The 113,432-nt window shown below is 66.4% G+C and carries 109 protein-coding genes and 2 pseudogenes (2 of these 111 running past the window's edge); 57 read left to right on the top strand and 54 right to left on the bottom strand.

Annotated elements, in window-relative coordinates; all coding sequences use genetic code 11:
* The 3 genes in view from ACIA8C_RS20560 to prpD are tightly spaced (each overlapping or abutting the next) and all read right to left on the bottom strand, a layout consistent with a single transcriptional unit that may run on beyond the window.
* Window positions 1-1,143: the 5' portion of a bifunctional 2-methylcitrate synthase/citrate synthase gene (locus ACIA8C_RS20560; RefSeq protein ID WP_397136893.1), read on the bottom strand. Its footprint begins 27 nt before the window's first position; only the first 1,143 of its 1,170 coding nucleotides appear in the window; it begins with the start codon at window positions 1,141-1,143; its stop codon lies beyond the left edge, outside the window.
* Window positions 1,140-2,054: a methylisocitrate lyase gene (gene prpB, locus ACIA8C_RS20565; RefSeq protein WP_397136895.1), complete on the bottom strand. Its 915-nt coding sequence runs from the start codon at window positions 2,052-2,054 to the stop codon at window positions 1,140-1,142. Before prpB ends, ACIA8C_RS20560 begins: the two co-directional genes overlap by 4 nt.
* Window positions 2,054-3,556 carry a 2-methylcitrate dehydratase PrpD gene (gene prpD / locus ACIA8C_RS20570; protein WP_397136897.1) on the bottom strand — a complete coding sequence of 501 codons (1,503 nt, stop codon included), beginning with the start codon at window positions 3,554-3,556 and terminating at the stop codon, window positions 2,054-2,056. The genes prpB and prpD overlap by 1 nt, the downstream gene beginning before the upstream one ends.
* A 119-nt stretch (window positions 3,557-3,675) precedes the next feature.
* Here prpD and ACIA8C_RS20575 point away from each other — a divergent pair, with 119 nt between their 5' ends.
* The 4 genes from ACIA8C_RS20575 to ACIA8C_RS20590 all read left to right on the top strand — a co-directional run bounded on the left by ACIA8C_RS20575 (window position 3,676) and on the right by ACIA8C_RS20590 (window position 7,650).
* Window positions 3,676-5,103: a short-chain fatty acyl-CoA regulator family protein gene (locus tag ACIA8C_RS20575; protein WP_397136899.1), complete on the top strand. Its 1,428-nt coding sequence runs from the start codon at window positions 3,676-3,678 to the stop codon at window positions 5,101-5,103.
* A 62-nt stretch (window positions 5,104-5,165) separates the two neighbouring features.
* A complete protein-coding gene (locus tag ACIA8C_RS20580; RefSeq protein WP_397136901.1) occupies window positions 5,166-5,402 on the top strand; it encodes a hypothetical protein in 237 nt (78 codons plus the stop codon).
* A gap of 77 nt (window positions 5,403-5,479) precedes the next feature.
* Window positions 5,480-6,970 carry a YfcC family protein gene (locus tag ACIA8C_RS20585; protein ID WP_397136903.1) on the top strand — a complete coding sequence of 497 codons (1,491 nt, stop codon included), beginning with the start codon at window positions 5,480-5,482 and terminating at the stop codon, window positions 6,968-6,970.
* 5 nt (window positions 6,971-6,975) lie between these two features.
* Complete coding sequence (locus ACIA8C_RS20590) at window positions 6,976-7,650, top strand: L,D-transpeptidase (protein WP_397136905.1); 675 nt, start codon at window positions 6,976-6,978, stop codon at window positions 7,648-7,650.
* Between the two features lie 54 nt (window positions 7,651-7,704).
* On the opposite strand, the gene ACIA8C_RS20595 is transcribed toward ACIA8C_RS20590, so the two are convergent.
* The gene (locus tag ACIA8C_RS20595) at window positions 7,705-8,229 is read right to left on the bottom strand and encodes an EF-hand domain-containing protein (protein WP_397136907.1); all 525 of its coding nucleotides are present in this window, start codon (window positions 8,227-8,229) and stop codon (window positions 7,705-7,707) included.
* Between the two features lie 414 nt (window positions 8,230-8,643).
* Between ACIA8C_RS20595 and ACIA8C_RS20600 the strand changes: the two genes are divergently transcribed.
* Window positions 8,644-9,237 carry a hypothetical protein gene (locus ACIA8C_RS20600; RefSeq protein WP_397136909.1) on the top strand — a complete coding sequence of 198 codons (594 nt, stop codon included), beginning with the start codon at window positions 8,644-8,646 and terminating at the stop codon, window positions 9,235-9,237.
* 151 nt (window positions 9,238-9,388) lie between these two features.
* On the opposite strand, the gene ACIA8C_RS20605 is transcribed toward ACIA8C_RS20600, so the two are convergent.
* On the bottom strand, window positions 9,389-10,018 hold the full coding sequence (locus ACIA8C_RS20605; protein WP_397136911.1) for a LysE family translocator: 630 nt from the start codon (window positions 10,016-10,018) through the stop codon (window positions 9,389-9,391).
* A 70-nt stretch (window positions 10,019-10,088) separates the two neighbouring features.
* The gene (locus tag ACIA8C_RS20610) at window positions 10,089-10,775 is read right to left on the bottom strand and encodes an FCD domain-containing protein (RefSeq protein WP_397136913.1); all 687 of its coding nucleotides are present in this window, start codon (window positions 10,773-10,775) and stop codon (window positions 10,089-10,091) included.
* 136 nt (window positions 10,776-10,911) lie between these two features.
* Here ACIA8C_RS20610 and ACIA8C_RS20615 point away from each other — a divergent pair, with 136 nt between their 5' ends.
* From ACIA8C_RS20615 to ACIA8C_RS20650, 8 genes are all read left to right on the top strand, one after another.
* Window positions 10,912-12,027: a mandelate racemase/muconate lactonizing enzyme family protein gene (locus ACIA8C_RS20615; protein ID WP_397136915.1), complete on the top strand. Its 1,116-nt coding sequence runs from the start codon at window positions 10,912-10,914 to the stop codon at window positions 12,025-12,027.
* A gap of 15 nt (window positions 12,028-12,042) precedes the next feature.
* On the top strand, window positions 12,043-13,377 hold the full coding sequence (locus ACIA8C_RS20620; protein WP_397136917.1) for a cation:dicarboxylate symporter family transporter: 1,335 nt from the start codon (window positions 12,043-12,045) through the stop codon (window positions 13,375-13,377).
* Complete coding sequence (locus ACIA8C_RS20625; protein WP_397136919.1) at window positions 13,377-14,552, top strand: mandelate racemase/muconate lactonizing enzyme family protein; 1,176 nt, start codon at window positions 13,377-13,379, stop codon at window positions 14,550-14,552. The genes ACIA8C_RS20620 and ACIA8C_RS20625 overlap by 1 nt, the downstream gene beginning before the upstream one ends.
* Window positions 14,553-14,897: 345 nt before the next feature.
* Window positions 14,898-15,506, top strand: a complete 609-nt coding sequence (locus ACIA8C_RS20630) for a hypothetical protein (protein ID WP_397136921.1) — start codon at window positions 14,898-14,900, stop codon at window positions 15,504-15,506.
* 230 nt (window positions 15,507-15,736) lie between these two features.
* The gene (locus ACIA8C_RS20635; RefSeq protein WP_397137431.1) at window positions 15,737-17,935 is read left to right on the top strand and encodes an MMPL family transporter; all 2,199 of its coding nucleotides are present in this window, start codon (window positions 15,737-15,739) and stop codon (window positions 17,933-17,935) included.
* A 20-nt stretch (window positions 17,936-17,955) separates the two neighbouring features.
* On the top strand, window positions 17,956-19,008 hold the full coding sequence (locus tag ACIA8C_RS20640) for a 3-oxoacyl-ACP synthase III family protein (RefSeq protein WP_397136923.1): 1,053 nt from the start codon (window positions 17,956-17,958) through the stop codon (window positions 19,006-19,008).
* A 3-nt stretch (window positions 19,009-19,011) separates the two neighbouring features.
* Window positions 19,012-19,911 carry a hypothetical protein gene (locus tag ACIA8C_RS20645; RefSeq protein WP_397136925.1) on the top strand — a complete coding sequence of 300 codons (900 nt, stop codon included), beginning with the start codon at window positions 19,012-19,014 and terminating at the stop codon, window positions 19,909-19,911.
* A 48-nt stretch (window positions 19,912-19,959) separates the two neighbouring features.
* Window positions 19,960-26,247 carry an SDR family NAD(P)-dependent oxidoreductase gene (locus ACIA8C_RS20650; protein WP_397136927.1) on the top strand — a complete coding sequence of 2,096 codons (6,288 nt, stop codon included), beginning with the start codon at window positions 19,960-19,962 and terminating at the stop codon, window positions 26,245-26,247.
* Between the two features lie 27 nt (window positions 26,248-26,274).
* Here ACIA8C_RS20650 and ACIA8C_RS20655 read toward each other — a convergent pair whose 3' ends face one another.
* The 6 genes from ACIA8C_RS20655 to ACIA8C_RS20680 form a co-directional block, all read right to left on the bottom strand.
* Window positions 26,275-27,621, bottom strand: coding sequence for a cytochrome P450 (locus ACIA8C_RS20655; RefSeq protein WP_397136929.1), 1,347 nt, complete (start codon window positions 27,619-27,621; stop codon window positions 26,275-26,277).
* 249 nt (window positions 27,622-27,870) lie between these two features.
* Complete coding sequence (gene grpE / locus ACIA8C_RS20660; protein WP_397136931.1) at window positions 27,871-29,823, bottom strand: nucleotide exchange factor GrpE; 1,953 nt, start codon at window positions 29,821-29,823, stop codon at window positions 27,871-27,873.
* Window positions 29,820-30,917: a tetratricopeptide repeat protein gene (locus tag ACIA8C_RS20665; protein WP_397136934.1), complete on the bottom strand. Its 1,098-nt coding sequence runs from the start codon at window positions 30,915-30,917 to the stop codon at window positions 29,820-29,822. The genes grpE and ACIA8C_RS20665 overlap by 4 nt, the downstream gene beginning before the upstream one ends.
* A 412-nt stretch (window positions 30,918-31,329) precedes the next feature.
* The gene (locus ACIA8C_RS20670; RefSeq protein WP_397136936.1) at window positions 31,330-32,172 is read right to left on the bottom strand and encodes an ABC transporter permease; all 843 of its coding nucleotides are present in this window, start codon (window positions 32,170-32,172) and stop codon (window positions 31,330-31,332) included.
* Window positions 32,132-32,971 carry an ATP-binding cassette domain-containing protein gene (locus ACIA8C_RS20675; protein ID WP_397136939.1) on the bottom strand — a complete coding sequence of 280 codons (840 nt, stop codon included), beginning with the start codon at window positions 32,969-32,971 and terminating at the stop codon, window positions 32,132-32,134. Before ACIA8C_RS20675 ends, ACIA8C_RS20670 begins: the two co-directional genes overlap by 41 nt.
* Window positions 32,968-33,450 carry a MarR family winged helix-turn-helix transcriptional regulator gene (locus ACIA8C_RS20680; protein WP_397136941.1) on the bottom strand — a complete coding sequence of 161 codons (483 nt, stop codon included), beginning with the start codon at window positions 33,448-33,450 and terminating at the stop codon, window positions 32,968-32,970. The genes ACIA8C_RS20675 and ACIA8C_RS20680 overlap by 4 nt, the downstream gene beginning before the upstream one ends.
* Before the next feature lie 144 nt (window positions 33,451-33,594).
* Between ACIA8C_RS20680 and ACIA8C_RS20685 the strand changes: the two genes are divergently transcribed.
* Both ACIA8C_RS20685 and ACIA8C_RS20690 read left to right on the top strand, forming a co-directional pair.
* Window positions 33,595-34,533, top strand: coding sequence for a helix-turn-helix domain-containing protein (locus tag ACIA8C_RS20685; protein WP_397136944.1), 939 nt, complete (start codon window positions 33,595-33,597; stop codon window positions 34,531-34,533).
* Entirely contained in the window at window positions 34,530-34,733 is a 204-nt protein-coding gene (locus tag ACIA8C_RS20690; RefSeq protein ID WP_397136946.1) for a hypothetical protein, read from the top strand. Before ACIA8C_RS20685 ends, ACIA8C_RS20690 begins: the two co-directional genes overlap by 4 nt.
* Before the next feature lie 61 nt (window positions 34,734-34,794).
* On the opposite strand, the gene ACIA8C_RS20695 is transcribed toward ACIA8C_RS20690, so the two are convergent.
* Genes ACIA8C_RS20695 through ACIA8C_RS20705 form a run of 3 tightly spaced genes read right to left on the bottom strand, consistent with a single transcriptional unit; the run spans window position 34,795 to window position 37,972 of the window.
* Window positions 34,795-35,706, bottom strand: coding sequence for a ketopantoate reductase family protein (locus ACIA8C_RS20695; RefSeq protein ID WP_397136948.1), 912 nt, complete (start codon window positions 35,704-35,706; stop codon window positions 34,795-34,797).
* Window positions 35,703-36,974, bottom strand: coding sequence for a glutamate synthase-related protein (locus ACIA8C_RS20700; RefSeq protein ID WP_397136951.1), 1,272 nt, complete (start codon window positions 36,972-36,974; stop codon window positions 35,703-35,705). The genes ACIA8C_RS20695 and ACIA8C_RS20700 overlap by 4 nt, the downstream gene beginning before the upstream one ends.
* Window positions 36,971-37,972 (bottom strand): asparagine synthetase A, encoded by a 1,002-nt coding sequence (locus tag ACIA8C_RS20705; RefSeq protein WP_397136953.1) that lies wholly within the window; start codon window positions 37,970-37,972, stop codon window positions 36,971-36,973. The genes ACIA8C_RS20700 and ACIA8C_RS20705 overlap by 4 nt, the downstream gene beginning before the upstream one ends.
* Before the next feature lie 665 nt (window positions 37,973-38,637).
* Between ACIA8C_RS20705 and ACIA8C_RS20710 the strand changes: the two genes are divergently transcribed.
* The 7 genes from ACIA8C_RS20710 to ACIA8C_RS20740 are packed head-to-tail and all read left to right on the top strand — an operon-like array spanning window position 38,638 to window position 46,754.
* Window positions 38,638-39,750 carry an LLM class flavin-dependent oxidoreductase gene (locus tag ACIA8C_RS20710; protein WP_397136955.1) on the top strand — a complete coding sequence of 371 codons (1,113 nt, stop codon included), beginning with the start codon at window positions 38,638-38,640 and terminating at the stop codon, window positions 39,748-39,750.
* A gap of 11 nt (window positions 39,751-39,761) precedes the next feature.
* Window positions 39,762-41,000 (top strand): MFS transporter, encoded by a 1,239-nt coding sequence (locus ACIA8C_RS20715; RefSeq protein ID WP_397136958.1) that lies wholly within the window; start codon window positions 39,762-39,764, stop codon window positions 40,998-41,000.
* Window positions 40,997-41,485: a cobalamin B12-binding domain-containing protein gene (locus ACIA8C_RS20720; protein WP_397136960.1), complete on the top strand. Its 489-nt coding sequence runs from the start codon at window positions 40,997-40,999 to the stop codon at window positions 41,483-41,485. The genes ACIA8C_RS20715 and ACIA8C_RS20720 overlap by 4 nt, the downstream gene beginning before the upstream one ends.
* Window positions 41,485-42,723: an acetyl-CoA carboxylase biotin carboxylase subunit family protein gene (locus ACIA8C_RS20725; protein WP_397136962.1), complete on the top strand. Its 1,239-nt coding sequence runs from the start codon at window positions 41,485-41,487 to the stop codon at window positions 42,721-42,723. The genes ACIA8C_RS20720 and ACIA8C_RS20725 overlap by 1 nt, the downstream gene beginning before the upstream one ends.
* Entirely contained in the window at window positions 42,720-44,243 is a 1,524-nt protein-coding gene (locus tag ACIA8C_RS20730; RefSeq protein WP_397136965.1) for a hypothetical protein, read from the top strand. Before ACIA8C_RS20725 ends, ACIA8C_RS20730 begins: the two co-directional genes overlap by 4 nt.
* 1 nt (window position 44,244) lies before the next feature.
* The gene (locus ACIA8C_RS20735; RefSeq protein ID WP_397136967.1) at window positions 44,245-45,492 is read left to right on the top strand and encodes a methylaspartate mutase; all 1,248 of its coding nucleotides are present in this window, start codon (window positions 44,245-44,247) and stop codon (window positions 45,490-45,492) included.
* Window positions 45,489-46,754, top strand: coding sequence for an ATP-grasp domain-containing protein (locus ACIA8C_RS20740; RefSeq protein ID WP_397136969.1), 1,266 nt, complete (start codon window positions 45,489-45,491; stop codon window positions 46,752-46,754). Before ACIA8C_RS20735 ends, ACIA8C_RS20740 begins: the two co-directional genes overlap by 4 nt.
* Before the next feature lie 8 nt (window positions 46,755-46,762).
* Here the strand turns inward: ACIA8C_RS20740 and ACIA8C_RS20745 are convergent, their stop codons facing one another.
* On the bottom strand, window positions 46,763-47,227 hold the full coding sequence (locus ACIA8C_RS20745; protein WP_397136971.1) for a winged helix-turn-helix transcriptional regulator: 465 nt from the start codon (window positions 47,225-47,227) through the stop codon (window positions 46,763-46,765).
* 86 nt (window positions 47,228-47,313) lie between these two features.
* On the opposite strand from ACIA8C_RS20745, the gene ACIA8C_RS20750 reads away from it, so the two are divergent.
* Together ACIA8C_RS20750 and ACIA8C_RS20755 are read left to right on the top strand one after the other, a co-directional pair.
* A complete protein-coding gene (locus ACIA8C_RS20750; RefSeq protein ID WP_397136973.1) occupies window positions 47,314-48,531 on the top strand; it encodes an MFS transporter in 1,218 nt (405 codons plus the stop codon).
* Window positions 48,532-48,592: 61 nt separating this feature from the next.
* A complete protein-coding gene (locus ACIA8C_RS20755) occupies window positions 48,593-48,730 on the top strand; it encodes a hypothetical protein (RefSeq protein ID WP_397136976.1) in 138 nt (45 codons plus the stop codon).
* Window positions 48,731-48,858: 128 nt separating this feature from the next.
* Here ACIA8C_RS20755 and ACIA8C_RS20760 read toward each other — a convergent pair whose 3' ends face one another.
* The 5 genes and pseudogenes from ACIA8C_RS20760 to ACIA8C_RS20780 form a co-directional block, all read right to left on the bottom strand.
* The gene (locus ACIA8C_RS20760; protein WP_397136978.1) at window positions 48,859-49,179 is read right to left on the bottom strand and encodes a nitroreductase family deazaflavin-dependent oxidoreductase; all 321 of its coding nucleotides are present in this window, start codon (window positions 49,177-49,179) and stop codon (window positions 48,859-48,861) included.
* A 75-nt stretch (window positions 49,180-49,254) separates the two neighbouring features.
* Window positions 49,255-49,749 (bottom strand): histidine kinase, encoded by a 495-nt coding sequence (locus ACIA8C_RS20765; RefSeq protein ID WP_397136980.1) that lies wholly within the window; start codon window positions 49,747-49,749, stop codon window positions 49,255-49,257.
* A 173-nt stretch (window positions 49,750-49,922) separates the two neighbouring features.
* Window positions 49,923-50,117 (bottom strand): hypothetical protein, encoded by a 195-nt coding sequence (locus tag ACIA8C_RS20770; RefSeq protein ID WP_397137447.1) that lies wholly within the window; start codon window positions 50,115-50,117, stop codon window positions 49,923-49,925.
* Between the two features lie 115 nt (window positions 50,118-50,232).
* Window positions 50,233-50,637, bottom strand: a pseudogene (locus ACIA8C_RS20775) (class I SAM-dependent methyltransferase); the annotation flags it as partial.
* 88 nt (window positions 50,638-50,725) lie between these two features.
* Window positions 50,726-51,961: a cytochrome P450 gene (locus ACIA8C_RS20780; RefSeq protein ID WP_397136983.1), complete on the bottom strand. Its 1,236-nt coding sequence runs from the start codon at window positions 51,959-51,961 to the stop codon at window positions 50,726-50,728.
* 202 nt (window positions 51,962-52,163) lie between these two features.
* On the opposite strand from ACIA8C_RS20780, the gene ACIA8C_RS20785 reads away from it, so the two are divergent.
* Together ACIA8C_RS20785 and ACIA8C_RS20790 are read left to right on the top strand one after the other, a co-directional pair.
* Complete coding sequence (locus ACIA8C_RS20785) at window positions 52,164-52,241, top strand: tryptorubin family RiPP precursor (RefSeq protein WP_218023992.1); 78 nt, start codon at window positions 52,164-52,166, stop codon at window positions 52,239-52,241.
* Between the two features lie 135 nt (window positions 52,242-52,376).
* Complete coding sequence (locus ACIA8C_RS20790; RefSeq protein ID WP_397136985.1) at window positions 52,377-53,384, top strand: cytochrome P450; 1,008 nt, start codon at window positions 52,377-52,379, stop codon at window positions 53,382-53,384.
* A 26-nt stretch (window positions 53,385-53,410) separates the two neighbouring features.
* Here the strand turns inward: ACIA8C_RS20790 and ACIA8C_RS20795 are convergent, their stop codons facing one another.
* The 3 genes from ACIA8C_RS20795 to trpS all read right to left on the bottom strand — a co-directional run bounded on the left by ACIA8C_RS20795 (window position 53,411) and on the right by trpS (window position 56,167).
* Window positions 53,411-54,655, bottom strand: coding sequence for an RNA polymerase sigma factor (locus ACIA8C_RS20795; protein WP_397136987.1), 1,245 nt, complete (start codon window positions 54,653-54,655; stop codon window positions 53,411-53,413).
* Entirely contained in the window at window positions 54,652-55,044 is a 393-nt protein-coding gene (locus ACIA8C_RS20800; protein ID WP_397136989.1) for a YciI family protein, read from the bottom strand. Before ACIA8C_RS20800 ends, ACIA8C_RS20795 begins: the two co-directional genes overlap by 4 nt.
* Before the next feature lie 82 nt (window positions 55,045-55,126).
* On the bottom strand, window positions 55,127-56,167 hold the full coding sequence (trpS, locus tag ACIA8C_RS20805) for a tryptophan--tRNA ligase (protein ID WP_397136991.1): 1,041 nt from the start codon (window positions 56,165-56,167) through the stop codon (window positions 55,127-55,129).
* A gap of 209 nt (window positions 56,168-56,376) precedes the next feature.
* On the opposite strand from trpS, the gene ACIA8C_RS20810 reads away from it, so the two are divergent.
* From ACIA8C_RS20810 to ACIA8C_RS20820, 3 genes are all read left to right on the top strand, one after another.
* Complete coding sequence (locus tag ACIA8C_RS20810; RefSeq protein ID WP_397136993.1) at window positions 56,377-57,264, top strand: LLM class flavin-dependent oxidoreductase; 888 nt, start codon at window positions 56,377-56,379, stop codon at window positions 57,262-57,264.
* 39 nt (window positions 57,265-57,303) lie between these two features.
* Window positions 57,304-58,359, top strand: coding sequence for a serine hydrolase domain-containing protein (locus ACIA8C_RS20815; RefSeq protein WP_397136995.1), 1,056 nt, complete (start codon window positions 57,304-57,306; stop codon window positions 58,357-58,359).
* A 130-nt stretch (window positions 58,360-58,489) separates the two neighbouring features.
* Complete coding sequence (locus tag ACIA8C_RS20820) at window positions 58,490-59,185, top strand: DUF2993 domain-containing protein (protein WP_397136997.1); 696 nt, start codon at window positions 58,490-58,492, stop codon at window positions 59,183-59,185.
* Window positions 59,186-59,193: 8 nt separating this feature from the next.
* On the opposite strand, the gene ACIA8C_RS20825 is transcribed toward ACIA8C_RS20820, so the two are convergent.
* Window positions 59,194-60,108 carry a helix-turn-helix domain-containing protein gene (locus ACIA8C_RS20825; RefSeq protein WP_397136999.1) on the bottom strand — a complete coding sequence of 305 codons (915 nt, stop codon included), beginning with the start codon at window positions 60,106-60,108 and terminating at the stop codon, window positions 59,194-59,196.
* Between the two features lie 101 nt (window positions 60,109-60,209).
* Here ACIA8C_RS20825 and ACIA8C_RS20830 point away from each other — a divergent pair, with 101 nt between their 5' ends.
* Together ACIA8C_RS20830 and ACIA8C_RS20835 are read left to right on the top strand one after the other, a co-directional pair.
* On the top strand, window positions 60,210-61,115 hold the full coding sequence (locus ACIA8C_RS20830) for an MBL fold metallo-hydrolase (protein ID WP_397137001.1): 906 nt from the start codon (window positions 60,210-60,212) through the stop codon (window positions 61,113-61,115).
* A gap of 27 nt (window positions 61,116-61,142) precedes the next feature.
* Complete coding sequence (locus ACIA8C_RS20835; RefSeq protein ID WP_397137003.1) at window positions 61,143-62,588, top strand: carboxylesterase/lipase family protein; 1,446 nt, start codon at window positions 61,143-61,145, stop codon at window positions 62,586-62,588.
* A 109-nt stretch (window positions 62,589-62,697) separates the two neighbouring features.
* Here the strand turns inward: ACIA8C_RS20835 and ligA are convergent, their stop codons facing one another.
* Together ligA and ACIA8C_RS20845 are read right to left on the bottom strand one after the other, a co-directional pair.
* Entirely contained in the window at window positions 62,698-64,689 is a 1,992-nt protein-coding gene (gene ligA, locus ACIA8C_RS20840; protein ID WP_397137005.1) for an NAD-dependent DNA ligase LigA, read from the bottom strand.
* A gap of 67 nt (window positions 64,690-64,756) precedes the next feature.
* Window positions 64,757-65,200, bottom strand: coding sequence for a MarR family winged helix-turn-helix transcriptional regulator (locus ACIA8C_RS20845; RefSeq protein ID WP_397137007.1), 444 nt, complete (start codon window positions 65,198-65,200; stop codon window positions 64,757-64,759).
* A gap of 93 nt (window positions 65,201-65,293) precedes the next feature.
* Here ACIA8C_RS20845 and ACIA8C_RS20850 point away from each other — a divergent pair, with 93 nt between their 5' ends.
* On the top strand, window positions 65,294-65,989 hold the full coding sequence (locus tag ACIA8C_RS20850; RefSeq protein ID WP_397137009.1) for an SDR family NAD(P)-dependent oxidoreductase: 696 nt from the start codon (window positions 65,294-65,296) through the stop codon (window positions 65,987-65,989).
* Between the two features lie 308 nt (window positions 65,990-66,297).
* Here the strand turns inward: ACIA8C_RS20850 and ACIA8C_RS20855 are convergent.
* Window positions 66,298-66,639 (bottom strand): annotated as a pseudogene (locus ACIA8C_RS20855) (class I SAM-dependent methyltransferase); the annotation flags it as partial.
* Window positions 66,640-67,019: 380 nt separating this feature from the next.
* On the opposite strand from ACIA8C_RS20855, the gene ACIA8C_RS20860 reads away from it, so the two are divergent.
* Together ACIA8C_RS20860 and ACIA8C_RS20865 are read left to right on the top strand one after the other, a co-directional pair.
* Window positions 67,020-67,400 carry a hypothetical protein gene (locus ACIA8C_RS20860; RefSeq protein ID WP_397137011.1) on the top strand — a complete coding sequence of 127 codons (381 nt, stop codon included), beginning with the start codon at window positions 67,020-67,022 and terminating at the stop codon, window positions 67,398-67,400.
* 288 nt (window positions 67,401-67,688) lie between these two features.
* A complete protein-coding gene (locus ACIA8C_RS20865; protein WP_397137013.1) occupies window positions 67,689-68,183 on the top strand; it encodes a hypothetical protein in 495 nt (164 codons plus the stop codon).
* A 45-nt stretch (window positions 68,184-68,228) separates the two neighbouring features.
* Here the strand turns inward: ACIA8C_RS20865 and ACIA8C_RS20870 are convergent, their stop codons facing one another.
* Window positions 68,229-69,095, bottom strand: coding sequence for an oxidoreductase (locus tag ACIA8C_RS20870; protein ID WP_397137015.1), 867 nt, complete (start codon window positions 69,093-69,095; stop codon window positions 68,229-68,231).
* A gap of 75 nt (window positions 69,096-69,170) precedes the next feature.
* Here ACIA8C_RS20870 and ACIA8C_RS20875 point away from each other — a divergent pair, with 75 nt between their 5' ends.
* Entirely contained in the window at window positions 69,171-69,782 is a 612-nt protein-coding gene (locus tag ACIA8C_RS20875) for a TetR/AcrR family transcriptional regulator (protein WP_397137017.1), read from the top strand.
* Window positions 69,783-69,860: 78 nt separating this feature from the next.
* Here ACIA8C_RS20875 and ACIA8C_RS20880 read toward each other — a convergent pair whose 3' ends face one another.
* The 5 genes from ACIA8C_RS20880 to ACIA8C_RS20900 form a co-directional block, all read right to left on the bottom strand.
* Entirely contained in the window at window positions 69,861-70,913 is a 1,053-nt protein-coding gene (locus ACIA8C_RS20880) for a fatty acid desaturase family protein (protein WP_397137019.1), read from the bottom strand.
* 233 nt (window positions 70,914-71,146) lie between these two features.
* The gene (locus tag ACIA8C_RS20885) at window positions 71,147-72,352 is read right to left on the bottom strand and encodes a glycoside hydrolase family 76 protein (protein WP_397137021.1); all 1,206 of its coding nucleotides are present in this window, start codon (window positions 72,350-72,352) and stop codon (window positions 71,147-71,149) included.
* Window positions 72,353-72,524: 172 nt separating this feature from the next.
* On the bottom strand, window positions 72,525-74,111 hold the full coding sequence (locus ACIA8C_RS20890; protein ID WP_397137023.1) for an AMP-binding protein: 1,587 nt from the start codon (window positions 74,109-74,111) through the stop codon (window positions 72,525-72,527).
* 30 nt (window positions 74,112-74,141) lie between these two features.
* Window positions 74,142-74,969 carry an MBL fold metallo-hydrolase gene (locus tag ACIA8C_RS20895; RefSeq protein ID WP_397137025.1) on the bottom strand — a complete coding sequence of 276 codons (828 nt, stop codon included), beginning with the start codon at window positions 74,967-74,969 and terminating at the stop codon, window positions 74,142-74,144.
* A 1-nt stretch (window position 74,970) separates the two neighbouring features.
* Window positions 74,971-75,534, bottom strand: a complete 564-nt coding sequence (locus ACIA8C_RS20900) for an ester cyclase (RefSeq protein ID WP_397137027.1) — start codon at window positions 75,532-75,534, stop codon at window positions 74,971-74,973.
* Between the two features lie 113 nt (window positions 75,535-75,647).
* Here ACIA8C_RS20900 and ACIA8C_RS20905 point away from each other — a divergent pair, with 113 nt between their 5' ends.
* Window positions 75,648-76,340 (top strand): TetR/AcrR family transcriptional regulator, encoded by a 693-nt coding sequence (locus ACIA8C_RS20905; protein ID WP_397137029.1) that lies wholly within the window; start codon window positions 75,648-75,650, stop codon window positions 76,338-76,340.
* Window positions 76,341-76,419: 79 nt separating this feature from the next.
* Here the strand turns inward: ACIA8C_RS20905 and ACIA8C_RS20910 are convergent, their stop codons facing one another.
* Together ACIA8C_RS20910 and ACIA8C_RS20915 are read right to left on the bottom strand one after the other, a co-directional pair.
* A complete protein-coding gene (locus ACIA8C_RS20910) occupies window positions 76,420-77,688 on the bottom strand; it encodes an alpha/beta fold hydrolase (protein ID WP_397137031.1) in 1,269 nt (422 codons plus the stop codon).
* A gap of 120 nt (window positions 77,689-77,808) precedes the next feature.
* Window positions 77,809-78,684: an LLM class F420-dependent oxidoreductase gene (locus tag ACIA8C_RS20915; RefSeq protein WP_397137433.1), complete on the bottom strand. Its 876-nt coding sequence runs from the start codon at window positions 78,682-78,684 to the stop codon at window positions 77,809-77,811.
* Window positions 78,685-78,891: 207 nt separating this feature from the next.
* On the opposite strand from ACIA8C_RS20915, the gene ACIA8C_RS20920 reads away from it, so the two are divergent.
* From ACIA8C_RS20920 to ACIA8C_RS20930, 3 genes are all read left to right on the top strand, one after another.
* On the top strand, window positions 78,892-79,593 hold the full coding sequence (locus ACIA8C_RS20920; protein ID WP_397137033.1) for a class I SAM-dependent methyltransferase: 702 nt from the start codon (window positions 78,892-78,894) through the stop codon (window positions 79,591-79,593).
* Between the two features lie 14 nt (window positions 79,594-79,607).
* Window positions 79,608-80,492, top strand: a complete 885-nt coding sequence (locus ACIA8C_RS20925) for a virginiamycin B lyase (protein WP_397137035.1) — start codon at window positions 79,608-79,610, stop codon at window positions 80,490-80,492.
* Between the two features lie 128 nt (window positions 80,493-80,620).
* Complete coding sequence (locus ACIA8C_RS20930) at window positions 80,621-81,028, top strand: hypothetical protein (RefSeq protein ID WP_397137037.1); 408 nt, start codon at window positions 80,621-80,623, stop codon at window positions 81,026-81,028.
* Window positions 81,029-81,047: 19 nt separating this feature from the next.
* Here the strand turns inward: ACIA8C_RS20930 and ACIA8C_RS20935 are convergent, their stop codons facing one another.
* Window positions 81,048-81,497, bottom strand: coding sequence for a DUF4231 domain-containing protein (locus ACIA8C_RS20935; protein WP_397137039.1), 450 nt, complete (start codon window positions 81,495-81,497; stop codon window positions 81,048-81,050).
* A gap of 71 nt (window positions 81,498-81,568) precedes the next feature.
* Between ACIA8C_RS20935 and ACIA8C_RS20940 the strand changes: the two genes are divergently transcribed.
* Window positions 81,569-82,510, top strand: a complete 942-nt coding sequence (locus tag ACIA8C_RS20940) for a hypothetical protein (RefSeq protein WP_397137041.1) — start codon at window positions 81,569-81,571, stop codon at window positions 82,508-82,510.
* A gap of 10 nt (window positions 82,511-82,520) precedes the next feature.
* On the opposite strand, the gene ACIA8C_RS20945 is transcribed toward ACIA8C_RS20940, so the two are convergent.
* A complete protein-coding gene (locus tag ACIA8C_RS20945) occupies window positions 82,521-86,630 on the bottom strand; it encodes a TIR domain-containing protein (protein ID WP_397137043.1) in 4,110 nt (1,369 codons plus the stop codon).
* 128 nt (window positions 86,631-86,758) lie between these two features.
* Between ACIA8C_RS20945 and ACIA8C_RS20950 the strand changes: the two genes are divergently transcribed.
* The 5 genes from ACIA8C_RS20950 (at window position 86,759) to ACIA8C_RS20970 (ending at window position 90,793) form a co-directional block, all read left to right on the top strand.
* Entirely contained in the window at window positions 86,759-87,250 is a 492-nt protein-coding gene (locus tag ACIA8C_RS20950) for a hypothetical protein (protein WP_397137045.1), read from the top strand.
* 272 nt (window positions 87,251-87,522) lie between these two features.
* Entirely contained in the window at window positions 87,523-88,113 is a 591-nt protein-coding gene (locus ACIA8C_RS20955; protein WP_397137435.1) for a DinB family protein, read from the top strand.
* Between the two features lie 76 nt (window positions 88,114-88,189).
* A complete protein-coding gene (locus tag ACIA8C_RS20960; RefSeq protein ID WP_397137047.1) occupies window positions 88,190-89,725 on the top strand; it encodes an FAD-dependent monooxygenase in 1,536 nt (511 codons plus the stop codon).
* A 35-nt stretch (window positions 89,726-89,760) separates the two neighbouring features.
* Window positions 89,761-90,423 (top strand): SGNH/GDSL hydrolase family protein, encoded by a 663-nt coding sequence (locus ACIA8C_RS20965; protein ID WP_397137049.1) that lies wholly within the window; start codon window positions 89,761-89,763, stop codon window positions 90,421-90,423.
* A gap of 142 nt (window positions 90,424-90,565) precedes the next feature.
* The gene (locus tag ACIA8C_RS20970; protein WP_397137051.1) at window positions 90,566-90,793 is read left to right on the top strand and encodes a hypothetical protein; all 228 of its coding nucleotides are present in this window, start codon (window positions 90,566-90,568) and stop codon (window positions 90,791-90,793) included.
* Window positions 90,794-90,902: 109 nt separating this feature from the next.
* Here the strand turns inward: ACIA8C_RS20970 and ACIA8C_RS20975 are convergent, their stop codons facing one another.
* Genes ACIA8C_RS20975 through ACIA8C_RS20985 form a run of 3 tightly spaced genes read right to left on the bottom strand, consistent with a single transcriptional unit; the run spans window position 90,903 to window position 91,948 of the window.
* A complete protein-coding gene (locus ACIA8C_RS20975; RefSeq protein WP_397137437.1) occupies window positions 90,903-91,316 on the bottom strand; it encodes an O-methyltransferase in 414 nt (137 codons plus the stop codon).
* The gene (locus ACIA8C_RS20980) at window positions 91,253-91,423 is read right to left on the bottom strand and encodes a hypothetical protein (protein ID WP_397137449.1); all 171 of its coding nucleotides are present in this window, start codon (window positions 91,421-91,423) and stop codon (window positions 91,253-91,255) included. Before ACIA8C_RS20980 ends, ACIA8C_RS20975 begins: the two co-directional genes overlap by 64 nt.
* A gap of 33 nt (window positions 91,424-91,456) precedes the next feature.
* Window positions 91,457-91,948, bottom strand: coding sequence for a MarR family winged helix-turn-helix transcriptional regulator (locus ACIA8C_RS20985; protein WP_397137053.1), 492 nt, complete (start codon window positions 91,946-91,948; stop codon window positions 91,457-91,459).
* Between the two features lie 111 nt (window positions 91,949-92,059).
* On the opposite strand from ACIA8C_RS20985, the gene ACIA8C_RS20990 reads away from it, so the two are divergent.
* Window positions 92,060-92,404, top strand: a complete 345-nt coding sequence (locus tag ACIA8C_RS20990) for an EthD domain-containing protein (RefSeq protein WP_397137055.1) — start codon at window positions 92,060-92,062, stop codon at window positions 92,402-92,404.
* Window positions 92,401-92,751, top strand: coding sequence for a hypothetical protein (locus tag ACIA8C_RS20995; RefSeq protein WP_397137057.1), 351 nt, complete (start codon window positions 92,401-92,403; stop codon window positions 92,749-92,751). Before ACIA8C_RS20990 ends, ACIA8C_RS20995 begins: the two co-directional genes overlap by 4 nt.
* A 5-nt stretch (window positions 92,752-92,756) precedes the next feature.
* Here the strand turns inward: ACIA8C_RS20995 and ACIA8C_RS21000 are convergent, their stop codons facing one another.
* From ACIA8C_RS21000 to ACIA8C_RS21015, 4 genes are all read right to left on the bottom strand, one after another.
* Window positions 92,757-93,530 (bottom strand): TIGR03084 family metal-binding protein, encoded by a 774-nt coding sequence (locus tag ACIA8C_RS21000; RefSeq protein WP_397137059.1) that lies wholly within the window; start codon window positions 93,528-93,530, stop codon window positions 92,757-92,759.
* 173 nt (window positions 93,531-93,703) lie between these two features.
* Window positions 93,704-95,182: a DHA2 family efflux MFS transporter permease subunit gene (locus tag ACIA8C_RS21005; protein ID WP_397137061.1), complete on the bottom strand. Its 1,479-nt coding sequence runs from the start codon at window positions 95,180-95,182 to the stop codon at window positions 93,704-93,706.
* 114 nt (window positions 95,183-95,296) lie between these two features.
* A complete protein-coding gene (locus tag ACIA8C_RS21010; RefSeq protein WP_397137063.1) occupies window positions 95,297-96,196 on the bottom strand; it encodes an NADP-dependent oxidoreductase in 900 nt (299 codons plus the stop codon).
* Window positions 96,193-96,978 (bottom strand): TetR/AcrR family transcriptional regulator, encoded by a 786-nt coding sequence (locus ACIA8C_RS21015; RefSeq protein ID WP_397137065.1) that lies wholly within the window; start codon window positions 96,976-96,978, stop codon window positions 96,193-96,195. The genes ACIA8C_RS21010 and ACIA8C_RS21015 overlap by 4 nt, the downstream gene beginning before the upstream one ends.
* A 185-nt stretch (window positions 96,979-97,163) precedes the next feature.
* On the opposite strand from ACIA8C_RS21015, the gene ACIA8C_RS21020 reads away from it, so the two are divergent.
* Window positions 97,164-99,134, top strand: a complete 1,971-nt coding sequence (locus ACIA8C_RS21020) for a prolyl oligopeptidase family serine peptidase (RefSeq protein WP_397137067.1) — start codon at window positions 97,164-97,166, stop codon at window positions 99,132-99,134.
* 217 nt (window positions 99,135-99,351) lie between these two features.
* Here ACIA8C_RS21020 and ACIA8C_RS21025 read toward each other — a convergent pair whose 3' ends face one another.
* The gene (locus ACIA8C_RS21025) at window positions 99,352-100,149 is read right to left on the bottom strand and encodes a glycerophosphodiester phosphodiesterase (protein ID WP_397137069.1); all 798 of its coding nucleotides are present in this window, start codon (window positions 100,147-100,149) and stop codon (window positions 99,352-99,354) included.
* A gap of 28 nt (window positions 100,150-100,177) precedes the next feature.
* Here ACIA8C_RS21025 and ACIA8C_RS21030 point away from each other — a divergent pair, with 28 nt between their 5' ends.
* A complete protein-coding gene (locus ACIA8C_RS21030) occupies window positions 100,178-100,585 on the top strand; it encodes a hypothetical protein (RefSeq protein WP_397137071.1) in 408 nt (135 codons plus the stop codon).
* 22 nt (window positions 100,586-100,607) lie between these two features.
* On the opposite strand, the gene ACIA8C_RS21035 is transcribed toward ACIA8C_RS21030, so the two are convergent.
* Complete coding sequence (locus ACIA8C_RS21035; protein WP_396994677.1) at window positions 100,608-100,787, bottom strand: DUF6011 domain-containing protein; 180 nt, start codon at window positions 100,785-100,787, stop codon at window positions 100,608-100,610.
* Between the two features lie 121 nt (window positions 100,788-100,908).
* A complete protein-coding gene (locus tag ACIA8C_RS21040; RefSeq protein ID WP_397137073.1) occupies window positions 100,909-101,448 on the bottom strand; it encodes a class I SAM-dependent methyltransferase in 540 nt (179 codons plus the stop codon).
* Between ACIA8C_RS21040 and ACIA8C_RS21045 the strand changes: the two genes are divergently transcribed.
* Window positions 101,447-102,040, top strand: coding sequence for a helix-turn-helix domain-containing protein (locus ACIA8C_RS21045; RefSeq protein WP_397137075.1), 594 nt, complete (start codon window positions 101,447-101,449; stop codon window positions 102,038-102,040). The genes ACIA8C_RS21040 and ACIA8C_RS21045 overlap by 2 nt on opposite strands.
* A 147-nt stretch (window positions 102,041-102,187) precedes the next feature.
* A complete protein-coding gene (locus tag ACIA8C_RS21050) occupies window positions 102,188-103,423 on the top strand; it encodes a lipase family protein (protein ID WP_397137078.1) in 1,236 nt (411 codons plus the stop codon).
* 89 nt (window positions 103,424-103,512) lie between these two features.
* Here ACIA8C_RS21050 and ACIA8C_RS21055 read toward each other — a convergent pair whose 3' ends face one another.
* Entirely contained in the window at window positions 103,513-104,487 is a 975-nt protein-coding gene (locus ACIA8C_RS21055) for a helix-turn-helix transcriptional regulator (protein WP_397137080.1), read from the bottom strand.
* Between the two features lie 63 nt (window positions 104,488-104,550).
* Between ACIA8C_RS21055 and ACIA8C_RS21060 the strand changes: the two genes are divergently transcribed.
* The 3 genes from ACIA8C_RS21060 (at window position 104,551) to ACIA8C_RS21070 (ending at window position 106,117) form a co-directional block, all read left to right on the top strand.
* Window positions 104,551-104,904 (top strand): YybH family protein, encoded by a 354-nt coding sequence (locus ACIA8C_RS21060; protein WP_397137082.1) that lies wholly within the window; start codon window positions 104,551-104,553, stop codon window positions 104,902-104,904.
* On the top strand, window positions 104,904-105,410 hold the full coding sequence (locus ACIA8C_RS21065; RefSeq protein WP_397137084.1) for a DUF488 domain-containing protein: 507 nt from the start codon (window positions 104,904-104,906) through the stop codon (window positions 105,408-105,410). The genes ACIA8C_RS21060 and ACIA8C_RS21065 overlap by 1 nt, the downstream gene beginning before the upstream one ends.
* A gap of 131 nt (window positions 105,411-105,541) precedes the next feature.
* Window positions 105,542-106,117 carry a hemerythrin domain-containing protein gene (locus tag ACIA8C_RS21070; RefSeq protein ID WP_397137087.1) on the top strand — a complete coding sequence of 192 codons (576 nt, stop codon included), beginning with the start codon at window positions 105,542-105,544 and terminating at the stop codon, window positions 106,115-106,117.
* A 12-nt stretch (window positions 106,118-106,129) separates the two neighbouring features.
* On the opposite strand, the gene ACIA8C_RS21075 is transcribed toward ACIA8C_RS21070, so the two are convergent.
* Window positions 106,130-107,248: a serine hydrolase domain-containing protein gene (locus ACIA8C_RS21075; RefSeq protein WP_397137089.1), complete on the bottom strand. Its 1,119-nt coding sequence runs from the start codon at window positions 107,246-107,248 to the stop codon at window positions 106,130-106,132.
* A gap of 49 nt (window positions 107,249-107,297) precedes the next feature.
* On the bottom strand, window positions 107,298-108,161 hold the full coding sequence (locus ACIA8C_RS21080) for a helix-turn-helix domain-containing protein (RefSeq protein WP_397137091.1): 864 nt from the start codon (window positions 108,159-108,161) through the stop codon (window positions 107,298-107,300).
* A gap of 161 nt (window positions 108,162-108,322) precedes the next feature.
* Here ACIA8C_RS21080 and ACIA8C_RS21085 point away from each other — a divergent pair, with 161 nt between their 5' ends.
* Window positions 108,323-109,774 carry an amidase gene (locus ACIA8C_RS21085; protein WP_397137093.1) on the top strand — a complete coding sequence of 484 codons (1,452 nt, stop codon included), beginning with the start codon at window positions 108,323-108,325 and terminating at the stop codon, window positions 109,772-109,774.
* Between the two features lie 166 nt (window positions 109,775-109,940).
* The gene (locus tag ACIA8C_RS21090) at window positions 109,941-111,494 is read left to right on the top strand and encodes an acyl-CoA carboxylase subunit beta (protein WP_397137439.1); all 1,554 of its coding nucleotides are present in this window, start codon (window positions 109,941-109,943) and stop codon (window positions 111,492-111,494) included.
* A 78-nt stretch (window positions 111,495-111,572) separates the two neighbouring features.
* On the opposite strand, the gene ACIA8C_RS21095 is transcribed toward ACIA8C_RS21090, so the two are convergent.
* Window positions 111,573-111,842, bottom strand: coding sequence for a hypothetical protein (locus tag ACIA8C_RS21095; protein ID WP_397137096.1), 270 nt, complete (start codon window positions 111,840-111,842; stop codon window positions 111,573-111,575).
* Window positions 111,843-111,946: 104 nt separating this feature from the next.
* Here ACIA8C_RS21095 and ACIA8C_RS21100 point away from each other — a divergent pair, with 104 nt between their 5' ends.
* Complete coding sequence (locus tag ACIA8C_RS21100) at window positions 111,947-112,360, top strand: VOC family protein (RefSeq protein ID WP_397137098.1); 414 nt, start codon at window positions 111,947-111,949, stop codon at window positions 112,358-112,360.
* A 7-nt stretch (window positions 112,361-112,367) separates the two neighbouring features.
* Here the strand turns inward: ACIA8C_RS21100 and ACIA8C_RS21105 are convergent, their stop codons facing one another.
* Window positions 112,368-113,138 carry a MerR family transcriptional regulator gene (locus ACIA8C_RS21105; protein WP_397137100.1) on the bottom strand — a complete coding sequence of 257 codons (771 nt, stop codon included), beginning with the start codon at window positions 113,136-113,138 and terminating at the stop codon, window positions 112,368-112,370.
* Window positions 113,132-113,432 carry the 3' end of an alpha/beta fold hydrolase gene (locus ACIA8C_RS21110; RefSeq protein WP_397137102.1) on the bottom strand. Its footprint extends 521 nt past the window's final position, so 301 of the gene's 822 nt are visible here — the last part of the coding sequence; the start codon falls outside the window, past its right edge; its stop codon occupies window positions 113,132-113,134. Before ACIA8C_RS21110 ends, ACIA8C_RS21105 begins: the two co-directional genes overlap by 7 nt.

Genomic DNA, 113,432 nt, shown 5'->3' on the forward strand with positions numbered 1-113,432 from the left:
GCCGATGTATTCGCTCAGGGGGCGGATCAGGGCGTTGGATTCGCTTTGTTCAATTATGTGGGCGGTCCAGCCGGTGATTCGGCTCATTACGAAGATGGGGGTGAATACTTCGATGTCGAAGCCGAGTAGGTAGTAGGCGGGGCCGGTGGGGAAGTCCAGGTTGGGTTTGATGCCGGTTGCGTTGTTCATGGTTCGCTCGAGGATCTCGTATATCTGGACCCACTTGTGACCGCCGGTGGCCGTGGCGATGTCGATGAAGGACTTCTTCATCGTCGGCACCCGGGAGTCACCGTTCTTGTAGACGCGGTGCCCGAAGCCCATCACCTTGTCCTTCTTCGCGAGCTTGTCGCGCAGCCACTGCTCGGCGAAGGCGGGGTCGCCGATCGCGATCATGTCGTGCATGACCGCCTCGTTGGCGCCGCCGTGGAGCGGGCCCTTGAGCGCGCCGATGGCCGCGGTCACCGCGCTGTAGATGTCGGACCGGGTCGAGGTGACCACGCGGGCGGCGAAGGTCGAAGCGTTGAAACTGTGCTCGGCGTAGAGGATCAGCGATACTTCGAACGCCTGCACGAGTTCCGGGGACGGGATCTTGCCGAAGCACATGTTCAGGAAGTTCTCGGCGAACCCGAGGTGCGAGTGCGGGGCGATCGGGTCCTGACCGTGGCGGCGGCGGTGGTCGGCCGCGACGATGGTCGGCAGCACCGCCATCATCCGTAATGCCTTGGCGCGGTTGGCGGCTGGGCTGTTGTCGTCCTCGGCGGGATCCTCCGCGCCGAGATAGCTGATCGCGGTGCGCACGACATCCATCGGATGGCAGTTGTCGGGCATCTTCGTCACCAGCGACAGCAGCGACCGATCGGCGCGGCGGGTGGCCCGCTCCTGCAGGCAGAACCGTTCCAGCTGAGCGTCATTGGGCAGCTCGCCATGCCACAGCAGGTAGGCGACCTGCTCGAAGCCGCAGTGTTCGGCCAGATCCTGCACGGCGTAACCGCGATAGGTGAGCGAATTGGTTTCCGGCACCACCTTGGAGACGGCAGTGGTGTCCACGACGACACCGGCAAGACCTTTGTAGATAGTAGGTATGGCGGCTTGCGGCCCATCCGTCGTCCGGCCACCGGGATCGCGCAGCGATGCGGTATTCATTGGTCCCTTCCCAGGCTGAAATTGAAGACGTCGGAATCGAATTCGTTGTAGCGCTCGTACTGCAGCAGTTCGTAGAGCCTGCTTCGGGGTTGCATCCGATCGAGCAAACCCGCCTGGGTGCCCTCGGCGAAGATCTCGCGCAGACCGTTCTCGGCCGCCCACATCGCCAGGCGCAGAGTGGAAACCGGATAGATGACCGCGTTGTAACCGATCGACTCCAACGTCTTCGCCGACAGCAGCTCGGACTTGCCGAACTCGGTCATATTGGCCAGCAACGGAATCGAGACGGCGGCGCGGAACTTCGCGAAGTCGGCCTCGGTGTAGAGCGCTTCGGTGAAGATCAGGTCCGCACCGGCGTCGGCGTACGCCTTGGCGCGTTCGATGGCGGCGTCGATGCCCTCGATCCCGGCGGCGTCGGTGCGCGCGCAGATCACGAAATGCGGGTCCCGCCTTGCGGATACGGCCGCCCGCAGCCTGCGCACCATCTCCTGGGTCGGCACCACGGCCTTGCCGTCGAGGTGCCCGCAGCGTTTCGGGTTGACCTGGTCCTCGAAGTGACAGCCCGCGATCCCGGCGTCCTCGAGGACGGTCACGGTGCGCGCGGCGCTCATCGGCTCACCGAACCCGGTGTCGGCGTCGATGAGCACCGGCAGCTCGGTGACCCGCGCGATCTGCTGCCCGCGCTCGGAAACCTCGGTGAGCGTGGTGAGCCCGATATCAGGCAGCGCGAGATCGGCGGAGACCACCGCGCCGGAGACATAGACCCCCTCGAACCCGATCTCCTGAATCAGCTTGGCCACCAACGGGTTGAACGCACCGGGATACCGCTGAATCGAACCCGAGACCAGACCGGCCCGGAAAGCAACGCGCTTGTCGGCGGCCGAGGTCTCCGCGGCAATAAGGCCCGCCATCAGAACAGTCCGTTCGGCAGTTGCGGCGCCCGCGCGAGGACCTCGTCGGAGACCGTGAACGACAGCTGCGACAATTCCGCGGCACTGAGTTCGGCGGTGCGCTGCGCGACGTCGAGGAAGCGATCCTGCTCGGCGGGTGCGATGACGCCCTCGGCCAGCGTGCGGAACTTCGCGATGTACTGCTCGCGGGCGAACGGCCGCGCCCCGAGCGGATGCGCGTCGGCGATCGCGAGCTCGTCGACGATCACCTCGCCGCTCTTCAGGGTGACTTCGGCCCGTGCGCCGAACGCTTTTTCCGCGGGGTCGGTCGAGTGATAGCGCCGCGTCCACTCGGGATCCTCAGCCGTGGAGATCTTGCGCCACAGCTCAACGGTGTCGGGCCGCTGCGCCCGCTCCGGCGCGTAAGACCGTTCGTGGTGCCAGGTTCCGTCCTGCAGCGCGACCGCGAAGATGTACATCACCGAGTGGTCGAGGGTCTCGCGCGAGGCCGTCGGATCGAACTTCTGCGGGTCGCCGGAGCCGGTGCCGATGACGACGTGGGTGTGATGGCTGGTGTGCAGCACTATCGAAGCGATCTGGTCGAGATCGCCGATCTGCTCGCGCATCCGGCGGGCCAGGTCGATCGGCGCCTGGCTCTGATACTCGGCGGAATGTTCCTTGGTGTAGGAGTCCAGGATCGCGCGCTTCGGCTCGCCGGGGCCGGGCAGCGGCACCGAGTACTCGGCCTTCGGGCCGCCGAGCAGCCAGGCGATCACACCGTCCTCGCCCTCCCAGATCGGCGACGGCGCACCCTCGCCGCGCAGCGCCCGATCGACGGACTCGACGGCCATTTTGCCCGCGAAGGCCGGCGCGTAGGCCTTCCAACTGGAGATCTCGCCTTTGCGGGACTGCCTGGTCGCGGTCGTGGTGTGCAGTGCCTGTCCGACGGCCTGGTAGCTGGTTTCGGCGTCGAGGCCGAGCAGCGTCCCGATGCCCGCCGCGGCGGACGGGCCGAGGTGCGCGACATGGTCGATCTTGTGCTCGTGCAAGCAGATCGCGCGCACCAGGTCGATCTGGATTTCGTATCCGGTGGCCAGGCCGCGGATCAGGTCGCGTCCGGTGCGTCCGGCGTGCTGGGCGACGGCCAGGATCGGCGGGATGTTGTCGCCGGGGTGGGAGTACTCGGCGGCGAGAAAGGTGTCGTGGAAATCGAGTTCACGCACCGCGACGCCGTTGGCCCAGGCGGCCCACTCGGGGGAGTAGCTGCCGCCGACACCGAACACGGCCGCGCCCGGTTGGTAAGGGTGCGCCTGCGCTTGGGCGCGGGCATTGGCGACCGGGCGCCTGGTCAGCGACGCCGCCGCGACCGAGGCGTTGTCGATGATCCGGTTGATGATCATCTCCGTCGTCTCCGGCGCCACCTCGACCGGGTCGGTGGCGACCTCGGCGATGCGCCACGCGAGGTGTTCTTCGCGCGGAAACTGCTCGGCGGAGCGGTGCGTTCGAATGAGATGATTCTTCATATTTCGCACGCTACACATAACGGTCCACTGCGGAAATACCTCGCAAATGCCTATATTTGCGGAAGGGAATCAGCAACGTTGTAAAAGTTGTGTAAGACGCGAGTGCTAGATTTCGGGTTATGCAGAAGATGTATGCGGGCGGTCGGCTGCGCGCGCTGCGTGAACAACGAGGCCTGACCCAGACCGGGATGGCCACCACCCTCGGGCTGTCGGTCAGCTATGTCAATCAGCTGGAAAACGACCAGCGCCCACTGACCGTGCCGGTGCTGCTGCGACTCAACTCGACCTTCGATCTGGACATGCAGTTCTTCGCCGCCGACACCGACGCGCGGCTGCTCGCCGATCTGCAGGAGGTCTTCGCCGAGGACCCCGACGGCGTGGCCATCACGACCACCGAGATCGATGAACTCGTTTCCCGCATTCCCGCGGCGGCGCGAGTGCTGATCGGCATGCATCGTCGTTTACGCGGCGCTACCGAACAGCTCGAACGCGTCTCCGCCGGAATCGACACTCATGCCTCCGATACAGGCACCGGCATGCCTTACGAAGACGTCCGCGACTTCTTCTACGACCACCGCAACCACATCCCCGACCTGGACGCCGCCGCCGAAGAACTGTTCACTCGCCGCGGATTCACCCTCGGTGGCTTGGATCTACAGCTGACCAGGCTGCTGCGCGAGGAACATGACATCGCGGTCGTTATCCGCACCGATGACCCCGATCAGCCTGGCCCGAAACGCACTTTCGATCCCGCCACCCGAATCCTCACCCTGGCTCGACGGCTCTCGGCCGGGCAACGCGCGTTCCAGCTCGCGACCCAATTAGCGTTCCTTACTCAGGCCGACACCATCGACGCGGTTATCGCACAGGCGGATTCGCTCGCCCCGCAGTCGCGTGGCTTGCTCCGGGTCGGACTGGCCAACTACTTCGCCGGAGCATTGATCCTGCCATACACCGCGTTTCACGATGCCGCGGAGGCGCTGCGTTACGACATCGACTTGCTCTCAGCGAAATTCGAGGTCGGCTTCGAAACCGTCAGCCACCGGTTGTCCACCCTGCAACGTGCGGGCCGCCGCGGTGTGCCGTTCTTGTTCGTCCGCACCGACCGCGCCGGAAATATCTCGAAACGCCAGTCCGCCACCGCCTTCCACTTCTCCCGCGTAGGTGGCAGCTGCCCACTGTGGGTGGTGCACGAGGCCTTCGCGACGCCGGGCCGCATCCGGACCCAGATCGCCCAAATGCCGGACGGTCGCCGCTACCTGTGGCTGGCCCGCACCACCGACGAAAGCACCCCCGGCTACCTCTCACCCAAACGCGACTTCGCCATCGGCCTCGGCTGTGACCTCACCTACGCACCCAAACTCGTCTACTCCCACGGACTTCCGATCGACGACCCCGGCGCCGCCATCCCGATCGGCCCCGGCTGCAAAGTCTGCGAACGCCCCACCTGCGCCCAACGCGCCTTCCCCCAACTCGGCCGCCCCATCCGCGTCGACGAAAACAACGCCCTCAACATCCCATACACGCCGAGCGACCAACGCGGCTGACGGTCAGTGCGGAATGCGGCTGTGCGGGTGCGGCGCAGGTCGCTGAACGACAGATTCGCCAGATGCACCTTCTTGCCGAGCCCTTCGAGCGCCACGGCGAGCGGCAGGCCGCCATAGCCATCGAATCCGCCACCAGCCCCCGCTATCACCACCGTGGTGGCGTCCCGCAGACGGGTGAACAGGGGCGGTTCGACCAAGCGAAACAAGGACACCCAGCCATGATGGCCGCGCCGGCACCATCGTGCCAGCTACCGCAGGTGTTGACGGGCTTGGCGCCGGTGGGGTTGTTGGACATCTGATGGCCGCTTCGGTCTCTCTTGGATAAACATCGCCGAGGCATTGCTGAACCGGTCGCGACGAGTGGTTCCATGTGCGGATGAGCCAGCGCGGTGACCTGCGTGCGCGGTACTTTCCCTCCACCTACACGATCCTCGCCGGTGTCGCTGTGCTGGTGTGGCTCGCGGCGTTCGTCATTCCGCCGGGCGCTTACGACCTGGATGACAAGGGCCACCCGATCGCCGGGTCTTACCATCGAATCGAAGACGTCAAGAATTTCGGCGCGCGGCTGCGTGATCTTTTCCTCTCGCCGATCAACGGTCTCTATGGCATTCAGGACGCCAAGTCCGGTCAGGTGGGTCCCGACCTGTCCGGCCATCTGTATGGCGCGGCAGCGGTGTTCCTGTTCGTGCTGGCCGTCGGCGCGTTCATCACCGTCGCCTTCGCCACCGGCGCGCTCGACAGCGGCATCGGGCAGCTGGCCTATCGGCTGCGTAGCCGGTCGTCGCTGCTGATCGTCGGCGTCATGGTGGTTTTCGCGATCGCGGGTACGGTGGAGGGTTTCGCGGAGGAAACCCTCGGCTTCTACGCACTACTGGTGCCGTTGACGTTGGCGCTCGGCTACGACCGGATGACCGCGGTCGGCGCGATCATCTGCGGTGCCGGTATCGGCATGCTGTGCTCGACCGTCAACCCCTTCGCTACCGGCACCGCGTCCTCGGCCGCCGACGTCCCCATCGGCGACGGCATCATGCTTCGCATCGCCATGCTGGTGGTGCTCACCACGACCACCGTCGGCTACGTGCTCTGGTACGCGCGCCGGGTCAAGCGGGATCCCGGCAAGTCGTGGTCGGGCTGGCAGCCCGGCGACAGCGACGTGCGGGCCGATGACCACCGGACCGGCCCGATGACCCGCAGGCAAGCCGCGGTGCTCTGGCTGGTCGCGCTCACTTTCGCGTTCATGATCTTCGCGATCATTCCGTGGGCGGAGGTGATCGACGGCCCCGGCGCCGCGCGGTTCCGGTGGGAATTGGATTGGTACTTCCCGGAACTCACCGCACTGTTCCTGGTCGGCGCGGTGGCGATCGGGCTGGTCGGTGGACTGGGGGAGAACAAGATGTCCGAGGCGTTCGGTAAGGGCTTCGGCGATTTCGTGGGGGCGGGCATGGTGATCGTGCTGGCGCGCGGTGTCACCGTCGTCATGAACAACACCGAAATCACCAGCACCGCGCTGCATGCCCTGGAAGGCGTGGTGACCGGCACCTCCTCGGCGTTGTTCGCGGTCGCGGTGTTTCTGGTGAATGTTCCGCTCGGCTTCCTGATCCCGTCCAGCTCGGGCCATGCCACCCTCGTCATGCCGATCATGGCGCCGCTCGCCGATTTCGCGAATGTGCAACGCTCCCTGGTGGTTACCGCGTGGCAGTCGGCCTCCGGCTGGGCCAACCTGGTCACCCCGACCACGGCGGTGGTGACCGGCGGTATCGCCCTGGCGAAGGTGCGCTACGACCGCTACGTGCGCTTCGTCGCCCCGCTGATGGGCATCCTGTTCGTGCTGATCTGCGCGTTCCTCGCCTTCGGTGCTTGGGTCTGACACGCATGACCGCTACGCAGTGCGTCATCGGACTCCTGGTCTCGGGGGTCGTCATGGGCACCACATCGGTGTGCGGCGGTCCCGATCTCACCCCCGTGTTGCATGCCGTCCCAGCGGCGACCAGTCAGGTGGTGATCGTGCACGCGCCCACTGCCGCAACCACTTACGCGACGTTGGAGACATTCGAGAAGGTCGACGGCGACTGGCGGCGCGCGTTCCCGGCGATGGTCGCCAGGATCGGCGAAAACGGCTTCAGCGACCACCACCGGGAGTCGGAGCCGTCGACGCCGACCGGCATGTACGGTTTCGGTGACACCCTCTACGGCATCGAGCCGGATCCGGGCACCCACTATCCCTATCACGTTCTCGCCAAGGGTGATTGGTGGAACGCGAACCCATCGACCCCTGGCTACAACACCTTCCAGCACGGCGCCGATCCCGGCGGCGCGAGCGAGGCGCTATGGCGGGTCACCCCGCAATACGCCTACTTCGCCGTCATCACCTACAACGTGCCGGCCGTCCCCGGTGCAGGCAGCGCGATCTTCCTGCACGCCAACGGATCCGACGACACCTCCGGCTGTGTCAGCCTCGACCGCGCGGACTTATTGCTCGTCCTACGTTGGCTGGACCCGAAGCGTTCACCCCGCATCGTGCTCGGCCCCGACAACGAACTGACGTGAATCAGCGCACGGACTCCTGCTGGTGTCGACGCCCTAGCTCGGCGGGCCCAAAAGTCAGTTGCCCGGGGCGTTTTCGTCGTCGCTGAGATAGTACTCGACGATCGCGGTCCGGAATTCCGCGTAGCCGAGTGCGCCGTCGCCGTCGCGATCGAGGCGGCGGAAGGCCTCACTGGAATGGGCTGGGTCGATGCCGAGGCCGTCGTACATTTGGACGTACTCATTGAAGGTTAGGGTGCCGTCGCCGTTGGTGTCCACGATGCGCATGAAGGCGTCGGCGATGGAGAGTACCGCGGTCTCGAAATTTTCTGGCGCGGTAACGCTGGATTCCATGACGTCGATGAACTCTTGGCGGTCGAGTTTTCCGTCGCCGTCGCTGTCGCCGCCGGCTAGGAGCAGGCTCCACCATCTGTCGAAGGCGCCGTTGAGCGCCTTTGCGTTTTCCGGGGCGTCGCCACCCGGTAGGGCGGTGAACAACGCCGCCATCTGCTGGAAGTCGGATTCGGAGAGGTAGCCGTCACCGCCTTGGTCGAACCAGTCGAAGACGGTGTTGAATTTCTGACTCTTCGCAGGATCTGCCATGGATCTGTCCTTCTCATCAGGTGGTAGCAGTGGGGCCGAGCCCGGACGGGCGCAGACACCCGTTTTGCGGCCAGATTTGCGAAAAGTCGGGTCGCACCGAAGAACTGCTCTCATTCTTCACCGAATCCCCTGTACTGGTGATGGTTTCGAGACTTGCGTGACGCCTGATCCGGCGAGTCGGTCGCCGTGTCGAACCTTTGTCGTTCATAAATCGAACGCTCGCAACGGATCTCGACCGGGTGCAACGTTTGCCACCTCGGCCGCGATGCGATGGTATGCAGGGGAACTCGAGCACTATTGATGGTTTGCCGGTCGATGCGGGGTTCGGCTCGTTCACGGTGGTGGATGTGGAGACGCCAGGCCTACGGGCTGGGGATCATCGGGTCCTGTCGGTCGCGGCACTGACGTTGGACGGTGGCGGGAACGTGGCGCAAGAGTTTCACACTCTGCTGGACCCTGGCGCTGGCGCGTCGAGTGTCCCCGCCGACTCCGGACTGCAAGCTCGGCACGCTCGCGACTTATTACGGCGTCCCGCAGGCCAGGGCGCATAACGCACTCGATGACACTCGCGTTCTCGTCGGCGTGCTTCGCGCGTTGGTGGCCGATGCCGCGCGGATGGGTATCGCACCACCGCTGCTGCGGTGCCCGCCGAAGGAGAACTATCAGAGTGCATGGGGTGGGCGCACCTCACGCAACGGTCCGAAACAGCCGTGCGTCCACCGCTATCCAGGTCGGCTAGAGACCGGAGGGCGGTTGGTTCAGGGGATGAAGAGCGCTATTGCCGGCGATACCCTGATCGATCGGGACATCCTGGTGAGTCGCGCGGAGTCCGCCGGACTGGACGTGACCGAGGGTGTCAGCAGACTGACCAGTGTCCTGGTGTCGAACTCACCCAACTCGGCAACGAGTAAGGCGCGCAAGGCAATCGAGCTGGGTACGCCAGTCGTGAGCGACAGGGCTATGCCACCGGCTTGGCCACCCTCGCGCGCGGATACGGGGTCGACGTAGACGAATGACGGCGACCTCTGTCGTGTCGACTCGAGGAATTGCGCGTTCGATTCAGTCCTGCGAGCATGCGCTCTTGCCGGAGAGGATGTGGGCCTTGTCAGGTGCTCGGACCGGGCAACGCGCTCGCGCCGCCCGGCGACGTTGCCTGAGTTCAGTTGCTCTGCAGTGCGATTCGGACGCCGAAGGCCACCAGTAGGGTGCCCATGACGGTATCGATGGTGCGGCGGACGGTCGCCTTGGCGAGGATGCCGCGCAGTGCGTTGACGATGTTGGCGAGCACGGTGAACCAGGTGAGGGAGACGAGCGCGGCGATGGCGCCGAGGGAAAGGGTGTCGGTGACAGCGGGTTCGGCGGGGACGAACTGGGGGAGTAGCGCGATGAAGAAGACCGCGACCTTCGGATTGAGCAGGTTGGTGAGCAGTCCTTGGCGGAATGCGGCGATCGCGCTCGGCCCGCTGGCCGGTAGTTCCGCTGCCGTGTCGTAACCGCCGCGGCGCGCGGCAAGCAATGCCCGGACGCCGAGCAACATCAGATAGCCCGCGCCGATGAGCTTGACGATGGTGAAGGCAAGCGCGGAAGCCGCGAGTAGCCCCGCGACACCGAGTGCGCTCACCACCGACCAGAGGAATACGCCGCCGGCAATCCCTGCCGCGCAGGCCATTCCGGCTCGGCGTCCGGACAGTGCCGAACTTCGCGTCACGATAACGAAATCCGGTCCCGGCGACATCGCGCCCACCAGGATCACGCCGCCGAGGGCGAGCGTCTGTGCTGTAGAAATCACATCGCCACCTTAAGCGATCCCGATGCGGCCGGGCAGCTGGATTTCGCCGGGCCTTGTCCCGGATACCGGCTCAGTCCCGCAGTGCGGCGAGCATGCGCTCTTTGCCGGACAGGATGTGGGCCTCCATCAGGCGGCCCGCGGTGGTGGGGTCACCGGAAGCGATGGTCTCGAGGATTTCGCTGTGCTGGCAGTTGGAGATGGTGCGGGCGGTGTCGGACTCGAGGCCGTGGCGGCGGAAGAGGTGGAGTTCCTTGGAGACGTCGTCGTAGAGGTCGGCCAGGCGCGGGTTGCCGGACAGGGCGACGAGGGTGCGGTGCAGGTCGACGTTGCGGGGGTAGTAGTCGTCGACCGTGGGGACGGCGGCTTGGAGTTGGTCGACCTTGGCGCGTAGCTCGGTGAGCTGGCCCGGGGTGATGCGTTCGGCGGCGAGGCGGCCGGCCAGGCCGAACAGGCTGGCGCGGATGTCGTAGAGCTGGGCGGCCTCGGCCACCGAGACCTCGCGCACGAACATGCCTCTGTTGGTGCGGAATTCGACGAGCTTGCCGCGTTCGAGCTGGCGCAGGGCCTCGCGCACCGGTCCTCGGCTGACGCCGAGCCGCGCGGCGAGGGAGGACTCGTTGATGCGGTCGCCGCCGGTGAGGGCGCCCGCGATGATCAGCTGCTCGAGTTCCTCGGCGATCACCTGCAGGAGCGAACTGGACTGATGTTCGGCCACCCGGCGTTGCAGCGCGGTCATCGCCTGTGCCTGTTCGGTCATCCCCGTCTCCCTTGCACCACACCAGTCAACAGCTTCGCAGTCTCCCAGAGCGGATCGTCAATTGCAAATCGTTGACAGTTGACGATTTGCGCGCGCAGACTCGGTTCACCGTCCCGAGCGAACGAAGGAGGACGGAATGAAAATCAAAGACATCCGAGCCAGCGTGCACACCACCTCGATCGATGTGCCACTACTGAGCGAACGGGTCAGCGGCTACGGCCGCGAGGAGCAACGCGAGTTCGTGTTCTGCGAGGTCGAGACCGACGAGGGGCTGACCGGTGTCGCTCTCACCGGTCACTTCTTGGCCAGAGCCGTGGTGGTCGCGCTAGAACAACACTTTCTGCCCGTCGTTGTCGATATGGATCCACGTGAGCTGGAGGCGATTCACCAGCGGGTGTGGCGAAAACTCAACCCGCGCACCATGACCGGCGTGGTGTCCAGTGCGCTGTCACTGCTGGACATCGCGCTATGGGACATCAACGGCAAGGCGGCGGGGCGTTCGGTCGCCAGCATGCTCGGCGGCGCGCGCACCGAGGTGCCGGTCTATGTGACATTCGGATTCCCCCAGTACGACCGTGAAACACTCTGCGCCGCAGCGCAACTGCAACTCGATCAGGGCGTGACCGCGCTGAAGCTGGTGGTCGCGGTAGACAAGGGCGGCTGGCGCGAGGACGCCGCGCGCGTTCACGCGGTCCGCGACGCGGTCGGCCCCGATATCGACCTGATGATCGACGCCAACTACCTGTTCACCCCCACCGCGGCCGCGTGCCTGTGCCGCGCCGTCGAGGACGCGAACCTGACCTGGTTCGAGGAACCGCTGCACCAGAACGACGCCCGCGCGATGGCGGATCTGCGGCGGCACACCAGGATTCCGCTGGCCGCCGGGCAAATGGAGGGGCACCGGTGGCGGCTGCGCGAGCTGGTCGAGCAGCAAGCCGTGGACATCCTGCAACCCAATGTCTGCTACTGCGGCGGTTTCACCGAGGCACGCAAGGCCGCGCACCTCGCGCAGATCTACAACCTGCCGCTCGCGCACGGCGGCGGCTGGCCGCTGTTCAACCTGCACACCCTGGCCGGGCTGATGAACGGCTGGATCCTCGAATGGCATCTTGGCATGGTGCAGGTCGGCGAGCTGCTGTTCCCGGACGCGCCGAAACCGGTCAACGGCCGGATCACCGTGCCGGACCGCCCTGGTCTAGGCCTGACGGTCGATCGCGCGGCGTTGCGCGACACTCTTGTTGTTGACCAGTGATGTGCGGCGATTCCCATGAGCGATACGGCAATCGAGGCGACGCCGGAGTCGACTACGCCTCATCCACGGTGGCGGCGACTGGCCACCAATACCAGCTTTCAGGTGTTGGTCGCGGCGATTCTCGCGGCGATCTTCGGCATCGTCGCGCCGGACGCGGCGGCGAGCATGCAGCCGATCGCGAAGGCGTTCATCGCGCTGATCCAGATGCTCATCGCGCCGATCGTGTTCTTGGTGATGGTCACCGGGATCGTCGCGACCGGCGGGATGAAGGCGGTGGGCCGGATCGCGGCGCGTGCGCTGATCTACTTCGAGATCGTCACCACGGTGGGCATGCTGCTCGGGCTGCTCGCGGTGAACCTGTTCCGGCCCGGCGCGGGTGTCGCGCCACCGGCACACGCCTCCGGTGATCTCTCCAGCTATGTGAACGGCGGTGCGGACCACAACTCGTTCGCCGAATTCCTGTCGAAGATGGTGCCGGACAACGCGGTCAACGCGTTCGCAACCGGCAGCATCATCCAGGTGCTGATCTTCGCGGTGCTTTTCGCCGTCGCGTTGCTGAAGATGCCGGATCGGATCTCCCAGCCGATCGTGGACGGCTGCGCCAAGCTCAGCGACGTGTTCTTCCGGATGATCGGCATGATCATGCTGCTTGCGCCGATCGGCACCTTCGGCGCGGTGGCCGCGACGGTCGGCAAGTACGGGCCGGAAACCCTTACCGCGCTGATGAAGCTGGTCGCGATCGCCGCGATCGCGTTGGTGGCGTTCGTAGTCGTGGTGCTCGGCGGTGTTTCGCTGCTGGCGGGCTTCTCGCTGTGGCGGCTGATCAAGGTGCTGCGCAAGGAGTTCGCGGTGGTGCTCGGCACCTCGTCGTCGGAAGCCGTGCTGCCGCAGTTGATGCAGCGATTGGAACAGGTCGGCTGTCGCCGCAGCGTGATCGGTCTGGTTGTGCCGACCGGGTTTTCGTTCAATCTGGACGGGGTAGCGGTGGTGGTGCCGATCTGCGTGGTCTTCATCGGCCAGGTGTACGGCATCCCGCTCAGCTTCGGTGACCAGCTCGGCTTGTTCCTCATCTTTCTGGTGCTGTCCAAAGGCACTGCCGGAGTGAGTGGTTCGGCCTTCATCACACTGGCCAACACGGTTGCCGCGACCAGCCTGGTTCCTGTCGCCGGACTCGCGCTCGTCCTCTCGGTCGACCGGTTCCTCTCGCTGATGCGCGCCCTGACCAATGTCCTCGGCAATGCGGTCGCGACCGTCGTCATCGCGCGGTGGGAACCCGACGGCCTCGATCGCGAACTCGCCGCCCGCACCATCGGGCTGACCCGCCCGAAAACCACAGTAGGAGAGAAGTAATGCCAAGAATCGTCGCGATCCACGAAGGTGTTGTGCCGATCAGTTCCTCGATGAGCAACGCGTTCATCGACTTCAGTGCGATGGACTGTTCCATTGTCGCGGTGGTCAGCGATGTGATCAGGGATGGTGAACCGGTCGTCGGCTACGGCTTCAATTCGAATGGACGCTACAGCGCGGGAGAGATCTTGCGCCGCCGCGTCATTCCGCGGCTGCTGCAGGCCGACCCGGACGAACTGCTGACCGGGGACGGCGCCGCCATCGACCCGGCCGTGGCGTGGAATCTCATGCTGCGCAACGAGAAACCGGGCGGCCACGGCGAACGTTCGGTCGCCGTCGGCGTGATCGACATGGCGCTGTTCGACCTTGCCGCCAAGCTCGCCGGACTACCGCTCTACCAGTGGCTCAGCCGGCACTACGACCTTGGCGCACCGGACGAGGACGTGTTCGTCTACGCCGCGGGCGGATACTACGCACCGAACAAGGGGCTGACCCAGCTCCAGGAAGAGATGCGCGGCTTCCTCGACCAGGGCTACGACGTCGTGAAGATGAAGATCGGCGGCGCGAGCCTGGCCGACGACGTCAAGCGGGTCGAGGCGGTGCTCGAGGTACTCGACGGTGACGGATCTCGCCTGGCCGTCGACGCCAACGGCCGATTCGACCTGGACACCGCGCTCGAGTACGGCCGCGCCCTCGCGCCGTACGGCCTGTTCTGGTACGAGGAACCAGGCGATCCGCTCGACTTCTCTTTGCACGCGACGCTGTCGGAGCGGTACCCTGGCCCGCTGGCCACCGGCGAGAACCTCTTCTCGCTCCCGGACGCGCGCAACCTCATCCGCTACGCGGGCATGCGCCCCGACCGCGACTACCTCCAGTTCGACCCGGTGCTCGGCTACGGCCTCGTCGAATATCTGCGGATCCAGGACATGCTGCGCCAGCACGGCTGGTCGTCGCGCCGCTGCATCCCGCACGGCGGCAACCAGTTCTCGCTGCACATCGCCGCGGCCCTGCGTCTGGGCGGCAACGAGTCCTATCCCGGTGAATTCCAGCCCACCGGCGGCTTCGCCGACGCCGCCGTCATCGAGCACAGTCGGCTGCGGCTCACCGACACACCCGGCATCGGCTTCGAAGACAAGGCTGAACTGCACCGAGTCTTCCGAGCGCTGCACATGGGGTAGTACCTCCCCACCACTGGCCCGCGGACCGGTTAAGATCAACGCGGCCCATGTGGACGTGGCGGCGTCCCTGGGTGTACGGGGAAGTGGCCCGCCCGGCGGATTATCGACCTTCCGCTGGGCGGGCCACACACGTTCTCGCGCGTTTCGCGAATCTGCCTGCGGCACAGTACCTCTGCGGCGAACCTTTCGCAATCTCTTTCGAATTGGAAATATCGAGACCATCCGAGGGCACGGCGGCGACGAATAGAACGTGGCAGCCGCCGAACCGGCGACGGCTCTGGTGTTCGATTCCACTCGAAAGAGAGATTCCCTTTGCCTAACGAAGGATCGATGGAGCGCGGGCTCGTGAGTTCGACCTCGCGCCGCAGCATGCGGGTCGCGCTCGCGACGGCGCTACTGGCCACTTCCGCGGTGAGCTACACCGTGCTCGTCGCGCCGAATTCATTGGCCAAGCCCGGATCTGATGACAACAAGGTACACATCTGCAACGCCTCGGCGAAGCTCGATCTGATGAAGAAGGGCGACCACCTGCTGGCGAAGGCCTCGAAGGTCGACGAGCCGTCGGGGCAGGACGGCGAGTGTGAAGTCACGGCCTTCGATGGTGAGATCAAGAACGTCTCATACACGGTGAATGGAAAGATGTGCGAGCTCAAGTCCTCGGAGGGCTCAGGCGATGCCAAGGAGGAGATACCGGGTGGCAAGGAAGGTGATGGTACTGCGAAGCAGGCCAAGGTCGCCATTTCGGTGCCGCTGGTAGATGGCGGCAACCAGGGGAAATACACCGTCAGTTTCGTCAGCGATCCGACCAGTCCGCTTGGGTCCGACTCGGTGGAGGTCCATGGCACTTTTCCGGCCAAGCAGTTGCAGCTGGAGAAGTGCGATGCCGCATCACTTCCGGACAAGGCCACGGTCACCGTCAAGGGTAGCGCCAAGCTCGTACCTAAGGACAGCTAGCCCACTGAGGCGCAGGTGATTCGTTGCGCGGCCGTGCCGTTCGGCGCGGCGCGCTATTCGACCTGAATTGTTCTGCCGTGCAGCCTATTTCGTGCACGGCCGCGCGACGGCGGGTGCCGCGGCGAAGAATGGAGAGCACGGCTCGTATGTGGACCAAGCACACTCACGAATCCGATACTGCGGCAAGGCGCCTCGGGTGGCGTGAAATCCTACCGTGGCTGGCCGTGACCATGGTGCGGTACCGGCGTCGGGTCTTCGCCGGATGGCTGCTCGCGGTGGCCGCCGGTCTGGTCGGTCTTCCGCACCTGCTCAGTTCGTTGCAGGCGCCGCCCATCGAGGTGTCAGGGTCCGAATCGCAGCAGGTGGGCCGGATCCTGGCCGAGAGTCTGCCGACCCTCGGACGCGAACAGATGATCGTGGTCCTGCACTCGGCGAAGTGGCGGACGACGGATCCGGCGTTCCGTGGGTCCATCGACGCGGCGAAATCGGCGTTGGCCAGCGAGGACGCGGCATCCGGGGTGCTGTTGCTTCCGGTAGCGGGCGATCCAGATCGCCGCCTACCGCTTGCGCGTGCGCTCGAGCCGTTGCGCCCGCTGATGCGCGACGAGCACAGCGCGTACCTCTTGGTCGGCGTATCCGGCGACGACCGGTCACGGCAGGAGCACGCACCGCTCCTGCAGGCCGTGCTCGATCGGGAGGTGCGGGACCGGTCCGGTGGCGAAGTGCGCGGGTATCTGGTCGGTGTCTCGGTATATGGCGAGGCGATCCAGCAGGTCGAGATCGCGGACCTGATGCGGATCGAGCTGGTTGCCGTGCCGTTGGCGATCGTGGTGCTGTGGTGGGGTCTGCGCCGACCGGTCGCGGCGGTGGTTCCGGTGGTCATCGCGGGGGCTTCGGTGGTCGCAACGCTGGGGTTGTTCGCAATGCTCACCGGCGTTTTCACCGTCGACGGCATGCTGCTGGTCGGAGTCAGCGCTTTGGGCCTCGGTATCGGCATCGACTACGCGTTGTTCGTGATGAACCGTTATCGCGAGGAACTCGCGAACGGGGCGAGCTCTGACCAAGCCATCGGCACCGCCGTGGCGACGACCGGGCGCACCGTGCTGTATTCGGGCCTGATCCTGGTGCTGGCATTGACGAGCTTGTTCATGGTGCGCTGGCATGTGTTCGCGCAGGCCGCCATCGGCGCTCTCGCCGTGGTCACGGTTGCGCTGCTGGCCTCGGTCACGCTGCTGCCCGCCACGCTGGTCTCGTTGACCCGCTGGCTGGAATGGCGGCCGCGGTGGGCAGCCACCGAGGCGGCCGAGGCGGATGCCGCACCGGGGCGGCTGATCCGCTGGGCCCAACATCTGATGCGGCATCCGTGGCCGTACGCGCTGGCGGTCACGGCCGGTCTGCTCGTTGCCGCACTACCGAGCGCCGACCTGGCGATGGGCATCAATCTCGAGCGCCGCGCCTTGGCCGACACTTCCTATCTCACGGGTTTCACCCTTGCCGAAGGCGAATTGGCCGGTGCGACAGGGCCGGTGGCCGTGCTGCTGGAACGCCCGGCCGACGCCCCCGAGCCGGACAGCAGCGCGCTGCAAGCGGCGCTGCGCGCGGATCCGGACGTGACCGCGGTGGCCGCCATCGATAACGGCGTGGACCTCACGGCCATGGTCGTGCTGGGCAAATACCCTATCGATTCGCCGGCTGTCGTACCGATGGTGGAGCGCATTCGTACGGAAATCGTGCCCGCGAACAGCCCGCCCGGCGTGATCGCGTCGGTCGGCGGGCCCGGTGCGCATGTCGCCGATATCGTGGCCGAATCCTCGAAGAAGCTGTGGTGGGTGGTCGGCTGTGTGCTGGCGATGATGTTCGCGGCGCTGGTCGTGATCCTGCGCAGCGTGCTGCTGCCGCTCAAAGCGATCGTGATGAGTTTGCTCGCGACCGGTGCCGCGTATGGACTGACGGTGCTGGTGTTCCAGCGCGACGGGGACGCCGGTGTGATCTGGCCGCAGGTGCCGCTGATCATGTTCGTGCTGTTGTTCGGGTTGTCCACGGACTACGAGCTGTTCCTGGTGCGCCGGATCCAGGAGGAGTTCCTGCGGACCGGTGACAACCGCCGTGCGGTCGCGGTCGGCCTGCACAGCACGGCTCGGCCGATCTCGCTGGCTGCGGCGATCCTCGCGGTCGGTTACGGCAGTCTGCTGGTGTCGCGAATCATCGGGCTGCAGGAGTTCGGCTTCGCCATTGCCACCGCCTTGATCATCGACGCGACGCTGATCCGGTTGGTGCTGGTTCCGGCCCTGATGCAGATCATGGGCCGATGGAACTGGTGGTTCCCGCGCCTGCCGTCGGTCGCGCCGAGTCGGCCTGGTCCGCCGAGTTCGGTTGGGCCGCAAGGGGTCACCCAAGAGCCGGCGATCGAGCAGTTGAGCAGAACGTGACTCGGCCTCGCGACGGAGAGATGGTGCGGCGCACACGCTTCGAGGCGATCGGCCGATACACCCCCGAACGGGTGCGTACCACCGACGAACTGGTCGCGGCACTGGCGGTGCCCGGGGTGACCAGCCTGGGATTGGTGACCGGAATCGAGAATCGGCGGGTGTGCGATGCGCACCCGGACCGGTACGAGTCCTCCTTCGAGCTGGCCGAGCGGGCCATCGCCGACTGCCTGCGCCACTCCGGTTACGCCGCGGCCGAACTGGACATCATCATCTCCGCCTCGATCACTCGCACTCGCGGCAACGGAATCCACTGTGGCGCACCGCCATTCGCACTAATGCTGCGTAATGCGATCGGGGCGACGCGGGCCAGGTGTCTCGACGTCTCGAACGCCTGCGCCGGGATGATCACCGGCGTACTCGTGCTTGACCGGATGATCAAGGCGGGCATCGTGCGCAACGGGATCGTGGTCAGCGGCGAGCAGCTCTCGCCGGCCGCGGAGACGGCGGTGCGGGAGATCGGCACGCGGTCGGACCCGCAGTTCTCGGCGCTGACCCTCGGCGATGCCGGAGTGGCCATGCTGGTCGACGATCGCGGCGATGACGACGACGAAATCCGCTATGTCGAGCTGATGACGCTTGCCGAAGGTGCCGAGCTGTGTCTGGGCATGCCGAGTAATCGCTCGGACGGTATCGCGCTCTATACCGACAACCGGGCGATGCAGACCGATGCCCATTACCGTCAGGGTCTCGATCGGCTCGCCACCGTTTTAGCGAGCGCCGGGCCTGATGCGCCCGCCGAGACCTTCGACTTCTGCATCTACCACCAGTTCAGCGGCCCGGTGATCGAGTATCTGCACGATCTGGTCGGACCGCGCTTCGGCGAGCCCGCGCCCACCGCGCTCAATGTGCTACGCGATTACGGCAACACCGGGTCGACCTCGCACTTCCTGGTCCTGCACGAGCACCTGCGGCAGCAGCGGATCCCCAAGGGGTCGAAAATCCTGATGTTCGCGCAGGCATCCGGCATCGTCTCCGGCGGTCTGGCCGCGACGATCTCACGCCTGGAGGCATAGCCCATGCCCACCGAGATACTGTCCGCCGCGGTCAACACCGATCCGGACACGGGCAGCTATATCGAATTGGCGACCCGTGCGGCACGGACGTGTCTGGCACGTGCGGGCGTCGGAGTCGATGAGGTCGGAATGCTGGTGAACGCGGGCATATTCCGCGACAACAACCTGTGCGAGCCCGCGGTGGCGGCGCTCATCCAGAAGCGTCTCGGCCTGGGTCTCGACTATCGGCCAGGTCGGGTACCCGCCTTCTCCTTCGATGTCATGCACGGCGCGGCCGGTCTCCTGCATGCGATCAGTGTCGCCGAGTCCTTTCTGTTCGGCCCGGACGTCGAGTACGCGCTGTTGATTGCCGGAGACGCGCACCCCTCGGCCCGGCGCGACGTCACCGACACGCTGTACACCCCGAGTGGGGCGGCGATCTTGCTCGGAAAGTCTTCTGCGGTAGGAGGATTCGGGCAGCTGCATACTGTCGAGCCGACCGGGCAGGTCGAACTTTCGGCGTGGCTGGATCTCGGCGAAGCGGGCTCGAATGGGCGCTCGACCGGTCATGCCGTGGTCCGGGCCGATCCGCTGCCCGCCGCCACCGAGGCGGTGCGCGCCTGCATCGCGGCCGAAGCGCTCACCGAAGCCCACTTCGCCGACGGTCGCGCGGTGCTGCTGGCCCCGGCGCCGGATCCGGATTTTCCGGCACGCTTGGCGACCGCGCTCGACCTCCCGCGCGCCTGCGTCGCGGGAATCGACCCCCGGCTCGGCAATCCCTACTCCGCGGCGCCGATTCACGCCTATCTGGCCGCGCGGGACTCGGGACGGTTGGCGACCGCGCAAACGACGTTGTTGCTGGCCGCCTATGACAACTCGGCGGCCTGTCTGGCACATCGGCATTCGCCCGCGACCGGCGGGTGATTCCCGTTGCAGACCACAAAATTCGCAACCCCAACAAGAGGGCAGTCAATGACAATCGGCGAGGCGAGCAGCGAGCAGCGAACGTCGGATCGGATCGCGATCGTCGGCATCGGGTGCCGGTTTCCCGGCGGTGTGCACGACGTCGCGAGTTTCTGGGACCTACTGCGGCACAAGAAAGACGGCATCGTCGAGGTGCCTCCCGACCGGTGGAACCTCGACAAGTTCTACGACCCTGACCCGGAAGCACCCGGGCGCATGTACTCCCGCCGTGGCGGGTTTCTGACCGACTCGCCATGGGACTTCGACCCCGAGTTCTTCGGCATCTCGCCGCGCGAAGCCTCGATCATCGACCCACAGCAGCGGCTGCTGCTCGAGGTGTGCTGGGAAGCACTCGACGATGCCGGACTCACCGCGCGGGTGCCCGGCCGGCCGGTCGGCGTGTACATCGGCGCATTCACCAGTGATAACGGTATTGCCCGAACCACTCCTGCGGCAAGGCCTTTCATTTCCGGGCAGACGGCCCTCAGCTATACGTTCACGCTGCTGTCCAACCGGTTGTCGTATGTGCTGAACCTGCGCGGGCCGAGCATGACCATCGATACGGCGTGCTCGTCGTCGCTCGTAGCGGTGCACCAGGCCAGGCGTGCGATCCTGGACGGGGAGTGCGAATCGGCTCTCGCGGGTGGTGTCAATATGATGTTGCAGCCGGAGACGTCGGTGTCGATGAGCAAGGGGCGGTTCCTCTCCGCCGACGGCCGCTGCAAGGCTTTCGACGCGTCCGCGGATGGTTATGGGCGGGGCGAAGGGGCCGGAATCGTCGTGCTCAAACGGCTCGATGCCGCACGGCGCGACGGCGACCGGGTCTACGCGATCTTACGCGGTACCGGGGTGAACCAGGACGGCAGGACCGCGGCTATCCCGGTGCCGAATCCCGCGGCGCAGGCGGAGTTGGCGCGGGCGGTGTGCGACAACGCGGGTATCGCGCCGGGCGAGGTGAGCTATGTCGAGGCGCACGGCACCGGAACGCCGGTCGGTGATCCGCTCGAAATGGCCGCGCTCGGAAAGGTATACGGCAACGCGCCCGGACGCGACCAGCCGCTCGATGTCGGTTCGGTCAAGGCGACGATCGGGCATCTGGAGGCAGCCGCGGGCATCGCGGGGCTGATCAAGGCCACGCTCACGGTCTACCATCGGACGATCGTGCCGCAGGGCTGGCTGCGGCGGCTCAATCCGGAGATTCCGTTCGCCGAGTTGAATGTTCGGATACCTACCGAGCCGCGTGCGTTGCCGGATAGCGCGAACGTTGTCGCGGCGGTGAACAGCTTCGGCTATGGCGGCACCAACGCGCACGCCATAGTGCAAGCGCCCGAACAACTCCCGGCGCCACCGGTGTCCTCGGTGTTCCCGGTACTGCCGATCTCCGGTCGCACCGCGGACGCGACGAGAGAGATGGCGCGCCGGTTCGCGGTGCTGATAGCCGCGCAGCGCGACGTCGATGCCCTCGTCGCGGCGGCGTGGACGCGGCGTACCCACCATCCGTTCCGCGCGGCTTTCGACTTCGCGGATCCGACTGACCTGCAGACCAAGCTGCAGAGCTTCGCGATGGGTGCGGACCGGCCGCCGTTGCGCGCGTTCACCGGGCGTGCCGCGCAACCGGTATTCGTCTTCAGCGGCATGGGCCCGCAGTGGTGGCGGATGGGTCGCGACCTGTTGGAGTGCGACGGTGTGTTCGCACGCACCGCGCACCGGATCGATACCGAATTCGTCGCGATCGCAGGCTGGTCGATCATTGCCGAGTTGCTGCGGCCGGAGGAGGAATCGCGAGTTACCACAACGGAAGTCGCCCAGCCCGCGAACTTTCTCGTCCAGGTGTGCCTCGCGGCCGAACTCACCGAATTGGGTGTGCGCCCGGCGGCGGTGGTCGGCCACAGTGTCGGTGAGGTCAGCGCGGCTTATGTGTCCGGCATGCTCGGATTGCGTGACGCGCTCCTGGTGAGTTACCACCGCGCGCGGCTGCAGGCGCGTACCGGCGGTGCGATGATCGCCGTCGGACTGCCGGAACACGATGCCCTGGCGGCACTTTCGGACCCCGGACGGTTGTCCGTGGCTGCCGTCAACAGCCCGACGGCGGTCACCTTGGCGGGTGACGGCGAGACCATTGCGCGCGCGCAGCAGGAGCTCGCGGCGACGGGCGCCTTCGTCCGGGCGCTCGACGTCGAGGCCGGCTACCACTCGCACCTGATGGATCCGATCCTCGATGAATTGCGTTCGGTGCTGGTGGATCTCGCGCCGGCGGAACCGCGAATACCGCTGTTTTCGACGGTAACCGGCGAGCGCGTGCGCGGACCGGAGTGGGACGCACAGTACTGGTGCCGCAATATCCGGCAGCCGGTGCGTTTCGCCGACACCGTCGGCGCCGTGATCACCGAGGGCTACCGCGTATTCCTCGAGGTCGGCCCGCATCCGGTGCTGAGCGGCAATATCCGGGAGATCCTGGTTCGTTCCGGCGAGACGGGCACCTCGATCGGGACCTTGTCGCGCAAGGAGGGCGATCTGGTCGGCCTGCGCCGGGCGGTCGCCGAGTTGTATCTCGCTGGCAGCCTGGACGGCTCGACCGTCCCCGGCGGCACCGCGTTCGCGCCGCACGCACCGTTGCCCGCGTACCCGTGGCAGAAGACCCGCGTTTGGACGGACGCCGAAGCTGTTGTGCGGGACCGGCTCGGCACCGATATTCGCTACCCGATGCTCGGCGAGCGTCCGGGACCGGCCCCATCGGAATGGGTCGCGGGACTCTCGGTCAGCGCGCTGCCTTGGCTGCACGATCACGTGGTCGGCGGCGCCGTCGTCCTGCCGGGCGCGGCCTACCTCGACGCCGCGCTCAGCGCCGCCGCGATCCGAACCGGCCGGGCGGAGACGGCGGTCGAGGACGTCCGTTTCGTCACACCGCTGGTGATCGACCCGCACGACGTGCCGGTGCTCCGATCGACGGTCGAGGAATCGACGAAGCGGTTCAGCATGACCGCGCGGTCCGCGCAGGGGGCGACCTGGACCCTGCACGCGACGGGCCGACTGGTCGAGGGCCCGCTGCGACCACGGACGGTCGAACTGCCCAGCGGAGCCGTGACCACGGTCCGCGGCACCGATCTGTATCCGATGCTCGCCGAGCACGGACTCGCCTACGGACCCGCCTTTCAGGGCATTGTCGAAGCCCGCGTCGGCGCGGACTTCGTCATCGCGGAGATCGCGAATCCGGGGGCGGAAGACGGTGCGCACCTGGCACATCCGGCCACGGTGGACACGGCGCTGCAATGCGTCGCGGCCTTGGCGGCGCGAAACACTCAGCTCGCGGGTGCTGTCGTGCCGACGGCGGTGCGCGCGGTGCGGCGCTTCGGGCCGATCCCGGCCTCGGCGACGGTTCTGGTTCGACTGCGCGGCGACGAACGGCTGTGCGCGGACGTCGATGTGCTCGACGCCGACCGCCGACAGGTGCTGACGCTCTCCGGGGTGGAGTTCCGGCCGGTCTCGCCACCGTTGCCGTTGCTCGACCGGATGGCGCGCGTCTGGTACGAACCGCGCTGGGAACAACTCGACGCGCTCGCGGTCGAGGCACCAGACGCGGCGAGGCGGGAATTCGGAGTGGTTGTCGCGCTGGGCGATACAGCGGTGGGGCGGGCTCGGTCGATCGCTGGCGGCTGGTCCGAGAGCGCCGTGCTCGAGGTCGCCGACGCACACCAGACGGATGTGGAGACCGTTGTCGAGACGGCATTGCGGTCCGGGCTCGACGGTGGCGACGCGGAGCGAGCGCGATTGACAATCGTCGCGGGCGCCGGATCGACGCCGTCCGACGCTGTCTACGCGTTGACCAGGATCGCCAGGGCCGCAGCGGCTCTCGGCGACACCGCGGCGATCTCCGCGGTCCTGGTGACAGCGCACGCGCTGTGCCTGCCTGCCGCGGGCACCGCCGACCTCGACCTGGCACAGGCTGGCTTGGTCGGAGCACGCCGATCGCTGTTCAACGAACAGCCTGCGCTGGGTTGGCGGCTGATCGATACCGAGCCGGATGCCCCGGTGGACCAGATTATCGGTGAAATAGTGCACGGCACAGCCGAGGTGGACGAGGTCTGCCTGCGCTCGGGAACCCGATGGGCGCAGCGCTTACGCGGCGATTTGCCGGAGCAACTGCGCCGCCGCAACGAAGAATGTGCCCCCGACGACGCCGAGGCGTCCTTCGCACTCGAGCCGCCCGCCACCCGATTGCTTCAGGACCTGTGCTGGCGCGAAGCACAGCGCACGCCGCCGGGCGACGGTGAGATCGAGATCCGGATGGACGCCATCGGTCTCAACGCGAAGGACGCCTACAAGCTGCTCGGCTTGCTGACCGACGAGTATCTGGACGGCACGTTCTTCGGAAAAGGCATTGGGCTCGAGGGTGCGGGCACCGTGGTCGACGTCGGTCCCGGGGTCGGCGGAATCAGCGTCGGGAATCGAGTCCTGGTCTCCGCGCGCGACATGGCGCGCAGGTATCTCACCGTCGACCACAACTTCGCGGTGGTGGTGCCGCCCGACTGGGCGCCCGGCGTATGCAGCTCCTGGGTGCCGTTTCTCACCGCGGAGATCGCGCTGGTCGACGCGGCGCGCGTCCGGCCCGGTGAGATCGTGCTCGTGCACGGCGGTGCGGGCGGCGTCGGGCTGGCCGCGATGCAGGTCGCCCGGCAGCTCGGCGCCGTGATCATCGCGACGGCGGGCAGCGAGGAGCGCAGGGCCTACGCGTTGGCGGCGGGCGCGCATCATGCCATCGACTCGCGGACGGTCGCCTTCGTCGACGATGTCCTCCGGATCACCGAGGGACACGGCGCGGATGTCGTATTGAGCAGTGTCCCAGGCGAATTCGTCCGGCAAAATCTCAATGTCGCGGCGGAATTCGGGCGCATCGTAGAGATCGGCAAGGCCGACATCTATGGCGGCGGCGTTCTCGACCTGCGTCCGTTCGACCGAAATCTGTCGTTCATCGCGCTGGACCTCGACCGCCTGATGCGCTTGCGGCCGTTGGTTGTTCGCCAGCACACGCACGCTCTGGTCGAGAAGCTGAAGAACGGGAGCTACCGGCACCTGCCGTTCGAGATGTATCCGAGCTCCGACATCGCGGCCGCGTTCGAGGCGGTGGTCCGGCCGCAGCGAATCGGCCGGGTGGTGCTCGACCTCGATCAGCCTCCGGCCGTTCGCCGCCGTACCCCGGATATCGGAATCCACTCGGACGCCTGCTATCTCGTGACCGGTGGGTTCGGTGCGTTCGGTCTCGCGACGGCCCGCTGGTTGGTGCGGTCGGGTGCGCGCCACCTCGTGCTGATCGGTCGCCGGGGTGCGGCAGGCCAGGACGCCGAGCGGCAGCTGCGCGAATTCGTTTCCGCCGGAGTGGAGGTGATCGAAGAAAAGGTCGACATCGCCGACTACGACGCGGTGGCTGCCCTCGTTGCGCGCGCCGTGGCGCGCGCGGCCCCGGTGCGCGGCGTCTTCCACGCGGCGGGCATTGTCGACAACACCCCGGTGCAGTCGTTGACGGCGGAGCGGGTCGCGCGGGTTTTCGCCGGAAAGGTCGACGGCGCGCGCAATCTCGATCGGGCGTTGCGGGTGTCGGATGTCGATCTGGATCACTTCGTCCTCTGGTCGTCGGTCAGCGCCTTGCTCGGCGGATTTCCCCAGTTGGCCTACGCCGCGGCCAACGCGACGTTGCAGGCGTTCGCGCATCATCGCCGTCGGCGCGGTGAACCGGCGCTGTGCCTGGACTGGGGCGCGATGGCCGGCGGCGGCATGGCCGAGGCGGACCACGAAACCGTGCGTTACCTGGCCGCTTTGGGATTGCGCCCGATACCGATGGATACCGGTGCGGACTATCTCGGTGAGTGCCTGCGGCTCGGGGCCGGGCATGTGTCGATCGTCGACATGGACTGGACCAAGGCCGTTGCCACCATGCCCGCGGTGACTCGGTCGGTACGGTTCGCCGACTACGCCGCGGGCTCGGAGGCCGACGAGAGCGGAGCCGCGGCATTGCGCGCGCGCATCGTGGCACTGCCACCGGGTGAACGAGCGGCCGCGATCACCACCGAACTGGCCGGGGTCTTGGCTGTTGTCATGGGAGTGTCGCCCGACGCGGTCGAGGTCCGGACACCGCTACTGGAGTTGGGCATGGATTCGCTGATGGCGGTCGAGTTCGCCGCGCGCGCGGGCAGATTGACCGGAGTCGAGCTGTCGCCGGTGCAGATGGCACGTGGACTGGGACTTGGGCTGTCCGACATCGGCGCGAAGATGGCAGGGGAAATTACGGGGCAGTCCGGATAGGTGTGCTGCGTCCGCTATCGCCGGTGTTCATCGCCGGCGATAGCGGACGCGGCACGGTTGCGCGAGCTGCACCACCATTTTGGAGTGGTCGTTGCGATAGGTGTCCGACGGTTGGGCGAGCTCGAATTCCCAGTCGCGCAGCAGAATCGAGAAGATCGCTTTGAGTTGCATGAGGGCGAACGGTGCGCCGACGCAGCGGTGACGGCCCGCGCCGAAGGGAATCCAGGTCCAGCGGTTGATGATGTCTTCCTGGCGTGGATCGAGGTAGCGGCTCGGGTCGAAGGCGTCCGGGTCGGGGAAGTCCTCGGGGATCCGGTTGGAGATCGCGGGCGTGGCCGCCACCATGTCGCCTGGTGCGATGCGATGCCCGCACACCTCGAATTCGTCGCGGGCGATGCGCATCAGGATGATCAGCGGCGGATGCAGGCGCAGTGACTCCTTCAGTGCCGCTTCGAGATTCGGGATCTGGCGCAAGGCGTTGTGGCTGACTTCCGAACCGTCGGCGTACAACTCGTCGAGTTCGGTGACCACGCCGCGCAACACGTCGGGATGCCGCAGCAATTCGATGGTCGTCCACGCCGCGGTGCCGGAGGTGGTGTGGTGGCCGGCGAACATCATCGAGATGAAGATGCCGGTGATCTCGCTCGCCGAGAATCGCGCTGCGCCGTTGTCGTCGCGCACCGAGATGAGAATGTCGAGCATGTCGCGAGAGTCCTTGCCCGACGGTGGATTCGCGGCTCGGCCCGCCATGATCGACTGCACCAGTTCGACCAGTTGCTCGCGTGCCTCGTCGCGGCGCCGGAAGCTCTCGATCGGCGCGTAGGGGTCGACGTAGGCCAGCGCGTCGGTGCCCTGTTCGAGCTCGTGGTAGAGCCGCGCGAATCGCGCGTCGAGCTCGTTGCGGAACTTCACGCCGATGAGGCAGGCCGAGGACGTGTAGATGGTCAGCTCGGCGAAGAACTCGAGCAGGTCGATCTCGCCCTCGTCGTCCCAGGCGGCCAGCATCCGATCCACCTCGGCGGCAATGGTTGCCGCGTGCCCGCGCATGGACTCGGCGCGCAATGCCTGGTTGTGCAACATCTCCTTGCGGCGCTCCGGGCTCGCGTCGAAGACCACACCCTCGCCGAAGATCGGCGTCATGAACGGGTAGGCCGCGCCCTGGTCGAGATCGTCGTCGCCGGAACGGAAGAAGAATTCGTTCGCCTCCGCACCGGACAGCAGCACCACGTCACGCCCGGCGAGCTCGAAGGTGCCGATGTCGCCGCATTCGGCACGAACTCGGCGCATCAGCGCGATCGGATCGGTGCGGAACTCATCGAGATGCCCATGCTCATCCGCACCCCCGGACACCCGCTGCGGCTTGACCAGTGTCATCGGAAATCCTCTCAGCAGCCTGTCCAGATGCATGCTGGACATGTGTCTGGACAGTACTTCAAAGAGGCGCCCGATGCCCAACGTTTCACCAGTCCACCCCTCGCCGAACACAAGTCGGTCCCGAGTGAGGGTGCGGATTCTGCTGCTAGCCGCGGGATTGCGGGCTGCGCAGGGTCAGTGGTCGGAGGCCGACCACGACGGCTCGGCATGGCCCTACTCTGACGGTGGCTTCGGCGTCACCGAGTGTGTTCACCGTGCCTGTGCTGCGCCGGTGGCGGGGTCGTTGTCGGACTGGTCGTAGACCGCGTCCACCAGCGCCGGGCGGACCACCCTGCCGAGGTATGTGTAGCCGCGGCGAATCAGGTTGTCCACGTGGAGGTTTCCGTCGGGTTCGCCTCGAAGGGAGCGGATTTCGTGGGTTTCGGGGTCGATCGATTCGCCGGGGTGGCCGAGGGGGTGGACGCCGCAGGTTTCCAGGATGACGTGGAGTTCCTCGATCAGGGAGGTGACGAACGGGTCAGGGGTGTGCTGGTCGGCTCGGTCGATCAGTCGGGCGAGTTGCAGCACGACTGGCAGGAGGTATTCGGCGCCTAGGCCCGCCTCTGCGGTGGCGACGCGGAGTTGTAGAGCTTCGACGAGTTGGCGGTAGCCGCGGTCGTCGAGGAGGCGACGTTTGAAAAGATCGGACAGACCGGCCAATTCTGTTCGGATGCTGTCGAGTTGGTCGGCGACGGTGTTGTCGGTCATGTCACCTTCGCCCAGGTTCGTTCCGTCGACCAGGTCGACCACCTCGATGTGCAGCGTGCCGTCGAGGTCGCAGGAGAAGACGACACGGATCGGGGAACCGGCCGGTCGTTGGGCGAGGGTGAGTTGCGCGGTGCCCAGAATACGCACGTACCTGGGGTCGACGCCGTTCTCGTCGCCTTCGGTGACCTGCAAGAACAGCGACTTCTGGCGATCTACGACGGTGGCGAACCAGTCGGCGGTGACCTGGCACGGCACGGTCAGGTTGGGTCGCACGACCATCGCGTTGGACGGCACGCCGTGCTCGTTGTCGGCCACCACACCCAGACCGTGCGACACCACATCGCGAATCGCAACAGTGCGTCGACCGGCCAGAGACGGTGGCCGCCCCGCCGACTCCGCGTGCCGGAGTTCGCCGATGATCGCGGCGCCGAGCGCGACCGCCTCGTCGGGATGGATCGAGACATCGGCGGGCCTGCCCGTGACCCGTTCGACGAGGTCACGCACCATCGGCATGCGCGTCGAACCGCCGACCAACAGCACCTTGTCGAGGTCGCGGTAGGTCAGCCCGGCCAGTTCCACCGCTTCTTCGACGAGATATTCGCAGCGAGTGAGCAGATGGCGGGACAGCTCGACGAATTCGGCCCGGGTCAGCCGCAATTTCGCGGAATGGTCCTGGTGGGTGATGAAGATGGTGGCCGACTCGGCGGTCGACAGTCGCCGTTTGGCGTCCTCGGCGCGTTCGCGCAGTTGCGCCCCCGCGGTGGAATCCTCCTCGAAACGCGCACCGCCCGCGCGCTCGAATTCCGCCCGCGCCCAGGTGATGATCGCGTTATCGAAATCGTAGCCACCAAGCTGTGGGTCGCCGCCGACCGCGAGCACGTCGAAAGTGTCGCTACCGCACCGCATTACGGTGACGTCGAGGGTACCGCCGCCCAGATCGACGACGAGCAGCGTGCCTGCGTAGTCGCGGCCGAGCCCGAAGCTCACCGCCGCCGCGGTCGGCTCATTCACGATGCCGATGACATTGATTCCGGCGATCTCGCCCGCCTGCCGTGTCGCGGTGCGTTGCGCCTCGTCGAAGTACGCGGGCACGGTGATGACCGCGTCGGCGACGTATTCGGTGAGTTCGCGCCCGGCATCGGACACCAGGGATTTGAGAATCAAGGCCGAGATCTCTTCCGGCCGATATTCGCCGTCGGTCGACTCCGGGAAGAATCGGTAGTCGGGATTTCCCATCTGCCGCTTGATGAACTGCACGGTATCCAGCGGAAAAGCGCTCAATTGCCTTTTCGCCTTGGTTCCGACGACGATATCGGAACCGGCGAACAAGACTACCGACGGTGTCAGATTGACGCCGTCGCGATTCGGAATTATCTCCGATATTCCCGCCTGATTTATCGCGGCGACGGCCGAATAGGTGGTGCCGAGATCGATACCGATAACGCGTGCGCTCATCGCGCCAACTGACTTGCCGCTTTCCAACGGGGCACCCAGCAGGTCTTGTAGACGAGGAATCCGATGCCGCAGGCTGCCAGGAGCAACAGGAGACCGACGCCGGCTGCGCCGGAACTGAACAGAATGAAAGCCAGGACCACAGCGGCCACCGGAATGCCGACCGCGCGCAGGCTGGAGAAGCCGAACAGACCGGGAACCTGCCAGGTCATCTCCTCCATGCGGGCGAGGTACGACAGGATGTCGCGCGCACGGTTGGCGACGTCGAGATCATCGGTGGGCAGGCTCGCGGCGCGGGTGGCGAGCTCGCGCATGGCGGCGATCTCGGCCGGTGAGGTCGCTGCGTAGGAGTCGTTGTTCTGCACGCGCGGGGTCTGCTCGGCCTTGTCGAGTAGCGCGCTGGCGAGGTAATAGGCGACCAGCGGCACGCCACGGTGGGCGGCGTGGACCGGTTCGATCACTTCGAGCGCCTTGTCGACCAGGCCGTGTTGCAGATAAACCCCGCCGATGGCGATCTGGTAGATGTACTCGTTCGGCGCGAGCCGTGCGGCGGCTTGATAGCTGCTCAGCGCGTCGGACCACAGCTTCATCTGCTCCTGGATGAGGGCGGTCTGGAACAGGTAGTCGGGGTTGTTCGGCGCGATGGTCGTGGCTTGCTTGGCCTCGTAGATCGCGTCCTGCAACTGCCCGATGCCGGCATTGGCGCGGGCGCGAAGGATCCACGCCTCGGGCGAGTTCCCGGCGGTGTGGGTCGCTTCCCTTGCCGCGTACGCGGCATTGCGGTAGTCACCGCGGCCGAGCGCCGCGCGGGCCTTGGCGAGCCAGTCGCCGCCACCCTGCACCGCCGCCGGTGCCGCGACGCCGCCCGCGCTCAAGTCGCGGTCGTAGGCTTGTCGCTTTGCCGGCTCGAGCAGGATGTCGAATGCCTGACGCAGCAGGCTCGTCTTCGTCTCGGCTTCCTGGCGCGTGCTCTGATCCGCGCTCGCGGTCCGTTTGGTCCAAATGCGGGTTGCTCGTTTGTGAGCGTCACGAATGGTGTCCGCCGAGGCGTCGCGCTCGACGCCGAGAAGATCGTAATAGTCGACCTGCACGGTCACTGGCTTACTCCGAATCAGTTGCAGAAAGCCTACTGCTGCGAACTCGGTCGCATCGTAGGAATAACATCGCACCGGTCGCGATTTCTCCCCACTGTGACAGTCCGGCTGAGGCCGCGCTATCGGCTGTTCGGTGGACAAATCGACCGTTTGCTGTCAGTCATCGGGAGGACAGACAGGCCGCGGTGAACTCGATACCGTTTCCTGTCGAAGTAGCGAAAGAAACAGTCGAAGGAGAATCATTGTGGCCGGTCTGAAGTGCAAGTGCCATCGCCCGCTGGTGGATTGTCAGGCGTGCAAAGGAAAGGGCGGGGGATCCGACCTCGGCAACCACCTGACTTGTGGTCAGTGCGATCAAGGGTTGGTCTGCCCGGACCACGGCAAGCACTGGAAGTAACCTGTCGGCGCCGGGCTGCTAGCGGGTCAGGCGTCCGAGAAGGGCTGAGGCGCAGGCGATTCCGATGATGGCGGCGAGGACGAGGACGCCCATGTCGGTCCAGAGGTGGTAGGTGCCGCCGACCAGGAGTCCGCGCAGTGCGTCGACTTCGTAGCTGAGGGGATTGATGTGGCTGATGGCGCGCAGCCAGGCGGGCATCAGGTCGAGGGGATAGAGCGCGTTGGAGGCGAAGAACAGTGGCATGGTGATCGCTTGGCCGATGCCCATCAGGCGGTCTCGTTTCACCACGAGGCCCGCGATGGTCATCGAGAGGCATGCGAAGAAGGATGCGCCGAGGAGCACGGCGACTACCGCGGCGAACAGCTTCAGCGGGTTCATCGTCATGTGCACGCCCATGATCAGTGACAGCATCACGATGATCAGCACCTGGGATACCGCGCGTACCCCTGCGGCGAAGCATTTTCCGGTGATGAGCGCGGGTCGGGGAGTCGGGGTGGCCATGAGCTTGTTGAGGATTCCGGCGTCGCGGTCCCAGATCAGCATGATGCCGTAGAAGATGGCGATGAACAGTGCCGACTGCGCGATGATGCCCGGCGCGAGGAAATCCAGGTAGGGCATGTTCCCGGTGGGGATGGTGTGCAGCCGGGCGAAGGTGGTGCCGAAGATCAGCATCCAGAGTGCCGGTTGTACTGCGCGCGTGACGAGTTCGGTGCGGTCGTGGCGCAACTTCTGGAGTTCGACCAGCGCGAAGGTGTTGATTCGGGAGCCGAGGGTGCGCAGTCGGGCGATGCCATGCGGGGCCAGTCGCAGCGGCGGGTAGTCAGCCTGCTCGTTGAGCGGTTCGACGGGTGCTTCGGACACCGCGCAGCCCTCCTTCGGTGGTGGTCGAGTCCTCGTCGAGGGCGGCACCGTGATGGCGGAAGACGTCTTCGAGGGTGGCATCGGGGCCGAGGGCCGTCTTGAGTTCAGTGGGGGAGCCCACCGTCTGCAGTTTTCCCTTGTGCAGCAGCGCGACTCGGTCGCACAGCAGATCGGCCTCGGCCATGTAGTGGGTGGTGAGCAGTACCGTGGTGCCGAAGCGGTGGCGCAGCTCGCGCACCCGGTCCCAGACGCTGTCGCGGGCAATGGGATCCAGGCCGACGGTGGGTTCGTCGAGGATCAGCAAGGCGGGCCGATTGACCAGAGCCTGGGCCAGTTCCAGTCGGCGGACCATGCCGCCGGAGTAGCCTGCGGCGAGCCGATCGGCCACCTCGAGCAGGTCCATGGCGGACAGGACCTCTTCCACTCGCTTGGCGCGTTCGCGGCGGGGTACGTCGAACAGGCGCGCGAACCAGGTGACGTTCTGTCGGCCGGTCAATGCGCCCTCTATCGAAAGTTGTTGTGGCACATAGCCGAGGTTGTAGCGGATATCGATGTCGCGCCGTCCGACCTCGAATCCGAGCACCCGGACGGTGCCCTCCTGTACCGGCATCAGCGTGGTCAGTAGGCGGATTGTGGTGGTCTTGCCCGCGCCGTTGGGGCCGAGCAGGCCGAAGACTTCGCCGCGTTCGATGCGCAGGTCCACGTGGTCGACCACGATGTGCTCGCCGTAGCGGTGGGTCAGGCCCGTGCATTCGACGGCCGGGCTGTGCTGGGGTGGGGCAAGGGAATTCGAGCTCATCGCCGTGTCCTCTGTTCGTGCTCGTGCAGGATGCCGGTCAGCTTGCCGACTACCGCCAGGCCGCGGATCAGCTGCTCGCGTTCGTCGGCGGTCAGCTCGTCGAGCGCGGCGGCGACCAGTCCGTGTCTGCGCCTGCGGGTTTCGTCGACCGTCCGCTGGACCGGTGCGGGCAGGCTCAGCCGGGTCGCGCGCCGGTCTGCCGGATCCGGCTCGCGCACCAGCAGATCCGCCTTCACCAGCGCGGTGACGAAGGTCGACACGCTGTTGGGGGCCAATCCCATTTCGGTGGCCGCGGCTTTGACCGAGATGTGCGGGTTGCGGCCGACGAGGCGCAGGAACTCCGCCTGCGAGGCGCTGACGCCGGGCTGATCGAAGGATCGGCCGACCAGCCGCGCGATCTGTCGGCGGAAGCGGCCGAAGGTATTCAGTAGTCGCCCGACCAACTCCTCCTGGGCCGTGGCATCCAGCTGCGCTTCCATGTCGCCATATTAGCTCTGACTAAGAGCTAAATCTAGATCGGTCTGTGGTACTTGGCCGGTCGAAGGGGTCAGCGGTCCAAACGTACGCACATTTGCACGAACATCCGCAAGCACAGTTAGGCGGGAAAGTGCCAAACTCGAAGGGTGAAGAAAGATCGAGCCTATGCGCGTGACGAGCCGCCTGGCGCCCAGGACAACACGAATATCGGTGATGTACCGACCGTTCTCCGGCGGATGCTTGGCTCGCGACTCCAGCAGTTACGCAAAGAACGGAAGCTGACCCAGCAGGACGTCGGGGCCGGAATACATACTTCGGCCCCGACGATCAGTCGCATCGAATCCGGCATGGTCGGGCTCCGCACCTGCGACGTGATCAAGCTGCTGGAGTTCTATGGCGTCACCGATCCCGAGGAGCACGACAGATACCTGTCGCTGGTGCGACTCGGCAACCGGCCCGGCTGGTGGCATCGTGACAGTGATTCGCTGCCCAAGGGATTCGAGTTGCTGAACCTGGAGTCGGCCGCACGCACGATTCGCTGTTACGAGCCCGCGGTCGTCCCCGAACTGCTGCAGACGCCGGAATACGCCAGGGCGGCACTGCGATTACGGTATCCGGAGCGACCGGAGGGCGAGCTCGACCGGCTGCTCGAGGTGCGACTGCGGCGCCAGGAAATTCTCGGCCGTCCCGGCGCACCGTACCTGTGGATTCTGGTCGAGGAGAGCGCGCTGCGCAGGCCGATCGGCGGTATCACGGTGTGGCGCAATCAGATCGAGCGCCTCGGCGAGGCGATTCAGACAGCGAACATCGTCATGCACGTGGTCGGCGATGAGGTCTGCGGGCAGGCGATCGCGGGCAGCGCGTTCCTGTATCTGCGCTTCAACGAACCGCAGTTGCCCGACGTCGTGTGCGTCTCCCAACCGACCAGCACGTTGTACCTCGAAAGCTGGGAAGACATCAAGCGCTACCGGTATATCGCCGACCTGCTCGCCATGCGCGCCGCCCGACCGAGCGAAACCGCGAGTCGGCTGGAGTCGCTCGAAGCCGGGCCGGCACTGCCGGGCAGCGGAACAGTGTCGGCATGAGTTCGACGCCATCCCAAGAAGATTCGGGCCCGCAGCCTTCGGAGTCACACCCCAATGGCCCGCCGTGGCTGGAGTTGGCGGCCGCGGCGGCCGTCGCGGCCCCGGTAGGTTTGTTGACCGATTGGCCGACCGCGGTGCAGGTGCTTGTCACCATTTTCGGGGGGATGATCAGCGTCCGCCAGGTGTCAGATCGCCGGTAGGCATGTGGTTGTCTGTGCGCTGACGCCGAACTGAGCATCGGCGACTGGCTCCTGACCGCGACTATTCGGTGGGGGCAGATCCGTTTCTCAACGGGGTGAGTGCGGCGACCAGTCGTTCGGTCAGGGGCGTGGGGATGGTGCGTTGCTGGGCGATGCGGAGTAGGGCGCCGCCGATCGCGTCCAGTTCGAGGGGGCGGCCTGCTTCGGCGTCGCGTTGCATCGACGACTTGGCTTCCGGGGGGAAGGTGTCGTAGAAGCGGAGGGCTGCTTCGACGTCGGAGGCGGGGTTGAGGGCGGCGATTTCGGTGACCAGGTCGACCAGTTCGGTGCGGTGCTCGGTGCGCAGGGTGCCGACGGAACATCGGTAATGGGTGGTCAGTAAGGCGAAGGGGGCGAGGAAGAAGAGTTTGGCCCAGAGCATGGCGACTTCGTCATCGCGTGTTTTCGCTTGTACGCCAGCGTCGTTGAGGAGCGCGACCAGTGCGTCGAGGCGGGTGGGTGCGGTGGTTGCGCTGGCGAGATCGATCTCGACGAAAGGGCTGCCGTGTTCGATGGAGCCTGGCGCGACGCGGTTCGACGCGACCCGGATCACGCCGGGCACAACCAGTTCCGGTCGGTACCGCTCGCGCAGGGCCGAGGGATGTTCGATTCCGTTGAGCAGCGGTACAACCAAGCCGTCGCCGAGGACAGCAGGGGACACCCGGTCGACGGCCGCGGCGAGGGCGTTCTGCTTGACCGTCACCAGGCACAGGTCAACGGGTTCACGTAACTCGGTGTCCGCCTGAGCTTTTACGGTGAAGTCGCCGAACATCGCACTGTGCACGTGCATGCCGTGCTCCTGCACGATGCGCGCCGTCTCGGACCCGCCGAGGAAGGTCACCCGGTGCCCGGCCCGGGCCAGCAGCGCGCCAACCAGCCCGCCGACACCGCCGGGTCCGAGCACCGCCACGCGCCATGGTCGCTCTGTAGTCATCGCGTCCTCTCGTTGTCAGCAGGGAACCATATGTCCTCGGTGGCCAGATCAGTGGTCCGGTATTTACCGAGCGCGCTGATCAAGAGCCGGAGCTCCAGGTCGAACGCGGCGAGCAGGTTTGTCAGTCCGTGATCGGCGTTCTCGTCGGCGGCGACCAACGCGGCCCGGCCGAGGCCGGCTGCCGAGGCGCCGAGGGCGAGGCATTTGACGACTCGGGTTCCCTCCCAACATCTTCCGGAGACCAGCAGGCTGTGCTCGTGCCGGTCGCGGCCGGCGACGCGACGCAGACATTCGGCCAGCGGCAGACCGACATGATCGAGGAAACCGTGCGGTGCCCAGCCGGTGCCCGCCTCGGCGCCGTCGATGGTCACCGCGTCGGCGCCCGCCGCCCAGGCGACCTCGGCGGCGTCGGCCACGTCCCGGGCGGGCGGCAGCTTCACCCAGACGCGGCAGCGCGGATAGTTGTTGCGCATCAACCGGATCTGCTGACGCAGGATCTCCGCGGTGAAGGTGCCGGGGGTGGCCGAGCGCAACACCGAGGCGTCGGCGGCGTCGTAGATGTCCAAGATGTCGTACTGCGCCGAGAGGTGCGCGGCGCGTTCGCGGGGGATGAGGGTCATGCCGCCGATGCCGGGTTTCGCGCCCTGGCCGACCTTCAGCTCGAAGGCGAGGCGGCCGGTGGCCAGCAGCGGCTCGCTGGCCGGGTCGCTGTACACCAGGTTCCATACCTCGGCGTCGGCGTCCTCGGTGCTCTGCTGGACGATCACGCCGCCGAGATCGTCGGCGGCCATCTTGGTGTATTCGGTGAGCCGACGCAGCAGTGAGCTCTGTTCCTCGTCGGCCATCCGGCCGTATCCCGAGACAGGCACGATGTTTTCGCCGATCACCATCGGCACGCCCGCCGCGCCGGCCTGCCCGGCGACCGCGACGCCGAGATCGCCGTTGGCCACGGCGGTGGATCCGAACGCCGAGACATACACCGGCAGCGTCGAGCGCAGACCGCCGATGGTGGTACTCAGATCGACGTCGCCGGCCAGCGGTTCCCGGCCGAGGTCGAACATCTTCTCCGCGCGCAGCGGCACGAACACGGGCGGCACCAGCCGGGCGTGGTCGATCGCGTCCATCGCCTGCGCACCCGGCGCGTCCTGGCCCTGCCCGAACAAGGTAGCGCCGTACCGCGCGTTGTCCGGAAACACCGACCCCGCCGCGGTGCGCGCCCGCGCCCGCACCTGCCGCTCGGGAAACCCAGGAGCCGACAGCACACTCATGGACGTAGCTCCCCAGGGATCTTTGGGTAGGCGGTGGCTTGCCACACAGCGGCGAGGCCGCCGAGGAATCGGGTGAACCGCTCGACGCCGAGGCCGAAACCAGCGCTTGGCGACAGTCCGTCCCGGGCCAGGGTGAGGTACCACTCGTATTTCGCTGGGTTCTCGCCGGTTTCGCGCATCCGGGTGAGCAGCGTGCGGTAGTCGGACTCGCGTTCGCTGCCGCTCATCATCTCGCCGAACCCGCCGGGGAAGATCAGGTCGAAGTTGCGCAGCATGCCCGGCTCGTCGGGGTTCTCGCTGTCGTAGAAGCCGCGCGAACCCTTGGGGTAGTCGGTGATGAAGAACGGGCGGGTGGCGGCCGCGGAGATGATTTCCTCACCCTGCCAGTCGATTTCGGTGTGCTCATGCTGGTCGTGGCCGAGGTCGCGCAGTTCGGTCACGGCGGTGGTGTGCCGCCTGCGGTCGTAGGGCGCCGCGAGCACCTGCTTCAACTGTTCGAGATCGCGGTCCAAAATTTCCAGCTCGCGCTGGGCGCTGCTCAGGACGTATTCCACCGCGTACTTGGTGAGGCGCTCGGCCACGTCCATGGCGTCTTCGCGCGAACCGTTCGCGATCTCCACATCGAGCTGATGGAACTCCGCGAGATGCCGATGGGTCACCGCGGTTTCCAGTGGCTCGAGCCGCACGTTCGGGGCCACATGGAAGATCTTGTCGAAGGCGAGCAGCGATGCCTGCTTGTAGAGAATGCCGCTGGTCATCAGCTTGTAGCGATGACCGTAGTAGTCGATATCGACCTGTTTCGCGCCGCGCGCCCCCGGGTCGGTGACCGGACCGATGATGGGCGGCAACAGCTCGGTGAAACCCTCCGCGGTCAGAAATTCGCGCGCGGCGGCCAGAAATCGGGCCTGCACGGTCAAAGCCGCAACGGTTCGTTTCGACGTGAGATGCGCCCGTGGTAGTGGCGGCGCGGCTGCGGCCGGTTCAGTCAATTCAGGCAAAGTCCGATCCGTTCAATAGTCGTGCGAGGGAGCTCGTCGTTCATCGGCACGATGTTCGTCGAAACCGTGAATAGCAAGACTGGACGCGTGTGGCGTCGGAGCTCCGTCCCGTGTATTCGCCATCTGAAATATGCAGGCAAGCCGAAAGTGTTGACAGATGCCCGAGGATTTCTCGTATGCAATGGGTCGGCTATCGGCTAACGTATATATCCGAGATTCTTTACAGAATACTCGGTAACTGGTGGGAAACGATTGCTTGACGGTTTACGTCGAACCCCCCGTTCCTGTTGCGCTGGAATGCTTACGCACTGGTAGCGGCCCAATTCTCCCCTGTCTGGACGTTGCCGTCCACCCCCCGGACGGGGGGATTTCACACGGAAGATCATTTGCTGGACAACCGCGTAGTCCGGTGGCCGAACAATTGTGCAAGTGTGACGTGCAGGCAGCTTATACTCCTTTGACAGCGGCGGACAGCCGAGGTAACTTTGCCTTAACAGGGCAGGGGTAGTCGGCACGGGGGCGCGACTTCCTTTGGGAGCTTCCGGGGGGTACAGCTCCGGACGTGTGCATTCTGAGAGGGTGGTCTTGGATCGGCTATTGCCTGAATTGGTGCTGTGCGCCTTATGCTGCCTCCGTTGCGATACCGGAAGTGAAATCCGATAAAAATGAACTACGACCGTACGAACTTCGCCCCACTGTCCCAGACCCGAAACCCGGGCGCGGGGGAGTTGCGGTTCCATTGGTGTGCGCCGCTGGACAGCGGGCAACAGAAGGCGACCGAGAAGTACCGAGTCGGCGAACTCGACTTCGACGGGATGGTGGACTTCGTACAGGAGGCCGACGCGCTCGGCGTCGACTCCCTGCTGATGGGCATCGCCGACTACATGCCCGACCCGCTGCCGATGATCGGCGCGCTGGTCCGGGAGACCGAGAACGTCACCTTCATCCTCGCCTACCGGCCGGGCCTGCTGTCGCCGACGCTGTTCACCCAGGTCGTGAACACGATCTCCTGGATGTCCGACGGACGCATCTCGTTGAATCTGGTCGCGGGCATCTCGCCGGCGGAGCAGGCCGGATACGGCGATTTCGTCGCCCACGATGGACGTTACGCGCGCACCCAGGAGTTCCTCGACATCTGCCACCGGTTCTGGAGCGGGCAGTCGCCGCTGTCGTATGAGGGTGAGCACTACGTCATCAAGGAGGCCGCGCTCGGCCTCGGTTACAAAGGTGGCGGCAGGCCCGAGATCTACCTCAGTGGCGCTTCGGAGATCGCGCAGGAGACGGCCGCCATGTACGGCGACTGCTGGCTGCGCTACGGCGATACGCCCGAGGGGATGGGCGCCGCGGCCCGTCCGGTCCTCGACAAAGGCACACGGGTCGGTACCCGCATGCACATCCTGGCCAGGGCGACGCGGGAGCAGGCGCTCACCGATCTTGCTGCCATGCAAGAGAATCCGGACGAAAAACATCGGGAGTGGGTCGCGCGGGTCGTGGCCGCCTCGGATTCCGTAGCCGTGAAAACGTCCTTCCGGCTGGCCGAGCAGGCCGCCGACGACTGGCTTTCGCCGATGATCTACTCCGGCTTCGTCCCCTATCGCGGCGGACCCGCGCTGTGTGTGGTCGGCAGCTATCAAGAGGTCGCCGACTACCTCTACCAGTACAAGGCGGTCGGGGTCAGCGAGTTCATCTTCTCCGGCTGGCCCACCCGCGACGAGATGCGCATCTTCTACACCCACGTTCTGCCGCTCATCCGGGATCACGAGAGACGGCTGGGGTGAAGCAACCGGCAGTGCCAAAGCGCCGGGGGAATGCGCTGTTCGCCACCGGGGTTCTGCTCGGACTCGTTGCCGAACAGGTTGTGCTCTTCGCGGTGCCGCTGTTGATCTTTCACGACACCAAGCAGGTTTCCACCCTCGGCTTCGCGTTCGCACTGGAGTGGCTGCCTGCGCTGATCGCGTATCCGTTCGCGGGTCTGCTCGCGGACCGCGATGGTGGCGCAAGGCTTTTCACCAGAGTCGCGGTGATGCGCGCGGTGATCCTGGTCGTGGTCGTGCTTGTCTGTCTCGCCCGGCCGGGTTGGCTGGTCCCGGCGTTGATGACCGGGGGTGCGTGCCTTTCGGTGTGCGTGGCGCCCATCCGGATGTCGATCGAAAGGATGGTGCCGCAGATCGCCCGCGACTCGCAGATCGCCACGGTGCAGTCGCTGGTGCAGAACATGGAGTTGCTCGCCATGGCGCTCGGACCGGCCCTGGCGATTCTGGCCGCGGCCTTCCTCGGCAAACTGTGGCTGCTGCTCGTCGCCGCGGGCGCGTTCGCGATCAGCGCGGTGACCTGGCTGCCGCTGCCACGACCGAAGGTGCGCGCCGCCGTCGGGTGGGCGGCCCGAGAAGTGCTGGCGGAGTTGGCGATCGGATGGCAGCTGATGGTGCGCATTCGTCCGGTGCTGCTGCTCGGCATCCTCAACTTCACCATCAACCTGGTGGTCGGCGTGCTGATCGTGTCGAACGCGGCACTGGTCACCGACGTCTTCCACGCGCCCGACTCCGCGTACGGCGTGCTCAATGCGGCCGTCGGTGTCACCGGGCTGCTGAACCTGCTGCTGATGCCCGCCCTGCTGCGCCGTTTCGGCGTCGAACCCATTGGGGCGTTGGGCTTTTGGCTGATGTGCGCGACTGTGCTGATAGCCGCCCTCGCACCCTCGTATCTGGTCTATGCCCCCGCTTTCGTCGTGATGCTCGTCGGCGACGCGCTCTACAACATCTACAACCGCACCCAGCGGGTGAAGGTGATTCCCCGTGCGCATCTCGGCAAGGTGATGGGTCCCTTCTATCTGCTCAACCTGTTGTCCTATCCGATCGCGGGCCTGCTGATCGGTGGTCTGGGCGCCGACATCGGCGCACAACGACTCGCGCTGTGGCTGGGCACCCTGCTCTGCCTGTTCGGCGCGGTCTTTCTGCCGTTGACGATGGCCAGTTTCCGAAAAGCCTTGCTGGCCCGCGAGAACGCTAACGTTGAGGTCGTGACATGAACGCTCGTTTCCGGTGTGTGCTGAGCACCGTTGAGTCGGATTCCCATCTCTGGAACCTGGTCTACCTGCAGAAGCTGCTCGAGGAGCACGGCGCGACCGTCAACAACCTCGGCACCTGTACGCCGGTGCGACACGTGGCCGACGCGATCCGCGCGGACCGGCCCGACCTGCTGGTGGTGTCGAGCGTCAACGGTCACGGTTTCCACGGCGCGCAGGTGCTGCTGTCCGGCCTGCGGGAACGCGGGCTCGAGGTGCCGTGCGCGATCGGCGGCAAGCTCACCACCGCGGTATCCGACGACGACCGGGTCCGCCGCGCACTGCTCGAACTCGGCTACACCGACGTGTTCCTCGGTGACGACGCCATCGAACGCTTCCGCGGCTTTCTGCGTTTCGGTCTGGCACAAGGGTTTTCGGCCTGGCACGCGGAGCCGGCGCTGATCAGTCCGTGGGACAGCGAGGACGCGGCGACGCGAGAGGTGTTCTGATGCATATCGTCATCGTCAATCGGTGGCCGCGGTTTTCCGACGGAATCCGCTGGGACAACGAGCTCACCCGCTACGAGGAGTTCATCGATCACGAGGCCAACCGGGTGAGTTACATCGTGGATGGTCCCGGTGCCGACGGGGTGCTCGCGGATCCGGCGCGGATCGCCTGTCTGGTGCGGGTCGAGGACGTCAACGATGTGGCGGCCCTCGGTGCGGCCGTCCGGGAGATCACCGAGCGGGTCGGGCCGGTCGACGAGCTGATCGCCCTGTCGGAATTCACCCTGGAGATCGCGGCGAAAGTCCGTGCGGAGCTGGGCATTCCGGGACCGACGCTCGATGAGGTCGCCGTCTACCGGGACAAGGTGCGGATGAAGCAGGTGCTGGACGAGGCGGGCATCCCGGTGCCGCGCTTCGCCAACTGCGAAAGTGCCGACCAGGTGCGGGATTTCGCGGAGTCCTGCGGCTATCCGCTGATCCTCAAGCCGCTCGGCGGCGCCGCAAGCATCGGGGTGCGAAGGGTGGACAATGCCACCGAATTGGCTGCCGCGCTGACCACCCTCGAGCTGGCCGATTACGAGATCGAGGAGTTCATCGCGGGGCAGATCTACCATGTGGACGGCTTCGCGGATGACGATGCCCGCGTCGCGTTCCAGGCGGTTTCGCGCTACATCAACGACTGTTTGTCCTTCGCGCACGGCACGCCGCTGGGCTCGGTCCTGATGGGGCCCTCGCCGCAGCGGACGCTGATCGAGGAATTCTCGCGGCAGATCATCTCGGCACTCGGCTTGCGCCGCTTGCCATTTCACCTCGAGGTATTCCTCACCCCGTCGGGTGATCCGGTGTTCCTGGAGATCGGCGGGCGAGTGGGCGGCGCCGAAGTACCGCACCTGCTGTACCGGGTGTTCGGCGTCAACCTGTACGAGATGTTTCTGCGAGTGCTGTCGGGTGGTCCGGTCCCGCCGGTGCCCGAGGTGGTCGACTCCTCCGGGGGTTGGCTGATCATGCCCAAATCCGCCGAGCTGACCGAGCGGGTGGTGCGGGCCGCGTCCATGCGGGACCAGGTGCCGATCGTCTGGCGGGAGCTGCTGCCCGCGCCGGGCGAGGTGCTTGCGCCGGGCGGCGCGTACGACGCGCTGCATCGGGGGCGCTTCATCGTGTTGCACGAGGATGAGCACGTCGTCGAGGCCGGCATCCGAAAGATCATCGAGAACTTCGACTTCGAGGCGGAACCGCTGTGAACAATGGATACGAGGCCTCGGACATTCGTCGCGCGCAAGCTCTCCGTGACGCCAACGACGACCTAGCACGCTACGAGCAGCTGATCGGCTTCCTCACCGCGGACGAGCGCCTCGGCGTCGCGGCCGTCGGCGACAAGTTGATCGAGGACGCGGGCGGCCTCAGCAAGCTCGCCGACTACAAGGTGATGGTGGCTTACGGCGGCGGCAAGGACAGCACCTACGTCGTGGCCTTCGTGCGTGCCGTGCAGTTGCGTCTGCAACTCGCCTACGGCAGAACCTTTTTGATGCGGGTGGCGAACATGCGGCACGCCGGGGTGGTCAGCGCGGTGATGGAGAACATCGATCGGGTCTATTCCGCGCTGGGCCTGCTCGACGATGAGCGGGTCGACCTGCTCACCATCGACCACACCGAGATTCGCCGCTTCCGTGTCGATCTGCCGCTGCCGGACAAGCTGGTGGCGATCAACCGGCTCGACGTGCTGATGAACGGGCACCGCTCGGCCGGTGACGGACGACCAACCTTCTGCAATAGCTGCAACCTCGCGGTCGCCGACTTCTACGGTCGCGCCGCCTGGTGGCGCGGCGGCGTCGACGCGATCATGACCGGCGACTCCCGGCGCGAGCAGGCCCTCTACGCCGCGTGGATTCTGCGGCTGGCCAAGGGAATCGGCGTCGATGTGCAGCGCAAGGGCATGACGTTCCAAGACCTGCTCGCGGCGTTGCGCGGGGTCGGCGACGCGTATTTCCGTGAGCTGTTCGGCGACGACGAGCACGAGCCCGCCGAACGTGAAGTGGCGGTGGGTGATCGGTCGGTGCAGCCAACCTTCGTGTCGATCTACGACCTGGTGAGCTATCGCGTGCACGATCATTGGGATCTGATCGTCGACTTCCTCGGCTTCCGATTCGACGATCTGGCGTTCAGCTTCACCGAATCCGATTGCGCCAACCCGACTCTCATGGCCCACCTGCGGGGGCTGCGGGTCGAATACGTCGAGGGGCGGACCTATCAGGCCGGGATCCGCGAGTATCTGGAGTTCGCCGAGACGATGATGCGCCGCAAGGAAATGCCGGACCGGCTCATCGATCTGGCCCTCGGCCGCTACGACTCGCCGGAGAAGATCGACAGGCAGCGCGAGGTGGCGGCCACCTATGCCGAGAACGCGTTCGGACTTGGCGAGGACGAACTCGTCGCCATGGTCTTCTCGCCGTTCACCAATTCCGGTGCCCGACTGGCGGAATTCGTCGAACGGTGCCATCCCGAGCGGGTCGACGAGGTACCGGCATTGCACGCCGCCCTGCGTGGCGAGCCGGGCACCGACAGCGCGGCCGGGTGGCTGTCGGAGGTGTCCGGGCTGTCCATCACGCACCTGCGCACGCTGTACCGAAGCGCGCTGGTCGATTTCGCGGCCGGTGACACCGTGATGGCCAGGGTGCGCGCGGGTGATCCGCACAAGTCCCAGGTGCACACGGTCGACCCGCGATCGGGATTACCTACGCTCGAGCTGATTTCGGGCCGGTGACGTGGCGGGGTTCTTCGACAGTTTCGTGGCGGACCGGGCCGCCGCGGGGCAGTTGGTTGTGCAGCCGCGGATGGGCATGGGCAGCCTCTCGGCCATGCGGTCGGGTCTGGCCAGGGTTGCCCACCTTAATATTCCGGTGATTGGGACGCTCACGCTCGACAGTTACACCCGTGTCGGCGATTACCAGAGCCCGCTGGAACGCCTGGCCGCGGGGGAGGAGTTAAACGGGTATCCCCTTGTCTCGCATTCGGTGTCGGACACCCGGAAGGTGCTTGCCGGGCTGTACGGGCCCACGTTTCCGGTCCAGGTGCGCCACGGCACCGCGCTGCCGCTGCGGGTGTTCCAGCGGTTGGTCGAGGTTGGCCTGGACGCGACGGAAGGCGGGCCGGTCTCCTACTGCCTGCCCTACAGCAGGCTGCCGCTGCGCGATGCGATCGAGGCGTGGGCGCAGAGCACCCGGTTTCTCGCGGGCGCGGCCGAGTTCGGCCATATCGAGAGCTTCGGCGGATGCCTGCTCGGTCAGCTGTGCCCGCCGTCGCTGCTGGTGGCGATGGGGGTGCTGGAAGGGTGTTTCTTCCGGCAGCACGGCTTGCGGTACATGTCGTTCAGTTACGCGCAAGGAACGCTGGCCGAGCAGGATCGTGGCGCGTTGCGGGCGTTGCGAACCCTCGCCGCCGAGTACCTCGGCGATATGACCTGGCATGTGGTGTTCTACACCTACATGGGTCTTTTCCCGAGGACGCCCGATGGCGCGACTCGGTTGATCCGCGACAGTGCCCGGCTGGCCATGGCGACCGGGTGCGAGCGGATGATCGTGAAGACGGTGTCGGAGGCGTGGCAGATCCCGTCCGTCGCTGAAAACATTGCGGCGCTGCGTATTGCGTCGGAGGAGGCGGACGGGCCGCTCGATCCGGCCGCTCCGGCCGAGGCGCGGTATTTCCGTGAGGTTCTCGATGAGGCGCGGACCCTCATCGATACGGTGCTCGACCTCGACCCGGATGTAGGGGTGGCGCTGCTGCGGGCGTTCGCCGACGGGCTGCTCGATGTTCCCTACTGTCTGCACACCGACAACCTCGGTGCGACCACCTCGGTCATCGACGAGCAGGGTGCGCTGCGGTGGGGGAAGTTGGGGCGACTTCCGTTGCCCGCAAGCGCCGCTCGCGAGGATCTTGCGCGGCTCGGCTCGGACGCGCTCTACGGGATGCTCGACCACGTCGCGAATAGTTATGACAGCAGGCTGATTCCATGAACGATCAGATGAGATACGTTATGTCCGAGGGTGGTTCGTCTACCGTCGTGCTGGTGGACGCGTTTTCCACCGGGGCGCTGCTCGCTCGGCAGGCGCGGCACCAGCACCGGTTGATCCATGTCCAGTCCCGTTCGCACCTGCCCGCGACGTTCTCCGCGAGCTTGCCTGCCGAGTTGTTCGCCGCGGACCTGTCCTATGCGGACCAGGCCGACGATGTATTGCGCAGGCTCGCGGACCTGGCGCCCGTCGCGGTGATCGCGGGCAGCGAGTACGGCGTCGAGGTGGCCGACGAGATCGCCGCGAAACTCGGGTTGCGCGGCAATGATCCGGCGCTGTCGCATGTGCGGCGGGACAAGTTCTACATGCTGGAGGCGGTGGCCGCCGCGGGTCTGCGGACCGCGCGGCAACGGCGCGGCAGCGACGCGACGGAGCTGGTCGAATGGCGGCGCGCCGAGGGCCTCGGGCGGGTGGTGGTCAAGCCGCTGGACAGCGCGGGATCCGATGACGTGTTCATCAGCGACTCCGCGGCCGAAGTTCGTGCCGCGGTCCGGGCGATCATCGGCAAGACGAATTTGATGCTGCGGACCAACGCGGCCGTGCTGGCACAGGAATATCTGGTCGGGGACGAGTTCATCGTCAATTCGGTCAGCCGGGACGGTAAGCACTGGTTTACCGACGCGTGGATCAGCCACAAGGTGACGGTGCGGGACAACCGCAGGATCTACGACTGCGAGGACCTGCTGTCGGAAGCCGATCCGCGGTTCACCGAGATCCTCGACTACGTTTCCGGCGTACTCGACGCGCTCGGCATCGCGAACGGGCCCGCGCATACCGAATTGATCTATACCGCAGCGGGTCCCGTGCTGTTGGAAACCGGAGCGCGGCTCTCGGGGCTGGCCAATCCACGCGCGCTCGATCGCGGCACGGGAGTGAACCAGGTAGACCTGACGATGGACTGCTACCTCGGCGACGGACGCGCGCTGGCGGCACAGCCGTCGGTGTATACCCGCCGCGCACCGGCGCGGTGCGTGAATCTCATTGCGCACCGGGAGGTTCCGCTGCCCGCCCAGGCGCTCCGGGATGAGCTCGAACGGTTACCCGCCATCGAGAGCGTGCGCTTCCGCATCGCCGACCAAGCGATGACCAGGCCTACGGTCGACCTCAATTCGTCGCCGGGTGTGGTGTTTCTCGTGCATCAGGACGCGGCCGAGATCGAACGGTCCTATTGGACGCTGCGTCGGTTGGAGCACGAGCTGTTGTAGCCCGCCGATCACGCGTCTGCGGGGAAGGCCTTGTGAACTCGGGTGGTGGCCGCGGTGACGGGGTTGCCCGCGTGGTCTTCGGTGCGCAGTCGGGCGATGGGTCTGCCGTCGTGGTCGACGAGGGTCGAGCGGGGTTCGCCGGCGGTGAAGGCGTGGCGTTCTCCCCATTGGCGTAATGCGACGACGACGGTGAAGAGATCTCGGCCGGCCGTGGTGAGTTCGTAGCTGTGCCGCTTGCCGCCGGGGGCGGTGCTGGTGGTGAGGATGTTGTGGTCGACGAGTTTGCGCAGGCGGTCGGTGAGGATGTTTCTGGCGATGCCGAGCCGTTGCTGGAATTCGGTGAACGTCGCCGCGCCGTCCATGGCGTCGCGCACGATCAGCAGGCTCCATCGGTCGCCGACGAGGTCTACGGTGCGCGCGACCGGGCAGGTGGGGTCGGTCCAGTCGCGGCCGGAACTGGGCGTCGCGGTCATGAGCCTCCGTTCTATCGGTTGCAATATGAAACTATTATGCCCTATCTTCAAATAGTTGCATTTTGCTACTAATTTCGGGAGGTGTTGTGGCCGTAGGAGTCACGAGGTCACAGCGGTTGGTGCTGGCGCTGGTGTGCGCGGTGGCGGTGTCCACGATCTATGCGATCCAGCCGGTATTGGAGACGGCGGGCACTGGATTGGGACTGGCGCGCGAGTCGTTGGGCTGGCTGGTCGCCGCCGGGCAGGTCGGCTACTTCGCCGGTCTCGTCCTGCTGGTTCCGCTCGGCGATGTGTTGAATCGTCGTCGGCTCATCACCGTGCATCTGGTGCTCACCGCCGTGGGGGCCGCGGTCGTGGCCGTCGCGCCGAACGGTGTGGTCGCGGTGGTGGGGTTGGCGGTCGCGGGTCTGTTCGCGGTCGTGGTTCAGGTGACCGTTGCCTATGTCGCCGCCGTTTCCGCGCCGAACGAGCGGGGACGCAATATCGGCGCGGTCACCTCCGGTGTGGTGATCGGCATTCTCGGCGTTCGCGTCGTCGCGGGTGTGCTCGGCGACACAGTCGTCTGGCGTGCCGTGTACGCGCTGCTCGCCGCGCTCTGTCTGGCACTGGCACTCACCGTCCGCGCGACACTCGACCCGGACAGCCGGACCTCCGACGCGCGGTACGTCCAGGTGCTGGCGTCGATGGGGCGACTCGCCCGCACCGATCGACTCTTCCTGAGCCGAGGACTGATCACCTTCTTCCTCTTCGCCTCCTTCGGCACCCTCTGGAGCGGGCTCGCCCTCCCGCTCGGCACCGACCCCTGGAACTTCGGCACCACCCAGATCGGCCTGTTCGGAGTGGTCGGCCTGGCCGGTGCCCTCGGTGCCGCCCGCGCCGGACGATCGGCCGATTCCGGTCGCGCACAGGCGATTACCGGTTCCGCGCTGGTGCTGCTGACCGCCGCCTGGCCACTCATCGCCCGAACCGAAGCGGCCCTGTGGTTGCTCATCGTCGGCATCATCCTGCTCGACTTCGCCGTCCAGGCTGTCCACGTCAGCAGCCAGCACCTGCTGACCGCGGCGCACCCGAACAACGCCAGCAGTGTCATCGGCGCCTACATGGCCTTCTACTCCCTCGGATCCGCGCTCGGCGCGATCACCACCACCTGGGCCTACAGCAATTGGGGCTGGTCGGGCTCCTGCTGGGTCGGCGCCGCCTACGCTGTCGCCGCACTGATTCTGTGGGGAGCAGCCCAGGTCACCGGCATCACCCGGCGCGGTGCCGCGAGTCAATCCCCGGGGCATCAACCAGCCAGGGTTTGACGTTCGAGGAACCGGGAATCGCGGTGCTATACCCCCGTCCGACTACCGGAGGTTTCCATCCATGACGGCCGCACGCTCGTACCGCACCGAACCCGCGCTCATCGACAACGTCCCTGGAGCCTTACTGGGGCTGTTGCTGCTGGTAGTAATCGCCGCGATCGCCCTCAGTTCGTCGCTGGCCGCCGCGAGTCCGTTCTAAGCGCGCCTGGGTCTCCGCGCCGCCGATCGGTCGAAGCTGGCGTCTTGCGAACCCTCGTCAAGGGGGTGTGTCCGCGCCACTTGCAACTTCAGTGCGGACGATCGCGGCACTCATGGCTCCGTTCGGACTTACACGGGCGCGACGCGGAATACCGCGATTCGATCCGCGGCAGCGGCGACACCCTGCGGAGTCGGGTCGTCGACCAAGCCGGTGGTGACGAACAGATTGCCTACTCGCGCATGGCTGTTCGCGATGTGGTCGTGCAGGATCGGCCGCCGCTCCTCGACCGGCAATTCGACCAATCGCACTACCGAGGACCGGCGACCTCTGGACAGGGTGACAGTCTGCGCAGCGTGCACGTTGGCGACCCAGGCGGCCTTCGGATACGCCTGGAAGATGTAGCGCTGTCCGGCAATGGGGATCACGCTGTCGGGAAACGGCTTTGACACGTTACGTACGGAGCAGCGCCTCTCCCAGCAGGCGGTGCCGCCAGGGAGAGGCGCTGCGTGGCTGTTGAACGGTGCTCAGCCGGCGTCTGCTGACTCCAGCAACCCCGGCACGGTCTTGGTGGTGTTGTGGCGGAAAATGTTGACCGCGCCGACTACCTCGTCGGACTCGTCGCGGATCGGGAAGACGTTCACCAGTGCGAGCAACCGGAAACCATCGGGCTGTTCGCAGATGACGTCGGCGTCGCGGACGGTGCCGCCGTTGTTGATGACTACCGAGGGCGGGGCGGCTTCATGCGGCATGACCTCGCCGGACGGGTAGCGTAAACGGAAGGCGCCGCAGTACTTCTCGGTCGTGCCCAGTTCTGGACTGCGGCCCCAGGCGCCGATCGCGGTCTTGTTGCAGGCGATCAGCGTGCCGTCCTTCTCCAGCACGTAGATGCCGACCTCGATGTCGTCCATCGCGGCCTGGTCGCCGAGCAGGCCACCCGGCACCAGGTGCCCGTTCTCGAGCTTGCCGTGAAACGTGAGATTGTCCAGTTCGCCAGCGGCGATTTGTTTGCTGATACTCATTTCGTTCCCGTCACTCGGAATACTGCGATCGATGAAGGAATTGGGCGCATCGCTCAGCCAAGTGGAGGCGACATCCGCGCCCTTTCACCTCAGGTAATTGTATCGAAATCGCCTGTCCGGACGGTCTGTTCACACATATGGAGCGCACGCGGATCTGGAACTATTCATCCGCTTCAACGCCGCCAGATGTCGATGGCGGTCTCGTGGGTGTGTTCGCTGAACATCCCACTTAGGCTGGCGTTGTGTAAGAGGTGGCGGAGTTCGGTCTCGAAGCTGGCCAGGGTGTCGCCGAACAGATGTGGTGCCGTTCGGGAGCAGGCTCGCGCCCGCGCGGCGTACCGGACCGAGGTGCGAGCGTACCAATTCATCGATCGCAGAATGCGGTGGTTTGGGGTACGGAGTCGGTGCTGCGCCTGCGATACCTTGATATGTATTCGCATGCACGTGGACGCAAACTCCGCCGCTCTCAAGCATATCGTGCACCGCAGCAGCGACTTTCGGCCGATCCATCCAGTGAAACGACTGGGCGAAGGTGATCACTTCGAAACGGCCGAGTCCGGCGGGAAGATCCTCGGCGCGCATGCACACCCACCGGGTGTTGGGGATCGCGGCCTGCGCGGCGAGCCGATCGGCTTCGCGGATCATGTCGGCGTCGACCCCGACGGCTTGCTCGAAGTTGCTGGCCAGCAGCAGAGTCAGTGAACCGGGACCGCACCCGACGTCCAGCAGCCGACCGGAACCATCGAGGCGAAGCTCGACGGTCAGCGTCTCGGCGAGCGCCTTCGGATACGGCAGCCGACCTCGCGCGTAGTACGCGGCACTACCGCGATACAGCGACGCATCCCATGCCCACCCGTTTTCCTCCACTTGGTGAGCATAAAAGACCATGAACCCGCCGCACCCTGTGGTTACGGTCAAGGGGGCGAAGGCGCTGGCCTGGGTGGGGGACGGTTCGCGGTGAGCGACGGTGAACGGATCACGATCCTTGGTGAGCGCTGGTGGTGCCAAGTCGTACTGGGAGTTCGGTGAGGGTGGGGAAGCCGAAGTTGTTGTGCCAGATCAAATCTGGGTATGTGCATGCCAGGTGTAGGTTTGGAAAGCGGTGGAGTAGGGCGGCGAAGGCGACTGTTGCTTCCATGCGGGCCAAGGGGGCGCCTACGCAGAAGTGGGCGCCATGACCGAAAGCTAGATGGTGGCTGGCGTCGCGGGTGATGTCGAGGTGGTCGGGGTCGGGGAAAAGGGCTGGGTCGTGGTTGGCGGCGGCTATGGCGATGTGGATGAATTCGGCTGCTGGGATTTCTATGTCGCCGATTTGTATCGGCTCCGTGGTGTAGCGAATGGTGGATAGGTGGATCGGGCCGTCGAATCGGAGGAACTCGTCGACGGCCGCGGGGAGTGTTGAAGGGTTGGCGCGCAACGTATTCGAGAGCGAATCGTCGCGGAGCAGTGCGAGTGATCCGGTGGTCAACAGATCGACTGTCGTTCCGTGGCCGGATACCAGCAGCATGACGGCCATGTCTTCCAGCTCGGCTTCGGTGAGCGACTCGCCGTTGTCATGGGCGTGTATCAGCTTGGACAGCAGATCGATACCTGGATCAGCTCGCTTTCGAGCCACTAATCCGCTTAGGTAGGAGCGTAATTCGCGGAATGCCTGGGCACGCTCGTCACCGACGACTCGGAACAGGTCACGTGCCCACTGCTGAAATCCCGGTATTTCGTCGCGGGGTATGCCGAACATGTCGCAGATCATGCGGACCGGTAGCGGCAGGACGAATGCGGTGAGCAGATCGACCTCGTCGTGCTCGGCCATCTCGTCGAGTAGCGCGTGGGTGGTCTGCTCGATGTGGGGGCGCAACTCGGCGATGGCACGGTGGGTGAAGGCCTTGTTGACCAGCTTTCGCAGCCGGACATGTTGGGGCGAATCACTATTGGCCATGTTGTGGTCGAGGTTGGCGAGCGGGGCGTTCGGCGGTGCCGTCGGATGCTTCTGGTGGAAGAGCTCTCTTATGCCATCGGCGCTCTTGCGTAATCGTGGATCACGCAGCGCGGCACGGGCTTCGGCGTAACCGACGACCAGCCAGCTCACCACTCCCGAGGGCGTGTGTATGCGCAGCACGGGACCTTGCTCCCGCCACCGGTGGTAGTACGTGTGCGGGTGCGTATGGAAGTCGTCGTCCAGCATTTCGATTTGCGTCGAGGCCGCGATAGTCATTGTGCGCCTTAGCTATTCGCTGACAGGCAAGATTTACCAATCGCTACTGTACGTTGCGACGCATAATATTTGCATCACGCCCATAGCATTTGACGATAACTTCACCGAAACGTACCTGCCGCCAACGGGTCTCACTTACGCTCGACCGGTGCCTGCGATCCAGGCGCGCCTACCGGACACACTCACAACCGAAGGTGGAGTCATGACTCTCGTACGTATGGTCAAGCGGATGAAGCAACAGAAGAGCCTGAAGAAGTACGCCTGGTACGGGTGGATCTGACGCTTCCGGGTAGTTGTCGCACTCGCGCCCGCCGGTAACCCCGCCGGGCGCGAGTCCCGTCCTGTCATCCGGGAGTTCGTCATGTCCATACGGCACAGTGCTGGAAATTCACGAACCGTTGTTTTCGCGCCGCGAATGGCCGAACTTTTCGAAAAGTACCGTGGCGCCGACCTTTTCCGCCTCGAGCCCGACACCATCGGAATCGCCGGAGCCGATCTGATGGACGCGGTACTCGGCGCCAGGCCCGCGCGACCCGACGAACGCCCGACCTTCAAGCCCGTACATCGGCGGCTGGTCAGCCGGGTCGACGCGTCCACCTTCATGCAGGCCGTCGGCGCGGATGTGCGCGCGGCGTTGAAGGTTCCGCTCGAGACGGATGGCCCGCTCGTCGGCGTCTGGCCGCAGCGAGCGCACGATTATGTGCGCGATCTGGTCTTCGGCGGTGAGGATTTCCGATTCCGGATGCTGGTCGACCGCAGGCTCGAACTGACCCCGAAGCTGACCTGGTCGGCGGTCACCTCTGGTGCCGCGCTGATCGGCAGAACGGGACAGCGGCGACCGCTGTCGAAGCTGGCGACACAGGTGTTCCAGGCCAATGGTTTTCGCGATCGCCGATACGCCATGTACCTCTATCGCCGGGTCGCGGCGCCGGTGTGTTTCACGGTGGCCGCCTTGGTGACCAGCGCCATGTGGCTGGCCTCGCCGCTGGATCCGGAGACCTCGAACCGCAACATCCTGCTAGAGACCCTGCGGTTGCTGCCGCCGTCCTGGAATCTCCTGCGCCTCAAAGGCTCCGAGTATTCGGCGGTCGACGCACGGATCGGCGTTGGTGATGACCTGCTCTTGCTGCCCTTGCTCAGCCAGCGCGACCCCCGCCTTTGGGAAGCACCGGACGAATTCCGCCCCGAGCGCTGGGAAAACCTCGATCCCGAGGCGCACCCCGGCTATCTACCCTTCGGTCACGCGTCGGAACGATGCTGGGGCCGCCACATGGTCATGCCGCTGGCCGAACGCGTCCTCGACCTCGCTCGCCGCGACGACCTCCGGGTGGACGCGAACCAGACCGTCGGCAAGGTCGACCTCGACGGGCTGCTCGAGATCGCGTCGGTCCGGGTTTGCGCCGGATCGGTTGTGGCCGAGTAGGTTCAAGCGGCTTCGGGGATATGTAGCTAACTCGGATCGGTAAGGCGACGTACCCGACCGTTGAGGTAGCGCTGTTCGGGAACGCTCGCGGTGAGTTGCGCGGCCCGCCGGTAGCTGTCGATGGCGCCGGTGCGGTCGCCGATCATTTCCAGTAGATGGGCGCGCACCGCGTGGGTCCGGTGATGACGCCGCATGGCCGGGTTGTCGAGCAAAGGTGCGATGAGGTCCAAACCCTGCTTCGGGTCGACGGCCATGCTGAGGGCGACGGCCCGGTTGAGCGTGACGAACGGGCTCGGCGCGACTCGATCGAGCATGGCGTAGAGCACGCCGATCTGCGGCCAGTCGGTGCTCGCCCAGGTGGGCGCCTCTGCGTGCACGGCGGCGATCGCGGCCTGCAGCTGGAAACGGCCGACATGGCCGCGCGGCAGGACCCGCTCCAGAATGCCGACGCCTTCGGCGATCAGGTCGCGATCCCAGCGGGGGCGGTCCTGCTCGGCGAGCGGGACCAGGTTGCCGTCCTCGGTGCGGGTCGCGGCTCGGGAACGGGTGAGCAGCATGAGGGCCAGCGCGCCCGCGACTTCGTCATGATCCGGTATCGCGCAATGCAATTGGCGGGTCAACCGGATTGCCTCATCGGTCAGACTGCCATCGACCAGTGTGCCACCGGCGGAACGGGTGTGGCCCTCGGTGAACATCAGATGGCACACATCGAGTACGGGCGCGATGCGCGCGGGCAGGTCCGCCGGGCTCGGGAGTGCGAACACCGCGCCGGCCGCGCGCAGGGTCGACCTGGCCCGGGTCAGGCGCTGCGTCATGGTGCGTGGCGGGACGAGGTAGGCGGCGGCGATCTCGCCGACGCCAAGGCCGCCGACGGCGTGCAGGGTCAACGCGACCTGTGAGGAACGGCTCAGGCTCGGGTGGCAGCACAGCACGAACAGCTGCAGCATGTCGTCGCTGTCGGCGGTGGTCACCTGATCCGCAGGCCGCGCGAGGTGCGAGTCGCTCGGCTGTGCGACGGCCACCGCCGCTTCGCGTCCGGCCCGTGCACCGTCGGCACGCAACCGGTCGATCAGCCGCCGCGACGCGACGGTGATGAGCCAGCCCCGCGGATTGGCGGGCAGCCCCTCGCGCGACCACTGCACCGTCGCCGCCTCGGCCGCTTCCTGCGCGGCGTCCTCACAGTCGCCGAGGTCGCCGTGCCTGCGCAGCAGGGCGGCGAGGACATGCGGCGACTCGTGCCGCCACACGTCCTCCACCACCCGGTTGTTCACTGGTCGTCGCCGCCCGGCCACATCGTCGGCCGCAGTTCGACGGTTTCCCCCGGACCGGCGAACTGCGCGGCAATCTCCTCGGCGCGAGTGTGGCTTTCCACGTCGATCAGGAAGAACCCCGCCAAATGCTCCTTGGCTTCCGAATACGGGCCGTCGGCCACCAGCGGTTTCCCGTCGTCCCATCGGTACAGCCGCGACGACTCGGGCGCCCCGAGTGCCTCGCCCGTCACCAACTCACCGTTCTCCTGCATCTCGCCGAGCAACTTCTCGAAATCGGCGGTCATCCGATCCCGCTGTTCCGGTGGCATCGCCTGGTATTCGGGCAGGTAGTCGCCCGTCGGATGGCCCCAGGGCTGCGGGTTGGAGTGAATCAGGATCACGTACTTCATCACGGCTCCTTCGCGTCGCGGATGCGCCCGGCTGACCCATCCTTACCTGAGACGTCGGAACCGACGCCATGATGTCTACATCTCAATACGCGGTGCCCATCGCGGCATGCACTTCGTCGAGAGTTCGGGTGGCCACCTCATTGGCGCGGCGGTTCCCGTCTCGCAGTACATCGCGTACGTAGTCCGGGTCGCGCGCGAAATCGCTGCGGCGCTGCCGATGCGGCGCGAGGAACTCGTTGACCGCCTCGGCGGTGACCTTCTTGAGCGTTCCCGCCCCGGCCTCGCCGATGTCGTCGGCCAGTGCTCGTTCGTCGCGACCGGAACACAGCGCGGCGGTGGTGAGCAGTGCGGATACGCCGGGCCGGTGGACCGGATCGAAGGTGATGCGTCGTTGCGAGTCGGTGGGGGCTCGGCGGATCAAGGCGGTCGTTTCGTCGGCGGTCATCGACAATGCGATCGCATTGCCATAGCTTTTGGACATCTTTCTGCCGTCCAGACCGGGAACTTCCGGTGCGGAGGTGAGCAGTGCCTGCGGCGCGGGGAAGACATCGCCGTAGCGTTCGTTGAAGCGTCGGGCGATCACCCTGGTCAACTCGACGTGCGGCAGGTTGTCCTTCCCGACGGGAACCAAGTTGCCCTTGCAGAACAGGATGTCGGCGGCTTGGTGGACCGGGTAGGTGAGCAGGAGTCCGCTGAGTGCGCGTCCCGATGCCGCGTGCTCTGCCTTCACCGTGGGATTGCGATGCAGTTCGGCCTCGGTGACCAGGCTGAGGAACGGCAGCAGTAGTTGGTTGAGCGCGGGCACCGAAGAGTGCGTGAAAATGGTTGCCCGACTCGGGTCGATACCGGCGGCCAAATAGTCCAGGACGGCGCTATAGACGTTGTCGCGGACCTTGCCGATCGCGTCGCGGTCGGTGATGACCTGATAGTCGGCGAGGATGACGAACGTGTCCACACCGAGCTCGTGTAGCCGCACACGCTCGGCGACGGTGCCGAAGTAATGGCCCAGATGTAAAGGGCCGGTGGGGCGTTCGCCGGTGAGAATGCGGTATCGGTGCGGGTGCTCGGTGACCGCGGCACGCAACGTGTCGCTGCGTTCGATGGTGGCGGAGAAGGTATTCAACGTAGGGCTCCTGGGTCAAGGGGCCGTACGAACCTCGTGCACGTGAGATGTGACTGCGGGCTGCGTACAGCCCGCGGACATGGTTAGACGGGCTGTTGGAGCAGCCAGCGCCATGCCTGTCGGATGTTCGTCACCCTGCCACGATAGCAACTACGACCCGGGGACGGCCGAGGTGATCGCGTCCCCGCGCACGCTGGCATGATCGCGGGGTGATCTTACGATTCGGTATTCAGTTGGCGCCGACGGTGACCGAGCTGCCGCAGCTACGTGCGATGGCGAAGGTCGCGGATCGGGAGGGCCTGGATCTGCTGGGTATTCAGGATCATCCGTACTCGGGTGGGTTGGCTGACACGTTCGCGGTAATCGCCACGGTGCTGGCGGAAACCGAACGGCTGCGGGTGTTTCCGGATGTGGCGAGCCTGCCGTTGCGCGGGCCCGCGATGCTCGGGAAGCAGGCGGCGACCCTGGATCTGCTCAGCGGCGGGCGCTTCGAACTCGCGTTGGGGGCCGGTGCGTTCTGGCCCGCGATCGGTGCCATGGGCGGACCGGTGCGGTCGAATCCCGAAGCGTTGCAGGCGCTGGCGGAAGCCACGGCGATCATCCGGGCCATGTGGCTGCCTGGGACGAAGGCGAAAGTTCACGGCACGCACTACACCGTGCACGGCGTGCAGTCCGGACCCGCGCCCGCGCATCCGGTCGGCATCTGGTTCGGTAGCGTCGGCCCGAAGGCCAACGCGCTCACGGGGCGGATCGCCGACGGGTGGGCCGCACCCATCCCGCACTACCTGCCGTACGAGAAATGGCAAGCGGCACAGGACATTATCTCTGCCGGCGCGATCGATGCGGGACGTAACCCGGCCGACATCACCCGGATGGCGCAACTCGTCGGAACGATCACCGACACTCCTGGACCGGTCACCCTGCGCGGCGAGGAACCGATCCGCACCGACGCCGCGGGCTGGGCGCGCATCCTGGCCGATCTCGCCACGCAGACCGGCTTCGACACCTTCGTATACTGGCCCGAATCCGCCGACGACACTCAGCTTCGCCGCTGGATCGGTGACGTCGTTCCCGCCACTCGGACCTTGTGCGCCTGACCATCCCAGTGTCCAGTCGATGTAGTGACCAGGAGAGCGATGCAGGAACAGATTGAGCGGCATATCGACATGCTGGTTCGTACCGGCATAGAGGAGGGGGTGCAGGTCGCTGTTTATCGGGATGGCGCGCTGATCGTCGACGCGGTGGCGGGCTCGGCCGACGGGCAACCGGTCACCTCGGGTACGCCGATCTTCAGTTTCTCTCTTGCCAAGAATGTCACGGCCACACTCGCGCAGCTGCTCGTCGCGCGCGGTTTCCTCGACTACGACAGTCCGGTCACCGAGGTTTGGCCCGAGTTCGGTGCGCACGGAAAGTCAACGGCGACACTGCGACACGTGCTGACCCACACCGTCGGCCTGCCGGCTATGCCGCGCGAGATCACCCCGGATCAGCTTCCCGACTGGTCGAGGGTATGTGAGTCGCTGGCCGCCGCCGAACCGCGCTGGCCGCCGGGCACCGCGATGGGCTATCACTCCTATACCTTCGGCTATCTCGTCGGCGAACTGGCCCGCCGCACAACCGGGCGGTCCATGAGCGAGCTGCTGCACGAGTGGATCACCGTGCCGCTCGGGATCGAAGGACAGCTCTACTTCGCCGCCCCGGATCAGGCGCTTCCTGAGTTGGCGCGTTTGGAGCAGCCGAAAGGGCAATGGCCTGCCGCCCAGGACGACGCGATCCTCGCGCCGTGGGAAAGCCAGCCGAGTGCCGATTTCGGCAACAACGGCGAGATCCTGCGCGCCGACATACCGTCGGTGGGGATCGCCAGCGCGCGTGGGCTTGCCGCGATGTTCAATGCCGTGCTGCAGGGCAAGCTGGTGGACTCCGCACGGTTGACGGAATTCTCCGCGCTGGCGTTCGAGGGGGTGGATCAGGTTTTCGGTACTCCGGCGCGGATGGCGCTCGGCTTTCCGATCGGCAGAATGGGCGCTCCTGCCGAGGAGAACTCCGTGGCGTTCGGATGGCCGGGCGGCGGCGGAAGTTACGCCTACGCGGACCCCGCGCGGGGAATCGCCTTCGCGCTGACCAAAACCCGGCTCGTCCCGAACTTCGACACCGCATTGGGGGTCACGGCAATCGTGGCCGACGGCTCATGACCGCCGAACTGCGTGGACGCACCGTCCATATTGATGGAGCGAGACGGTACGCATGGGGGCGAACGCGGTGCTTGGCACCGGTCGGGCGCGACGCACAGCATGATGGTGGGATGACTGAGCCGGTGAGCGCATGCGCGCATTTCTGATTTTGATCGTTGTGCTGGCGATCGCGCTGATCGTCGGCGACCGGGTTGCGGTGGTGCTGGCGCAGAACGAGATCGCGCGCAAGATCGCGGCCGATTACCAGCTCCCGCAGCAACCGAGCGTTGATATTCGCGGCTTCCCGTTTCTGACCCAGGCGGTGGACGGCAAGTATCACGACATCGGCATTCGGGTCGGCGACTGGAGCGAGCAGAAGCTGTCCGTGCACAACCTCGATATCACGTTGACGGATGTGGCCGCGCCGTTGACCGATCTGCTCAACAACCGCACCTCGAACCTGGTCGCGGCGACGGCGTCGGCGACGGCCGTGGTTCCCTACGACACCGTGCAGGGCTTCGCGCCGAAAGGAGTGGAGTCGATGTCCGACAGTCCGGACGGGCTGCGCGTCACCGGGACGTTCTCGATGGAGGGCATCCCGGTGCCGGGGACCGTTGTCGTCACCGTCGCACCGACCGACGACGGCATCGAGGTCACGCCGGTCTCGGTTCAGTCGGCGGCGGGCGGGCCGACGATCTCGCTGGCGCTGCTGCGCCGCACCCTCACCTTCACGGTGCCGCTGCAGCGGCTGCCGCTCGGCGCGAAGCTGACGTCCATCGAGCCCGGCGCCGACGGCCTCCACGTGACCGCCGTTGCCCACGATGTGCGGTTCTCCGACCTGCCGTGAGCGGCGGATCAAATCTGTTGCGCGACTGTGCCGTTCATGTTTTGTACCGGCATGACACGCGCTGATGTGCGACCCTCGCCTGCCTGCCGGAGCAACGCGAGAGCTTCCTCGGTGGGGGACCCGGCGGGGGTTGTGCACACGATCAGCGCTTGGTCGGGGGCACGGGCGATCGAGAGAGTCTGCTGCGTGACCGTCATCGCGCCGACGACCGGATGGTGCAGTTCATAGGACGCGGCGTCGCACGGTGTCACCCGATGGTCGCCCCACAGCGTCACGAACTCGGGGCTTTTCATCGTCAGCTCGCCGATGAGTTCCGCGAGCAGCGGGTCGTCCGGATGCTTGCCGACAGCGATACGCAGATTGCCGACTACGGCGCGGGCCTTGCGTTTCCAGTCCGCGTACAGCTCGCGGCAGTGCGGGTCCAGGAAGACCAGCCGACTCATATTCGGCCGTCGCGCAGGGTCGTCCGGACTGTGCAAGTCCAGGTGCCCGGCAAGCAGAGCGTGTCCGAGGGTGTTCCACGCCAGCACGTCCGTGCGCCGGCCGAGCACCAGCGCCGGGACGCCGTCGACGGCGCGGAGCAGGTCGCGCGTCTCGTCGGCGAGCTTCTCGGGTCGTGGCCGGCGCACTCGGGGTAGGTGGCGAGCGGCGTCGGCGAGGCGGTCGAGATGTGCGCGCTCGTGGTCGTCGAGCAGCAGCGCGCGGGCGACGGCATCGAGTACCTCGGCCGAAGCTCCGCGCGACATCCCCTGTTCCAGCCGTGCGTAATACGAGACGCTGACCCCTGCCAGTTGGGCCAGTTCTTCGCGCCGCAGGCCGCTGACCCGCCTGCGGGGGCCGGTTTCGCGCAAGCCGACATCTTCCGGCCGCAGCCTGGCGCGTCGGGCTTGGAGAAAGTCGCCGAGGGGTCCGGGTCCGTCCATCGCTCCAGTATCCGTGGGCGGGTCGAGCGCAGCCACACCCTGCCAGTGGTAGGACAAAGCGGGAGTGGTTGGTTTGGGTCCGGATGGCCAGGCTCGACCACATGGAACAGATCACCCTTGGCGACGTCACCGTCAGCCGAATCAGCGAGTTCTACGGCACGGTCGAGATGAGCCCGGACCAGTTCTTCCCGGACAGCCCCGACGGCTCATGGGACGAACACCGCGGCCTACTGGCACCCGACTTCTGGAACATCGAGACCAACGAGTGCCACTCGGCGCTGCAGACCTGGGTGCTGCGCAGCGAGGGGCGCACGATTCTCGTCGACACCGGCGTCGGCAACCACAAGGATCGGCCGTACGCGCCGGTGTGGAGCCGCCTCGACACGAACTACCTCGACAACCTCGCCGCCGCCGGGATTCGCCCCGAGGACGTCGACCTCGTGATCAACACCCACCTGCACATCGACCACGTCGGCTGGAACACCCGCCTCGACGGCCGCACCTGGGTGCCGACCTTCCCGAACGCCACCTACCTGATGCCGTTGCGGGACTTCGAGTTCTGGGATCCGGCCAACGAGTCCGAGACCGTGTTCGGCCGCGGCAACCAGAACGTCTTCGAGGACAGTGTCATGCCGATCCACCAGGCGGGGCTGACTCACCTGTGGGACGGGTCGTATCAAATCGACAAGAACCTGCGGCTCGATCTCGCGCCCGGCCACACGCCCGGCTCGTCCGTGCTCGCGCTGGAGTCGGGCACCGACCGGGCGCTGTTCGTCGGGGACCTGATGCACACCCCGCTGCAGATCATGGAGCCGGAAATCAACTCCTGCTTCTGCGAAGACCCGGCCGAAGCCCGCGCCACCCGGCACAAGTTGCTCGGTCAGGCCGCCGAGAACAAGGCGCTCGTCTTCCCCGCGCACTTCGGCGGACAGGGCGCGGCGCAGGTCGAGCGCACCGGGTCGAAGTTCTCGATCAAAGAGTGGGCGGCCTTCTCCCGCGTCTCCTGAACTCTCCCAGATAGGAAGCGTTTCCCGATGCCTGAATATCCAGACCCGGTCGTTGACACGCCAGCAGGCGCCGTGCGCGGCGGTCGCGACAAGTCCGGTGAGTTTTTCCGTGCCATCCCGTATGCGGTGGCCCCGACCGGTACCCGCCGTTTCGCGCCGCCCACCCGGCATCCGGGCTGGTCCTATGTCCGCGACGGCACCCAGCCGGGGCCGACCGCGCCCCAGCCTGCCCGCGATTTCGGCAAGCTCGACATGATTCCCTACTTCGGACCGGGCTGGGTGCGGGGCGCGGAATACCTGACGGTCGATGTCCGCACGCCCGCCGCCGACAGCGGCAAGCGTCCCGTCATGGTTTTCGTGCACGGCGGCGGGTTCGTCACCGGCTCGACCCGCGCCGCGCTCTACGACGGCAGCGCCTTCGCCCGCGACGGTGTCGTGCTCGTGACGGTGAACTACCGCCTCGGCATTCCCGGTTTCCTCGACCTGGAAGGCGCTCCGGCCAACCGAGGGTTGCTCGATGTGCTCGCCGCGCTCGGTTGGGTGCGCGACACGATCGCGACATTCGGTGGGGATCCGGAGAATGTCACGATCTTCGGGCAGTCCGCTGGTGCCACCCTTGTCGGCGCGCTACTCGCCGAACCGGCGGCCAACGGCTTGTTCCGTCGGGCGATCATCCAAAGCGGTAATGGCACAGGTGCTTTCACGCCGGAGCAGGCGCAACGGGTGACCGCGGCGGCGGCCGCCGCGCTGGAGGTGGAGCCGACTGTCGAGGCGTTCGCCGCGATTCCGGACGAGCGTTTTCTGGCGATACTGCCTGCATTGAGCGGCTTGGATCTGCGCACCGGCACCGCGACGGATCCGCTGGTCGGTCTCAGCCCGTTCAGCCTGGTGCTGCCCGTCCAGCCTGCCGACGGTCTGGCGGACGGCCCGGCGGCCGACGTCGACCTGTTGATCGGCACCAACACCGAGGAGGGGCGTCTCTACGTCGTGCCCGCGGGCACCCTGGAGACCACGACCGAGGCTGACCTACTCGCTGTCGCCGCCCGCGTGTACGCGGAGCCGGAGACCGCGGTCGCCGAGCTCCGCGCGCAACGGCCGGATGCCGCACCGGGTGAGCTGCGTGCCGAAGTTCTCGGTGCGGCCCTGTTCGGGGCCGGTACGACGCGGATGGCGCAGGCGCACAACCGGATTTCGGGTGGCCGCACCCATGTCTACTCGTTCGAGTTCCGCTCGACAGCGCTGAACGGGCGGCTTGGCGCGGCCCACACCGTCGAGTTGCCCTTCGTCTTCGACGCGGTCGACGACCCGTGGCTTCGCGGGGACACCAGCTTGCTCGGACCCGGCGATATCCCGGTCGGCCTCGCGACCCAGATGCATGCCGCCTGGGTGGCTTTCGCGAAAACCGGGGACCCGGGGTGGGGCACCTACGACCCGCAACGACCGGTCGTGCAGGTCTTCGCCGACGCACGCTGATACCGCCTATCGCACGCTATCCGGGGCCCGGAGCCTGGTTTATCGGGGGCCGTCAGCGCCGTACCGACCCGCCGGGCCCCGCGCATACGAGATATGCGCCCGGCGGGGCCTAAACGACCTTGGCGGCGATCAGTAGATTCCAGATCTCGCCCTGATCGACGATCTCGACGCCGAGCTTCTCCGCCTTGGTCAGCTTGCTGTCGCCGACGCCCGCGCCGGTGATGAGCATGTCGGTGTTCGCCGAAACCGAGGAGGCCGTCGTCGCGCCCGCCTGCTCGCACAGGCGTTGGAACGTGGGCCGGGCGACCTTCTCGCCGGAGCGCGGGTCGCTGATGGCGCCGGTGATCACCACCGTCTTGCCTTCGAGTGGTGCGCCGGCGGCGATGACCGGGGGCAGGTCTTCCTCGCGTACGTCGAGGGAGACGCCCGCCGCGCGCAGCCGTTCCAGTTCCGGACGCAGGCGGGTGAGGTGCGCGACCAACGAGGCCGCCACCTTCGGCCCGATATCCTCCACCGCTACCAGACGTTCCTCGCCCGCGTCGGCGACCTCTTCCAGTGAGCCGAATCCCGAGCGGGCCAGACGCGCGGCGGTGCCGTCGGAGGCCATCGGGATCGCCAAGCCGATCAGCGCGCGGCGCAGGCCGACCTGGCGGCTGGCGTCGATCGAGTCGATCATCCGCGCGGCGGAAACCTCGCCGATGCGGTCGAATTCGAGCAGGCGCTCCTTGGTGAGCGTGTAGAAGTCCGACGGGTTCTCCAGGATGCCCGCCTCGGCAAGGCGTTCGATCCACACGCCACCGATGGCGTCGATGTCCGCGGCCGCCCGCGACGCCCAGTGGATCAGCCTGCGCACCGTCTGCGCGGGGCAGGAAACGTTGGTGCAGAACAGTTCTCGACTGTTGCCCTGCTCGGTCACCGGCTGCTCGCACGACGGGCAGACGGCGGGCGGCACGATCTCGCGCTCCTCGCCGGTGCGTTTGGCGGCATCGAGTACGCCTGCCACGAACGGGATCACGTCACCCGCGCGGCGCACCAGCACCGTGTCGCCGACCTTGATGTCGCGGGCCTTGATCACCTCTTGATTGGCCAGCGTCGCCTTCGTCACCGTCGTGCCGCCGACGAATACCGGCTCCAACCACGCGACCGGCACGATCTTGCCCGTCTTGCCGACGTCCCAGATCACCTCGCGCAGCAGGGTGGTTTTCTCCTCGGCGGCGAATTTGAACGCCAGCGCGCCGCGTGGCGAGTTCGACCGAGTTCCGGCCGCCGCGTAGGCATCTCGGTCGGCCAGGCGCAGCACCGCGCCGTCGAGGTCGTAGTCCAAGTCGTTGCGGCCCTGCTCGATCGCGGTGATCGCCGCCTGCGCCTGCGCGGCGTCGGCGCAGTGCCGCATCTGCGCGCCCGCGATCCCGAGCGCCCGAAGGCCCTCCTCCAGATCGACGGCGGCGTCATCATCAGCGGCATCCAAGTCGAAGCCGAAGAACTGCAAGCGCCGCTCGGCGACGGTCGCCGGATCTTTCGCCCGCAGCGTGCCCGCCGCGGCGTTGCGCGGATTGATCAGCGGCTTGTCCGGATGCGCCGTGTTGTAGGCGAGGAAGGTCGAGCGCAGCATCACCGCCTCGCCACGCACCTCCACCCGGCCGGGGACGTCGATCCGCTCGGGGATGCCGTCGACCAGCGCGCGGACCAGCGTGGTCACGTCGTCACCGGTGGTGCCGTCGCCGCGGGTCACCGCACGGGCCAGCCTGCCGTCCTCGAAGACCAGGGCCAGGGACAAGCCGTCGAGCTTCGGCATCACCACCACCGACTGGCCGGGGAAGCGGTTGAAGAAAGCCTCGACCTGCTCGGGCTTGGTCGCCTTCTCCAGCGACAGCATCGGCCGCGAATGCCGGATCGGGGCGTGCAGCACTGCGGGCGCGCCGACCTGCTCCAGCGGATTCGGGTCCGGCGTGAGGTCGGGGTGCGCCTCGATCAGGGCACGTAGCTCGTCCTCGATCGCGTCGTAATCGGCGTCCGCGACCAGCGGCGAGCCCTGGTAGTAGGCGTCGCGCAGCGCCACGATGCGGTCCGCGAGCTCTTGGATATGTTCCCCAGTTTCCACAGCACCAGACGCTACCGATACCCACTGACACGCGCGCGCAACGACGGGCGGATGCCGGAGATCAGCGCTACTGGTTCGCCACGATCACGGTGTGCAGGTTGTTCTTCAGCTGTTCGGCGGCCGGTCCGCGGAGCGCGGCCAGGAACTGCCGCTCGCACTCATCGATGACGCGCCCGCCGCGCCGCAACATATCCCGTCCCTTCTTGGTGAGGAGGACGGTGTTCTTGCGACGATCACCGGGATGCGGCCGACGCTCGACCCAGCCCTGTGTCTGAAGTTGGTCGATCAACGCGACCATGGTCGTGCGGTCGATGCCGAGCAGCTCCGCGACTTCCTTCTGGGAGTGACCGTGCTGCTCGTCCAAGCAGTTCAGTGCCGCCCACTCCTGCGGTGCGATGCCGAGGGGCTCGAGTTTCGTCGACGTCAGTTCGCCGTATCGCAGGGCTGCGTGTTTCAGCAGATACCCCAGCCGGGGGACTTCGCCTTCAGTGGGCGTCGGGTGGTCGGGCACGGCATAACCATATACGTTTCTGATCGTCAGTATTGCTGATGATCAGATACCATGACGAGTGTTATCGATTTTCGTTGCTACCGAAGGTGTTTCATGTCCAAGACAATCGCAGTATTCGGCGCGGGTCCGGGCCTCGGCCAAGCCGTCGCGCGCCGCTACGCACGGGACGGTTACGACGTGGTGCTCGTCGCCAGACGCCGGGAACCGCTCGAATCGTTCGCCAAGGAGTTGGGTGCGACGGCGCACGTCATCATCGCCGACCTCGCCGACACCGATGCCGTTCCCGCGCTGGCCGCACAGATTCGCGCCGCGGTCGGCGATCTCGACGCGTTCTACTACGGCGCAGCCGCCAACGGGTTCGTCCCAGTGCTCGACCTGACGCCGCAGCGCGTCCAAGACCTCATGTCGCTCGGCGTCTACACCCTGCTCGAGCTGGTGCGAGAGTTCTTGCCTGCCATGATCGTTCGAGGGGACGGCGCGATCCTGAGCGCGCAGGGCGCCAGCGCGCTACAGGGGAATCCGCGCGTCGCGGGCGGTCTCGCCCTCGCCGCGCAACGCAACTATCTCCAGGCATTGCATGCCGAGGTGGCCGAGAAAGGCGTGTATGTCGGCGGCCTTTACATCGGTGCGGCCATCGAGAACAGCGCTTGGCACACCGAGATGGAGCGGGCCAAGGCTGCGGGCGAGCCGTTCTGGGAGGTGCCTACCGTCGACCCGGCCCATCTCGCCGACCTGCTCTGGAATATGCACCACGGCAGCGGCGAAGCGGACGCCCGATACCCCGCGTAGGCATGAGTTGCGGCGCGGGGGCAACGCGCCCACAGCGGTCGTGGATCTGTTGGCGGACACGGAATTCGGCCGACGCCGGGTGCGGTCGAATCGCGCACTACGGGCGGTCGGATGCGTACGGACTACGTCATGATGTGCGCGGCTTCGCCACCGTCACCCAGCGCGAACTATGGAACATCGCCGCGAGCGGTTCCGGGATCGGCGGTAGTTCGCGGTGGTAGCGGGCCGCCAGTTCGGGCACCTTCGCCGGGTTCGCCGACCAGCCGCGCGCGGCGAACCAGTCCTCGGGCTCGATGCGGTGGTCGGTGTAGAACAGCTCGCTGGTCGAACAGCCCCTCTTGCGCCGCGCCCGGCAGATACGGCAACAGGCCCTCGGCCAGTCACGCGGTGGGCGCGGACGCGTCGAAACCCGCGTCGGTCAGGGTGGTGGGCCAGTCCTCGCGCAGGTCCACGGGGACCTCGCGCCGATCCGCCGACGGCTACGCGGCGTACTCGTCGCGCACCAGCGGTTCGGGTTTGGCGGTCTCCATGGCCCGGGCCGCGGCGATGCCGAGTGCGGTGGCACCGACGCTGCTCACGATGTCCCAGGAATCTCCCTCAGCGCGCACGGCATTCCTCCGATCAGAGAACCAGCTGTGGCACGGCGCGATACGGGGCCCGCGGCCACGGCGTGATGTTATGTCCGCTGACCAAACTACGCCCAACTGGAATCAACTCGGCGTGGCTTCAATGTCTTTCGCGCGACGGGACGGTCTCGGCTGCTCCGGCGTGTCGATCGGCCGACGATCCGCGGCCGCGGATACCGAGTGGGGAAGGGGCAGAAAACGTGCGCGGCGGTCCTGAGGGAGAATGAGGGTCGTGAGTGACGCACTAAAGATGAAATTCGGAGATCAGCTCGGGGTATCAACGGTCGTGGCGTCGGCGGGTGCCACGGCATTCGTCGGCTGGTAGCTCGATGTCGGAGCGGGACGAGCCGGGACAGGGATCCTTGCCTGGGCCTGGTGAGAACAGGTTTGACGCGGTGGAACGTTTGCGTAGAAAGCTCGAAGGACTGAAGGCGGCCGAGCCTGATCGCGCCGAGGCGGGGGAGTCGAAACTGATCCGGCTGCCGCATCGCCCGCGGCGCATGACCGAGGATGCCGCCGAGCGGCCACGCAAGACGTGGCGTTCGGAGGGCGGCTCCGCCTCCGACGCCCCACCGACCCGGCCGGTGACGCGATCCGAACTGCAGGGTGAGACAGGTGCGTGGCCTGCCGACGCGGGCTCGCAGGACGACCAGGGCGGCGCCGGGCAGGACGCGAGCATTATCGATTTCGGTGCGTCACGGCGGAAACGAGCCGGTCGCGACGCCCCGGCCGCAGGCATCCGGCGCATGGCCAAGCCGCGCAGGATTGGACCCGACACACCGTAATGCGGTCGGTCGCGCCAATAACGCAGTCCAAAGCCCCATCCTGCGAACGCAATCCGCTGACGGCGCCTACACATCTTTGAGAAGATGGGGCGGTTGTAGACGAATCGCAATCGCCCGGGGGGATGGGCTTATGCCGCATACAGATTCGATCAGCTCGCGCGCTGCCCGATGGACCAGACTGTCCTCGATTCTGACCACCGTCCTGGTTAGCGCGATCGTTGCTGCCATCGTCGCGGGTGGCGTTGCGCCGCGCGACGCCGATCCGGCACTTTCGGCGAACGTCAGGTCGTGGTGGCCGTGGAAATGGTCGTGGATATGGCGATGGTCATGGGAATTCAAAGTGGTCGTGGGGGCGGCCGATATGAAACAACCCCCTTCCTGACAGTGCGCGTCACCGGTTTTTCCAGTAACAAGTGCGACGCGTATGCGATGTGTTCCAGACAACACCTATTCAGGAGGTTCGGAATGCTATCTGCGAAACGGCTTACTGCCGGCGCCGCCGTTGCCACCGCAGCCGCGGCCGCTGTGTTCGCTGGTGGTGGCGTTGCCCAGGCTGATGTACCGGTGTGGCAGGCCAACTGTCACGTGTACAACATCTTCAATACCGGCGGGATGTCGAATTGTGAGCTGCCGACCTGGCATCAGGTAAAGCTCACGTGCGTCGCGTGGCCGGTCCCCTTCACCTACTGGAAGTACGGTCCGATTCAATATGGGCAGAATCAGTCCTGGGCCAGTTGTGATTCGTTGAACGCGCTGGTGGGGATCGAGGTTATTCAAGCGTAGGTCGTGCATTATCGCGTTCGTCGAAATGCGTTGGCGCCCGTCGGCTTAACCAGGCAGTTGCGCGCCGTCGGCAGAGTCGGTGGTGCGCGAGAGGTCGGCCCACGTGTCGATCTCGGCGTCGACGGCCGCTCGGCCGGCTCGTACCAGTCGCAGGGCGTCGGAGCCGAGCACCAGGTGCGCCGGCGGGTTCGCGGCGTCGATGACCGAAAGTATCGCGGCCGCGGCCTTTTCCGGATCGCCGAGCTGATTGCCGTCGGCGGCTCGACGGTGGGCGCGTACCGGATCCATCAGCTCGTCGTAGTCGGGGATGGAGCGGTCGGTGCGGATCATGGACCGCCCCGCCCAGTCGGTGCGGAACGAGCCGGGCGCGACGGCCGTGACGTGGATGCCGAACCCGGCGACCTCTTTGCCGAGCGTCTCGAGGATGCCTTCCAGGGCGTACTTGCTGCCGTGGTAGTACGCCAGGCCGGGCACGGTCATCAGCCCGCCCATGGAGGTGATGCCCAGAATGTGGCCCGAGCGCCGGGCCCGCAGGTGCGGCAGCACCGCCTTGATGGTGGACACCGCTCCGAAGACGTTGACCGCGAACTGGTTTCGCAGTTCGGTCAGCGGTGATTCCTCGAATACCCCTTCGTGGCCGTACCCGGCGTTGGCGATGACGACATCGATCGGGCCGACGGTGGCTTCGATGTTGTGCACCGTGTCCAGGACCGCCTCGTCGTCGGTGACGTCGAGAATGCGCGCGATGGCGCGGCCGGCATCAAGCGCCCGGAATTCCGCGGCGTCCGCTTCGCGCCGAACCGTGCCCACCACCACGTGGCCGTCCTGGATGGCCTGACGTGCGATGGCCTGCCCGAGGCCCGAGCTCACGCCGGTGATGAGGAAGGTTTTAACGGCTGTTCGATCGGTCATGCCAGAGAATCTACACTCCGATAGATAAAATTGGCACTGCGTAGAAAATTGTTGCCTCGGGGTAGAGTGAGCGCCGTGCCCGAGACCGGAACCACCCGCCGCCGCACCGCGCCTTCCAAGGGGGATCAGCGCGAGCGAGCCATTCTCGACGCCGCCGAAGAGCAGTTGGACACCCTGGGATTCGATCGGATGACGATCGAGACGATCACCAAGGCCGTTGGCATCACCCGGGGTGCGTTCTACTTCTATTTCGGCTCCAAGAACGCGGTTCTGGCCGCCTTGGTCGAACGAACCGTTGTCACGCTGCGCGCGGAGATCGAGGCCGCCGACGGCTCGGGCGAACCAGCGCTCGCCCTGCGCCGCAGCGTCGGGCAGACCCGCGACATGTGGCGCGATCACGGGGATGTCATGCGCGCCGCCGTGGAGCTCAGCCCTACCGTCGAGGCCATCGGTGCGAGCTGGCATTCGGCCGTCGCGGCTATCCGCGACATCACCCAGGCCATCGCCGAACGCGCCGGGCTCTCCGATGACGACGGCCCGACCGGCGCGCATGCCGTGACGACCGCACTCGTGTGGATGACCGAGCGCGCCTTTTATCAGGCGTCGAAGACGGGAATCTCACTCGACGACACCGCGGCGACGCTCACGCATCTGTGGCTGAATGCCTTGGGGCTGCGTTCCGAGTAGCAGTGCCGCGGTCCTCACATGCTGATAGCGGCTGGGCGCACGGCGCCCAAAGGTCCACGCGTCGAGACGGTTTCGGGTTCAGTCGGCGGCGCGGATCGGCGCGCCCGCGTGGTGCAGGTGCCGCAGCGCCTCACCGTAGGAGGCGATCAGCCCGGTCTCGTGGTACGCCACGCCGATTTCGGCGCAGTAGTCGCGGACGATCACCTGGGCGTGCCGCAGATTCGGTGTCGGCATGCTCGGAAACAGGTGGTGTTCGATCTGATAGTTCAACCCGCCCAGGGCGATGTCGGTGAGCAGGCCACCCCGCACGTTGCGCGAGGTCAGTACCTGCCGACGCAGGTAGTCGGGGCGTTCGTCGCCGGTCAGGGTCGGCATGCCCTTGTGGTTCGGGGCGAAGATGCAGCCCATGTACAGGCCGAACAGCGCCTGGTGCACCGCGAGGAACGCGACGGCCTTGTCGGCGGGCAACACCGCGAACAGCGCCGTCAGATAACCGGCGAAGTGGCCGAAGAGCAGTGCACCCTCCAGCACACGCCGTTTGACCGACCGATTGCTGAGCGCGCGCACGCCGGCCACATGGAGGTTCAGGCCCTCCAGCAAGAGCAGGGGAAAGAACAGAAAGGCCTGCGCGCGGCCGATGAGACGAGCCAGCCCATGGCTGGCCCGCGCCTGCCGTTGTGACCAGACCAGAATGTCGGGCGCGACATCGGGATCGAGCTCCTCGTGGTTCGGATTGGCGTGATGCCGAGTGTGCTTGTCCTGCCACCATCCATAGGCCAGGCCGATGCCCGCGTTGCCGACGATCCGGCCGACGATCTCGGTCGGCCCGCGCAGCCGGAAGACTTGGCGGTGCGCCACATCGTGCATGACGAGGGCGACCTGGGCGAACGTCACGGCCATGCACGCCGCGATCAGCAGCGTCCACCAAGAGTCGCCGACCAGGACGAACGCCACCCAACCGGCGACGAATGCCAGCCCGACGAGGCTGAGCCGAACGGCATAGTAAACGGGACGTCGATTCATCAGGCCCGCGCCGGAGATCCGGCGCAACAGCCGGGCATAATCACCGTCGGCGGCGCTGCGCCGCGGTGACCGTGGAGCTGACTCTGGGACCAAAGCCGATGTCGTCATAGATCTTTCCTGAGCGCTGGGTTGGAGATGCCACGTCGGTCCGTCCTCGATGTCGATCGGAGATCTGACCCAGCGGGGATTGCTCGGCGCATCAGGGCGAGAAGACGATGTCGATACGCCCGACGCTATCGGCCGACGTCTCGTTCCGGGTAATCCCTTGGTATGACGCGGAATAGGACTCCGGTGTGATAACGGCTCGGTGAGTTTTCGCGCGGCGGCGGCCCGCCGTTGACTCAGCGCCCGGCGGCGCTGAGCTGGTAATCCGCTTCGAGCAGCATCCATCCGCTCAGCTGCACCGAGAGATCGCGGCTCAGATTCGCCGAGGAGGAGGCGGACGGGACAGTGAGCTCGGACAGCGTGCCCGGCAGCTCCGGCACCGTGACCGGGCGAGTCCAATCCGGGCCGAACAGCGGTAGTCCGTCCACCTCGGCGCGGTTTTTCCAGGCGGCCCGCGCGGAGGCGTGCACGATGTCCGCGGCGGTGGTGTCGCCCAACGCCAGTGCGGCTTCCGCGAGATATCTGGCGAGGATGCCCATGAACAACCCGGAATCGTCCCCGGCAGCCGCGGCGATCACCCCGGCGTGGGTGAGCCGGTCGCCGGTGGCGGCGATGAGTTCGGCCGCGCGCTTGCGATGGCCGGATTCGCCGGTGCGCAAAGCCAATTCGGTTTCCAACCCGATGGCGACGCCCTGGCAGTAGGTGAGAATGGTGCCCTCTATTCGTCCGCCGGGCTCATGGATACCGTCGAGGATCAGGCCGCTGGCGGTGTCGCGCAGCCGCGTGTTCAGGAACTCGGCGAGTTCTCCGGCGCGGGACAGCTCACCCAAACGCGCCATCGCGATACCGGTCGGACCGATCGCGGGGGTGTTGTAGTACTCGTCGCCCGCCCGCCAGGGCACCGCGCCGACGTCCGGGTTCCAGCCCTCGTTCAAGCCGGCCTTCAGTTCGCCAACCGCGTCGCCGAACCGGACGCCGAGCAGCCGGTCGGCGCGTTCGAGCGCCAGCACCAGCCACGCCATGTCGTCGTAGTACCGATTGGTCCAGCCGGTGAGGTTGCGGGTCCGAATACCGTTCGCGATGGCGACCACCCGGTTGAGGCGTTCGGGGGTGCGGGCGCGATACGCGGCGTCCACCGCACAATCGAGCAGGTGGGCTTGCCACCACATGCACCAGCGCACGAACGACTGATCCAGCAGCGACCCGGGCCAGAGCAGCATGCCGAGCCGCATCTGCGGCCGGCCCCACAGCGTGCGCACGTGCCGCTGCACGATCGCCTGTTCCGCCAGTTCCGCGCGCTTCCCTGGCTCGTCCGGGCCCGCGGACACCCGCCGCGTGATCGACATCGCCTGTGTCGGCTCCGCCAACACGGTGAGCGCGATCGACGCGCCACCCGCCACCAGCACACTGCGCCTGCTGATTCCCTTGTTCCGGCGATCCACCGCTCGGACTCCCTTTACTGAACGACCACCGCAGCCGGAAATCATGCGGCTACATTCTAGCCCGCAACGCCGGCGCGGCGCGCCGAAGAGTAGTGGTGTTCAGCGGCAGAGTGGCTGGTAGGGCAGGCCAAGGGGGGCGTGATCGCGCCGCCCCACGTAACGACCTGCGGTCCTAGGAGCCGGGACGTCCTTGCGCCCCGGCACCGGATATGTCTGCGGCGTAACGGGTTCGGATCTGCTGCTTGTAGATCTTGCCGCTGTCGTCGCGGGGCAGCGAGTGCACGATCTCGATGCGGGCGGGCATCTTGTAGTCCGCGAGTTGGCCGGACAGTGTTTTGCGGACCGTAGCGGCGGTGAGGTCGGCACCGGGGCGGGGCAGGATATGCGCGGCCACTAGCTCGCCGAGGTCGCCGGTGTCGGGTATGCCGAATACGGCGACGTCCTCGACCTCGTCCATGGCGGCGATGGCGTTCTCGATCTCGGCGGGGTAGATGTTCACCCCACCCCGGATCACCACTTCGGCGTCCCGGCCGGTCAGATAGAGGAACCCGTCCTCGTCGAGATAGCCGAGGTCGCCGACCCACAGCATGTCCTCGATGGGAGAGTGCGGTGCGCCGTGGTTGAGGTATTCGAAGCGTGGCCAGTAGTCGGCGCCGCGCACCCAGACGGGACCGATCTCGCCGACCGGCAGCGCGTTGCCCTGCATGTCGGCGATGCGGACGGCCGAGCCGTCGGTGGCGCGGCCGACGCTGCCGGGGTGGTCGAGCCATTCCGCGGCGCTGATCCAGGTGATCGTGCCCGCCTCGCTGCACCCGTAGAACTCCCAGAGCGCATCGCCGAACAGCTCGATGGCGGCCCGCTTGAGCGCGGGCGGGCACGGCGCGGCGGAATGGATGACGTGGGTGAGGCTCGAAAGATCGTAGGTGGCACGGATTTCGGCGGGCACGCTGACAATGCGCGAGACCATGGTCGGCACGATCTTGACCTGCTGGATGCGGTGGTGGTCGACCAGCCGCAGGAACGTGCGGGCGTCCCATTTGGGCATGATCACGATGTCGGCGCCCATGCGCAGCCCGAGCACCGCGATGGCGTTGGGGGAGGTGTGGTACAGCGGCCCGGCGACGAGCATCGGCACACCGGGTGCCAGGCCCATCCGCTGGGCGGTCGCGCCCGCGATGCTCAGCAGCTGGTGCGGCGTCATCTGCTCGCGCGCAACACCTTTGGGCTTGCCCGTGGTGCCGGAGGTGTAGATGACGCCCATGGATCGGACGATAGCGCCGTCGATGTGCCCGACCGGCTCGGGGTGGGCGGCGATCCAATCCTCCAGCGAGTCGTGCCTGCCGGTGGGCTCGGCCAGGGCGAGATCCCAGCCGCCCTCGCTGAGAAGCTCTTGGGTCATGGCGATTTCGACGATGCGGGCCGGGCAGCCCGCCAGTTCGCGAGCGGCCTCGACGACGGGCACGAATTCGGTGTGCGCGAAGATCAGGCGCACCTGCGCGTCGGTCAGGACGTGCGCGACTTCGCTTGCGGTCCACCGGGTATTGATCGGCAGCGGGTTGCCGCCGGTGGCGGCGATGCCCACCGAAACCTCGAGGAACTCGATGTCGTTGCGCGCCATGATGACGCACTTGTCACCGCGATCGATGCCGGCGGCCAGGATCGCCGAGCCCAGTCGGCCTGCGCGAAGCAGGACGTCGGGTTGGGTGCGGGTGCGGTTGCCGCAGACGAGGGTTGGCGTTTTCGGCGGATTATCGATCATGTCTGGGAAGTCTGCCTCGACAACAGGCATTTAGTCACCTGGTTGGTGCAGTCGATCCGGATGATCGGTTGCGCCGAATTGCTGGGCGCGGCGGAAAAGGACGGGGTCGTGGGCGTTGACGAGCAGTAGGCCGGGCGTCGGAGTGGCCCATAGTTCGGCGAGGCGCTCGTGGTTCGCCCGGACGGCGGACATGTCGTGGGCGACAAGGCGTTCCATCGCCGTCAGTGCTCGTGGCACCTGGCCGGTGCCGTCGATCTGCCCTCGATGGTAGAACGCGTCGCCGGCGTGCAGGATCCATCGCTCGCCGATGTCGACGGCGACGGCGGCGTGGCCGCGGGTGTGCCCGGGCAGGCTGATCATGACGAGGCCGGGCGCGATGTCGGTGAGCTCTTCGGCGGCGGCGAAACCGCGCCAGGGCTCGCCGGGGGTGTGCAGCACGTAGTTCGGGTGGTGGTCACGTTGCGTCGGCAGGTACCGGCCCTTTTCGACGAAACCTTTCGGGTGCAGTGCCGCTTTCGCTTCGATCGCGGTGAGATGGACTCTGGCCCAGGGGAAGTCGGCGAGACCACCGCTGTGGTCGGCATCGAAGTGGGTGATGACGATGTCGCGGACATCGCGCGGGTCGAAGCCGAGTCGTTCGAGCTGCCGGATGGCGGACTCGTTTTCGTCGAAGCGCGGACGGACGAACAAGCGGCTCGGCCCGAACCGGGCCGCCGGATCGGCGACGTCGCTCAGGCCGAGTCCGCTGTCCACCAGCACGAGGCCGGTGTCGGTTTCCACGAGCAGCACGTGGCAGACCAGGCCCTCGGGGGTGCCGAGCGGACGCATGGTGCCGCAGTTGAGGTGATGAACTTTCATCTCACGCACCAAGGTTCGGTGGTGTGGTGCTGAGCAGCCGCGGATCCGGCGGGGCGCCCGCGGTGGCGACGGCTCCGGCAACCGCTCGGGCGAGCGTGAGCAGGTCGCGGGGGTTGCGTTTGTCCAGCCCGCCGAGCAGCTGTTTCAGGACGGTGAGTTGGTCGAAGTAGATGCGCTCGATCGCCAGGTTCTCCTGCTCGTCGAAGACGAAGTAGGCCGTCATCCTGGTCCGATGGGTCGAGCCGGTCGGGGGGATCTTGCCGAGCGGACCCAAATGCGTTCCGAGCAGCCAGAATTCCACGATCACCGCGTCGTGGCTGTGGCGCAGGGCGATGATCTCGTGGTCCTGGTCGGGAAAGGCGCGGCGGGTGTCGCGGTAGTAGCCGCGCACCTCGTCGTCGCCGTCGTGCACGACCATCGGGGCGATCAGCTCGTAATGCGGATGCGGGAACGTGGAAAGTGTTGCGTCCCAGTCCTGGAGCACTTCGTCATGGAAATGGTCGAGGACGAGTTTCTCCCGTGCGCGCAGGATGTCTTCGGGTGGCAGGGTGAATCGTGTCGACATCGGTGACTCCTGGGGAACGCGGGTGAACTTCTATATCCACAGCGTGGGTTATTTACCGCCGACGATATACCCACGATGTGGATTTAATCAACGAATTGCGGCATCATGACCTCATGACCAGCCATGTTCCAGCGGTGCGCCGAGGGCGACCCCCGAAAGGTGCAGGCCAGCTGACCCGTGCGGGGATCGTCGAGGCAACCCTCGCCGTCATCGGCAGCGAGGGTGTCGGCGCGGTAGGTGTGCGGCCGGTCGCCCGCGTGCTCGGAGTCGATCCGAAAAGCTTGTACAACCACGTCGACGGCAAGGATGGCCTGCTCGACGCGGTCGTCGAGCATCTGCTCGGCTCGATCGAATTACCCTCGCGCAGTGGTGATCTCCGCACCGATCTGCGTGCCATCGCGGACGCGTTCCGTCGTCGCGCGCTCCTGCATCCCGCGGCGGCGGTGCTGGTGCTCACGCGGCAATTGGGATCGATAGAGGGATTGGCACCGACGCAGGCGGTCCTGGAGGTGCTCCGCGCCGCCGGTTGCCAGCCGGAGGAGGCGGTCCATTTGTTGCGTACTGTGCTGGCGACCCTCGTCGGCACGCTGTTGCGCGAGGTAAACGCGAGCCCCGCCTACGGAACCGCCGATATTCCCGGCATCGCCGCACGTCGAGCGACGCTGGAGCAGTCGGGGCTACCCGCTGTCGTCGAGGCGGCTCCTTACCTGGCGCGATTCGACAGCCAAGCGGAGTTCGATTTCGCGATGGATCTGGCGCTCGACGCGGTCGTCGCTCGCATCGACGCTTCCGCCTCGAACAGCTGAACCTGTTGTTCCATGAAGCGTGCACTGACCAACCCAGCCTGCACTCGCCGCGTCACGACGAACCAGTCGGCGTTCCGCTTCAGATCTGGCCGCGCAGCATGCGCAGCAGACGGTCGAGGACGCGTCCGCCGCTGGCGCGAAGCCCGTCGTGTTCGTACTCGTTGGTCGCCCACAGTCGTAGGCCCCTGATGGTCTCAGCGGTCTGTAGCGAGTACGTGGCGTCGACGTACATGTCGTCGAGGTAGACGGCGGCAACTACGGGGACCTCGTTCGTGGCCAGGCGCTGAGGATCGTAGAGGTCGGGCCAGGTCCCGCGGGCGAACAACATCTCGGCGGGCTCGCGCAGCGGCGCGAGACAAGGTTGGTCGAAATGACACGGGTAGGTCATCTCGCCGGTGAACAGTACCGGGTCGTTCCCGGCCAACGCTGTGCGCGCGTCGAACTGGGGGAACTCGCCGCGCACTCGCTCGGCTGCCCAGTTCGTGGCGCCGGTGCCGCGCTGGGCGTAGCTGAGTTCATGCATGAGCGGGTTCAGCGGCAGTTGGGCGTAGCTGAGCAAAGCCGCGGTGCGGGCGAGGAAGCTGTCGGACAGTTCCGTTCCGGCCCAGGTGTTTTCGAGAAGGTAGTGCAGCATGTCTGCGCCGTCGTTCGTGCCGAGCATGAGCCCGAGTGATTGGAGGGCTTCGACGGTGAGCCAGGATCCGTCCGGCATTGGTGCCGGGCGATCGATCAGGTGTGCGGCGATGCGGCGGACCGAGGCGGCGTCCTGCGGGTAGCGGCGATAGTAGGCGGTGTTCTTGCGGTGCACACGGGGGTAGGCGGCGCGGTAGACCTCGTCGGCGGTGACGCGCAATCCGGGAAGGCCGCCGGTGATTATCGCCTCGCGCAGGCCCTCGGGTGCGAATGAGAGGTAGGTGACGGTGCACATGCCGCCGAAGCTCTGGCCGAGCACCGACCATGGCTCATCGGTCAATTCGCGCCTGATCAGTTCGGCGTCGCGGACGATCGAGTCGGCGCGGAAATGGGTGAGGTAGTCGGCCTGCGCGGCGGGTTCGCCACGAGCCGGGAGCGTTTGACGGGTGATCGGACTGGAGCGGCCCGTGCCGCGCTGGTCGAGCAGCAGGACGCGGTAGTCGTCGAGTGCGCGGTCCAGCCAGGAGTCCCGGCCGACCGGACGGGGCGGCACCATGCCGGGGCCGCCTTGCAAATACAGCAGCCAGGGAAGCCGCTCGTGCTCGCGTCCGGTGGCTACCACCTCGCGAGCGTAGATCTCGACGTGCTCGCCATCCGGCCGATCATGGTCGAGGGGGACGGAGAAGAAGTGATCGGTCAGCGTGACACCGGGCATGGAAAGCTCCTTTGCGGCAATGATCTTGGCACGGGTGCTGTTACGGCGTACGTCAGGCACCATCGCGGCGTCAAGCGCGGGTCAGCTTTGTGCTGATGGCGTTGGCCGAGGGAACAGCGGCTATCCGAGGTCGGCGAGCCGCGGCACGGCCGGTGCCATGCCGTCGATCCACGCCGCCGGTGCGCCACCCATCGGGATGACCACGGCCTCGTGCACCCCGAGTTTCGCGTAATCGGCCATCCCGCGCACGAATTCATCGAGCGTGCCGGGCGTCGGCCGCGGGTTGCTGGCGATGATCGTCGTGCGGATCTCCCGGTAGTCCCGGCCGACGTCGTCGCAATGGCGTCGCAGGACGTCGAGCTTGTGCCCGACATCCTCCGGAGACGAGCCGACGAGATTGCAGGCGTCACCGTATTCGGCGACGAGTCGTAGCGTCTTACGTTCCCCGCCACCGGCGATGAGAACCTTGGGCCGGTTGATCGGCTGTGGTACGCAGAGCGTCTCGGCCAACTGATAGTGCTTGCCCTGAAATGGCCCGTCGCGCTGCGGATCCCACATCTGCGCGCAGATCCGCACCGCCTCTTCCAGCCGCTCGAACCGTTCCGTGACCGGCGGGAAGGGCACCCCGAGCCCGCGATGCTCGCGCTCGAACCAGGCGGCGCCGATACCGAGTATCGCCCGCCCGCCGGACAGTACATCGAGGGTGGCCACGATCTTGGCCAGCAGGCCGGGATGCCGATAAGTCACGCCGCTGACCAGCAAGCCCAGCCCGATCGTCGAGGTGTGCGCCGCCAGATAACCGAGCGTGGTGTACCCCTCCAACATGGCCGACTCCGCCGGAAGCCCGGTGAGCTCGATCTGAAAATAATGGTCCATGAACGACAACCAGCTAGCCCCCGACGCCTCCGCCGCGACACCGACCCGGCCCAGCTCCCCGGCGAAAGCGACGGAACCGCCCTCGATTTCGAAAGTAGAGAGATGAAAACCGAGATCCATGAAATCCCCCCAGCGCATGGATGATTCGTATCTCCACGGTAGATCCCGAGCGCTCGATTAGCGACCCAAGTCGCCCAATCCCATCGCTTAGCGATGAACCAACATTCAGTGGCACACTCCGATGGTTGATCCGAGCGTGGGCGAGCTTGGCGTGTCAGCATGGGCTGCATGACTCCGGTCCCAGATAACCGTGCAATTTCCGTTCGGGTGAACGACTATGACAGCTTTGCTGAGGCGTACACGGCGGAGAACGAGGGCAACCTTTTCAACGCTCACTACGAAAGGCCCGCGATGTTGGCGCTCGCCGGGGACGTGGCGGGGCGACGGATTCTCGACGCCGGCTGCGGTTCGGGGCCGATGTTCGCGGCGTTGCGCGATCGTGGTGCCATGGTGGCCGGCATCGACGCGAGTGCTGGAATGCTCGAGCTGGCTCGGCGACGGCTCGGTCCCGACGCGGACCTGCGGCTCGCCGACCTGGCCCGCCCACTGCCGTTCTCCGACGGCGTGTTCGACGATGTCGTCGCGTCCCTGGTCCTGCACTACCTGAAGGACTGGGGACCGACACTCGCCGAACTGCGACGGGTTCTGACCACCGGCGGTCGTCTCCTCGTTTCGGTCGACCATCCCTTCGTGGCCTACGGCGTGCAGCGCCTGGCCGGGCGCGACCCCAACTACTTCGAGACCTACCAGTGGAACTTCGACTGGACCATCGGCGGCCAGACCATCCCGATGAGCTTCTGGGCGCGTCCGCTACACGCGATGACCGACGCCTTCACCGCGGCAGGCTTCCACGTCTCCGTCATCAGCGAGCCGCAACCTGTCCCCGCCGCCCGCGACCTGTTCCCCGAGGAATACCAAGCCCTCACGGCCGCCCCTTGCTTCCTGTTTTTCGTCCTACAGGCCCTGTGATGGAAGGAGCAGCGATGTGGCGACGGTCTGATGATCTTGTGGTTCAGGAGTTTTCGGTGACCGACGCTGGGGCGGGGCCCTACGGAATCACCACTGGTGCGGATGGTGCGCTCTGGGTCACGCTGGTGCACAGTGGTGAGATCGCGCGGGTGACTATGGAGGGGGCTGTCGATCGATATCCGGCTGGGAGTCGACCGTCGATCATTGTGGCGGGTGCGGACGAAGCGTTGTGGTTCACTCGGTCCGGCGACGACCATATTGGGCGCATCACTACCGATGGTGCCCTGTCGGCGTTCGAATTACCTTCGGGCAGTGGTCCGTTCGGTATCTGTGCCGGTCCGGACGAGGCCATGTGGTTCACCGAGATGAATTCCGGTCGGATCGGCCGGATCACACTCGAGGGGGCGGTCACCCACTTCGACCTTCCCGTTGCGGGTGCGTTCCCGGCGATGATCGTGTGTGGTCCCGATGACGCACTGTGGTTCGCCCTAAATCAAGCCAACGCCATTGGCCGCATCGATCTCGACGGCAAGTCCACGCTGTACGAACTGCCCGATCCCGGTGCGCCAGTGGGTATCACCAGGGGCGCGGACGACACGATGTGGTTCGTGGACATCGCCGCCGGCCGGGTCGGCAATATCACCCAGACGGGCACCATCAGAATGTCCCCGCTGCCAGATCCGGCGGCGAAACCGCATGCCATCGCCGCGCTTCCGTCCGGCGACTGCTGGTTCACCGAATGGGGTGCCAACCGGATCGGCCGGATCAGCTCCGACGGCACCATCACCGAATTCGACCTAGCCACACCGGAATCCGAACCGCACGGCATCACCGTCGGCCCCGACGGCGCGGTGTGGACCGCATTGGAAACCGGTGCCGTCGCACGCATAGCCCCATGACTACAGCGGTCGGCCAACACTCGGAGATAGTGCCGAATACCGTGCAGTAGCAGGGGTCCATTCGCGGGAGCCGCTATGTGGCACTGCGCGGGCGATTTGTGTCGGTGGCTGATGGCATCCTGCTGCTCATGACAGTCTGGGATCTGCTCGCCATCGACAGCGCTCTGCGTGCGAGTTGGGCGGGGGATACCTGTTCCCCGGATGACGTTGCCAGGGCGGGTTGGCGGCCGGAGAATCCCGCGTGGGGGCAATGCGACATCACGGCCTTGATCGTCAACGACATCTTCGGTGGTGATCTGATCGTCGGTGAGGTGTGGTCGGGTGCGGAACAGCACGGTTTCCATTGGTGGAATCGCCTGACCACCGGCGTCGAATTGGACCTGACCCGTAGCCAGTTCCGCGATGGTCAGGTCGTCACCAATCCCCGGGTTGTCCAACGTCCGCGTGGTCGACTACCGCGGCGACGGGATGAGTATCTCCTGTTGCGTCAACGCGTGATCGACCAGCTAGGTCACCTGCCGCCACTAAACAGTTGACCGCAGGGACAAACTCCCCTCAGCCCGCTGTTTCCGGTCGCCGTTCCTGTTCGGAGAGCCAACCCGTGTTCTCGTTTCCGACAACACCTTCGACCCGTTCGACCAGGATCGACCGCCGGTCCGGCGATCGGTACGGGCCGCTGGCGGCCAGGTAGAGGTACTTCTCTCGCTTCAAGGTCTCGGCGGTGCCGCGGTAGCGCAGCCAATTGGTGTGCCACTGGAATAGTTGCTGGGCGCCCTCGGCGATCACCACGAGGGCGGCGATCGAGGCGGTCAGTCCGGCGGGGGCGGAAAGGGCGGCGACCACGGGTACCGTGGCGCCGACCGCGATCTGCGCGAACTTGACCCGCTTGTACATGCGCTGTGCCTGTGCGCCGTTCGTGCTGTACCAGCGCAGCTGTTCGTTCAACCGCACCCATACGGGGTCGTTCTCGTCCACCGACCCGTCCTGCGGTTCCGTCTCCGGCACTGCTCACTATTAGCACGTGCGTGGTGGGCGTTGTGCCGATCCGGCACAAAGAGTTACGTGATAATCGAGGGATGAAGGCGCGGCTGTCCATGCGGTGGCTGATCGGCGTCGTGGTGCTGGCCGGGGTGGTCATCGCGGTGTGGGCGTGCTGGCCGAGCGCGCCGCGGGTGGTGCAGGCGACGGGGTGGCAGGCGCAGACCGATCTGCCGATGCTCGTGACCGGGCCGAGAGGCATTGTCGTGGATCGGAACGGCGACGTGTATGTGGCGGAGTCCGAGCACATTCAGCGTCTGGCCGCCGGGAGTTTCCGGCCGGAGCGGCTGCCGATACCGGAGCTGAAGAGCCCGGACAATGTCGCGTTCGGCCCGGGTGGGGAGTTGTATGTCGGCGACTACAACATGCAGCGAGTAATGAAGATTTCGGCGGATCGCCGGACAACCGTTGCCCTTTCGCTCACCGACCCGGCGGGTCAGGATCTGTCGACCGCCGGATCGGCGATGGACGCGGGCATCGCCGTCGACCGCGCGGGCACCCTGTTCGCCACCGATCCCGAGAAATCCCGGATCGTCAAGCTGGCCGCGGGATCGGCGACCGCCGAGGTGCTGGCGACCGTCGAGCACCTGCGCCCCCCGATCGCGGTGTCCGACAACGGCGATGTCGTCGTCCTCGTTTCGGATCCGGCCCCGACCCTGCTCACTTTCCGCGGCGGAAAGTCACCCGCGGTGCCGACGCCGATCCCGAACCTGAAATACGTCACCGCGATCGCGATCGACCACCGGGGTAATCGGTTGCTTGCGGATAACGATCTGGAGTTCAGTTCGGCTGACGGTGACTTGACCTCGACGACAACCGCCACGTTGTGGCGCCTTCCGCCGGACGCGGCGACGCCGCAACGACTGCCGTACACCGACCTCGGCGAGATCGCCGCGGTCACGGTGGACTCGTCCGACACCATCTACTACACGGATCGCTCCAGGCTCAGCCGGGTGGTGCGGCTCGCACCCATGGGATGAGGGCTTGTTGTCATCCGCAGGTGTCGCGGTAGGGGAGCTCTTGGATGTATTGGCGCCAGCCGTCCGGCCCAAGGGCGGAACCCACTGTCTGGCAACCGATTTCGGCTGGATCTCGACGAAGGTCGTGCAGCCGGCGCAGGTCCCAGTCGACCACAGCGCCCTTCTCGTGGCCGGTGATGAGCTGCTTCGAATCGGCGGTGAAGGTAACCGACTTGATGTCGAACGCCCCGGCATCCCGAGGCTCACCGATCCGCGTCGGATGTGCCGGGTCGCCGACGAGCCACATCTGCACCTGCTGGTTGCCGTAGATGGCGAGAATCGTTCCGGTCGCATCGAATTGGGCGTGGAAGTCCCCGATGTCGGGTCGTACGGCGTTGCCGACCGGTGCTGGGTGCGCGGGGTCGGCGACGTCCCAGAACTGTCCTGCGCGGTTTTCGATGACCACCAGCACTCCGGTCACCGGCGAATACGCTATCTGCGTGTTTTGCTCGAGCGGTAGGCCGCCGAGCCGAATCGGACGGTCGGAGTCGGTGAAGTCCCAGAAGGTCAGCTCCTTGTGTTCCCAGCCCATCGCGAGGACCCGGCCGTCCGCGGTGAACGAGATCTGCCACATGACCGCATCGCGGATCCCGCGCCCGAGCCGCTTCGGCGCATCCCTGATCTCGATATCCCATGCCAACGAGTTCTCGTAACTGCCTGCGGCGAGCCGCTTGCTGTCGGGAGAGAACGCGAGTGTGGTCACGTTCTCCGCCAGCCCGGTCAGGGGCACGCCGAGGCGCCGAGGGTGCTGGCGGTCGCTGACATCCCATAGCGCCACCGTCCGATCCGCACCCCCCGTCGCCAAGGTCTTGCCGTCCGGTGACAGTGCGATACAGCTGATTCGGTTGTCGTTGAGGTAATCGAAGTGCTCGGTGTCGAAGGTCGCGGTGCGCACCGGCATGCCGAGGTTGCCAGTCGCCCACAGATCGACTTTCCCGCTCCTGCCGCCGACCGCGATGAGATCGCCACTCGTCGCGACGCCGCACGGAGCGGCGACCATGCCTGTTTCGCCCGTGAATGGCCGACCGATGGGCTGTGGTTGAGTGTGTGCGTCGATCGTCCACAGGGTGGTTCGGCCGTCCGGTCCGCCAACCGCGAGAATTCCGTTCGCCGAGAACGCGATCGCGGTAATCGCCGCGGGCTGGCCGACCAGCCATGGCCCCGCTCGAACCGTGTTTGCCGTGTTGTCCAGTACCGATAGGGCGACACCGTTGTTCACAACTCCGGCGATGATATCGCCCGCCGGCGCGAACGCCAGCCGTGACCAGCTCGTTTCGATGCCTGGTTGGGCACGCGGGTGCGCCGGGTCGGTGATGTCCCAACGTGCGGCACCGCCCGTCGAGGGTGAGACCACCAACTGATGGCCGTCGGGTGAGAATGCCAGGTGTCGGAGGACCGCCGGTCCGAGCCCCGCTCCGCCGACCGGACGCGGGGAATGCCGGTCGGAGACGTCCCATATGGTGAGGGCTTTGATGGTGGCGGTCGCCAGAAGCTTGCCGTCCGGCGAGAATTCGGCGGTTTCGATGCTGTCTTCGCCAGGCAGCATCGTCGCCGTTGGGGCCGGGTGCTCGGGATCGGTGAGATCCCATAACGTGGTCGGCTCGGTGTACGCGCTACTGATCGCCAACATCGTCGCCGGTGCGAAGACGAACTTGAGTTTCGCCGGAATAGAGAGGGCTGCACGTACTTTCGTGTGCGGATGCGCCGGATCGGTGATGTCCCATTGGATCAGGCCGCCCACACTGGATGATTCGTAACTCGGCTCGCTGTGGCCCGACTGGCCCGAGCGTGCGTCCCGGGCGTTGAGGTCGAGGCCCGCGCCGGTGAGCAGTGTCCTGCCGTCGGGGGTAAAAGCGACATCCGTGGTATCGCTGATGCCCGTCAGCGGTTCGCCGAGCGGCTGTGCTCGGCCGGCGTCGGACACGCCCCAGAGGGCCACCGTCCCACCTGTTTGCTGGATGGCGAGCGTCCGCCCGTCCGGCGAGAAGTCCAGTCGATCAACGTTTTTCGGGGGACTTTCGATGGTCCCCGCATATCGCGTGGTGGACAGCATGTTGATCAGCCACTGCCGCGTCTCACTACCCGGATCGATCCGATCGGCCGCCAGCCCGAGCCGGATCGCCGTCCTCGGATCGACATCGCGCAGTTGATCCGCCTGCGCCAGCAATTGCCGCGCCACCGCGGTATGCTGCCGCGCCACCGCGTGCTGTTGTTGCACGATCGCGACAACGGCGGCTACCAGCGCGACGCACAGCAGTGCCGAAAGCACCACCGTCGCCCGGCCGCGGCGCAAGCGGTCGCGCCGATAGCTGTGTTCGAGGAATTCCCTTGCCCGCGAACTTGTTTCGACTCGTGTCGTACTGAGTTGCCAGAGTCGAGGCGGCCAGTGGTGCAGTTGCGATCGTGGCAGCACGCGCAGGTGAGCGCCGGTGTCCTTCATGGCCGCGGCAAGCCGGTCACGCTCCCACAGGCGCACCGGCTTGCCGTCCTGTTTCCATTCCGCCGCCGCGATTTCCACGGCGCGCCGGGCCCGCAGTGCCGCGCTCTGGTCCGCGATCGCCTCGCTCAGCGGTGACCAGTTCCGCAGGAACGCCTCGTGTGCCGCCGAGACGACGATGCCTTCGTCCTCCTCGGCGGTGATGAGCAGCCGATGGGTCACGAAGGCGTCGATCACCTGCTGCGCCGATTCGCTCAATTCCGCGCGCGCGACCCGATCGCGGGTCGGTACACCGTTCTCGTCGACGGTGACCAAACGCAGTAGCACCGCGATGATCTCGTCGCGCGAATGACCGGTCGTCGCCTGTGCCTGCGCCAGTGCGGTATCCGCCTGACGAGTCAAAGCGCCTCGGACACCACCGATTTCGCGATAGCGACGATGGGAGAGCAGGTCGCCGCGCCGCAGCCCGTCGGACAGCTGCTCCAGGGTGAAGGCGAGTAGGGGGAGAGCCTCGCCGGTGTCGGTGTCGGCGAGCAGCGCGTCGACCAGCCCGTCTTCTATGGTCAAGCCCGCCACCCTGGCCGGGCCCTCGATGACCTCCCGCAACGCGTTCTCGCGCAGCGGCTGTACCGGGTGCGTCCGGGTCTGGATGCGCGACAGCGCGGGATCGGTGCCGAGCTGATCGAGGAATTCCGGTCGGAGCGTGGCAAGGATCTGCAGCGGTCCGCCGACCGCGGGAATGAGCAGGTCGACGAAATCGGCGCGATCCCGCGCTGCCGTGCGCCGCAGCAACTCCTCGAACTGGTCGATCACCAGCAGCAGCTTGCCGTCTACCCCGGCCTGCTCGGCGAGCAGGATATCCTGGGCGATATCGCGAAGCCCGTTGCCGACCAAGCGTTCTCGCAGCGATGCCGACTCGAGGTCGATTCCCGCGCGCCGCTGGGCGACCGCGAGTGATCGGGCCAGCGCGGCCACCGGATCGGTGCCGGGGACCATCGGCTCGAGCGGCACCCACAATGATTCCTCGGCGATCAGCGGAATGACGCCCGCGCGCACCAGCGAGGATTTCCCGCACCCCGACGGGCCGATCACGAACTGTATCGCCGTCTCGGCGCGAGTCGCCGGCTTGCGCAACAACTCCGCGATGTCGGCGGCCTCGCGGGCACGACCGAAGAACACCCGATGCCGATCGGTGTCGAAGGCCGCCAAACCCGGATAGGGCGATCGATCGTCGGACCAGCCGAGGCCGCCGCCCGCGTCGAGCCTGCGCAGCGCCACCACGAGTTTCTGCCTGGCCGCCACTGGATCGGCCGCGGCATTGGACTGCTGCAGCGATTTCAGCAGCGGATGGACCACATCGGCGGCCACCCGGACCGGCAGTAGCCTGCTGCCGTTGCCCTTCGCGATGCCGACTTCGGCCGCGCACCACACCGATTCGAGATAGGTCTGGGTGACGACACAGACCACCGCATCGGCCCAGCGCAGCCGCCGGTAGAGCTCGGGCTCCCACTCCTCGCCGACGATCAACCCGTCGACCGGGTGCAGGTCGAGGAAGACCTCGTGCCCGTCGTCGACCAGCCAGCCCCGAATCTCACTGGCCCATTCGCGATCCGCGCTCGCGTGACTGATGAATACTCTGGCCAACACCCCTCCAGACGGAAGGCCGTACTGCCAGCACAACGGTACCGGTCAACGGTCGAACCGCGCGTGCTTTCCTGATCCGGTCGCAGCTATCGTGAGTAGCCAGGCGCCTTGGCGCAATGGCGAGACCGATGACCGAAAGGAAGTCCGTGGAAACCATCGCCGAGGGCGTCTTCGAAGGTGGTGAGCCGTACCTTCGGGTGGGTAGTGGCCGGCCGCTGGTGTATCTCGCCGGGTTCGCGCTCACCCACGCCAACCCCACCGGACGGATGCGCCAGATCGCCTTGGCGAGCGTGCAGGGGCTGGCCAGTGCCGGTTTCGAGGTGTACTACACAAGCCGGGCGCCTGGTCTCGCGGTCGGCACGACGTTCTCCGATATCGCCGCCAGCCACGCGGCAGGCCTGGCCGCGCATTTCGGTGAGCCGGTCGACGTGCTCGGCCACTCGACCGGCGGCGACCTGGCACTGCAGCTCGTCGTCGATCATCCGGAGGTGGTGCGCCGGGCCGTAGCCGCAAGTGCCGCTTACCGTTTGGGGCCGGTGGCAAAGCGGGCGCAGCTGGCAATGATCGCAAGCCTGGAGCGGGACGGCCGCCAGAGATGTTCGCCGACACCGCGCGCCTGATGCCGCACGGAAAGCTCGTGATGTACCCCGACGCGGGACACGCCATCGTCACCCGAGCCGACTTCGTCACCGACGTCACCGCATTCCTCAACGCGCCCTGAGCCTGCGGCGTCACGCGGCCTGTGATGGCCGCTCCGCCGTTGTATCTGCGGGCAGCGTCTGATCCGCGACGACACGTCGCACCAGATTGGCGAGATATCCCCCACTGCGGCAATGGCTATCGGGGCGTTGGAAAGTCGGTCGGGAGGGTCGGCGCCTGGCAGAGTGCTGGTATGACAGTTTCTGATCCGAAGGCGGATCTGCACCGTTATTTGCGTGATGCCCGCGAAGTCATGCTGTGGAAGCTAGATGGTTTGTCGGAGTACGACATTCGCCGACCGATGACGCCTACCGGGACTAACTTGCTGGGCCTGGTCAAACACCTCGGCGCCATCGAGTTCGGCTACTTCGGCGATACCTTCGGCCGCCCGTACAACGAACCCATTGCCCAGCAGGATTTCGAGGGCGATCCCACCACCGATATGTGGGCCACCGCCGAAGAATCTCGGGCGGACATCATCGGATTCTACCGCCGGGCCTGGGCGCATGCCGATGCCACGATCGACAGCCTTGATCTCAGCGCCGAGGGCTCGGTTCCGTGGTGGACCAAAGACAGCGTCGTCACGCTGCACCGGATTCTGGTGCACGTGACCGCCGAAACGAATCGGCATGCCGGACATGCCGATATCGTTCGCGAGCTCATCGACGGGGCCGCCGGACTGCTCGCCGGTAATGACAACATGCCCAGCAGTGACCAGACCTGGTGGCAGAGTTATCGGTCCAAGCTGGAGGATGCCGCGAAGCAGGCAGCCGGACTCGGCTGATCGCTCGGCGAGGCGGCGGAGTCCCGCGCAAGCATCGTGCCAGGGCGGTGCAAGAGTCCTCGAAAAGCATTGGTTCATGGATGAATTCGATGTGGTGATTGTGGGGGCGGGCCCGGTGGGGCTTTTCCTCGCCTGTGAGCTCGGCCTCGGGGGGTGCGCGGTGCTGGTGCTCGAGCGGGAGCCGGAGCCGCATTCCCGGTGGCGGGTAGAACCGCTCGGGATGCGGGGTCTGTCCGCCACGTCAGTGACGGCGTTCTACCGCCGCGGCATGCTGGCTCCGCTGATGACGGCGTCGGGCGTGCCCGGCGATCTCGGCGTAGGTGCCGACACGGACGAGCCGTCCCGTCCGCGGAGTGCAGGCCACGTCGCAGGCATGGTGCTCGATCCGGCGATGATCGATCTCGCCGCGCTGCCGTTCCGGCTGCCGAGTCCGGCCTCGGAGTCCATGATGACGAGCCTCGACGCGGTGGAGACGGTGCTGTCGGAGCGGGCGGCCAAGCTCGGTGTGCAGGTCAGGCGCGGGGTCACGGTCTCGGCTGTCACGCAGGACGAGGCGAGCGTGGTTGTCGAGGCCGGCGAGGACACCTACACGACGCGTTGGGTCGTCGGTTGCGACGGTGGACGCAGTGCGGTGCGTGGACTCGTCGGGTTCGAATTCGTTGGCACCGAGCCACAATTCACCGGCTACGCCATGCTCGCCACCATCGCCGATCCGGAGAAGCTACGCCCGGGGATCAACCTGACGCCGACGGGCATGTACATCACGATGCGCGCGCCGGGCCACATCGGCATGAACGACTTCGACGGCGGCGCGTTCGATCGCACCCAGGAGCTGACTCGCGAGCATCTCCAGGCGGTGCTGCGCCGGGTGTCGGGCACCGATGTGACACTGAGCGACGTCCAGCTCGCCTCGAGTTTCACCGATCGGGCGATGCAGGCGACGACTTACCGGCAGGGGCGTGTACTGCTCGCGGGCGACGCCGCGCACATCCACTCGCCGCTCGGCGGGCAGGGACTCAACCTCGGCATCGGCGACGCCGTGAACCTGGGGTGGAAGCTCGCGGCGACCGTGCACGAGTCCGCGCCGGAAGGGCTGCTCGACAGTTACACCCGTGAGCGTCATCCGGTCGGTGCCGGGGTGCTCGACTGGTCGCGTGCGCAGGTGGCGATCATGCGACCGGACCCGCACTCCCGGGCGATCCAAGGCGTGCTCCGCGATCTGCTCGGGACCCGTGATGGCACGACCTACGGGTTCGAGAAGCTGTCGGGCTCGTCGATCCGTTACGACCTCGGCGGCGAACACCCACTGGTCGGCCGTAGTGTTCCGGACTTTCGTTTCGATGACGGCACGCGCCTCGGCGACCTGATGCAGGACGGGCGCGGCGTCGCGCTCGATTTCAGCGACGAACGATCGCTGCGGGATTCGGCGATGTTGTGGGAGAGCCGGATTCGGTATTCGGCCGGGACGGCGAGGAACGATTTCGGATTGGGTGCCGTGCTCGTCCGACCCGACGGCATGGTCGCCTGGGTGGCTGATGGCGACCCTGATCGCGAGGCGTTCGAGCTCGCCGCGAGCCGTTGGTTCGGCTCTCCGGCGGTCACCGCACTGTGAATTGTTTCCTCCCCCCGTTGAATTCAGGAGTGCAAGTGACGATTACCCTCCGCCCCGGAACGATCGTGATGTTCACCGGCGATTCGATCACCGACCCGCAACGACTCGAGAGCCGAGACGGCCGCCGGTTCGGCTACCCCCTGCGCATCGCCGACGAGTGGGCGCTGCGGCACCCGGACCGCGCCGTGACTTGGCTGAATTCCGGACTGGCCGGCAGCAAGGTGCGCGACCTCGAATCCCGTTGGCAGGCAGACGTACTCGACGTGCGCCCGGACGTGGTCTCGATCCTGGCGGGCATCAACGACGTCGGCTGGCGCACCCTGGACCCGAACGGTTACCCGATCTCCGCGCAGGACTACGCGGCAGGTTACGACCGCCTGCTCGCGCCCCTTGCCGAGGCCGGCACCGAGCTGATCCTCATCGAGCCGTTCCTGCTGCCCATTCGCGGCGTTGTCCAGAAGCGCGACGTGCGCATCGACGAGGCGGTCCGTAAGGAGTGGCGCGCCGATCTGGACCTGAAAATCCAGGTCGTGCACCAGCTCGCCGCCGATTACGGCGCGCACCTGCTCGCCGCCGACGAGATGTTCGCCAAGCTGTCCGCGACGACCGAGCCGGAGTACTGGGCCGAAGACGGCGTGCATCCGACACCGGCCGGGCACGCCGCGCTCGCGGAGGCATGGCTGCGGCTGGTGGCGTAATCGCCGCCGATTCGGAATGTGGCCCGACGCTTGTGAATATCTCCAGCAGCGAGAGGGTTCCATTGTGCCACAACCAAATGTTCATCGTCGATTCGCGCATTCAGAGGTTGCATGAAAACATCTGTGCCAGTTGACTATCGGAATGCGGCAGACATGGTCACCGCATCGTCGCAGTGCCAAGGAATTCGGGGAGCAGATGCTGTTCTGGGCAACCATCGCAGGCGCCGCACTTCTCGTGCTGCTGTTACTTGCCGCGGCGGCACGAGCCATGGATCCGCGTGGCCAGGACGAGCGCAGGCGCCGCACGAGTGCTGACTCGCGCGAGCCTGCGCTGCCACAGGAGTGGCCGCAAGCCGGGCGGCCGTCCTAAGCCACTTTCACGCAGAGTTCGGTCCCGCCGTGCAGCGGCAGTGTCACCGATACGAAGCCGTTGGCCGGATTGCGAACGTAGGCAAGGAAATCGGGTTCGGCGTTGTCGTTCATGACGTAGCCGCCGACGCGTAGTTCGGGGCGATGATCTCGATGACTTCGCGGGCGAGCGAGGGGTCGGCGCCGAGCCAGCCGTCGATCAACGCGAAGTCGACCTGACCGCCGAGGTCGCGCAGCGTCGTGCGCGCGTCGCCCTCGCGGATCTCGGCGTAGTCGGCGAGCCCGGCCTCGGCGAGGTTGGCCCGGGCGCCGGTGACCTTGGTGGGCACGATCTCGGATCCGATCACCTTGCCGCCGCCGTTGTCGCGCACGGCGGCGGCCGCGTAGAGCGTCGACATGCCGACGGAGGTCGCGAATTCGACGGTCCGGGTGGCGCGGATGCCACGGCACAGCAGGTAGATCAGATCACCCTGTTCCGGGGCGATCGAGTAGCCGTACCTGCTGTAGTCGTGCGGATCACGCAGGCGGCCGTCGCGTGGGTCGTCGGGCCGATATTGTTGGGCCCCAGCAGTCTGGCGATGACCGCATTGATCGAGCTGTCGCGGAGCGGACGGTGCGTCTCGGTGATCATTGGATCTCCTAATCCGTTGCAGCCCAATATGATTCAGGGCGCCACCTGTAGCTTGCCGATAAGAGCTTCTCGCCGCACGGTCTCGGCGATGCCGGACAGTGCCACGCCGAGGTGGCGGCGCTGCGCCGGAGTCAGCGGGTCGAACACGAGCCGGCGCACCTGCTCGACATGTCCCGGTGCGCTGTCGACCACCTTCTGCCTGCCCTCGCCGGTCAACGTCGCCAGGGTGTAGCGACCGTCGCCCGGGTCGATTCGGCGAACGATCCAAGCGCGCGTCTCGAAACGGTCCATCAGTTTCGACAGCCGCGGCAGCGTGCTGTTGCAGACCCGGGCCAGCTCGCTGAGTCGCATGGTTTCCTCGTCGGCCATCGACAAGCGGGCGAGCACGCTGTATTCGAAGTTCGAGATACCCGCGTCGCGCTGTAGCTGCCGGTCAAGGGCCGTGGGCAGTGCGATCACGACGGTGAGCAGGTCCTGCCAGAGTGCCTGCTGCTCGGCGTCGAGCCACGGCGTCGATTCGTCCATGCGGTCCACCTTAACTTGCCTCGGCAAGGGATATCACTTGCCTGGGCAACTCAACATGGTCTAGCTTATGAGTTGCCTAGGCAAGTCAATCTCGATCGCAAGGAGTATTCGATGATCAAGCTCAGCATCTTCCTGACCCGGCGGGCAGACCTCACCCACGAAGAGTTCGTGGACTACTGGACGTTGAAGCACACCCCGCTGATCGCGAGTGTGCCCGGCGGCGAGGTCCCGGTCCGGCGCTATGTCCAGCTGCTGCCCACCGATGACCACATCGACGGTGTCACCACGATCTTCTACGACGGTGTCGCCGAAGTGTGGGTCGACGACATCGCCGACGCCGCACGCTGGTTCACCTCCGAGACGTACACCACGACCATCGCCGAGGACGAGGAGAAGTTCATCGACCGCTCGAAGACTCGCTTCCTCTACACCGCCGAGACGCCGATTTTCGGTTGAGCACCGACGCGCTGTCCCCGGGCGACCTGACGATCAGGCCGCCCGGGGACGCGCCCACTTCCGCGGGCTTCATGACCCACAGCTTCGCGGTCTTCCGCCGTCCCGACCTCAGCGCACACACCGAGGTCTTCGATGAGTGGGCCGTCGACGCACTCGGGCGCGGCGATGTCGACGCCCTTGCCGATTATCGGCGTAAGGCGCCCGGCGCCTCGGTCGCGCATCCGACGGCCGAGCACTTCGTACCCCTGCTGGTCGCGGTCGGCGCCGCGAACGATCCAGGCAGCGCCACCAGTGCGATCGAACGCATGGTCATGGGCAACTCGATCCGTTCGGTACAGCTGAACTGAACTCTTCAGAGGAAGATGCGGGCGATTTCCAGCCACTTCTGTGCGTCCGCGCCGACCGCGGTGAGGTCGGTCTCGGCCAGGGTCCGGCGTTGGGTGACTCGGAGGCAGAAGTCGCGCGCACTGCCCTGCAACCGCTGCTCGGCGTCTTCGGGGCCCCACGCCCAGCTTTCGCCGTCCGGACCGGTCAGCTCGATACGGAACGGCTCTGCGGGAGTTGGCAATTCGGCCGTATAGAAGGACAGCTCGCGTCCGGTGATCCCCAACGAGGCGATATGCCGGAGCCGACTCGTCGGGCGGTGGGCGACACCCACCGCGTCGAAAATGTCCTGCCCGTGCGCCCAGGTTTCCATCAGTCGCAGCGGCACCATGAGCGCCGCGGTCAGCTGCGAGCCGTACCACGGAAACGGCTGGTCCAGTGGAATGTCACGAAGCGCCGCGGCCACCTCGATGCGGCCGGCGCGCCATCGTGCCAGTAGTTCCGATCGGGGTTCGGCCGCTCCGGCGGCGGCGTCGAGATCGCGGAATCGGCTGCCTTCGGTCTCCGCGTACTTCAGTACGGCGTCGAAGGCAGCCGGGGTCCGGATGGCGATGAGGACGTTCTCGTCGGCCGACGCGAGATGAGCGATCTGGTGGGCGATCGTCCAGCCCACTGCCGGTGTGTCCGTTGACCAGTCGGCCTGCGCTGATACCAGGGCGTCGAGCTCATCGCCTTCGGCCACCAAGTCGGGCAGCGCGATATCGCGCCGCACATCGGACATGTCGATGCCGTAATCCAACATCCAGTAGCACCTTCACACGCATTGACGGCAAACCCGTCGGTACGGGCAGGCTGCGATTTCGCAGGTTCGTTTCGAGCCTATGGGTGCTGGCCGGAGCTCAGCAATCCCGGTGGCCTGCGGTGTTACCGAAAACTGATAGTCGGCTTGCCGCAAAACCGTTCGCGGACATCCGCTTACGCGGCGGAGTGGTCGATGGGTAGGGGGCCGGTGCGGAAGAGCAGTGCGGCCAGGGCGGCACCGCCGAGGAATACCGCCGCCGCGATCCAGAACACCAGGTGGTAACCGCTGATTGTCGCGTCGGCGAGGGTCGCGGCGTGCGTGGTGCGGTAGTTGTCGATCGCTGTCGTGGCGAGTGAACTGAACACGGCGAGCCCGATGGCGCCGCCGATCTGCTGTGCGGTGTTGACCGTCGCGGAGGCCACGCCGGCGTCGTGCGGTTGCACACCGCTGGTCGCGGCGTTCTGGATCGGGCCGAAGATGAAGCCGAAGCCGAGGCCGGTCACCAGCAGGGCAGGCAAAACGCCGGTGGCGTAACTTGAATCGGTGCCGATGCCGGTGAGCAGCGCCATTCCGATCGCGGCGAGCAGGCAGCCGACGGGTACGAGCGGGCGCGGGCCGGTGCGCGGCATCAGCGCGGTACCGGAGAAGACCGCACCCACCATCACCATGGCGATCATCGGCAGGAACGCCGCGCCGGACCGAATCGGGCTGAACCCCAACGTGTTCTGGAGGTAGTAGGTGAGGAACAGGAAGACCGCGAACATGCCGGTGCCGGTGATCGCGACGGTCAGGTAGGCCGAACCGCGGACGCGGTCGAGCACCACATGCAGGGGGAGCAGGGGATGCCGGGTGCGGCGTTCGATGAGCACGAACGCCGCCAGCAGCAGGATCCCGGCGATGATCGGAGCGAGCGTCGCGGGGGCGTGCCAGCCGTGTGATTCGGCGTTGCCGAGCCCGTAGACGAGGCCGGCCAGGCCGAAGACCGCGGCGGCGGTGCCTGCGATGTCGGGCCGAACTCGCTCGGGACGGTCGCCGTCACGCAGAAACATCAGCGCGCCCGCGAACGCGATCGCCGCGATCACGATGTTCACATATAGGCACCACCGCCACGAAAGTCCTTGGGTGAGAACCCCGCCGAGCAGCAGCCCCAAGGCGCCGCCCGCGCCGGAGATCGCGCCGAAGATGCCGAACGCGCGGCCGCGTTCCTCGGCGTTGTCGGCGAAGGTGACCGACAGCAGCGACAGTGCCGCGGGCGCGAGCAGCGCACCGAACACCCCTTGCGCGACCCGTGCGACGAGCAGCACTTCCAGACCACCGGCGGCGCCGCCGAGCGCGGAGGCCGCGGCGAATCCGCCGACGCCGATCAGGAACATTCGCTTGCGCCCGAAGAAGTCCGAGAGCCTGCCGCCGAGGAGCAGGAGGCTGCCGAAGGCCAGCGCGTATCCGGTCACCACCCACTGCCGGTCGCCGCTGGAGAAGCCAAGGTCGTGCTGGGCGCTGGGGAGTGCGATGTTCATGATGGTGTTGTCCACGATGTCCATCAGCTGGGCCAGGCTCAGCACGACCAACGCTATCCATCGATTTCGGCCACCGTGTTTGTCGGCGATCGGTATCGAGTGGTCGGACTCGGGTGTCGAAATGGCAGAACTCATGATGACCTCTTAGTCAGATGCGTAGGCGTCATCGCCGATGCGGACCTGCGGCATCGGGAATCACGTTGTGGGCGCGACGCATTCGCTTCGCGCAGGGTTATCCGGGCGTGGCCGTCAGCGGGGGAGCAGCACGAATTTCGCGCGCACACCGGACTCGCCGGCACGGTGTGCCTTGGCGATATCGGCCAGCGAGAAGGTTTGGACGGCGGGAAGTGCGAACTGTCCGGACTCGACCAGCGGGCCGATCTGGTTGAGTATGTAGTGCGCTCGATTCGAGTCGCCCCGGCAGAACCGCACGCCGTATTTTTGCGGGCCGGTGAAGTCGGCGAGCGTGATGACGTGCTCCGGATATCCGGCGAGCTCGATCAACTCGGGCAGCACGCCGCTGCCCGCGACATCGAGCGCCAGATCGACGCCCTTGGGTGCGAGCGCGCGGACCCGCTCGCTCATGCCCGCGCCGTACGCGACGGGTTCGGCGCCGAGCGCGCGCAACAGGTCATGGGAGGCCGGACTTCCGGTGCCGATCACGCGGGCGCCGCGGGCCACCGCCAGCTGCACCGCTGCGCTACCGACGGTGCCGGACGCGCCATTTATCAGCACCGTGTCTCCGGACTCGACACCGAGCTGGTCGAGCGCACGCGCGGCCGTCTCCGCGGCTGCGGGCAGTGCGGCGGCTTCGGCGAAACCGATCGACGACGGAATGGGCGCGTAGTAGGTCAATACCACCAGTTCCGCCTGCGCGGCGCCGTTGGAGCTGAATCCGAACACCCGGTCGCCGAGGGCGACGTCGGTGACGCCCGCACCGATCTCGTCGACCACTCCGGCCGCCTCGTAACCCAGGGTCTGCGGCAGCTCCTGATCCATCTGACCTTGACGCTTCTTCCAGTCGCTGGCGTTGACACCGGCGGCGTGCACCACGATCCGGACCTGGCCGGGGCCTGGGTGCGGGTCTGGCAGGTCGACGATTTCCAGGACCTCGGGGCCGCCGAATCGGTCGAAACGAGCTGCTTTCATGACTGTTGTCCGTTCTCGGCCCGGATGTCGGGCCCGATCGTTGTGGTCTCCGAGGTAAGTCCCCGAAACAGTTGTGCGAGGGTGAAATCGAATCGATCGTGTCCCTCACCGGCGGTCAGCTCGTGTGCGTGGGCCACCATGTTCGGGAAGTGTGAGACGGGCAGCATCTCGAGTCGCGCGATACTTTCGGCTCGATCCAGCACACGCCCGTCGGTGTCGGTGACCGGATCGCGGCGTAGCGACGCCTCGAAGCTGTACGCGGCGACATACAGCACCGCGGCATCGACCGCCCACGCGGCGTTCCGCGGTGACACACCGGCGGCCAGCAGGATTGCCAGCATGCCCTCGGCGATCCGCAATGTGTCGAGACTGTTCGGTGACGCCGACAGTGCTGCCCGGGATATCCCCGGATAGCGCAGGTACTGGTCGCGCAGCTGGCGGCACACATCGCCGACCTGCGCACGCCAATTCGCCGGGTCCGGCGCTGGTATCGCCACCTTCCGGCACAGCTGACCGATCAGCAGATCATCCAGCTCCGCCTTGTTCCGCACGTGCGCGTACAGCGCGCCCGGACTCGTCTCGAGTGCCGCGGCGACGCGACGCATCGTCAATGCCTCGAACCCCTCGGCTTCGACCAAGCCGAACGCGGCGGTCAAGATCGCGCCGACCGTGATCGGCTCCTTGCGAACCCGGCGCGGCGCTTCCGGCGCGCCCAGCGCCGCGATCTGCGCTTCCCACTGGTCGCGGGTAACAGCCCTGCTCGGGGGATTCTTCTCGGTCACCGGTTCACCGTAGCACGGTGGACGAACAGTGTTCAATAGGCGAACGGTGTTCATCCGCGAACAGTGTTCAGTCGTTCTGCTGGAGTCTGTCCGATTGGCGAGTACCGCCACGAGAAATGCTGGCCTGGAAGAGTTCTCGATTCGCCGCTGACCGTGCCGCGCCTGCGGGCGGCTAGCCTGGGCCGGTGACAGTCGCAGAGTTGCCCTTCGGATCATGGCCGACCTCCATCACCTCCGAATTCGTCGTCACGGCCGCGGTGCGGCTGTGGGAGGTGCGGGTGGACGGGCCCGATGTCTACTGGTCGGAGGGCCGTCCCGCCGAGGGCGGCCGGACCCAGATCGTGCGCCGTAGCGCCGACGGAACCGTCGCCGACCTGCTGCCGGACGGCATGGACGCGCGCACCGCGGTCCACGAATACGGTGGCGCGGCATGGTGGGTGCGCGACGGCGTGCTCTGGTTCACCAACTGGGCCGACCAGCGGCTCTACCGACTCGAGCCCGGGGCTGCACCGGTGCCGCTGACTCCGGTCCCCGCCGCGCCCCGCGGCGACCGTTACGGCGACGGCGAGCTCACCCCGGACGGCACCGACCTCGTAGCTGTCCGCGAAAGTCATCAGGCCGACGGGCGCGGCGCGATCGATGTGCGCAACGAGATCGTGCGGCTGGCCGCGGACCGTGCGTCGCAGCCGGAAGTCCTGGTGTGTGGACCGGACTTCGTCGTCGCGCCGCGGCTGAGTCCGGACGGGGGTTCGCTCGCGCTGGTGTCGTGGGACCACCCGTCCATGCCGTGGGACGACACCGTGCTGCGGGTACGCGATCTCGCGACCGCCGCCGACACCGTCGTCGCGGGTGGGCCGGGCGAATCGGTGATGGAGCCGCGCTGGCAGCCCGACGGTTCGCTGTTGTTCCTCTCCGACCGCAGTGGGTGGTGGAATCTCTACCGCTGGACGCCCGGCGGCGCGGTCGTCCCGGTGATCGAGTTGGACGCCGAGATCGGCGTGCCCGCTTGGCAATTGGGGTCGGCGCGCTACACCGTCCTCGGGGACGGCAGCATCGTGTTCGCGCGCTGGCGTGACGGCTACGACGGCCTCGGGTTACGGACTCCCGACGGCTCGGTGGCCGAGCTGGACCTGCCCTTCTCCGCGATCACGGCGATCGAGCGGGTCGGCACGGACACCGTCGTCGTGGTTGCGGCCACCCCGGCTACCGAACTCGGCGTGTACCGCGTCGAATTCGGCAACGGCGCACCACGATTCGAGGCTCTGCGCGCGCCGCGGGTGCTCGGTCTCGACGCCGCCGATATTTCCGTTCCCGAGCCGATTTCCTTTCCCTCGGTGGACAGCACCGGCGCAGCACGGACCGCGCACGCGCTGTTCTACCCGCCGACGAGCAGCGGTAACGGCGGCCCGGCCGGGGAATTGCCACCGCTGTTGGTCATGATTCACGGCGGTCCCACCGCTTCCGCACGGCCGATGCTGTCACTGGAAACCCAATACTGGACCAGTCGAGGATTCGCGGTCGTCGACGTCAACTACGGCGGCTCCACCGGATACGGCCGCGAGTACCGCGAATTGCTCAGAGACGCTTGGGGAGTGGTGGACGTCGCCGACTGCATCGCCGCGGCCGGCTGGCTCGGCGAACAGCGCCGAGTCGATCCGGAACGGCTGGCTATCCGCGGCGGTTCGGCAGGCGGTTATACGACGCTCGCCGCACTCGCCCGCGCGGACACCCCGTTCGCCGCCGGTGCGGACCATTACGGCGTCGCCGACCTCGAGGCGCTCGCCGCCGACACCCACAAGTTCGAAAGTCGATACCTCGACGGTTTGATCGGCGCATACCCGGCCAGGCGCGACATCTATCGCGAGCGTTCGCCGATCAACCACGTCGACCAGCTCCGCAAACCGCTGATCGTGTTGCAGGGCAGCGACGACCCGGTGGTGCCGCTCAATCAGTCGGAGATGATCGTCGACGCACTGCGGGCGCGGCGGATCCCGGTGGCCTTCCTGGTCTTCGAGGGTGAGCAGCACGGCTTCCGCCGCGCGGAGAACATCCGCCGCGCCCTGGACGCCGAACTGAGTTTCTACAGCCAAGTATTCGATTTCCCGCTGCCAGCAGCCGAAGGCATCAAGCCGGTCACCGTCGAAAACCTCACCTAATCCGACCGCCCCGCCAGTGGTCGATAGCCTCGAATCCGCGGCCAGGACCCACCGAGCGGTCCGCGCGGCCGCGCGGGGCCCGCGCCAAGACTTGGTCGGATGATCACGGGGAACTGGTGCCGGTATCGGCCGAGAGCCGAATTACCTGAGTTCCCCGTGATCACTTGTCCAGCAGTGCATCTCGGACAGCGCCGACCAAGCCGGTTGTCGCCGGCGATCAGTGGGGGCGCACGATGTCCAGAAGGAGCTCTGGGAGGTTGGTCATGATGCCGGTTATGCCGGCGTCGAGAAGGAGGTGGAGGTCGTCTGCCGGTGCGTCGGGACTGATGTCGTTGTAGAGGGTGTCGGCACAAGTCCACACCGGTGTCCCGAGTTCACGGACGGTGTGGACGAGGTGTGCGCCGGCCTCGTCGGTGAGGATCCATGATGGCCAGAGCCGGACGAGATCTGTTCCCGCGTCGATGAACTCGGTGATGACGGCCAAATCTGGGGGCGCGTCCTGACGTCCGGGTATCAACGCCAGCGCACGCAGCCGGGGATCGAGTTTCTTGAATGTCCGCAAGTCGGCGATGGTGCGCGGACCGACGATCACCTGGTGCGACGCGGAATAGTGCGCGGTGCAGTCCACTACCGCTGCTATTGCGTCAGGCGGACAGTCTTTGATGTCCAGCAGCAACCGCATTCGGCTGCCCTGCAACATTTCGAGCACTTCGCGGTAGGTCGGTACCGGTTCGCCGCCGAACTGCGGACCGGCGTAACGGCCGGCATCCAGCGCCTTGATCTCGGCAAGTGTCAAGTCGGCGACCCGGCCGCACCCATCGGTGGTTCGATCTACGGTGTCGTCGTGCATCACGACGATATGGCCATCGGCGGTTACTCGAAGGTCGATCTCGATTGCGTCCACGCCGAGCGTGATCGAGCCCCTGAACGCCGCCAACGTATTCTCCGGCAGGCCAGGCGCCAGACCACGGTGCGGGATTACCGTGACATCCTGGGATTCTGTCGTCGCGGACACGAACCGATTGTGTCACAGGCGATCCGGCGTGAGCGTAAACCTAATTCAGGCTGCGACGTCGAACAGCGTCGGACCGGGAACATCGGGGTCGGCGGTGCTCGGCATGGTGGAGCAACGCCGTCGCAACCGCGGCTATGTCGATAGGGTTGGGGTCATGCTGGTTTGGATCAACGGGCCCTTTGGCGGTGGCAAAACGCAGACCGCCTATGAGTTGCACCGGCGGCTTCCTGACAGTTTTGTGTGTGATCCGGAGGAGGTCGGGTTTGGGTTGCATCGGATGATGCCTTCGTGGCTGCGGGGCGATTTCCAGAGTTATCCCAGTTGGCGACAAGGTGTGTTCGAGGTGCTCGACCAAGTGCTTCGCCGGCATACCGACGGCCGGGTGCGCGGCAGGCTCCGCCAGATGGCGGTCACAATCCGTCACGCCCGCAAGTAACTTGCGGGCGCGAGCACCCGACTCAGGCTGCGATGTCGAACAACGTCAATTCTCGTGCGGCGGCACGTTGTTCAGCGCGTTCGCGGATCGCGCAGGTTGGTCCGATGCCTTGGGCGACGGATTCCGTGGACAGCAGCCAGCCATGGCAGCGCCGACAGTGCGCAACCAGTCTGGCCTCGGGCTTGTTGTCGGTCTCGGCCATCTAACTCTCCTCCGGCCGTGGGTAGATATGTTGCCAGCTTGACATAGGGGACCGACACGAAAGGCTGGCGAACCGCTTACCCGCGGCCTCCGCCACCAGCCGGTAAGGCAAGTTTCCAGGCTTATCGCAAGCGTTGTGCTCGCAAGATGGTGTCTCGGGTGTGGTGTGTTCCTATGGGGGCGGGGGCAATTCGTGGGCGTGTCTCGTTGATCTGGATGGTCCAGGTCGGGTCGAGTAGTTCGGCGACGTCGGTGGGTTGGTAGTAGTCGGCGGGGTTGACGCCCGGGGTGTCATCGGGGGTCAGGTCGGCGAGATCGTGGCCGACGAAGAGGAACGTACCGCCCGGTGCGACGGCATCGAGCAGGCCGCGCAACGCGGTGTGGTGCGGCTGGCGGTGAAGGGGAAAGTAATGCGCGGACACCAGATCGAACACGCCGGGCGGTGGTGATGTGACGGCCAAGTCGGCCCGCATCCAGGCGACGCGGTCGGGGAGTTCGGTCGCCGCGGCGGCGCGGCGCAGTGCGGTCGACGCGATGTCGATCGCGGTGACCTGCCAGCCGTGCCGGGCCAGGTGGGGTCGAGCCACCACTGTGGACTTGCCGATGACAATCGGGCAAAGAACTTTGCCGAATGCGCAAATCGCTGGGCATAGTGTGGGCATGGACGACGAGTTCGATACCGTAGTTGCCGCTGTCGGACCTCGATTGCGGGAGTTTCGCCGCCGCGGCGGCACCACGCTGACCGTGTTGTCGGAGCGGACCGGAATTCCGGTCAGCACCCTGTCGCGGCTCGAGTCCGGACAGCGTAAACCCGGTTTGGAGATGCTCTTACAGCTGGCCAAAGCCCACCGGGTGCCGATCGATGAGCTCATCGGAGCGCCGGCGAGCGGCGACCCCCGGGTGTATCCGCAGCCGTACACCCGCAACGGTATGACCGTTATCCCGTTGACCCGAAACCCCGGCGGGCTACAGGTGTTCAAGCAGGTCGTGCCGTCCGGCCCGGCCGATCTCGAACCCGATCCTCGTTCGCACGAGGGCTACCACTGGCTTTACGTCCTCAGCGGACGACTCCGCGTCGTCCTCGGCGACCAAGACCTCGTTCTCGCCGCCGGAGAGGTCGCCGAATTCGACACCCACCTCCCGCACTGGTTCGGCAACGCCGACACCCGCCCGGCGGAATTCCTGAGCATCCTCGGCCCGCAAGGCGAGCGCTTCCACATCAAGGCCAGCTACCGGAAATGTGGCGCTCGCTAGCTAGCCGAGGTCGAACGGCTCGAACAGCGCCCGGAGGCTCCGGGCGGGCCCCAAAAATGTGGTCATGACACTTATCGGATCGATGGTTAGCCTCGGTACCCGATCTAGCAATCGACTGAGAGACAACCGAGTGAGAGAATTCCACCAGTGAACCCGGTAATGCTGCGGACCGTAGCGATATTCGCGACACTGATTGCGCTACCAGCGATTTCGTTCACCGCCGGCTCAGCAGCCCACGCTCAAACCGCGCTACTGACGCCGACGGCAGATCCGTTCTATCGCGCCGAGGGGCCACTGACCGATGTCGCACCGGGCACCATACTGAAGACACGAACCGTCAGGCTCGCGCCGACGGGCGCACAGCTGCCGCTCGAAGCCACCCAGGTGCTGTACCGGACAACCGGCCAGCTCGGTGAGCCCGCCGCGACCGTGACCACCATCGTCCGGCCGCCCGCCGCGTCGAGTCCGCTTCGCATCGTCTCCTACCAGAGCGCCTACGACGCGCTCGGCGCTCGCTGCGATCCGTCCTATACCCTGCGCGGCGGCGGCGCGCTCGCGGCCGCCGATACGCCGATTCTCGCCGCCTACCTCGCGGCCGGATACACCGTCGTCTCGACCGATTACGAAGGCACGGAACTCGCCTACGGCGCCGGACGCAAATCCGGAAGCGCCACACTGGACGGCATCCGTGCCGCATTGCACACACTCGACGCTCCGGCCTCGACCCCGGTCGGCATGTCCGGTTTCTCCGGCGGTTCGATCGCCACCGAGTATGCCGCCGAGCTGGCGCCGACCTACGCGCCCGAGCTCAACATCGTCGGCGCCGCGCTCGGCGGCTACCCAGTCGACCTCGTCCACACCGTCTCCTATATCAACGGCAAACAGGAATGGGCGACGCTGATTCCCTACGTCCTGCTCGGCTCGGCACGCGGATTCGGCATCGACCTCGATCCCTATCTGTCCGAATACGGCAAACACGTGCTCGCCCAGGTCGCCGACCAGTGCGCACCCGATGGCCCCAAATTCCCCGGCCTCCGCATCGAGCAGCTCCTGCTGCCGGAGTACGCGGATTACCCGGCCGTCCCTGCGCTGGCGCCAATGATCGAGCACGGACGAATGGGCACTGCGGGCACCCCGACGGGGCCATTGCTCCTCGGCGGCGGAAACGTCGACGGAACCGGTGATGGCGTCATCGTGGCCGCGGATGAACGCGCCCTCGCTGCCGAATACTGCCGCCGCGGTGTCCCGGTCAGCTACCAGGAATACCCTGGTGCCGACCACTTCCTCGCCGGTATCCTGTTCGTCCCCGCCACCCTCCCCTTCTTCCAGGCACAATTCGATGGCAAGGCCTTCGAAAACGGTTGCGCCGCCCTCAGCCGGTAGCAAGTGCTCGGGCGCGTCGAGGACGGGTGGGATGTTGCACCGCGTCGCGCGGTCCTTCAGACCCCCTACGCTAGGCCGCGTCGCAGCACTCAGGGAGACCCACCGTAGCAAGCGGCGATTGTGGCGGCGTGGTCGCGCAGGGAGGTGCGTAACCATTGCGGGGCAAGGGCTTCCGCGTTCGCGGCTAACTGCCACAGCGCCCATTCGGCGTGTTTCGGATCTTGGAAGGTCACCTCCAGTCGCAGCCAGCCGTCTGCGTCGGTTTCTTCCGCGCGGACGGCGAGTGCGGTGCTCAACAGTTCCGCCCGCCGTGCCGGGTGCACCCGGATCAGCACGGCGACCTGGTCGCCTGCGGTTCGGAACTGCGTGCTGCGTTCCTGCCAGGCCTGGTCCAGATCGACTCGGTCTGGTCGCTGTGCGAGTTCGGGGAGTTCCTCGGCGGCCACCACCCGTGACAGCCGGTAGGTGCGGTCCGCACCAGATCTCGTGGCCAGCAGAAAGCCTTGGTCGCGCACGGTGACCAGGCCGATCGGGTCCACCGTGCGCCACTGCGGGCGCTGGTCCACCGCCGCGTAATGGATGCGTAGTTTGTGCCCGGACAGCACCGCGCCCCGGATCGTGGTCACTATGGCGTCGGGCAGCTCCTCGGGGACCAGCCTGCGTGCGAAAAGGTCGGTCTCGGGGTCGATGAGCAATCGCTGGGCCGCACCGGTCGCGGTGTCTCGATAGCTTTCGGGCAGCGCGTCGACCACCTTGCGGATGGCCGACGCGAGCGCCGAGCCGAGTCCGAATGCCTGTGCGCCGCGGCGTGATCCGGCGACCAGCAGGGCAAGTGTCTCGTCGTGGTTCAGGCCGATGAGCTCGGTTTGGAATCCTGGCAACAACGCGAAACCGCCGTGCCTGCCGCGTTCGGCGTAGACGGGGACGCCGGCCGCGGACAGCGCCTCGATGTCACGGAGCACCGTCCGAGTGGATACCTCGAGCTCGCGAGCCAGCGCGGACGCGGACAGTTGACCATGCCGGCGCAACAGCAGCACCAGCGACACCAGCCGGTCCGCACGCACAGGAAAAACTCTAACCGGAATACACGACACAGGATGTCGTGATTCGTTGGGAGACTTATCGGTATGACAAACAAGATCGTGGCCACTGAACCGAACGACCTGGGCAAATTGTTTATCGAGCGTGCCAACGCGGGCGATGTCGACGGGCTGGTGGCGCTGTACGAGCCGGACGCGGTGCTGGCCTTTCCACCGGGCAGCCGCGCGACCGGACACGCGGAGATCCGCAAGGTGTTCGAGCAGTTCGTCGCGGCCGCACCGGTTCTCACGATGGGTACGCAGCATCCGGCGCTGGTGAACGGCGACCTGGCCCTGACCGCCGCCACGTTGAGCACCGGCGAGGTGACCGTCGAGGTCGCCCGTCGCCAGCCGGACGGCTCGTGGCTGTTGGTTCTTGACCAGCCCGTACTCGGGTCGTAATGGGTCGGCCGGATGCGGCGACGAAGCGCATCGTGACGATCGGCGTCTACGGCTTCACCGCCGAAGCTTTCGTCGAGAAGCTCACCGGGGCTGGCGTGGGGTTGCTGCTCGACCTGCGCCAGCGTCGCGGCGTTCGCGGTCCCGAGTACGCGTGGGCGAACTCGGCGCGGTTCCAGCAGCTGCTAGCCGCGGCGGACATCGGCTACCGTCACGTGCCGGGGCTGACGCCGACGACGGAGATGCGTCAGGTCCAATACCGCGAGGACGACCGCCAAGGTGTGGGCAAGCGCAACCGCAGCGCGCTGGCCCCCGAGTACGCCGAGCGATACACCAGGGAGATCCTCGACCCGTTCGACCTCGGCGCACTCGTAGCCGAACTGCCGAGCGACTCGGTGACCGCCCTGTTCTGTGTCGAGTCCGACCCGGCGGCCTGCCACCGCTCGATCGTGGCCGCGCGCCTGCACACCGAGCATGACCTGCCCGTCACGGACCTTCGCCCGGGCTGAGTCATGCCCTCCACCCGCCGCGACTCGAAATGAGGTCGGCGGCGGGGGCGGTGCGTTATCGTCGGCTGCCTAGGGCACCTGCCCGAAGCGGCGTTCAGTGCCGACCTGACATGCGTTATCAGGGAGGAATTGTGGACATTACCGAGCTGATCCTCGACGACCACCACGAGCAGCGGCGGCTGTTCGCGATCCTCGAGCAGATCGATCGCGGGGAGACCGACATCCTCGCCGCGATCTGGGACAGGCTGGCCACCTTCCTCGAGCTGCACGCGAAGGCGGAGGAGGAGATCTTCTACCCCGCGCTGCTGCAGGTGGGCATCGCGGCCCGGCGCACCGGCCGGGTGGAGGACGAGACGCTCGACGCTATCCACGACCACAACGAGATTCGCGACGCGATCGCCGAGGCGGCGCGGCATCAGGTCGGCACCGATGACTGGTTCGCGGCCGTGGCGGCCGCGAACCTGGCCAACAGCGACCACATGGCCGAGGAGGAACGCGAGGGTCTCACCGACTTCCGCCGCCTGGCCGGGCTGCCGCGCCGCCATCAGCTGGCCGTCGCGTTCGCCGCCTATGAGGCGCGGAACTATGCGGGTGTCGAACCCGTCGATCCGGATCCCGCCGGGTACGTCCGTGCGGTAGAGGACGCGGTAGCGGAGGAGCCGTCGGGGAGCGGATCGCTGAGTGTCGGCAGCCTGAAGCCGAACTGACCCGGCCGCGGGTCAGCCAGCCAGCGCGAGCTGGATGAACGCCTGCAACGCGCCGTCGATGGGATGGGGCTGCGGCCGGCCATCCGCGTCGAGCCGGTTCCAGCGCTGCAGATTCACCGCGATAGACATCTGCCTGGTGCCGTCGGCGCTGATCATCGACATTGCGCCGCCGCCCCAGACGGAACCGTCATGGCCCCAGCAGATTCCGCGACCGGGCACGGTCAGCCTGTGCAGGCCGAGACCGTAGTCGAGGGTTTTGCCGTCGAAGGCGATGACGGGGACGGTGCTCTGCATCTGTGCCAGGGACGATCGGCTGACGATCTCGCCCGCCAGCAGCAGGCGGTAGCAGCGGTTCAGGTCCGCGACGGTCGATATCAGCGAGGCCGCCGGCCCGACAAACGACATGTCGAACACGCTGTAGTCGCGCGGCGGGTCGATCATGCCGACCCATGCCTCGTAGTGCAGCGAGTGCGGACCGTCGATGGACGGGTCGTCCGGGAGTTCGGTGTCGCGCAGCCCGGCCCGCTCGATGACATCACGGGTGATGCATTTCTCCGCCGAGGAACCGGTCACCGCCTCCAGAAGTTGGCACAGCAGAAGGTAATTGGTGTTCGAGTAGACCCCGGGTGTGCCGCCAGGAGTTCCGCAGGGAGGTGATGAGACGCCCAGCTCGATCAGCTCGGTCGGGTGAAACTTGGTGAACCGGTTGTCATCCAGGCTCTGCGGTGTCGTTTTCGCCAAGGCGGGAAAGCCCGCGAGGGATGGGTAGGCGCGTGGCAGGTATTCGGCGAGGCCGCTGGTGTGGTTGATCAACATGCGGACCGTGATCGCCATGCCGCGTTCGCCGGGAACCAGCTGGGGGAGATAGTGGCCGATCGGTGTGTCGAGGTCGATTTCGCCGTTGTCGACCTGCCGCAGCACCGCCGCGGCGGTGAACGTTTTGGTGATGCTGCCGACGCGGTGCCGCATATCGGCCGTGACGGGGCGGCCGGTGTCGACATCGGCGACTCCCGCTGCGCCACGCCAGGTTTCGTCGTTGTCGCGCACTTCGGCGAAGACGCCGGGCATGCCCGCCTGATGCAGGTTCGCCAGGGCGGTCTGTAGTTGCACGGGATCGAGGGTGGTGGTCACGACACGTGTCCTCTCGCTGTCGATGGGGTGACGGATCACCACTATCGAGCTACCGGTGCCGCGCGGTATTGGAAAAATTTCCCCAGGCCCGATACCGGTGCCGGGCGATGGTGGGCAGATAGTGCGTCCGCAGCGCCCCCGGCGTGTGGTCCGCGAAGATCGATACGTCCCGGCACAGATGAGCCTGATCGGTGTATCCGCAATCCATCGCGACGTCGGCGGCGGGCCGGCCCGCCAGCAGTTCGTCGACCGCGGCCCGGAATCGGACCAGCATCGCCGCTCGCTTGGGTGTCAGGCCGATCTGGGATTCGAACCGGCCAAGCAGTCGCTTATGGCTCCAGCCGACGGATCCGGCGAGCTCACCGATCTTTACCTTGCCGCCGGAGGTGAGGATACGACTCCAGCAGGCGAGCACCTCGGGGTCGGCCGTTCGCATCGGCCTATCGCATTGCGCCAGAAACGATTTCGTCAAAGCGAAGCGCTCGTCCCAGGATGCGGCGGCCGCGAGTTGCGTCCGCAGTCGCTGCGCTCGCGGTCCCCACAGGTCCTCCAGCGCGACCGCACCCCGCCCCAAATCCGTTGGCGAAACACCCAATAGCGAATACGCCTGGATCGGCGAGAGCCGGACCTCGACGAACTCGGCCCGCTCGCTACGGATGCGCATAGCCTCGATGGGCAGCCCGGCGACGAAGCCGCTCAGCGTCCGCTGCCCGAGCGCGTCGTCGATGATCACGCCGCACCCCCCGAATTCGATCAGCACGGTGACCGCCGACGTCCCGGCAACCCGAAGATCCAACCCCGCGCCATCCATATCGCGGTAGCCGATCATCCGCCCACCCCACGGCAGCACATCGGCCGGGACCGCGAAATCCCATGCCACACCAGGCTCGCGCCCGACATCCACAGATCCCACCTGTCCAGGCTACGGTGCGGCGACCGACTCCCGCGTGCCCGCGCCGGTGTCAACCTATTTCGCTGCGCTGACCTGTGATCTTTGTCGAATATCGAGGCGCCGATTCGCTTGTGCGAAGAAGCATTTTATGGCTACTGGAGGCCGTCGGTACGGTCGATTTCATGGAATCGAGTTTTAGTTCGGCAGCGGATCTTTTGGCTGCGTTGCGGGCTGGTGAAGTGACCTCGGTGGAGTTGACCGAGGAGGCGATCGCGCGGATCGAGCGCGACGACAAGGTGATCAACGCGATCTGCGTGCCGGACTTCGACAATGCGCGGGTGGCCGCGCGTGCGGCCGATCAGGCGCGCGCCCGCGGCGAGGACCGGCCGCTGCTCGGTATCCCGATGACGGTCAAGGAGTCCTACAACATCGCCGGGCTGCCGACGACCTGGGGCATGCCGCAGTTCCGGGACTATCTGCCCGCCGAGGACGCGGTCCAGGTGGCGCGGGTGAAGGCGGCGGGCGCGGTAGTGCTCGGCAAGACCAATGTGCCGTTCATGCTGCAAGAGTGGCAGAGCTTCAACGAGATCTACGGCACCACCAACAACCCGTGGGATCACGATCGCACGCCGGGTGGATCCTCCGGCGGATCTGCGGCGGCCCTGGTGGCCGGATTCGGCCCGCTGTCCCTCGGCACCGACATCGCCGGTTCGTTGCGCGTCCCCGCGCATTACTGCGGCGTCTACGCACACAAGCCGACCGTCGGGCTGGCCGCGATCCGCGGCATGATCCCGCCGCCCGCGCCGGCCTTGCCGGTCGAGCACGATCTCGCCGTCGTCGGTCCGATGGCGCGCACCGCGCGCGACCTCACGCTGCTGCTGGATGTGATGGCCGGGCCGGACCCGCTGACGCGCGGCGTGGCCTACGAGCTGAGGTTGCCGCCCGCACGCCACGAGCGGCTCGCCGATTTCCGGGTGCTGGTCCTCGACCAGCACCCGCTCAGTCCGACCGCGTCCGCGGTGCGGGCGGGCGTGCACCGGGTGGCCGACGCGCTCATCGACGAGGGCGCCCGGGTCGAACGGCACAGTGCGCTGCTGCCCGATCTGCGCGAGGCCGTGACGCTCTTCACGCAGCTGCTGGTTTCCAACACGTCCGCGGGTTATCCGGCGGAGCGGTACGAAGAGATCCGGACCAAGTTCGCCGGACTGAGCCCCGACGACCACAGTGCCAGTGCGACCTGGTTGCGCAGTATGGCGTTCAGCCACCGCGACTGGATGGCGGCGAACAACCGTCGCGAGCTGCACCGGCAGGGCTGGCGGCAGCTCTTCGCCGAGTTCGATGCCGTGGTGTGTCCGATCACGTCGACGCCCGCGTTCCGGCACGACCACGAGCTGGGTCTCGGCGAACGGCGGATCGATATCGACGGCGTCGAGCACCCGTTCATCGACCAGTTCGGCTGGGTCGGCCTGGCGACCATGCCCGGCCTGCCCGCCACCGCCATCCCGGCGGGCCGGTCACCCGAGGGACTGCCGGTGGGCGTGCAGCTCATCGGGCCGATGTTCGAGGACCGCACCCCGCTGCGGCTGGCCGAACTGCTCGAACAGAAGATCGGCGGCTTCCAGGCACCGAAGTAGGGCGCACTGCCGCATTCGTCCGAACTCGAGCTGTTCGGAGTGCCATACGAATTGGGCCCCCACTGTGACCTGTCCCGCATCTGCCCCCGGATAATGCGTTCTCGTGTCTGCACCGCTTAACGTCGCGGAGGCACAACAGAGTTTGGTAGGGAAGGTGGCAGCGGGCGTGGTGGATACCCAGGCGAAGCTAGATGAGTTGGTCAAGATCCTGGCGATCGCCGAGGAACCGGCGGGTGAAGCCGGTATCGCCAAGCGGGAAAAGAAGGGTGTCCCGAGCGTCCGGCAGCGGATGCGCATGCTGCTCGACCCAGGGACGTTCATCGAGACCAATGCCTTAGCTCGTCAGCCGGACCAACCCGACGCACTCTACGGCGACGGGTTGGTCACCGGTCGGGGGTTGATCGCGGGCCGACCGGTGGTGGTGATCGCCCACGATCAGACGGTGTACGGCGGTTCGGTGGGTGTCACCTCCGCCCGCAAGTTCATGCGGGCGCTGCAGTTCGCGTTCGACAACGCGTGCCCGGTGGTGACGATCAACGATTCCGGCGGCGCGCGCATCCAGGACGCGGTGGGCTCGATCGCCTCGTTCGGCGATATCTCCCGGGTGCTCGAGAGGCTGTCCGGTTATGTGCCGCAGGTGTCGATCATTCTCGGCAAGTGCGCCGCGGGTTCGGTGTACGGGCCGATCAACACCGATGTGCTGATCGGCACCCGGGATTCGTACATGTTCGTCACGGGGCCGGAGGTGATCAAAGCCGTCAACGGCGAGGACATCACGGCCGAAGCGCTCGGTGGCGCCGAGGTGCAAGCCAAGCGCGGCACCCTGCACCATGTGGCGGACACCGAGCAGGCGGCATACGACTGGGCCCGCCAGTACCTGAGCTACATGCCGACGAGCTGCCTCGAGCAACCGATGGTCGTGAACCCCGGCCTGGAGCCGGAGATCACGGCGACCGATCGGGAACTCGAGAAGATCATCCCGGATTCGGATCGCACCGGGTACGACATGCACGAGATCCTGCTGCGGATCTTCGACGACGGTGAATTCCATGAGATGCGTACCGAATTCGCGCCGAACCTGATCACCGGATTCGCGCGGGTCGATGGATATCCGGTCGGTGTGATCGCCAACCAGCCGCTGGTGCTCGGTGGTTCCATCGACGCCGCCTGCTCGGACAAGTCGACCTACTTCATCCGGCTGTGCGACGCGTTCAACATTCCGCTGGTGTTCGTCGTCGATACCCCGGGCGTGCTGCCCGGTCTCGAGCAGGAAGCCAACGGCGTGATCATCCGCGGCGGCCGGGTCCCGCGCGCGATCATCGAGGCGACCGTGCCGATCATCAACCTCGTGGTGCGCAAGTCCTACGGCGGCGCGTACGGCATGATGGCGGCCCGCCAGGTGGGTGCCGACATCAGTTTCGCCTGGCCGACGGCCCGGATCGCGGTGATCGGCGCGGAAAGCGCGGTCGACCTCATCGGCAAGCGGCAACTCGCGGCGCTCCCGCAGGAGCAGCGGGCGGCCGCACGCGAATTCATGGTCAACCACTACAACGAGACCATCGCCACCCCGTGGATCGCCGCCGAACGCGGCTACATCGACGCCGTCATCGAACCCGCCCGCACCCGGCTGGAGATCCGCCACGCGCTGCAGTTGCTGCGCGACAAGCCGCCGGTCAAACCGGGATTCAATCCACGCAAGCACCCGGTATACCCGATGTGAGCGTCCCGGCGGCTCGGCGAGATCGCCTGAGCCGCCACCTGTTCGAGCCCGTCGTGTGCCGGCGGGCTCGGCAGGGCCTCAATTCCCTTGGCCCGGCCAGTGGTTCGTGGGTAGCGGCTGGATAATCGGTTCCGTGCGGATCTGGTATGGCGCGGTCGGTGTCGGCTCGTCGTACGGGCACAACAACGTAACGCCGCCCACGACCAACGCCAGTGCGGCCGCGAAGCCGAGCAGCGGGCGCACCCACGTCGCCTGGGGCAATCGCCATAAGCGCCACAGGCTCGTCAACCGCCATAGTCGCCACAGCTGCCCGAGCCGCCATGGTTGCCATACGCGCACTTCGTTCATGTCACAGTCCCGTCGCCGCACTGCATATGCTCAATCGCGCTGGCGGCCACCGCGTTACATAGGTCGAACCGGCGGGTAGTGCGACGGTGTGCAAGCATCAGCGCATGTCGATTACTGCGGAATCCATTGCGCATCTGCGTCTCACGGTGTGCGATATCGACCGATCGCGGGCTTTCTACGAGAAGGTGTTCGGATGGCCGGTGGCGTTGGAGATTCCGGCCGACGCGGACGACGAAACACGGCAGCGACTCGGCTTCCTGTATGGCGGGGTGATCTATCGGATGCAGCACGGCATGATCGGACTGCGGCCGGTGGGCACCGATCGCTTCGACGAAAACCGGGTTGGTCTCGACCATCTCGCGTTCTCGCTGGGATCGCTCGCTGAACTGGAAGCTGCCGCCGCACATCTGGATGAGTGCGGTGTGGTGCACGAGGACATCAAAGACATCGGTGTCAGCTACATCCTGGAATTCCGGGACCCGGACAACATCGCGCTGGAGCTGGTCGTTCGGAAATAATCGCGCCCTATTTCGGATCCACCCGCTCGAGCTTGGTCCAGCCGGTCCACCCTTGCTGGCGCAGCAGCTCGATCAACCGACGGGTCGGCGGCGCGGTGTCGAAGGCCAGCGTGTCGAGCAGCTCGGCCAACGACGGCTCGATACCGCCGCCGACGTAGTCCGCGCCATGCTCGTCGGCGAGCCGCGCGAGGTAGACCGCGACCTTGTCGACGAGCTCGACCAGCATCGCGTCGTTGTCCGTGCGGTCGAGGGCCGCGCTCAGCGTGAGATAGAAATCGATGAGCTGTGGGTGCGCGATCTGTGCCCGCTTGCGCGCGATCAACTCCCGGACCCGATCGGGGAAGCGTGCGGCGAGCGGGATCCAGCCGTCCCGTTCGACCCGGACGATCCGCTCGTCGACCCCGAGCGCCCGCAGGTGGTCGAGAAACTCGACCACCTGCGGCGGCAACGCAAGATTGTCGCCTGCGGCGAGACGGGCGATCCGCTCGCGATGCCGCTGGCGTTGCCGGATCTCGGCCCGCAGCCGCTTATCGATGTCGGCCACCGCAACGGCGAACTCCGCCGGGTCCGCCCGCAGCAGCTCACGCACCCGCGCCAGCGGGACACCGGACTCGGCGAGGGTCCGGATCTTGATCAGCTCGACCACGGCGCCCGCGTTGTACCTGCGATAGCCGGAGTGGTCCCGGTCGGGTTCCGGCAGTAGCCCTTTGGCGTGATAGTGCCGCACCGCACGCACCGTGACGCCGGCGTAGGACGCGAGCTCGCCGATGGTCAGCATCGATCCAGTATGAGCCGCGCGACCTCCGGGACGTGGTCGACGACCAGCGCGTGCGTGGCATCGAGCCAGCAGACGGAGATGTGTGGCTGTTCGCGGACGAGTCGATCGATCCCAGTGCGCCACAGCCGATTGTGCCGCGGCGCACGCCCTTCGCCGCTGTCGCCTGCCATCGAGGTCGCCATGATCATCCGAATCGGACGGTCGATCTTGCGATACCGATCGAGGATTCCCGGTCCGACCACATCGATATCGAGATCGATGCCCGACCGCAGTACATCCAGCTCGAGATTGAGA

Source organism: Nocardia sp. NPDC051321, assembly GCF_044455225.1.
In the GTDB taxonomy this organism is placed as follows: domain Bacteria; phylum Actinomycetota; class Actinomycetes; order Mycobacteriales; family Mycobacteriaceae; genus Nocardia.

Coding starts and splice junctions, on each gene's coding strand:
- prpB (WP_397136895.1), bottom strand. CDS start 2,054: ATGGCGGGCCTTATTGCCGCGGAGACCTCGGCCGCCGACAAGCGCGTT.
- prpD (WP_397136897.1), bottom strand. CDS start 3,556: ATGAAGAATCATCTCATTCGAACGCACCGCTCCGCCGAGCAGTTTCCG.
- ACIA8C_RS20575 (WP_397136899.1), top strand. CDS start 3,676: ATGCAGAAGATGTATGCGGGCGGTCGGCTGCGCGCGCTGCGTGAACAA.
- ACIA8C_RS20580 (WP_397136901.1), top strand. CDS start 5,166: ATGCACCTTCTTGCCGAGCCCTTCGAGCGCCACGGCGAGCGGCAGGCC.
- ACIA8C_RS20585 (WP_397136903.1), top strand. CDS start 5,480: ATGAGCCAGCGCGGTGACCTGCGTGCGCGGTACTTTCCCTCCACCTAC.
- ACIA8C_RS20590 (WP_397136905.1), top strand. CDS start 6,976: ATGACCGCTACGCAGTGCGTCATCGGACTCCTGGTCTCGGGGGTCGTC.
- ACIA8C_RS20595 (WP_397136907.1), bottom strand. CDS start 8,229: ATGGCAGATCCTGCGAAGAGTCAGAAATTCAACACCGTCTTCGACTGG.
- ACIA8C_RS20610 (WP_397136913.1), bottom strand. CDS start 10,775: ATGACCGAACAGGCACAGGCGATGACCGCGCTGCAACGCCGGGTGGCC.
- ACIA8C_RS20615 (WP_397136915.1), top strand. CDS start 10,912: ATGAAAATCAAAGACATCCGAGCCAGCGTGCACACCACCTCGATCGAT.
- ACIA8C_RS20620 (WP_397136917.1), top strand. CDS start 12,043: ATGAGCGATACGGCAATCGAGGCGACGCCGGAGTCGACTACGCCTCAT.
- ACIA8C_RS20625 (WP_397136919.1), top strand. CDS start 13,377: ATGCCAAGAATCGTCGCGATCCACGAAGGTGTTGTGCCGATCAGTTCC.
- ACIA8C_RS20635 (WP_397137431.1), top strand. CDS start 15,737: ATGGTGCGGTACCGGCGTCGGGTCTTCGCCGGATGGCTGCTCGCGGTG.
- ACIA8C_RS20640 (WP_397136923.1), top strand. CDS start 17,956: ATGGTGCGGCGCACACGCTTCGAGGCGATCGGCCGATACACCCCCGAA.
- ACIA8C_RS20645 (WP_397136925.1), top strand. CDS start 19,012: ATGCCCACCGAGATACTGTCCGCCGCGGTCAACACCGATCCGGACACG.
- ACIA8C_RS20650 (WP_397136927.1), top strand. CDS start 19,960: ATGACAATCGGCGAGGCGAGCAGCGAGCAGCGAACGTCGGATCGGATC.
- ACIA8C_RS20655 (WP_397136929.1), bottom strand. CDS start 27,621: ATGACACTGGTCAAGCCGCAGCGGGTGTCCGGGGGTGCGGATGAGCAT.
- grpE (WP_397136931.1), bottom strand. CDS start 29,823: ATGAGCGCACGCGTTATCGGTATCGATCTCGGCACCACCTATTCGGCC.
- ACIA8C_RS20675 (WP_397136939.1), bottom strand. CDS start 32,971: ATGAGCTCGAATTCCCTTGCCCCACCCCAGCACAGCCCGGCCGTCGAA.
- ACIA8C_RS20680 (WP_397136941.1), bottom strand. CDS start 33,450: ATGGAAGCGCAGCTGGATGCCACGGCCCAGGAGGAGTTGGTCGGGCGA.
- ACIA8C_RS20690 (WP_397136946.1), top strand. CDS start 34,530: ATGAGTTCGACGCCATCCCAAGAAGATTCGGGCCCGCAGCCTTCGGAG.
- ACIA8C_RS20695 (WP_397136948.1), bottom strand. CDS start 35,706: ATGACTACAGAGCGACCATGGCGCGTGGCGGTGCTCGGACCCGGCGGT.
- ACIA8C_RS20700 (WP_397136951.1), bottom strand. CDS start 36,974: ATGAGTGTGCTGTCGGCTCCTGGGTTTCCCGAGCGGCAGGTGCGGGCG.
- ACIA8C_RS20710 (WP_397136955.1), top strand. CDS start 38,638: ATGAACTACGACCGTACGAACTTCGCCCCACTGTCCCAGACCCGAAAC.
- ACIA8C_RS20720 (WP_397136960.1), top strand. CDS start 40,997: ATGAACGCTCGTTTCCGGTGTGTGCTGAGCACCGTTGAGTCGGATTCC.
- ACIA8C_RS20725 (WP_397136962.1), top strand. CDS start 41,485: ATGCATATCGTCATCGTCAATCGGTGGCCGCGGTTTTCCGACGGAATC.
- ACIA8C_RS20740 (WP_397136969.1), top strand. CDS start 45,489: ATGAACGATCAGATGAGATACGTTATGTCCGAGGGTGGTTCGTCTACC.
- ACIA8C_RS20745 (WP_397136971.1), bottom strand. CDS start 47,227: ATGACCGCGACGCCCAGTTCCGGCCGCGACTGGACCGACCCCACCTGC.
- ACIA8C_RS20755 (WP_397136976.1), top strand. CDS start 48,593: ATGACGGCCGCACGCTCGTACCGCACCGAACCCGCGCTCATCGACAAC.
- ACIA8C_RS20765 (WP_397136980.1), bottom strand. CDS start 49,749: ATGAGTATCAGCAAACAAATCGCCGCTGGCGAACTGGACAATCTCACG.
- ACIA8C_RS20770 (WP_397137447.1), bottom strand. CDS start 50,117: ATGAATTGGTACGCTCGCACCTCGGTCCGGTACGCCGCGCGGGCGCGA.
- ACIA8C_RS20780 (WP_397136983.1), bottom strand. CDS start 51,961: ATGACTATCGCGGCCTCGACGCAAATCGAAATGCTGGACGACGACTTC.
- ACIA8C_RS20785 (WP_218023992.1), top strand. CDS start 52,164: ATGACTCTCGTACGTATGGTCAAGCGGATGAAGCAACAGAAGAGCCTG.
- ACIA8C_RS20790 (WP_397136985.1), top strand. CDS start 52,377: ATGGCCGAACTTTTCGAAAAGTACCGTGGCGCCGACCTTTTCCGCCTC.
- ACIA8C_RS20800 (WP_397136989.1), bottom strand. CDS start 55,044: ATGAAGTACGTGATCCTGATTCACTCCAACCCGCAGCCCTGGGGCCAT.
- ACIA8C_RS20815 (WP_397136995.1), top strand. CDS start 57,304: ATGCAGGAACAGATTGAGCGGCATATCGACATGCTGGTTCGTACCGGC.
- ACIA8C_RS20820 (WP_397136997.1), top strand. CDS start 58,490: ATGCGCGCATTTCTGATTTTGATCGTTGTGCTGGCGATCGCGCTGATC.
- ACIA8C_RS20825 (WP_397136999.1), bottom strand. CDS start 60,108: ATGGACGGACCCGGACCCCTCGGCGACTTTCTCCAAGCCCGACGCGCC.
- ACIA8C_RS20830 (WP_397137001.1), top strand. CDS start 60,210: ATGGAACAGATCACCCTTGGCGACGTCACCGTCAGCCGAATCAGCGAG.
- ACIA8C_RS20835 (WP_397137003.1), top strand. CDS start 61,143: ATGCCTGAATATCCAGACCCGGTCGTTGACACGCCAGCAGGCGCCGTG.
- ACIA8C_RS20850 (WP_397137009.1), top strand. CDS start 65,294: ATGTCCAAGACAATCGCAGTATTCGGCGCGGGTCCGGGCCTCGGCCAA.
- ACIA8C_RS20870 (WP_397137015.1), bottom strand. CDS start 69,095: ATGACCGATCGAACAGCCGTTAAAACCTTCCTCATCACCGGCGTGAGC.
- ACIA8C_RS20880 (WP_397137019.1), bottom strand. CDS start 70,913: ATGACGACATCGGCTTTGGTCCCAGAGTCAGCTCCACGGTCACCGCGG.
- ACIA8C_RS20890 (WP_397137023.1), bottom strand. CDS start 74,111: ATGATCGATAATCCGCCGAAAACGCCAACCCTCGTCTGCGGCAACCGC.
- ACIA8C_RS20895 (WP_397137025.1), bottom strand. CDS start 74,969: ATGAAAGTTCATCACCTCAACTGCGGCACCATGCGTCCGCTCGGCACC.
- ACIA8C_RS20900 (WP_397137027.1), bottom strand. CDS start 75,534: ATGTCGACACGATTCACCCTGCCACCCGAAGACATCCTGCGCGCACGG.
- ACIA8C_RS20905 (WP_397137029.1), top strand. CDS start 75,648: ATGACCAGCCATGTTCCAGCGGTGCGCCGAGGGCGACCCCCGAAAGGT.
- ACIA8C_RS20910 (WP_397137031.1), bottom strand. CDS start 77,688: ATGCCCGGTGTCACGCTGACCGATCACTTCTTCTCCGTCCCCCTCGAC.
- ACIA8C_RS20915 (WP_397137433.1), bottom strand. CDS start 78,684: ATGGATCTCGGTTTTCATCTCTCTACTTTCGAAATCGAGGGCGGTTCC.
- ACIA8C_RS20925 (WP_397137035.1), top strand. CDS start 79,608: ATGTGGCGACGGTCTGATGATCTTGTGGTTCAGGAGTTTTCGGTGACC.
- ACIA8C_RS20930 (WP_397137037.1), top strand. CDS start 80,621: ATGACAGTCTGGGATCTGCTCGCCATCGACAGCGCTCTGCGTGCGAGT.
- ACIA8C_RS20940 (WP_397137041.1), top strand. CDS start 81,569: ATGAAGGCGCGGCTGTCCATGCGGTGGCTGATCGGCGTCGTGGTGCTG.
- ACIA8C_RS20950 (WP_397137045.1), top strand. CDS start 86,759: ATGACCGAAAGGAAGTCCGTGGAAACCATCGCCGAGGGCGTCTTCGAA.
- ACIA8C_RS20955 (WP_397137435.1), top strand. CDS start 87,523: ATGACAGTTTCTGATCCGAAGGCGGATCTGCACCGTTATTTGCGTGAT.
- ACIA8C_RS20960 (WP_397137047.1), top strand. CDS start 88,190: ATGGATGAATTCGATGTGGTGATTGTGGGGGCGGGCCCGGTGGGGCTT.
- ACIA8C_RS20970 (WP_397137051.1), top strand. CDS start 90,566: ATGCGGCAGACATGGTCACCGCATCGTCGCAGTGCCAAGGAATTCGGG.
- ACIA8C_RS20980 (WP_397137449.1), bottom strand. CDS start 91,423: ATGATCACCGAGACGCACCGTCCGCTCCGCGACAGCTCGATCAATGCG.
- ACIA8C_RS20985 (WP_397137053.1), bottom strand. CDS start 91,948: ATGGACGAATCGACGCCGTGGCTCGACGCCGAGCAGCAGGCACTCTGG.
- ACIA8C_RS20990 (WP_397137055.1), top strand. CDS start 92,060: ATGATCAAGCTCAGCATCTTCCTGACCCGGCGGGCAGACCTCACCCAC.
- ACIA8C_RS21000 (WP_397137059.1), bottom strand. CDS start 93,530: ATGTTGGATTACGGCATCGACATGTCCGATGTGCGGCGCGATATCGCG.
- ACIA8C_RS21005 (WP_397137061.1), bottom strand. CDS start 95,182: ATGAGTTCTGCCATTTCGACACCCGAGTCCGACCACTCGATACCGATC.
- ACIA8C_RS21010 (WP_397137063.1), bottom strand. CDS start 96,196: ATGAAAGCAGCTCGTTTCGACCGATTCGGCGGCCCCGAGGTCCTGGAA.
- ACIA8C_RS21035 (WP_396994677.1), bottom strand. CDS start 100,787: ATGGCCGAGACCGACAACAAGCCCGAGGCCAGACTGGTTGCGCACTGT.
- ACIA8C_RS21045 (WP_397137075.1), top strand. CDS start 101,447: ATGGACGACGAGTTCGATACCGTAGTTGCCGCTGTCGGACCTCGATTG.
- ACIA8C_RS21040 (WP_397137073.1), bottom strand. CDS start 101,448: ATGCCCACACTATGCCCAGCGATTTGCGCATTCGGCAAAGTTCTTTGC.
- ACIA8C_RS21060 (WP_397137082.1), top strand. CDS start 104,551: ATGACAAACAAGATCGTGGCCACTGAACCGAACGACCTGGGCAAATTG.
- ACIA8C_RS21065 (WP_397137084.1), top strand. CDS start 104,904: ATGGGTCGGCCGGATGCGGCGACGAAGCGCATCGTGACGATCGGCGTC.
- ACIA8C_RS21085 (WP_397137093.1), top strand. CDS start 108,323: ATGGAATCGAGTTTTAGTTCGGCAGCGGATCTTTTGGCTGCGTTGCGG.
- ACIA8C_RS21095 (WP_397137096.1), bottom strand. CDS start 111,842: ATGAACGAAGTGCGCGTATGGCAACCATGGCGGCTCGGGCAGCTGTGG.
- ACIA8C_RS21100 (WP_397137098.1), top strand. CDS start 111,947: ATGTCGATTACTGCGGAATCCATTGCGCATCTGCGTCTCACGGTGTGC.
- ACIA8C_RS21105 (WP_397137100.1), bottom strand. CDS start 113,138: ATGCTGACCATCGGCGAGCTCGCGTCCTACGCCGGCGTCACGGTGCGT.